At 46.4% G+C, this 115,343-nt stretch carries 108 protein-coding genes and 1 pseudogene (2 of these 109 cut by a window edge); 16 read left to right on the top strand and 93 right to left on the bottom strand.

Annotated features, from left to right (window positions below; all coding sequences use genetic code 11):
- The 3 genes in view from PAEAM_RS09165 to PAEAM_RS09155 are tightly spaced (at most 52 nt apart) and all read right to left on the bottom strand, a layout consistent with a single transcriptional unit that may run on beyond the window.
- Positions 1–278: the 5' end (the start) of a nitroreductase family protein gene (locus tag PAEAM_RS09165; RefSeq protein WP_100527275.1), read on the bottom strand. It extends 289 nt beyond the left edge of the window; the window shows 278 of its 567 coding nt (coding positions 1–278); the start codon lies at positions 276–278; the stop codon falls past the left edge of the window.
- 52 nt (positions 279–330) lie between these two features.
- Positions 331–1,137 (bottom strand): hypothetical protein, encoded by an 807-nt coding sequence (locus PAEAM_RS09160; protein WP_100527274.1) that lies wholly within the window; start codon positions 1,135–1,137, stop codon positions 331–333.
- A 5-nt stretch (positions 1,138–1,142) separates the two neighbouring features.
- Positions 1,143–1,595 carry a flavodoxin gene (locus tag PAEAM_RS09155; RefSeq protein WP_100527273.1) on the bottom strand — a complete coding sequence of 151 codons (453 nt, stop codon included), beginning with the start codon at positions 1,593–1,595 and terminating at the stop codon, positions 1,143–1,145.
- A 226-nt stretch (positions 1,596–1,821) separates the two neighbouring features.
- Here PAEAM_RS09155 and PAEAM_RS09150 point away from each other — a divergent pair, with 226 nt between their 5' ends.
- The 3 genes from PAEAM_RS09150 (at position 1,822) to PAEAM_RS09140 (ending at position 3,956) form a co-directional block, all read left to right on the top strand.
- A complete protein-coding gene (locus PAEAM_RS09150) occupies positions 1,822–2,685 on the top strand; it encodes a class I SAM-dependent methyltransferase (RefSeq protein ID WP_017687801.1) in 864 nt (287 codons plus the stop codon).
- A 2-nt stretch (positions 2,686–2,687) separates the two neighbouring features.
- A complete protein-coding gene (locus PAEAM_RS09145) occupies positions 2,688–3,419 on the top strand; it encodes an RluA family pseudouridine synthase (protein WP_100527272.1) in 732 nt (243 codons plus the stop codon).
- 192 nt (positions 3,420–3,611) lie between these two features.
- Positions 3,612–3,956, top strand: coding sequence for an MGMT family protein (locus tag PAEAM_RS09140; protein ID WP_036613313.1), 345 nt, complete (start codon positions 3,612–3,614; stop codon positions 3,954–3,956).
- Positions 3,957–4,060: 104 nt separating this feature from the next.
- Here the strand turns inward: PAEAM_RS09140 and PAEAM_RS09135 are convergent, their stop codons facing one another.
- From PAEAM_RS09135 to PAEAM_RS09025, 23 genes are all read right to left on the bottom strand, one after another.
- Entirely contained in the window at positions 4,061–5,572 is a 1,512-nt protein-coding gene (locus PAEAM_RS09135; protein ID WP_100527271.1) for a DHA2 family efflux MFS transporter permease subunit, read from the bottom strand.
- Complete coding sequence (locus PAEAM_RS09130) at positions 5,569–6,015, bottom strand: MarR family winged helix-turn-helix transcriptional regulator (RefSeq protein WP_036613308.1); 447 nt, start codon at positions 6,013–6,015, stop codon at positions 5,569–5,571. Before PAEAM_RS09130 ends, PAEAM_RS09135 begins: the two co-directional genes overlap by 4 nt.
- A 275-nt stretch (positions 6,016–6,290) precedes the next feature.
- Positions 6,291–6,731 carry a MarR family winged helix-turn-helix transcriptional regulator gene (locus tag PAEAM_RS09125; protein ID WP_036613306.1) on the bottom strand — a complete coding sequence of 147 codons (441 nt, stop codon included), beginning with the start codon at positions 6,729–6,731 and terminating at the stop codon, positions 6,291–6,293.
- A 228-nt stretch (positions 6,732–6,959) separates the two neighbouring features.
- Positions 6,960–9,422 carry a DNA gyrase subunit A gene (gene gyrA / locus PAEAM_RS09120; RefSeq protein ID WP_047843513.1) on the bottom strand — a complete coding sequence of 821 codons (2,463 nt, stop codon included), beginning with the start codon at positions 9,420–9,422 and terminating at the stop codon, positions 6,960–6,962.
- A 12-nt stretch (positions 9,423–9,434) separates the two neighbouring features.
- Positions 9,435–11,414, bottom strand: coding sequence for a DNA topoisomerase IV subunit B (gene parE / locus PAEAM_RS09115; RefSeq protein ID WP_036613300.1), 1,980 nt, complete (start codon positions 11,412–11,414; stop codon positions 9,435–9,437).
- A 76-nt stretch (positions 11,415–11,490) separates the two neighbouring features.
- Complete coding sequence (locus tag PAEAM_RS09110; RefSeq protein ID WP_036613298.1) at positions 11,491–12,480, bottom strand: ABC transporter permease; 990 nt, start codon at positions 12,478–12,480, stop codon at positions 11,491–11,493.
- Positions 12,473–13,438 (bottom strand): ABC transporter ATP-binding protein, encoded by a 966-nt coding sequence (locus PAEAM_RS09105; protein ID WP_100527270.1) that lies wholly within the window; start codon positions 13,436–13,438, stop codon positions 12,473–12,475. The genes PAEAM_RS09110 and PAEAM_RS09105 overlap by 8 nt, the downstream gene beginning before the upstream one ends.
- A complete protein-coding gene (locus PAEAM_RS09100; protein ID WP_305955651.1) occupies positions 13,439–14,311 on the bottom strand; it encodes a GDSL-type esterase/lipase family protein in 873 nt (290 codons plus the stop codon). It lies immediately after the preceding gene.
- Between the two features lie 292 nt (positions 14,312–14,603).
- The gene (locus tag PAEAM_RS09095) at positions 14,604–15,419 is read right to left on the bottom strand and encodes a CAP domain-containing protein (protein WP_051447300.1); all 816 of its coding nucleotides are present in this window, start codon (positions 15,417–15,419) and stop codon (positions 14,604–14,606) included.
- Positions 15,420–15,699: 280 nt separating this feature from the next.
- The gene (locus PAEAM_RS09090; protein WP_036613284.1) at positions 15,700–16,158 is read right to left on the bottom strand and encodes a GNAT family N-acetyltransferase; all 459 of its coding nucleotides are present in this window, start codon (positions 16,156–16,158) and stop codon (positions 15,700–15,702) included.
- Entirely contained in the window at positions 16,148–17,335 is a 1,188-nt protein-coding gene (gene purT, locus PAEAM_RS09085) for a formate-dependent phosphoribosylglycinamide formyltransferase (protein WP_036672920.1), read from the bottom strand. Before purT ends, PAEAM_RS09090 begins: the two co-directional genes overlap by 11 nt.
- A gap of 252 nt (positions 17,336–17,587) precedes the next feature.
- Complete coding sequence (locus PAEAM_RS09080) at positions 17,588–18,610, bottom strand: NAD(P)/FAD-dependent oxidoreductase (protein ID WP_100527269.1); 1,023 nt, start codon at positions 18,608–18,610, stop codon at positions 17,588–17,590.
- Positions 18,611–18,672: 62 nt separating this feature from the next.
- Positions 18,673–19,662: an ABC transporter substrate-binding protein gene (locus PAEAM_RS09075; protein ID WP_100527268.1), complete on the bottom strand. Its 990-nt coding sequence runs from the start codon at positions 19,660–19,662 to the stop codon at positions 18,673–18,675.
- 131 nt (positions 19,663–19,793) lie between these two features.
- Positions 19,794–21,296 carry an AraC family transcriptional regulator gene (locus PAEAM_RS09070; protein ID WP_165789866.1) on the bottom strand — a complete coding sequence of 501 codons (1,503 nt, stop codon included), beginning with the start codon at positions 21,294–21,296 and terminating at the stop codon, positions 19,794–19,796.
- 348 nt (positions 21,297–21,644) lie between these two features.
- Positions 21,645–23,495 (bottom strand): ABC transporter ATP-binding protein, encoded by a 1,851-nt coding sequence (locus PAEAM_RS09065; protein ID WP_036613270.1) that lies wholly within the window; start codon positions 23,493–23,495, stop codon positions 21,645–21,647.
- The gene (locus tag PAEAM_RS09060; RefSeq protein ID WP_036613268.1) at positions 23,492–25,264 is read right to left on the bottom strand and encodes an ABC transporter ATP-binding protein; all 1,773 of its coding nucleotides are present in this window, start codon (positions 25,262–25,264) and stop codon (positions 23,492–23,494) included. The genes PAEAM_RS09065 and PAEAM_RS09060 overlap by 4 nt, the downstream gene beginning before the upstream one ends.
- 324 nt (positions 25,265–25,588) lie before the next feature.
- A complete protein-coding gene (locus PAEAM_RS09055; RefSeq protein WP_165789865.1) occupies positions 25,589–29,275 on the bottom strand; it encodes a dynamin family protein in 3,687 nt (1,228 codons plus the stop codon).
- Positions 29,276–29,583: 308 nt separating this feature from the next.
- Positions 29,584–29,856, bottom strand: a complete 273-nt coding sequence (locus PAEAM_RS09050) for a hypothetical protein (protein ID WP_017687779.1) — start codon at positions 29,854–29,856, stop codon at positions 29,584–29,586.
- A gap of 23 nt (positions 29,857–29,879) precedes the next feature.
- Positions 29,880–30,575: an endonuclease III gene (gene nth / locus PAEAM_RS09045; RefSeq protein ID WP_036607558.1), complete on the bottom strand. Its 696-nt coding sequence runs from the start codon at positions 30,573–30,575 to the stop codon at positions 29,880–29,882.
- A gap of 163 nt (positions 30,576–30,738) precedes the next feature.
- A complete protein-coding gene (locus PAEAM_RS09040) occupies positions 30,739–33,477 on the bottom strand; it encodes an S-layer homology domain-containing protein (RefSeq protein ID WP_100527265.1) in 2,739 nt (912 codons plus the stop codon).
- A 72-nt stretch (positions 33,478–33,549) separates the two neighbouring features.
- Complete coding sequence (locus PAEAM_RS09035; RefSeq protein ID WP_100527264.1) at positions 33,550–34,227, bottom strand: GerMN domain-containing protein; 678 nt, start codon at positions 34,225–34,227, stop codon at positions 33,550–33,552.
- 35 nt (positions 34,228–34,262) lie between these two features.
- Positions 34,263–35,672 carry an N-acetylmuramoyl-L-alanine amidase family protein gene (locus tag PAEAM_RS09030; protein ID WP_076250034.1) on the bottom strand — a complete coding sequence of 470 codons (1,410 nt, stop codon included), beginning with the start codon at positions 35,670–35,672 and terminating at the stop codon, positions 34,263–34,265.
- Positions 35,673–35,930: 258 nt separating this feature from the next.
- On the bottom strand, positions 35,931–37,337 hold the full coding sequence (locus PAEAM_RS09025; protein ID WP_100527263.1) for an N-acetylmuramoyl-L-alanine amidase family protein: 1,407 nt from the start codon (positions 37,335–37,337) through the stop codon (positions 35,931–35,933).
- A gap of 276 nt (positions 37,338–37,613) precedes the next feature.
- Here PAEAM_RS09025 and PAEAM_RS32685 point away from each other — a divergent pair.
- The 4 genes and pseudogenes from PAEAM_RS32685 to PAEAM_RS09010 form a co-directional block, all read left to right on the top strand.
- Positions 37,614–37,934 (top strand): annotated as a pseudogene (locus tag PAEAM_RS32685) (response regulator transcription factor); the annotation flags it as partial.
- The gene (locus PAEAM_RS32680; protein ID WP_243391321.1) at positions 37,932–38,288 is read left to right on the top strand and encodes a response regulator transcription factor; all 357 of its coding nucleotides are present in this window, start codon (positions 37,932–37,934) and stop codon (positions 38,286–38,288) included. The pseudogene PAEAM_RS32685 and the gene PAEAM_RS32680, both read left to right, overlap by 3 nt.
- Positions 38,285–39,370: a HAMP domain-containing sensor histidine kinase gene (locus PAEAM_RS09015; RefSeq protein WP_243391285.1), complete on the top strand. Its 1,086-nt coding sequence runs from the start codon at positions 38,285–38,287 to the stop codon at positions 39,368–39,370. The genes PAEAM_RS32680 and PAEAM_RS09015 overlap by 4 nt, the downstream gene beginning before the upstream one ends.
- A gap of 51 nt (positions 39,371–39,421) precedes the next feature.
- The gene (locus PAEAM_RS09010; RefSeq protein ID WP_100527261.1) at positions 39,422–40,894 is read left to right on the top strand and encodes a serine hydrolase domain-containing protein; all 1,473 of its coding nucleotides are present in this window, start codon (positions 39,422–39,424) and stop codon (positions 40,892–40,894) included.
- Between the two features lie 196 nt (positions 40,895–41,090).
- Here the strand turns inward: PAEAM_RS09010 and leuD are convergent, their stop codons facing one another.
- The 5 genes from leuD to PAEAM_RS08985 form a co-directional block, all read right to left on the bottom strand.
- The gene (gene leuD, locus PAEAM_RS09005; RefSeq protein ID WP_036607574.1) at positions 41,091–41,693 is read right to left on the bottom strand and encodes a 3-isopropylmalate dehydratase small subunit; all 603 of its coding nucleotides are present in this window, start codon (positions 41,691–41,693) and stop codon (positions 41,091–41,093) included.
- Between the two features lie 31 nt (positions 41,694–41,724).
- Positions 41,725–43,146, bottom strand: coding sequence for a 3-isopropylmalate dehydratase large subunit (gene leuC / locus PAEAM_RS09000; RefSeq protein ID WP_074095602.1), 1,422 nt, complete (start codon positions 43,144–43,146; stop codon positions 41,725–41,727).
- Between the two features lie 372 nt (positions 43,147–43,518).
- The gene (locus PAEAM_RS08995; RefSeq protein WP_100527260.1) at positions 43,519–44,976 is read right to left on the bottom strand and encodes a glycoside hydrolase family 1 protein; all 1,458 of its coding nucleotides are present in this window, start codon (positions 44,974–44,976) and stop codon (positions 43,519–43,521) included.
- Positions 44,977–45,021: 45 nt separating this feature from the next.
- Entirely contained in the window at positions 45,022–45,861 is an 840-nt protein-coding gene (gene licT, locus PAEAM_RS08990; protein WP_100527259.1) for a BglG family transcription antiterminator LicT, read from the bottom strand.
- 36 nt (positions 45,862–45,897) lie between these two features.
- Complete coding sequence (locus PAEAM_RS08985; RefSeq protein ID WP_100527258.1) at positions 45,898–47,796, bottom strand: beta-glucoside-specific PTS transporter subunit IIABC; 1,899 nt, start codon at positions 47,794–47,796, stop codon at positions 45,898–45,900.
- Between the two features lie 361 nt (positions 47,797–48,157).
- Between PAEAM_RS08985 and PAEAM_RS08980 the strand changes: the two genes are divergently transcribed.
- Positions 48,158–49,078, top strand: a complete 921-nt coding sequence (locus PAEAM_RS08980; RefSeq protein WP_100527257.1) for a LysR family transcriptional regulator — start codon at positions 48,158–48,160, stop codon at positions 49,076–49,078.
- 246 nt (positions 49,079–49,324) lie between these two features.
- On the opposite strand, the gene PAEAM_RS08975 is transcribed toward PAEAM_RS08980, so the two are convergent.
- The 4 genes from PAEAM_RS08975 to PAEAM_RS08960 all read right to left on the bottom strand — a co-directional run bounded on the left by PAEAM_RS08975 (position 49,325) and on the right by PAEAM_RS08960 (position 53,316).
- Complete coding sequence (locus tag PAEAM_RS08975) at positions 49,325–49,510, bottom strand: hypothetical protein (RefSeq protein WP_017687767.1); 186 nt, start codon at positions 49,508–49,510, stop codon at positions 49,325–49,327.
- Positions 49,511–49,601: 91 nt separating this feature from the next.
- Complete coding sequence (locus PAEAM_RS08970) at positions 49,602–50,423, bottom strand: carbon-nitrogen family hydrolase (protein ID WP_100527256.1); 822 nt, start codon at positions 50,421–50,423, stop codon at positions 49,602–49,604.
- A 73-nt stretch (positions 50,424–50,496) separates the two neighbouring features.
- A complete protein-coding gene (locus PAEAM_RS08965) occupies positions 50,497–52,119 on the bottom strand; it encodes an ABC transporter substrate-binding protein (RefSeq protein WP_051449811.1) in 1,623 nt (540 codons plus the stop codon).
- 201 nt (positions 52,120–52,320) lie between these two features.
- Positions 52,321–53,316, bottom strand: a complete 996-nt coding sequence (locus PAEAM_RS08960) for an ABC transporter substrate-binding protein (RefSeq protein WP_036671972.1) — start codon at positions 53,314–53,316, stop codon at positions 52,321–52,323.
- A gap of 260 nt (positions 53,317–53,576) precedes the next feature.
- Here PAEAM_RS08960 and PAEAM_RS08955 point away from each other — a divergent pair, with 260 nt between their 5' ends.
- From PAEAM_RS08955 to PAEAM_RS08925, 7 genes are all read left to right on the top strand, one after another.
- Positions 53,577–54,785 (top strand): pyridoxal phosphate-dependent aminotransferase, encoded by a 1,209-nt coding sequence (locus tag PAEAM_RS08955; RefSeq protein ID WP_100527255.1) that lies wholly within the window; start codon positions 53,577–53,579, stop codon positions 54,783–54,785.
- Between the two features lie 361 nt (positions 54,786–55,146).
- Positions 55,147–56,250: a glutamate 5-kinase gene (gene proB, locus PAEAM_RS08950; RefSeq protein ID WP_076317457.1), complete on the top strand. Its 1,104-nt coding sequence runs from the start codon at positions 55,147–55,149 to the stop codon at positions 56,248–56,250.
- A gap of 238 nt (positions 56,251–56,488) precedes the next feature.
- The gene (locus tag PAEAM_RS08945; protein ID WP_100527254.1) at positions 56,489–57,736 is read left to right on the top strand and encodes a glutamate-5-semialdehyde dehydrogenase; all 1,248 of its coding nucleotides are present in this window, start codon (positions 56,489–56,491) and stop codon (positions 57,734–57,736) included.
- Between the two features lie 36 nt (positions 57,737–57,772).
- Positions 57,773–58,633, top strand: coding sequence for a pyrroline-5-carboxylate reductase (gene proC, locus PAEAM_RS08940; protein WP_036671976.1), 861 nt, complete (start codon positions 57,773–57,775; stop codon positions 58,631–58,633).
- Complete coding sequence (locus PAEAM_RS08935) at positions 58,630–59,853, top strand: 2,3-diketo-5-methylthiopentyl-1-phosphate enolase (protein ID WP_076317454.1); 1,224 nt, start codon at positions 58,630–58,632, stop codon at positions 59,851–59,853. Before proC ends, PAEAM_RS08935 begins: the two co-directional genes overlap by 4 nt.
- Positions 59,850–60,527 carry a 2-hydroxy-3-keto-5-methylthiopentenyl-1-phosphate phosphatase gene (locus PAEAM_RS08930; protein ID WP_100527253.1) on the top strand — a complete coding sequence of 226 codons (678 nt, stop codon included), beginning with the start codon at positions 59,850–59,852 and terminating at the stop codon, positions 60,525–60,527. The genes PAEAM_RS08935 and PAEAM_RS08930 overlap by 4 nt, the downstream gene beginning before the upstream one ends.
- A gap of 3 nt (positions 60,528–60,530) precedes the next feature.
- Positions 60,531–61,184, top strand: coding sequence for a methylthioribulose 1-phosphate dehydratase (locus PAEAM_RS08925; protein WP_076317453.1), 654 nt, complete (start codon positions 60,531–60,533; stop codon positions 61,182–61,184).
- Between the two features lie 151 nt (positions 61,185–61,335).
- On the opposite strand, the gene PAEAM_RS08920 is transcribed toward PAEAM_RS08925, so the two are convergent.
- From PAEAM_RS08920 to PAEAM_RS08800, 25 genes are all read right to left on the bottom strand, one after another.
- Positions 61,336–62,637: a multi-tm2 domain protein gene (locus tag PAEAM_RS08920; RefSeq protein ID WP_100527252.1), complete on the bottom strand. Its 1,302-nt coding sequence runs from the start codon at positions 62,635–62,637 to the stop codon at positions 61,336–61,338.
- Positions 62,638–62,665: 28 nt separating this feature from the next.
- Positions 62,666–63,118, bottom strand: a complete 453-nt coding sequence (locus PAEAM_RS08915; protein ID WP_100527251.1) for a hypothetical protein — start codon at positions 63,116–63,118, stop codon at positions 62,666–62,668.
- Positions 63,111–63,743, bottom strand: a complete 633-nt coding sequence (locus PAEAM_RS08910) for an RNA polymerase sigma factor (protein ID WP_165789864.1) — start codon at positions 63,741–63,743, stop codon at positions 63,111–63,113. Before PAEAM_RS08910 ends, PAEAM_RS08915 begins: the two co-directional genes overlap by 8 nt.
- Positions 63,744–63,858: 115 nt before the next feature.
- Positions 63,859–64,563, bottom strand: coding sequence for a DnaD domain-containing protein (locus tag PAEAM_RS08905; protein ID WP_100527249.1), 705 nt, complete (start codon positions 64,561–64,563; stop codon positions 63,859–63,861).
- Positions 64,564–64,583: 20 nt separating this feature from the next.
- Positions 64,584–65,879, bottom strand: coding sequence for an asparagine--tRNA ligase (gene asnS / locus PAEAM_RS08900; RefSeq protein ID WP_017687752.1), 1,296 nt, complete (start codon positions 65,877–65,879; stop codon positions 64,584–64,586).
- Positions 65,880–65,980: 101 nt separating this feature from the next.
- Positions 65,981–67,186, bottom strand: coding sequence for an acetate/propionate family kinase (locus PAEAM_RS08895; protein ID WP_100527248.1), 1,206 nt, complete (start codon positions 67,184–67,186; stop codon positions 65,981–65,983).
- Entirely contained in the window at positions 67,183–68,055 is an 873-nt protein-coding gene (locus PAEAM_RS08890) for a 3-hydroxyacyl-CoA dehydrogenase family protein (protein ID WP_100527247.1), read from the bottom strand. The genes PAEAM_RS08895 and PAEAM_RS08890 overlap by 4 nt, the downstream gene beginning before the upstream one ends.
- Before the next feature lie 133 nt (positions 68,056–68,188).
- Positions 68,189–69,691 (bottom strand): AAA family ATPase, encoded by a 1,503-nt coding sequence (locus PAEAM_RS08885; RefSeq protein ID WP_047843540.1) that lies wholly within the window; start codon positions 69,689–69,691, stop codon positions 68,189–68,191.
- Complete coding sequence (locus PAEAM_RS08880; protein WP_100527246.1) at positions 69,684–70,211, bottom strand: hypothetical protein; 528 nt, start codon at positions 70,209–70,211, stop codon at positions 69,684–69,686. Before PAEAM_RS08880 ends, PAEAM_RS08885 begins: the two co-directional genes overlap by 8 nt.
- A gap of 302 nt (positions 70,212–70,513) precedes the next feature.
- Complete coding sequence (locus tag PAEAM_RS08875) at positions 70,514–71,044, bottom strand: DUF5590 domain-containing protein (RefSeq protein ID WP_100527245.1); 531 nt, start codon at positions 71,042–71,044, stop codon at positions 70,514–70,516.
- Positions 71,045–71,081: 37 nt separating this feature from the next.
- Positions 71,082–72,389: an amidohydrolase gene (locus tag PAEAM_RS08870; protein WP_100527244.1), complete on the bottom strand. Its 1,308-nt coding sequence runs from the start codon at positions 72,387–72,389 to the stop codon at positions 71,082–71,084.
- Positions 72,376–73,029 carry a redox-sensing transcriptional repressor Rex gene (locus PAEAM_RS08865; protein ID WP_076317448.1) on the bottom strand — a complete coding sequence of 218 codons (654 nt, stop codon included), beginning with the start codon at positions 73,027–73,029 and terminating at the stop codon, positions 72,376–72,378. Before PAEAM_RS08865 ends, PAEAM_RS08870 begins: the two co-directional genes overlap by 14 nt.
- A 219-nt stretch (positions 73,030–73,248) precedes the next feature.
- On the bottom strand, positions 73,249–76,110 hold the full coding sequence (gene dinG / locus PAEAM_RS08860) for an ATP-dependent DNA helicase DinG (protein WP_100527243.1): 2,862 nt from the start codon (positions 76,108–76,110) through the stop codon (positions 73,249–73,251).
- Between the two features lie 142 nt (positions 76,111–76,252).
- Complete coding sequence (locus PAEAM_RS08855; protein WP_306068488.1) at positions 76,253–76,876, bottom strand: tetratricopeptide repeat protein; 624 nt, start codon at positions 76,874–76,876, stop codon at positions 76,253–76,255.
- Between the two features lie 117 nt (positions 76,877–76,993).
- Positions 76,994–77,377, bottom strand: coding sequence for an aspartate 1-decarboxylase (gene panD / locus PAEAM_RS08850; protein WP_017687742.1), 384 nt, complete (start codon positions 77,375–77,377; stop codon positions 76,994–76,996).
- The gene (panC, locus tag PAEAM_RS08845; protein ID WP_100527242.1) at positions 77,370–78,266 is read right to left on the bottom strand and encodes a pantoate--beta-alanine ligase; all 897 of its coding nucleotides are present in this window, start codon (positions 78,264–78,266) and stop codon (positions 77,370–77,372) included. Before panC ends, panD begins: the two co-directional genes overlap by 8 nt.
- A complete protein-coding gene (gene panB / locus PAEAM_RS08840; RefSeq protein ID WP_100527241.1) occupies positions 78,263–79,141 on the bottom strand; it encodes a 3-methyl-2-oxobutanoate hydroxymethyltransferase in 879 nt (292 codons plus the stop codon). Before panB ends, panC begins: the two co-directional genes overlap by 4 nt.
- Before the next feature lie 344 nt (positions 79,142–79,485).
- Positions 79,486–80,463 (bottom strand): biotin--[acetyl-CoA-carboxylase] ligase, encoded by a 978-nt coding sequence (locus PAEAM_RS08835; RefSeq protein WP_100527240.1) that lies wholly within the window; start codon positions 80,461–80,463, stop codon positions 79,486–79,488.
- Complete coding sequence (locus tag PAEAM_RS08830) at positions 80,450–81,748, bottom strand: CCA tRNA nucleotidyltransferase (protein ID WP_243391284.1); 1,299 nt, start codon at positions 81,746–81,748, stop codon at positions 80,450–80,452. Before PAEAM_RS08830 ends, PAEAM_RS08835 begins: the two co-directional genes overlap by 14 nt.
- Before the next feature lie 62 nt (positions 81,749–81,810).
- Positions 81,811–82,971 (bottom strand): N-acetyl-alpha-D-glucosaminyl L-malate synthase BshA, encoded by a 1,161-nt coding sequence (bshA, locus tag PAEAM_RS08825; RefSeq protein ID WP_036672009.1) that lies wholly within the window; start codon positions 82,969–82,971, stop codon positions 81,811–81,813.
- A 99-nt stretch (positions 82,972–83,070) separates the two neighbouring features.
- Positions 83,071–83,769 carry a bacillithiol biosynthesis deacetylase BshB1 gene (gene bshB1, locus PAEAM_RS08820; RefSeq protein WP_100527239.1) on the bottom strand — a complete coding sequence of 233 codons (699 nt, stop codon included), beginning with the start codon at positions 83,767–83,769 and terminating at the stop codon, positions 83,071–83,073.
- The gene (gene mgsA, locus PAEAM_RS08815; RefSeq protein WP_017687735.1) at positions 83,766–84,206 is read right to left on the bottom strand and encodes a methylglyoxal synthase; all 441 of its coding nucleotides are present in this window, start codon (positions 84,204–84,206) and stop codon (positions 83,766–83,768) included. The genes bshB1 and mgsA overlap by 4 nt, the downstream gene beginning before the upstream one ends.
- 11 nt (positions 84,207–84,217) lie before the next feature.
- A complete protein-coding gene (dapB, locus tag PAEAM_RS08810; RefSeq protein ID WP_036607633.1) occupies positions 84,218–85,021 on the bottom strand; it encodes a 4-hydroxy-tetrahydrodipicolinate reductase in 804 nt (267 codons plus the stop codon).
- A gap of 80 nt (positions 85,022–85,101) precedes the next feature.
- Positions 85,102–85,626 (bottom strand): tetratricopeptide repeat protein, encoded by a 525-nt coding sequence (locus tag PAEAM_RS08805; protein WP_017687733.1) that lies wholly within the window; start codon positions 85,624–85,626, stop codon positions 85,102–85,104.
- Between the two features lie 50 nt (positions 85,627–85,676).
- Entirely contained in the window at positions 85,677–86,006 is a 330-nt protein-coding gene (locus PAEAM_RS08800; protein ID WP_017687732.1) for a nucleotide pyrophosphohydrolase, read from the bottom strand.
- A 171-nt stretch (positions 86,007–86,177) separates the two neighbouring features.
- Between PAEAM_RS08800 and PAEAM_RS08795 the strand changes: the two genes are divergently transcribed.
- Entirely contained in the window at positions 86,178–87,047 is an 870-nt protein-coding gene (locus PAEAM_RS08795; protein WP_036607636.1) for a YitT family protein, read from the top strand.
- 121 nt (positions 87,048–87,168) lie between these two features.
- On the opposite strand, the gene PAEAM_RS08790 is transcribed toward PAEAM_RS08795, so the two are convergent.
- From PAEAM_RS08790 to PAEAM_RS08630, 33 genes are all read right to left on the bottom strand, one after another.
- Positions 87,169–88,038 carry a sporulation protein YpjB gene (locus PAEAM_RS08790; protein WP_165789863.1) on the bottom strand — a complete coding sequence of 290 codons (870 nt, stop codon included), beginning with the start codon at positions 88,036–88,038 and terminating at the stop codon, positions 87,169–87,171.
- 66 nt (positions 88,039–88,104) lie between these two features.
- A complete protein-coding gene (locus PAEAM_RS08785) occupies positions 88,105–88,731 on the bottom strand; it encodes a DUF1405 domain-containing protein (protein ID WP_100527237.1) in 627 nt (208 codons plus the stop codon).
- Positions 88,732–88,841: 110 nt separating this feature from the next.
- Positions 88,842–89,726: a menaquinol-cytochrome c reductase cytochrome b/c subunit gene (locus PAEAM_RS08780; protein WP_076209928.1), complete on the bottom strand. Its 885-nt coding sequence runs from the start codon at positions 89,724–89,726 to the stop codon at positions 88,842–88,844.
- Between the two features lie 21 nt (positions 89,727–89,747).
- Entirely contained in the window at positions 89,748–90,419 is a 672-nt protein-coding gene (gene qcrB, locus PAEAM_RS08775; RefSeq protein WP_017687726.1) for a menaquinol-cytochrome c reductase cytochrome b subunit, read from the bottom strand.
- Between the two features lie 15 nt (positions 90,420–90,434).
- Positions 90,435–90,977 (bottom strand): QcrA and Rieske domain-containing protein, encoded by a 543-nt coding sequence (locus PAEAM_RS08770; protein WP_017687725.1) that lies wholly within the window; start codon positions 90,975–90,977, stop codon positions 90,435–90,437.
- 192 nt (positions 90,978–91,169) lie between these two features.
- Positions 91,170–91,592: a DUF2487 family protein gene (locus PAEAM_RS08765; protein WP_100527236.1), complete on the bottom strand. Its 423-nt coding sequence runs from the start codon at positions 91,590–91,592 to the stop codon at positions 91,170–91,172.
- Positions 91,593–91,745: 153 nt separating this feature from the next.
- Positions 91,746–91,925: an IDEAL domain-containing protein gene (locus PAEAM_RS08760; protein WP_017687723.1), complete on the bottom strand. Its 180-nt coding sequence runs from the start codon at positions 91,923–91,925 to the stop codon at positions 91,746–91,748.
- A gap of 23 nt (positions 91,926–91,948) precedes the next feature.
- Positions 91,949–92,455: a gamma carbonic anhydrase family protein gene (locus PAEAM_RS08755; RefSeq protein WP_100527235.1), complete on the bottom strand. Its 507-nt coding sequence runs from the start codon at positions 92,453–92,455 to the stop codon at positions 91,949–91,951.
- 44 nt (positions 92,456–92,499) lie between these two features.
- Positions 92,500–93,618 (bottom strand): hypothetical protein, encoded by a 1,119-nt coding sequence (locus tag PAEAM_RS08750; protein WP_100527234.1) that lies wholly within the window; start codon positions 93,616–93,618, stop codon positions 92,500–92,502.
- Positions 93,619–93,852: 234 nt separating this feature from the next.
- A complete protein-coding gene (locus PAEAM_RS08745; protein ID WP_100527233.1) occupies positions 93,853–94,452 on the bottom strand; it encodes a histidine phosphatase family protein in 600 nt (199 codons plus the stop codon).
- 43 nt (positions 94,453–94,495) lie between these two features.
- Positions 94,496–95,131: an anti-sigma factor family protein gene (locus tag PAEAM_RS08740; RefSeq protein WP_100527232.1), complete on the bottom strand. Its 636-nt coding sequence runs from the start codon at positions 95,129–95,131 to the stop codon at positions 94,496–94,498.
- Positions 95,128–95,721, bottom strand: coding sequence for an RNA polymerase sigma factor (locus tag PAEAM_RS08735; protein ID WP_036607662.1), 594 nt, complete (start codon positions 95,719–95,721; stop codon positions 95,128–95,130). The genes PAEAM_RS08740 and PAEAM_RS08735 overlap by 4 nt, the downstream gene beginning before the upstream one ends.
- 726 nt (positions 95,722–96,447) lie before the next feature.
- Complete coding sequence (locus tag PAEAM_RS08730) at positions 96,448–97,542, bottom strand: prephenate dehydrogenase (RefSeq protein WP_017687717.1); 1,095 nt, start codon at positions 97,540–97,542, stop codon at positions 96,448–96,450.
- Between the two features lie 26 nt (positions 97,543–97,568).
- A complete protein-coding gene (gene hisC, locus PAEAM_RS08725) occupies positions 97,569–98,669 on the bottom strand; it encodes a histidinol-phosphate transaminase (RefSeq protein WP_100527231.1) in 1,101 nt (366 codons plus the stop codon).
- A gap of 86 nt (positions 98,670–98,755) precedes the next feature.
- Positions 98,756–99,562, bottom strand: coding sequence for a tryptophan synthase subunit alpha (trpA, locus tag PAEAM_RS08720; RefSeq protein ID WP_100527230.1), 807 nt, complete (start codon positions 99,560–99,562; stop codon positions 98,756–98,758).
- A complete protein-coding gene (gene trpB, locus PAEAM_RS08715) occupies positions 99,559–100,758 on the bottom strand; it encodes a tryptophan synthase subunit beta (RefSeq protein WP_017687714.1) in 1,200 nt (399 codons plus the stop codon). The genes trpA and trpB overlap by 4 nt, the downstream gene beginning before the upstream one ends.
- A complete protein-coding gene (locus tag PAEAM_RS08710) occupies positions 100,755–101,456 on the bottom strand; it encodes a phosphoribosylanthranilate isomerase (protein WP_100527648.1) in 702 nt (233 codons plus the stop codon). Before PAEAM_RS08710 ends, trpB begins: the two co-directional genes overlap by 4 nt.
- Positions 101,457–101,491: 35 nt before the next feature.
- Entirely contained in the window at positions 101,492–102,280 is a 789-nt protein-coding gene (gene trpC / locus PAEAM_RS08705; RefSeq protein WP_100527229.1) for an indole-3-glycerol phosphate synthase TrpC, read from the bottom strand.
- Positions 102,270–103,310: an anthranilate phosphoribosyltransferase gene (gene trpD / locus PAEAM_RS08700; RefSeq protein ID WP_100527647.1), complete on the bottom strand. Its 1,041-nt coding sequence runs from the start codon at positions 103,308–103,310 to the stop codon at positions 102,270–102,272. The genes trpC and trpD overlap by 11 nt, the downstream gene beginning before the upstream one ends.
- Before the next feature lie 68 nt (positions 103,311–103,378).
- Positions 103,379–104,947 (bottom strand): anthranilate synthase component I, encoded by a 1,569-nt coding sequence (gene trpE / locus PAEAM_RS08695; RefSeq protein WP_036607674.1) that lies wholly within the window; start codon positions 104,945–104,947, stop codon positions 103,379–103,381.
- Between the two features lie 503 nt (positions 104,948–105,450).
- Positions 105,451–105,828: a chorismate mutase gene (gene aroH / locus PAEAM_RS08690; RefSeq protein ID WP_047843558.1), complete on the bottom strand. Its 378-nt coding sequence runs from the start codon at positions 105,826–105,828 to the stop codon at positions 105,451–105,453.
- Positions 105,829–105,833: 5 nt separating this feature from the next.
- Positions 105,834–106,928 (bottom strand): 3-dehydroquinate synthase, encoded by a 1,095-nt coding sequence (gene aroB / locus PAEAM_RS08685; RefSeq protein ID WP_100527228.1) that lies wholly within the window; start codon positions 106,926–106,928, stop codon positions 105,834–105,836.
- Position 106,929: 1 nt separating this feature from the next.
- Positions 106,930–108,099, bottom strand: coding sequence for a chorismate synthase (gene aroC / locus PAEAM_RS08680; protein ID WP_017687707.1), 1,170 nt, complete (start codon positions 108,097–108,099; stop codon positions 106,930–106,932).
- A 178-nt stretch (positions 108,100–108,277) separates the two neighbouring features.
- Positions 108,278–109,072, bottom strand: coding sequence for a CheR family methyltransferase (locus PAEAM_RS08675; RefSeq protein ID WP_047843560.1), 795 nt, complete (start codon positions 109,070–109,072; stop codon positions 108,278–108,280).
- Between the two features lie 25 nt (positions 109,073–109,097).
- Positions 109,098–109,541, bottom strand: a complete 444-nt coding sequence (gene ndk / locus PAEAM_RS08670) for a nucleoside-diphosphate kinase (RefSeq protein ID WP_017687704.1) — start codon at positions 109,539–109,541, stop codon at positions 109,098–109,100.
- Between the two features lie 154 nt (positions 109,542–109,695).
- Positions 109,696–110,670, bottom strand: coding sequence for a polyprenyl synthetase family protein (locus PAEAM_RS08665; protein WP_017687703.1), 975 nt, complete (start codon positions 110,668–110,670; stop codon positions 109,696–109,698).
- Between the two features lie 343 nt (positions 110,671–111,013).
- Positions 111,014–111,634, bottom strand: a complete 621-nt coding sequence (locus tag PAEAM_RS08660; RefSeq protein WP_100527227.1) for a UbiX family flavin prenyltransferase — start codon at positions 111,632–111,634, stop codon at positions 111,014–111,016.
- Complete coding sequence (locus PAEAM_RS08655; protein ID WP_100527226.1) at positions 111,635–112,501, bottom strand: UbiA-like polyprenyltransferase; 867 nt, start codon at positions 112,499–112,501, stop codon at positions 111,635–111,637.
- Complete coding sequence (locus tag PAEAM_RS08650; protein ID WP_100527225.1) at positions 112,494–113,222, bottom strand: demethylmenaquinone methyltransferase; 729 nt, start codon at positions 113,220–113,222, stop codon at positions 112,494–112,496. Before PAEAM_RS08650 ends, PAEAM_RS08655 begins: the two co-directional genes overlap by 8 nt.
- A gap of 15 nt (positions 113,223–113,237) precedes the next feature.
- On the bottom strand, positions 113,238–114,101 hold the full coding sequence (locus tag PAEAM_RS08645; RefSeq protein ID WP_100527224.1) for a heptaprenyl diphosphate synthase component 1: 864 nt from the start codon (positions 114,099–114,101) through the stop codon (positions 113,238–113,240).
- Between the two features lie 101 nt (positions 114,102–114,202).
- A complete protein-coding gene (locus PAEAM_RS08640; RefSeq protein ID WP_017687698.1) occupies positions 114,203–114,754 on the bottom strand; it encodes a hypothetical protein in 552 nt (183 codons plus the stop codon).
- Positions 114,755–114,875: 121 nt separating this feature from the next.
- Positions 114,876–115,097, bottom strand: coding sequence for a trp RNA-binding attenuation protein MtrB (mtrB, locus tag PAEAM_RS08635; RefSeq protein WP_017687697.1), 222 nt, complete (start codon positions 115,095–115,097; stop codon positions 114,876–114,878).
- A gap of 169 nt (positions 115,098–115,266) precedes the next feature.
- Positions 115,267–115,343, bottom strand: the 3' portion of a protein-coding gene (locus tag PAEAM_RS08630) for an HU family DNA-binding protein (RefSeq protein ID WP_024630670.1). It continues 196 nt past the right edge of the window; 77 of the gene's 273 nt are visible here — the last part of the coding sequence; the start codon falls outside the window, past its right edge; its stop codon occupies positions 115,267–115,269.

Genomic DNA, 115,343 nt, shown 5'->3' with positions numbered 1-115,343 from the left:
GTAGGGATTGCTTCCGTGTATTGATATGTAGCCCAATCGCCGTAGCGATCAGCCAGATGGGGTGGATAGCTCTGTCTGACCGCTTCCAGATAAAGCTGTCGTCCTTCGCCTGCAAACAACATAAACCTCCAGGGTTCTGAACTCATTACATATAATGAAGGATCTGCTTCATCAAGCAACTTTCGTATAACCGACTGGGGTACTGGCAACGGACTGAATTCGCAAGTTCCTGCACGTCTCTTGCCGCTGCTTATATCTTGACCTAGACCGGTAGACATGGCAACTTTCCCTCCTCTATCTGCATGATATATTGTTATCCTTCAACTGTCTTCACATCAACCATGTTTTCTTCGGTTCAATAGCTTCCGTTCTCCAGCGATCTACCTCTTCGTGTATGCGCGCTTTATCACGCGTCGTAAACTGTTCTGACTCCACCACTTCTGCTTGCGGCATGCTGTCACGTATCAAGCGAATGTAGTCCATGGAACGTATCAGAGACTGGCGTCCAGGGATGTACCTTATTTTGCGTCCTTCCAACAAACAGTATATCTCGATCATACCCGGTAATTTTCCGAAGGCTTCCCAGCAGAATGCACTGACCATATGCTGAAACGCCTCAACTACGTTTGGATCATGGACAACCATATATTTCTGAATAAGCAGCGAATCCCAGCCTTCGGGTTGCCAGGCCGCCTGAAATATCATCGATAAATGCATGGATAATGAAGGTAACTCCGTTCTCCACTGTTCAAAAAGAATGGCTGGATGCTTCAAATCATCGTTCATTGCAATGGCGAGTGACAATTCATCCGTAATCTTGTTCTTCACATCCCAGTAATGGAGAACAGATTCGAAACCATCCGTCTTTCTGGGCCACCACTTCTCAAGTAAATACTGTACGGGTACCTCTTTGCGAACATCGGGGTCGAGACTGTAAAAAGCATTGACCGCATGGCTCACCGCATATTGTACACGGTGCCTCCATTGCAGTGGAAGACGCTGCTCAGACACTGGTTCAGGGCGGATGAATCGGTGTGGGCTGCGCAGCATTTCTTCCAATCTGTAATCTTCAAGCAGACGTCCAGGAAGGTCATTCCTTCCGAATGGCATCGCTGCCTGAACATTATGTCTTAACATGATCTTTAGGATACCTGTAATCCGGCAGCAGCGAAGCGTTTGCCAAAGTCACGGCATGTTTCTTTCTCCTGCTCAAGCGGACTGTATTCAATTTTCAACATCTCTGGAGATACCTCCGCCCCACGCTCCTGCAGCTTGGCAGCCGCCAGATCAACTGCACCGCAGAACTGCTCATACGAGGTGTCACCACTACCAAACACCGCAGCTCTCTTACCACTCAGGTCAAGCTCATCCAGCTCCTCATAGAAATCAAGGAATTCATCTGGCAACTCCCCGTCTCCCCAGGTGTACACACCGATCATGAATCCGTCATAGTCAAATACATCAGATGCATTACAATCCATTACGGATTTCAGATCTGCCTCGTGGCCTCCCTGTGTAATTCCTTCCACAATCAGTTCTGCAATTTCTTCTGTATTTCCCGTCATGCTCGCATAAGCCACTAACAATTTAGCCATCTATTTTTCCCTCACTTTATTTGATCATGTTATATTCTCTCTATGAAGAAAGAATGAATTTTTGATTAACAAAATCATATGTGATAATGATTATCATTGTCAAATTAAATTTTTGGTTATCTTTGTTTTTCAGTATATGGCGCACTCCCGTCCCCCAACTGGCGTCCAAGCCCTTTTTTGTTGTACAATAGTATCCAAATGACTTTTGAAGGATGGATAAATCATTATGTACGTAGCTAAGAATTGGAAGGACTATGAAGTAATCGATACAGGAGGCGGCGAGAAACTGGAGCGTTGGGGAGATGTGATTTTACGCAGACCCGATCCACAGATTATCTGGCCCCTTGAGCAAGAAACCAATGAATGGCGTCAGGTGCATGGTCACTATCATCGCAGCTCTTCCGGTGGCGGTAACTGGGATATGAAAAAGCCCATTCCCGAGCGCTGGACGATCGGATACGAAAACCTGAAATTCCACATTAAACCTACCAGCTTTAAGCACACTGGCCTATTCCCTGAACAAGCCGCCAACTGGAGCTGGATGATGGATAAAATCTCCAATGCAGGACGCCCTATTTCTGTCTTGAACCTGTTTGCCTATACAGGCGGAGCAACGGTAGCTGCTGCTTATGCAGGCGCATCTGTTGTGCATGTGGATGCAGCTAAAGGCATGGTTCAATGGGCCAAGGAAAATGTTCAATTATCCGGACTGGCTGATCGCCCTGTTCGTTTTATTACAGATGATGTTTTCAAATTCGTACAGCGGGAACAACGTCGCGGAAATCGTTACGACGCTATTATTATGGACCCTCCTTCATATGGCCGAGGCCCTAATGGAGAGACATGGAAACTGGAAGAGAACCTATATCCTTTCCTGAAGTCCTGTATGACGATCTTGTCGGATAATCCATTATTCATGCTGGTTAACTCCTACACTACGGGCATTTCCTCTACGGTTCTGCGCAACATGTTGACCATGACGATGTCTGCTCAGTACGGTGGTGACATTACTGCAGGTGAAATTGGTCTGCCGATCACACGCAGTGGTCTGGATCTGCCTTGTGGTATTCTGGGCCGTTGGGAGTCTTAATCATGTCAGAACATCGGCATGATCACGATGCGATTCCGATTCTGTTCGAAGACAACCATCTGTTAGGCATTACGAAGCCGGTCAATGTACCTACCCAGGAAGATTCATCAGGTGATCCGGATTTGCTTACATTGCTGAAGCAGGATCTGAAAGAACGATACAACAAACCTGGCAATGTTTATCTCGGGTTAGTACACCGACTTGATCGTCCTGTTGGTGGGGCAATGATTTTTGCCAAGACTTCTAAAGCAGCTTCGAGATTGTCCGAGACTGTGCGGGGACGTCATTTCCGTAAAATATATGCAGCTGTTGTACACGGCAAGTTGCCTGCACAGCAGGGAACGTTAAAACACACGCTCCTGAAAGATGCACGTACAAATACCGTTACTGTTGTACCTAAAGGTACGGCTGGCGGTAAGGATGCCGTTCTGGATTACCGTGTTATCGGCGAGACAGACCGTTACAGCCTCGTCCATATCGAACTGCACACCGGCAGATCTCATCAGATTCGGGTGCAAATGAAAGAAATCGGCTGTCCTCTGTACGGGGATCAGAAGTACGGCGCAAGCGTGAATAAACCCGGGCAACAGATTGCTCTATGGTCGGCGATTGCTGCTTTTCCTCATCCAGTTACTAAGGAAGAAGTTATTCTGCAATCTTTGCCTGCAAGAGAATTCCCCTGGGCAGAATGGCCCGCTGCCGTGTACCAAAAAGCTTTTGGACAACCTCAATAAGTACGTGTTCAAAAGACTGGTTTTCAGTACCGTTACGATGGGATCAGAAGCGGTATTATCGAACAACTTCTATAAGTGCACAGGATCAGGTTACATCTGTCCATACAACGTGTCGTTCAGATTCTGTATCTGAACGACACGTTTTTTCATATTTTCAGCTATATACCTAAGATACAGAGAGGAGACATCATGATGACCCCGTTTACCAAACAAGTCGTTGCGATCATCGCGGCGATTCCCGAAGGTAAAGTGATGACTTACGGTCAGATTGCAGCCCATGCCGGAAGTCCAAGAGCCGCGAGACAAGTCGTACGTATTCTGCACTCGATGAGCCGCAAGGAACGTCTGCCCTGGCACCGTGTCGTCAATGCAAAAGGCGAAATCTCCATACCGGACGAACACTCGCGCATGATGCAGGAAACAGAACTGATTAGCGAAGGTGTGGAGTTTCAACTAAACGGAACCATTAATCTCAAACAGTTCGGTCATGAGCCCGATCCTGTATTTCTTATCGATCCAACGATCCAGCCCGAATAATAAAAGTACTCTCCTCTATCGCGCACACCAAAAAAAAGAGAACTCAGGCAGTTAGGGTTACCCCTTCGACTGCTAGAGTTCTCTTTTTGGTTTTCTGATATTCGTTATGCAGTAGCCGTCGCTTTTTCCTGTTCTACAGTAACAGGTTCAACAGCTGGTTTTGTTTTCCGAATAAAGAACGCCATGATCAAAGCAACCACGGTCATTCCGGTAGCCACGATGAATGCATAGTTAACGCCGTAAATCGTTGCATCTGCTGTAGCTGCTAACATCGCTGTCTTATTATTAGGGTCAACTTGGCCAGCAGCCACTGCATCCGCCAGATGTGTTTTGAGCTTACTACTCATGATAGTAACCAGAATGGCTGTACCGATCGCACCGGCAACTGTACGCAATGTATTGGACATCGCTGTACCATGCGCGTTCAGACGTTGAGGCAATTGATTCAGACCTGCTGTCTGGATTGGCATCATCAGCATCGACATACCGAACATACGAGCCGTGTAGATAAACATCATGTAGCCGTAGGTAGTATCGATTGCCAGGCGACTCAGTCCAAAAGTTGTAATTGCCGTAATGGCAAGACCTGCAACCGAAAGCCAGCGTGCGCCCACTTTATCAAATATGCGACCTGTAATTGGAGACATAATCCCCATCAATATCGCACCGGGCATCATCAGAAGTCCTGATTCAATTGGTGAGAATCCACGAATGTTTTGCAGGAAAATAGGGAGCAGGATCATACCAGCAAACATCGCCATTGTCACGAGCATATTGATAATCGTTGTTAATGTGTACATGTTGTACTTGAAAATACGGAACTCAAGGAGCGGATGATCTGTTGTCAGTTGACGAATAACGAACAGAATCAGGGATATCGCACCTACGACGAGACATCCAATGACAATTGCACTGCCCCATCCATCGGTACCCGCATCACTGAATCCGTAGAGCAAACTACCAAAACCAAGTGTAGATAAAATAACGCCTGGATAATCCAGTTTAGGTCTGGACTGACGTGTTACGTTTTTGACAAAAGCAATACCAATTGCCGTTGCAATAATAGAGAATGGCAAGATGATGTAGAACAACAATCTCCAGGAATAATGCTCAACCACATAACCTGAAAGTGTAGGCCCAATCGCAGGAGCCAGAATCATCGCAATCCCCATGGTTCCCATGGCCTGACCGCGTTTCTCAATCGGGAAGATGGTCAGGAATACAACGGTCATCAGAGGCATCAGGATACCTGCACCTGCCGCTTGAATGACACGACCTACCATCAGAATGGTGAAGGTTGGACTAAGACCACAGACTAATGTACCTATGGTAAAGAGAGTCATGGCTGTAATAAAAATTTGACGTGTTGAAAATTTGGCAATCAGATATGCCGTAATCGGAATCAGTACACCGTTCACAAGCATGTAACCCGTAGTTAACCATTGGGCTTTGTTTGCATTGATCGCGAGGTCTTCCATGATTTTAGGAAGCGCTACGTTCATCAGGGTTTGGTTCAGGAATGCCACAAAGGCACCAATTAACAATGCCGCTACAATTGGGCCTTTCTTGATGTTGTCCATCGCTGAGGATGGAGCTGCAGCAGTAGTCGTACTCATATGTTGTTCATCTCTCTTCCTTCTAACTTTTCAATCATTTGACTATGAATTCTAAGTAGGTGCTCAAGGTCTTCCTTCGATATGTCCAGAATGGGTGATACTCTTTCCATCCACAAATGGTGCGTTTCCTGTTGGGCCTGTTCCCCTTTATCCGTAATCTGAAGCTTAACGGATCGGCGGTCAGCATCCGAACGTGTCCGAACGATATACTCGCCTTTGACGAGCCGCTCCACAACAGCGCTCATGGAACTGCTGCCCATATGGCATAGCTCAGCCACTTCGTTGATGCCAATGGAAGGACGCTCCCTCAGAATGGATAACACCATAAACTGGATCGAAGTCAGCTCGATCTCCTTGTTTTCATTCCAAAATGCTCGAAAAAGCATTTGATTCACTTGGCGGAACGAATTAATAATATAGAATACTTCATACGTATCAGTCATTGTTTCACCCTTTTACTTTTGTAATATAATATTTCGTACACGAAATATCAGGGGAACAATTATTTATTATAACAAAAATATTTACATAGTCAACTCTTTACATATGAATTCACAAAAATAATATTAGGACATACTAACTGTGCTACAGCCATGCCTTTACCCAACTAACCTGGACACAGTGTGTAGCATATGTAATTTGTAAATAAAATAACCATAGGGCTCCTGCATGAAACGAGCAGGCACTCCTATGGTTATTCAGAAGAATCAGCATGGTATCATACCGAAGTAGATAAGGCAGGCTCTTTGGTTTTGGGTGTTGTCATTTTGCCTAACAGATATACCAGCAATTGTTGATTGTGCATCGAAATGTTACTGAGAACAGAGTTCATGAATTCATTACGGATGGTGATTCCCCGCTCTGTCTCCATTCTTCCTTTCTCTGACAGAGATACCCACACAATACGTCGATCCTGATTATCCCGATTCCTGCGAATCAGATCATTCTTCTCCATTCGATCGAGCAGCATGGTTACAGCAGCTGGTGTAGTCGACAGATAAGGAATCAGATCCGAAGGTTTCATCTTCTGATGGTCTTCAAGTACCTCCAGTACAGCCAGCTGAGCCTCCGTTAATGAGGGTGCCAGCTCTTGATCCATATGCAATTTATAATCTTTGGTCAACCTGGACCAGCACTTGGCAAAATCGGAATTATACATCTTCCATCGCTCCTCTCTGCAACCGGTTATCACTTCACCTGCTTAAGTTTTCGCGCTCCAAAGCCGCATTCCTGCTGCCTTTTTTCAATTTCCTAGCGATCGACCGTAATCGACGAAGGTTGTTAAACTTTGCATGAATGCCCTCTTCTAATCCGCCTTTGAACAACAAAAAAAGACTTCTCGCATGACAGGATTAGCTGTTCTGCGAAAAGTCTCGTTTGTTTGTTTTTATGAAGATGATGCTGGTTGATTCTCATTGAAGTCCCTTAGAAGTTCAACGATCTCGTCCTGTTTGTCCACATGAACGATCAGCTTGCCAATATGTTTGCGCTCTGTAATCGGAACACCTTCCGAAGAGATCGGGAACACTTGGCCTTCTTTGGTCATTACAGTGATCTTACGTTGCTCTTTGCAATAGAACGCTCCAACAATACGGCTACCATTCGGTTTCACACGTTTGCCTTCTTTGAACTCGAATGTGGCAAGCCCCTTGCCTCCACGACTTTGTATAGCGTAATCCAGAAGTAATGATCGTTTACCATATCCCAGATCGGACAACACGGCAACTTCACCTTCATCTCCTTCTACCCATAAAGCCGATACAACTTCATCTGTATCTCTTAACTGAATACCACGAACACCACCGGATACACGTCCCATTGGATTAACCTCATCCTCTCGGAAACGAATCGCCATGGCTTCTTTTGTAATCAACATAATATCTTGACCACCTGTACTTAAATGTACAGATAACACTTCATCGTCCTTGCCCACTTTACAAGCCGCAACTGCACCGGAACGCTTGGTAACGTAATCCTTCAGCTCCGTTCGTTTCACCTGTCCTCTTCGCGTAACGAAGACCAGACTGTGATTTGGCTCTTCAAAGGATTTCACAGCAAGCACACTTGCAATACGGTCATCTTTCGCAAGGGGAATGACATTCACAATGGCTGTGCCTGGATCTTTCCACTTGAATTCAGGTACCTGGTGAACAGGTAACAGGAAGTACTGACCTTTCCTCGTAAAGACAAGCAAGTTCTCAAGCGTATTTACTTCCAGAACCTGAGCGATATAATCGCCGTCTTTCACACCACTTCCGCTCCGTTCACCACCAGAACGTGTAAAGGACTGCATGCCTGTACGTTTCACATATCCCTCTTTGGATAACGTAACAAATACATCTTCCGCATTCACAAGTACTTCAAGATTAACCTTAAGTTCTTCCACTTCACCCTGGATCGCAGAACGACGGTCTATGCCGTATTTCTCACGAATCTCCATCAATTCCTTGCGGATGACTCCGATGAGCTTGCGGTCACTATCCAGAATGGATTGTAATTGTGCAATCTTTTTCATCAGTTCACCGAGTTCCTTCTCCAGAGAATTGATCTCCAGATTCGTCAAACGGTACAATTGCAACGTAAGGATGGAATCCGCTTGGCGTTCCGTGAATCCAAACATCCACATCAGGTTGTTTTGAGCATCTTGACGGTTCTTCGACGCTTTGATAGCCGCAATGACCTCGTCAAGGATGTTAAGTGCTTTTACCAAGCCCTCGAGCACATGCGCACGGTCTTGCGCCTTCTCCAGCTCAAACCGGGTACGGAAGGTTACAACCTCCCGCTGATGGGCAATGTAAGCCTCGAGGATCGATTTCAATCCTAATTGATGAGGTGCTTTATTCACAATCGCCACCATATTAAAATTATAGGTGACCTGCAGGTCGGTTTTCTTCAGCAAATAAGCCAAAATACCTTGTGCGTCCGCTTCTTTTTTCAACTCAACCACGATTCGCAGACCTTCACGTCCGCTCTCATCACGCACTTCGGCAATACCTTCAACCTTCTTCTCAAGTCGGATGTTCTCCATCGCTGTAACCAGACGAGATTTCACGACCTGATACGGAATTTCGGTAATAACGATCTGCTGTTTACCACCGCGCATGTTTTCAATCTCGGTTTTGGACCGGATATAGATCCGTCCCTTACCTGTGCGATAGGCATCCAGAATGCCGTCACCGCCCATAATCAATCCGCCTGTTGGAAAGTCAGGACCCTTCATAAACATCATGATTTCGTCCAGCTCAATCGACGGTTTCTCCATCACAGCGATCGAAGCATCAATGACTTCACGTAAATTGTGTGGAGGAATCTCCGTTGCAAATCCGGAGGAAATACCGCTGACACCATTAACCAGCAAGTTCGGATAACGGGATGGCAATACAACCGGTTCTTTGGCCGTATTATCAAAATTATCCTTAAACAGAACCGTCCGTTTCTCGATATCGCGAAGCATCTCCATCGCGATGGGCGACAAACGGGCCTCCGTATACCGCATCGCCGCTGCCGGGTCATCATCCTGTGATCCCCAGTTACCATGACCGTCCACGAGCATATGGCCCATTTTCCATGGCTGAGCCATCCGCACCATGCCCTCATAGATGGATGAGTCACCATGTGGATGATAATTACCCATTACGTCCCCAACGGTTTTGGCAGACTTGCGGTAAGTCTTGTCAGGCGTATTACCTGAATCGTACATGGCGTATAGAATACGCCGTTGTACTGGCTTCAACCCATCCCGGACATCCGGAATGGCTCGATCCTGAATAATATATTTGGAGTAGCGACCGAAACGGTCCCCAACGACCTCTTCGAGAAAGGCCGGCATAAATTGTTCTGATGGACTCATTCCAAGCACCTTCTATTCTTCGTACTCTGTAAAGTCGACGTTCTCTACGATCCAGCGTTTCCGCGGATCAACCTTATCACCCATGAGCGTAGATACACGACGTTCTGCTTTTGCTGCATCAACAATCTGTACCTTCAGCATCGCACGAGTTTCCGGATTCATTGTTGTCTCCCACAGTTGATCCGGATTCATCTCACCAAGACCTTTATAACGTTGAAGCTCAACATTATTACCGAATTCCTTCATATAATTGGCCAGTTCTTCATCCGTCCATGCATATCGAACACTCGCAAGCTTACCAGACTTACGAGTAAGTTTGTACAATGGCGGCTGAGCAATATATACTTTGCCTGCATCAATTAAAGGCTTCATATAACGATAAAAGAAGGTCAACAGCAGCACCTGAATATGTGCGCCGTCCGTATCCGCATCGGTCATAATGATAATTTTGGAATAATTGCTGTCTTCAACTGCAAATTCGGTTCCTATGCCCGCCCCGATCGCCGCTGTAATGGCGCGGTATTCTTCATTTTTGAGAATGTCGGCCAGCTTTGATTTTTCCGGATTGAGCGGTTTTCCCTTGAGCGGCAGAATAGCCTGAATCTTCGAGTCACGTCCCTGTTTGGCAGAACCACCTGCGGAATCCCCTTCGACAATAAATAACTCATTTCGGGTAAAATCCTTTGATTGCGCCGGCGTTAGTTTGCCGTTCAGGTTGGAACTTTCGCTACGTTTCTTGCCTGTGCGCATATCATCACGTGCTTTGCGGGCTGCTTCTCTGGCTCTGGAGGCTTGGACCGCTTTGCGAATTAACGTTTGCGCTACCTGCGGGTTTTCTTCCAGAAACCGTTGAATATTCTCGGACACGACCGAATCCACTGCACTTCGAGCGGAAGCGCTGCCGAGCTGATCCTTGGTCTGACCTACGAACTCAACCTCTGACATCTTGACACTGATGACGGCCATCATACCTTCACGCAAATCATTGCCTTCAAGGTTTTTATCTTTTTCCTTAATCATGCTGGTACGGCGCGCGTAGTCATTCATTACACGAGTATACGCAGCCCTGAATCCGGTCTCATGTGTACCGCCACCCCGAGTAGAGATCGAGTTCACGAACGAAGCCAGCGTTTCGGTATAACCCGCGTTATACTGGATTGCCACTTCGACTTCAATGTCATCCTTCTCCGCATAGAAGTGAATAACATCATGCAGCACATCTTTATTTTCGTTAAGAAAAGCAACAAACTGGCTTGCTCCACCTTCATACATGTATTCATCCTGATTGCCCGAACGTTCATCCTTGAGCACAATTCTCAGACCCGAATTCAGAAAAGCAATCTCCTGAAGACGTTCTGCCAATGTATCATAATTAAATTGAATACCGCTCTGGAACACCCGAATATCCGGTTTAAATGTAACTTTTGTACCTGTCCGATTGGTATTGCCCAACACTTCGAGACCGGAGACCGGTTCACCGACATGTTCAATCCCTTTTTTGTCCTTCCAATACTCGAATCGCTGACGATGAATCTTGCCATCACGGAAAATCTCGACTTCAAGCCACTCGGACAATGCGTTAGTAACTGACGCACCTACACCGTGCAAACCGCCTGATTTTTTGTATCCTGATCCACCGAACTTTCCGCCTGCGTGCAAAATCGTAAACACGACCTGGGGAGTAGGAATCCCTGTTTTATGTATACCTGTCGGAATTCCCCTTCCGTTATCCTGAACCGTAATAGAACCGTCCTTATGCAGCGTGATATCGATTTTGGAGCAGAATTTGGCGAGATGTTCGTCGACAGCGTTGTCGACAATTTCCCATACCAAATGATGTAAACCTGAAGTGCTGGTGCTACCGATGTACATCCCCGGCCGTTTCCGTACCGCTACCAACCCTTCAAGTACTTGAATGTCGTCCGCGTCGTAGCCTGAAGACCCCTGTCCTCCGCCTGTCGAACCTGCCGACATATCGATTTGCTCGACCATTCATGCTCCCCCTTCTTAACTTGCAACTAAAAAAATGCCTAAAATGCAAACAGATGTTTTCTTATCCTTGTCCATTTTAATTCAAGATATCCCGTTTCGTAAAGACAAGGAATGACACAATGAGTGAAGCAATGCCCCAAACACTAAGCACAATAAGGGAAAAACCTAAATTCATACCCTCGATTGGAGGTAACCCGCCAGACAAATAATTCGGAAGTTCGAGGTTAACCATGAACAAATACTTCGCGGTCTGCCAGGACGCTGCCATACTGGTCAAGATTGTTCCTGCAATCAAAGCGGCCATCATGATAACGATACTTGCAGCAGTACTGCGCACAAGCACAGATACCATAAATGCAAGCATAGCCACAATTACACTCACAAACCAGATCAGTCCTGCCTGCATTAGCATATACAGCCACTGGTCTACAGCATGCACTGCCGACATATCGACATCTGTTCCCACAACTTTGAATCCTGTGAAGATTGGCATGTTGAAGCCTTTATAACCAAAGACCGCACCCGATATGACATAACATATAATGTAGGCTGATACCACTATGATCGAAACAAACATAATCAGCGTAATTAATTTACTCAAAAGCACTTTCCAGCGTCTAACCGGACGCGTTAAAAGCATTTTAATCGTACCTGTCGTACGTTCACCAGAAACAAGATCTGAAGCAATAGCCATGATTAACAGTGGAATAAACAATCCAACCGCGTTGTTCATGAACTCCCGCGTAAAGGTGACACCGCCCGGTTCTTTGGGATTGATGTCATTCTCAAGATAATACTGCATCTGCTGGATATATACTGTTCTATATTTTTTGTACTCTTCAGGTACCCGATCGCTACCGAGCGAATTTTGATTGTCTGTGATGGCCTGTTGCAGTTCAAGACGCCAATCGCCGCCAAACTTGTCGCGATTATTCTCCGCAGATTTCATCTGGGCATACGTAAACATCGGTACGAGGACCGCAAGTACAATAAATATAATATAAAGCCGTTTTTTCTTCACCATCTTAATCGTTTCATTGCGGATCAGCGGCATGATATTACTCAATGGATTCACCTTCTGTCATTTTTAAGAATAGTTGTTCAAGCGTAGGCTGGATCCGCTGTACCCCTTCAACCTGTACACCAGCTTGAACCATCTGTTGCACCATATCAGGAATTCGATCTTCGTGCATCTCGGCAACCACAGCGTTGGGACCAAGGCCCGCAACAATGGTATCATCCATCACATCCGCAGGTCGACCTACCAGAGCAATGCCTGCATCCTGCAACATTTTTTTGCCTTGCTCCAGTGGTGAAACATGCCATATAGCCAACTTCGAATGATCTTCAATCAGTTCGCTTACACCTCCAACGGCAAGCACACGCCCAGCACTGATAATGGCTACTCTGTCACAGAGAAGCTGGATCTCACTTAACAAGTGACTGCTGACAAATACAGCCATACCTTCGCTGGCAAGTTGCTTAATAAAGACACGAAGTTCCTTAATCCCTTTTGGATCAAGACCATTTGTCGGTTCATCCAGAATAAGCAGACGCGGTCGTCCAAGCAGCGCTTGTGCAATACCGAGCCGTTGACGCATACCCAATGAGTACGTTCTGACTTTATCGTGAATCCGCTGATCCAGACGCACAATATCTACAACTTCCTGAATTCGTTCATTGTCCACACCTGGTTGCATGCGAGCGAAATGCTCCAGGTTCTCCCACCCTGTCAGATATGTATATACCTCCGGATTTTCAACAATGGAGCCTACATACTTCAAAGCACGCTCAGGGTCCCGATTCACATCATAACCACAGACTTTAATTTTTCCTTCTGTTGGTTTGATCAGATCGACCAGCATCCGTATCGTCGTTGTTTTGCCGGCACCGTTGGGACCGAGAAATCCGAAGATTTCACCAGGTTTTACGTCAAATGTAACGTCCTTAATGATCCATTTGCGTCCGATCCGCTTTTTCAGATTCTGTACGGATAGGACGGAATCATACTGCTGCTCTGCCATTTAATTTCCGCTCCCTTCTGCCGGTGTATCTGCCTGGAATTCCTGTGCAATCCGAACTGCAATTTGCTCATAACCTTGTCCGTTGGGATGGAAATGATCTGACGAGAGATACTCCCCCAGATGATTTTCAAACAAATCGAATGTAGGGACCAGTGTCATCTTGTCCTCATTGTTCAAAATAGCCAGTGCAGCATCGTTCCATGCAGCTACCACTGCATTACCTGGCTTCTCCAGTTCCTTCACATCGCCAAATGGATTGTACAACCCTATGTACGCAATCTGCGCATCGGGATTAATTTCTTTTACTTTCTTCAATATCTCTTGAAGGCGCTTCGACGTTTCCGGCAAAGCCGCTGCCAGCTGCTCTGCTGTTGGCGGATCTTCCCCCTGTAGAACTTGTCCTCCCTGGAACAAATCATTTGCGCCGATCGAGAGCAAGATAAAATTGGATTGTTGTAAGACGTAACGTACGCCTTGCTCATCGAGTTTTTCCAATAAAGCATCTGTTCTCAAACCGTTTACACCCAGATTATTAAGAACCTGAACGTCATATCCTTTATCTTTAAGCAGATTCCCTGCACGTCTCACAAAACCGAGTCCTTCATCATCGCCCGTGCCTCTTGCCAGAGAATCACCGATGACGGCCATCCGAATCTTGCCATCTTCCACGACAGCCGGTTCCCCCTCGATATCCTTAGATGGAGCAGTTGCCTCCTGGCCTGTAGTTAATGCGGAATCTCCCTCGGGGAAAATCACGTCTTTTATGGCGTAACCAAATCCAAATAACAACAACAAAGTTGCCAAGATGGATACTGTACTGACAGTTCTCCAGATCCATGGTGCTGAATCCAGGCTTTTTTTCTTTTTCATCATCACATCTCCACTCATGTACACCAGTCCGGGTGCTTTATAATTTATAATGACTTTACATTAAGGCGTGTCTGAAAATCCGCTTACTTCGGAGTTTTCAGACACGCCCTGATGATGCTATTCCTAAATAACATAAATGTTCTGTCGTTAATTTGCAAACTTTGGCGCTGCATTCACAGAATTCATTTTTTATATGTCATTTTACGGAAAAAAGGTTATGCCATACACAGATTTGAACTGTGTGCTGGCATAACCTTGTGGTAAAGAAATTCATACTTTCTTCATTATAAATCGATTACTTACCGATAAACTCTTGTGCCCAGTATCCGTTGTAGAAACCTACACCGATATGCGTAAAGTTTTTGCTCAGAATATTGGCACGGTGACCTTCACTATTCATCCAAGCTGTAACAACTTCCTGTGGTGTTTTTTGTCCTTGGGCAATGTTCTCACCTGCATAGCTGTAAGTTACTCCGAATTGTTTCATCATATCAAACGGAGAACCATACGTAGGTGACTGGTGATCAAAATAGTTGTTGTTACTCATATCTTTTACTTTAGCAACAGCTACTTTGTCCAGAAGTGCATCTGAAGTCAGAGCGTTCAGACCTGCTTTAGCACGCTCAGCGTTCACAAGTTTTACAACTTGAGTAGCAAAGTCGGATTGTGTGCTTTCGCTACCATTATTACTTGTATTGTTACCTGTATTACCTGTGTTACCCGTGTTTGAAGGATCTTTAGCCGGTGTAGTTTCCGGTTTTTCTTCTTGAGCTGGTTGTGTTGGTTTAGTCGGTTGCTCAGGCTTAGTTGTCGGCTCAGCAGGTTTTGTTGTTGGTTGAGTTGGTTTTGTTGTCGGCTCAGCAGGTTTCGTCGTTTGATCAGGCTGCGTAGCAGGTTTCTCTACAATTTGCCCCTCGGATACGGTGTATCCATTTTGTTTGAGCCATTTCTCAATATAAGCTTTCAAGCTGTCTGTACTTGTAATTTTGTACGTTGTGATAGTCTTATATGTTGAATCTGCAGCAGACGCGGAAGCAGGAAGCATTACCCCTACGGCCAGTACGGCTGTCAGACTACTCGTTACGACAGTTTTCATCCATTTCTTTTTCAAATTCATTCATCTCCTTAAGATTAGTTATTACAACTTTGTAATTAATACTCTAGCAGTATATCAATTCGACAGGAGATTGTGAACCTATAAAATATGGAAAAGTAACTTTTTTGTCATTTTTTAGAATGTTACAGATTTTACAAAAGCATAAAAAAAAGACATTCGGACTAAAAATGCTAGTCGAATGTCGCTTCACCATCTATTTATCATTCACCACACAAGAATGTGCAGATCAGGATATCATGAGAATTTCCATGCAATAGAAGAAACTTTATTTGTACTATAGAAGAACTTTACTGAACCGATACCCTCTCTTCTGAAAACCAATGTGCTCATAAAAAGAGTACGTTGTTGAAGTCACTTCACGGTTTGCACCCGTGACAAACAGTTGTTTACCACCTTGCTGTCTGCCCCAATCTTCGGCACGAGCCATCAGACGACGGGCAATCCCACCACCACGATGTTCTTGACCTACAATCAGGGAAGTAATTTGTGCGGCAGGTTCTGGATAGGCATGACTTTGCACACATTGCAAGCCAATCACACCAATAATTTGTTCATCCACTTCGGCAACAAGCATGCATGCGTTTGGATTGGTTTCCAAACATTCAATACGTTCTTTCATGACATTGGTTGTTGTCGGATAGCTGACCTCTCGCATCAGTCCCGTTACCGCTTCAGCATCTCGTAGTTCACACTCTCGGATCATCAGTACAGGGGCCTCAACATTATTGGACATGATTTACCTCCACTTTCAGCATATTAGCGGCTTGCACCGCTGTTTTACGAGCTTCTTCCACATCTTGACCAGCACTTAAGGCTACAGCCATTCGGCGTCCTACTTTGGTCTCAGGTTTGCCAAATACACGAATCTGAGTACGAGGAAGAGCCAGAGCTTCTTCAATCCCGCCTACAGTAAAGTCAGATGTTTCATCATTAGCCTTCAGCGTTGCTGAAGCTCCCGGTGTCAACAGATGTACACCTGTGACCGGAAAACCAAGAATTGCACGTACATGCAGCGCAAACTCGGAACTGTCTTGCGTCACCATTGTAACCATACCTGTGTCATGTGGACGAGGAGATACCTCGCTGAACACAACACCATCCGGGGTCAGGAACAACTCCACTCCAAACAGTCCATACCCGCCAAGTTCATCCGTGACGGATTTGGCAATATGACAAGCTTGCTGCCATTGCTCAGGAGTCATTGCATGAGGCTGCCAGGATTCGACATAATCCCCATCCTTCTGAATATGACCAATCGGAGGACAAAATACGGTGCCTGATACAGACCTAACAGTAAGTAATGTAATCTCACTGTCAAATTGCACAAAGCTCTCCACAATAACACGAACGGATTTGCCACGAGCCCCCGAAAGAGCAATGTTCCAGCAATCCTCTACGTCGCCCGGTGTTCGGCATACACTCTGCCCTTTGCCGGAAGAACTCATTAATGGTTTAATGACACAAGGTGTGCCAAGCTCACGTACGGCTTCCTGAAGTTGTTCCAGGTTGTCCGCAAAAAGGTAATCAGCTGTCGGAAGTTTCAATTGTTCGGCTGCAAGCCGACGGATGCCTTCGCGATCCATCGTTAGACGTGCAGCTCGGGCAGTAGGTACTACACAAAATCCCTCTTCCTCAAGCTCCAGTAAAGCTTCTGTTGCAATAGCTTCAATCTCAGGTACGATGTAATGAGGTTTTTCTTTACGGATCAATTGTTTCAAAGCTTCGGCATCCAGCATGTCGATGCAGTAAGACCGGTGCGCGACCTGCATTGCAGGTGCGTTCTCATAACGATCAACAGCGATCGTCTCTACTCCCAGTCGTTGGGCCTCAATAACGACCTCTTTTCCCAATTCTCCACTGCCTAGTAGCAGCATTTTTTTGGCTTGAGCCGTAAAAGGAGCACCCCACATGTTCTTTCCAATCCTCCCAAAGAGAAATCTTCTATATCTGTCTCTCTATTTTCGGGGTTTTGGTTAAAGATTGCAAGAGTGCTCCCTATTTTTCTTGTGAATTTTACAAGATTTTTTGTGTTTTTTCGATCAAATTTTACAATTACTGCTCACAGATTCGATACTCCTTCCATTCCTCCCAAAATTAAGGAAATGTCAAAAGAGTAGATTTTAATATTCCAGTGAACATAAATTAGCAAACAAACCCCAAGTTTAGAACCTTGGGATTTGTTTGTTTTTTTCTCTGAAAATTTCATTATGGGAGGAGACGTACGCCATCATGGGAGCATCTGGAGTCAAGTATTTTTTCGCACTATTTACAGCTAAAATCGCATCGTTGAAGGCTCCGGCAATAAGTCTGACTTTGCTATCGTGAGTTGCACAATCCCCTGCAGCAAAAACACCCGGCAGACTCGTCTGTGCATGGTGACTCATTAGAACCATTCCATCGTCCATTTCTAAGCCACAACTGGCAAGATCACTTAAATTGCTTTTATATCCATGACTAACTAAGACTTCATCCACATCTAACAATACATTTTCCTGACTCTCCATATGCGTAATTACAACCTGATGGATACGTTCACCATGATTATGAAGCCGTGTGATGCTATATGGTGTTCTGACATCCGTTACATTGTTCATCTCGCTAACATTGCGTTCCATTGCACGAAACTCATTTTTTCGGTGGACGACCACTACGCTCCGTGCAAGTTGAGCAAGTTCAATTGCCCAATCTACTGCACTGTTGCCTCCTCCTGAAATGAGCACACGCTTCCCGGAAAAATGTTCTGGATTTTGCACGGTGTAATGAAGATTTTCATACTCACATTGAATCGGCTCCTGAAGCTCCAATTTCTGAATTTCTGCGATACCGCGGCCTACTGCGACAATAATTGTACGCGTATAGTGTATGTCGCCTTCAGCAGTATACAGAGCCAAAATCTCGTTGTCCAGTCGAGCGAACCGATCTACTTTGCAATTCAATTCAACCGTTGGATTAAAGGTATTCGCCTGCTGAACCAGATACTCAATCAACTTTGAACACTTCATTGGTGGCAGGCCACCCACATCCCAAATAGTTTTTTCAGAATAGGTATGCAGAAAACCACCAAGTTGGTCTTTGCCGTCAATGATCTTAACTCTCATATCACGCATCCCGGCATAAAAGGCCGCATATAATCCCGCCGGTCCGCCTCCGACGATGGTTACATCATAGATATCTTCTTCATTCATTTTAAACACACCTTGTTAATTTAGTTATGAATTCGAAATACATGTAACTTTACCCGTTTGCTTTATTTGTTTTTTGCTTCAAAAGCAGCAACAATATCATCAATGACATATTCATCGGCAAGTGGAGACATTCCCAGATTGAACCATTCCTTGCCACCCACCATATAGACGTGGTCCTGCTTGACTGCTTTCAGATTTTTCCATAACGATGAAGATAACATATCTTCAAATTTCTTTTTAATTTCCGGATTAGTCTCATCATCCAGCTGAACGATCAGATGATCTGCGTCGTATTCAGGCAGTACTTCCAAGGATACGGACATGGCAGTTTGATCTTTCGGGAAATTAGGAAGTGGATTCATTCCCAATCGTTTATGGACAAAGTTTCCTCGGTCAAGGTTCTCCCCATGAAGTACGATTTCTTTTTCCATCACTCTAATGTAGAGAACAGTCTCCTCACCAATCAGCTTATCCAATTTGGCAGCAGCTACCTTCTCCTTATCCACCAAATCCTGAATCACCTTTTCTGCCTGTTCTTCTTTGTCCAGAATTTTGGCCATATCCCGCAGTTCATCGCGCCAATCATCACGCTGTGGCAAAAGTACGGTAGGTGCAATCAGAGTAAGCTGATCATAGTCCTTTTTGGACCACCAGTCAGGGGCGATAATTAAATCCGGATCTGCCTCCATGAGGGCTTCAAAGTTAGGCGTTCTTCCTATTCCCATTTTCATCGTGTTTGCGAATGGCTCTTGCAAGTAAGAAGGAAAATCCTCATGGTAGTTCTGTACAGCAATGGGTACGATGCCAAGTGAATATAAAAATTCTGGATATACAACGGACAAACCAACTATTTTTTGTGGGTTCGCCGGAATTTCAACTTCTCCCATTTCCGTAGTCACTTTTTTTACCTGACTTGTTTCTGTTGTTGAAGAATTGGCGGTACCCTCTTCTTGACCCTCGCTCGAGGATGCTTCGTTGCCTGCTGCACCGCAAGCCGAAATAATGAGCACCAACATCATGGTGCATAGTACCGTTAACCATCTGAATCTCATTCTTTATGTACCCCCTATATGGCATTTAGTTATGACAACGTCTAATTAATAATAATTATCATTATCATTTGATATAGGAGTAAGTATATTAAAATATGTTCAGGTATGATATTGACTATTCAGACTTTTTGCTATGGACGATCTTGCCATAACTTTAATATTTCATCCAACATAAGCTCATGGGTAAACGCAGTGTAGTCCAGCAGGACGCTCGACAAAAGCATATCCATTCTGCCATTCTGTACCGCTAACAACGCAAGCCATTCTTCAGACTTACGCACAGCAGACCATGTCTGCCTGGATGTCTCATCATCACCCACAATCAATAATATTCTTTCCACGTTGAGAACAGACAACTCCCTAATGGTTACTGTGCCCCGTTCCCAATAAGTCTCAACTCCTTCGGGACCCTCCATTTGCATATCAACGTAAAAAACGGAAGCAATGCTCCTTGGGCCTAACATCTGCAACGCTTCACCATAAACTTTGAGTACAACTAATCTGTCTTTTCGTATGAAATCCTCAAGCTGGTCCTTTATGGTCGTTGCCTTCTCTTCATATCTTTGAAGCCATACCTCTGCAATATCAGACCTGTCCAAAAAGCTTGCAACATATCTCAAATGTTCTCTCCAATCTCCTTTTTCCCACGGGAGGTCACACACAGGAGCAGTGGAATGAAGCTGTCTTTGCAAATCCTCAGACTCCGTCCCAACAGTAATAATATAATCAGGTTTAACTAATCGAAGCTGTTCCAGCCAGGTGGTCTCACTCTCTGCGAGTGGCATAACTTTGTCCGTTTCATATTTACGTCGGTAATAGTATGTCCATGGATGACTTGCCGGCGCGGCACAGGGAATGATCTGCAATGCAAGCAGTATACCAATGCTCACAGAATGAACTGCAGCAATTTTTTGTTTGCTATTACGTATAAACGCTGCTGGTGGAATGCCAGAGATTTGCTTGAATTTACGCCGGAAATACGTCTCATCCTGATAACCCACGTACGATGCCACATCCTTGAGTCGATAACTGTGATCATTTCTCATTAAGATCTGGGCTTGTTTAATTCGGTATAGCGTTAGATAGTCCACTGGACTGTAACCATACCTTTTCTTGAATAAACGCATGAAATGTCGAGGGCTCATTCGTGCCACATTTGCTAATTCCTCAATGGTTAATCTCTTCGAATAATTCTGCTCCATGTAGCCTTTGACATGTTCAATTGGTGAAGCCAGGTCCGTCTTTTCGGTAAAGGCCACGTCGTAAAACATGGTATACAACAGTTCCTGAAAACGAATCTGACCATAGTACCTTTGCAAACCATCCTTCTTCAACGTGTGGTGGTAAATCATCTGACAGATCACGCCAACAGCAACGGGTGAAGATGAGCTGACCTCGCCATTTACTTCATTACGTAAAAGTTGCTTCATCATTTCAAGGGCTGTTCCACCCTCCTGCTCCAGTGCGTACATGACATCAAAACTCATGTGATACACGCCTCTTTCATCCAACGAATGCACATTTGCCTCAACCATTTGCCCCGGGAAGCCTACATACAGTCCGCCCGCCTTCAATTCGATGAAACTGCCATCTATCTTTAACCACCCTTGCCCACTGGCTACAAATAATAACATGTATGTTTCAATGAAGTGTTTCCTCAGAAGCCACTCCGTCGCAGGATCACTTGTATAATTCACGTGAAGGAGCCTAAAATTCATATGATCCAGGTGATCCAAATGCTTTGAATTTATTTCGTTGTTGTCCATCTGCATTGATCTCCCTCCAGCCATGAACGATTGTATTGATTTCATTCTTCAAAAATATAACATACCACACTAACGAATAAAAAAAACACTCCGGCTATCCTCCAACCTGTCTTCAATGAATAAGATGCGCTTATTATTGAAAGATCAGGCTATAGAACGCCAGAGTGTTATAAGTTCATATGTGTTCAGACGCTTCACAGGCGTCCGAAGGTTTCATCACAAAAATCTGTATTGAGCTTCAATTAATCCATTATACACGCCTTGTTTTTGGATAAGCTGCTCATGGTTACCCTCTTCTTTAATTTCACCATGATCCAGGACGATAATGTTATCTGCATTCCGGATGGTTGAGAGACGGTGAGCGACCATAAAGGACGTTCTTCCCTGCAACAGCACCTTCAACGCTTCCTGGATTTTAAGCTCTGTCTCCGTGTCAATACTGGCTGTAGCTTCATCCAGGATCAGTATGCGTGGATCAGCAAGCAGCGCACGGGCAAAGGATAACAGTTGTCGCTGTCCCATGGATAATACGTTCCCGCGTTCCTCTACTTCAGTATCATATCCGCCAGGCAGCTTCATGATGAACTCATGTGCATTGACTGCTTTGGCTGCGTCCTCCACCTCTTCATTCGTTGCGTCCAGTCGTCCAAATCGAATATTGTCACGAATCGTACCCGAGAAGATGAAGGTATCCTGTAATACAATGCTGATCTGGCTGCGTAAACTCTCTACCGTTACATCCCGCACATCCTGTCCGTCAATGGTGAGACGTCCGCCGGATATATCATAGAAACGACTGATCAGATTGATGATCGTACTTTTACCTGAGCCCGTATGACCAACAAGTGCAATCGATTGTCCCGCAGCCGCTGAGAAGCTGATCCCTTTTAGCGCCTGTCTGCCCTTCTCGTATTCGAACACCACATTTTCGAATGCGATATCTCCTTTAATAGAAGGAAGTGGCTTGGCACCTGGTTTATCCGCAATACTTGGTTTTTCATCCATGAATTCGAAGATACGCTCCGATGATGCCATTGCAACCAGCAACTGATTGTACATCTGTCCCAGACGGTTGATTGGGTCCCAGAAGTTGCCGACATAGTTGGCAAAAGCGACAAGTAATCCCACGGTCAACTGACCTTCCTGAATCAGGTAAGCACCAAACCAGAAAAGGATTAACGTACCGAATCCGCCGGTAATCTCAATCAGCGGTCCAAAGCCCTGGTTCATCGCTGATGCTCTATCCCATGACTTTTTGCTGGACAGGTTCATGTTGTCAAAATATTTCATGTTCTCTTTTTCCTGTGTGTAAGCCTGAGTCACTCGAATCCCCTGAATGGATTCATTCAAGTGGGAGTTTATCCGAGAGTTCTTCATGCGCACATCCTGCCAAGCCCGACGGATCAGCACCCGCAGTTTGGTCGAGATGATAAACATGATTGGCACCGTAATGATCACGGCAAGACCCAGTTTCCAGTTAATCAACAGCAAGATCACAATGATCCCGAGCAACTGTACGCAGTCGATCATGACGTTAACTGCACCGTTAGTGAATAGATCCTGAAGGGAGTTAATATCATTCGTAACACGTACCAGTACGGAACCTGCCGGTCTTTTGTCAAAGAAGTTAAAGGACAGCTTCTGGATATGCTTGAACAGATCCGAGCGAAGGTCATAAATAACACGCTGTCCGATAATGTTTGTCAATTTGATCCGGTACGTATTGGCAGCCCACTGGATGAGATACAACACAAATATGGAGCCTGCAATAAGATAAAGCATAGTCATGCTTGGCAACCCCGTTGCCGGTGCGATGGCACGGTCAATCGCCAGACTGATCAGAAAAGGTACGGACAATTTTGTAATGGTACCCAAGATCATCATTAGAATAACGAGTGGTAACAGTTGTTTCGCATAAGGTTTCATGTATGCAAATAAACGTCCAAATTCTTTCCAGTTAAACGGTTTTTCAATAATTTCATCATCCTGATACACAAATCGTTCATTCAGTTTCTTCTCAGAGGCCACTTTTGCCTCGCGCCTGTCTGCTATCGTTTCGGCACTCATGAATTCACCTGCTCCCCAGCCTCCCGCTTACCGCGGGCAATATAATCTGCATATTGAATTTTATAAACATCCTGATATGGTCCAGGCACTTCAATGAGTTCGGTATGTTTGCCACGTTGTACCACGCGGCCTTCATCGAGCACCAGAATCTCATCTGCATGTCGTAGTGAAGATATCCGGTGTGCAATAATAAATGTCGTTCTGCCGCGCATAACTTCCTGGAAACCGGACTGAATCTCGTGTTCTGTCTCCATGTCCACGGCGCTGGTTGCATCATCAAGTACCAGAATTTTTGGATTTTTCAGCAAAGCCCTTGCAATCGCAATCCGCTGTTTCTGTCCACCCGATAATCCCATGCCGCGCTCACCAACCACCGTGTCATATCCGTCCGGGAACTCCATAATGAAGTCATGAGCCTTGGCCAGCTTCGCTGCACGGATGATCTCATCCATGGTGACGTTCTTAAGCCCGTAGGAAATATTATTGCGAATGCTGGATGAGAACAGGAATGTTTCCTGGAAAACAGAAGCGATCTGACTCCGCAAACTGCGAATACCTATGTCTTTAATGTTTTTGCCATCTAGCTTGATCGTTCCCGAGTTGACGTTATAGGCACGCATCAGAAGCTGAATGATGGTCGATTTACCTGACCCTGTTCCCCCGAGGAAACCGATTACAGAACCGGGTGCAGCGTCAAAATTAATATCGGTTACTGCTGGCATTTTGTTGCCGTAGGCAAAGGTAACGGATTCAAATGTCACATGGCCGTTCACTTGGTCTGCCTCCACAATGACCGGATCTTGCGTTTCTTCCACGTCCACTGGCGTATTGAGCAGTTCGAGCACCCGTTCACCTGAAGCTTTGGATTGCGTATAGTTGTTGATATGGAACCCAAGGTTCCACATTGGACCGATTATGTACCAGATCAAACTGAAAAAGGCAACGAGTTCACCGAGTGTCAGCGTCTTCTGTATAACCATTCTTCCACCGATCACCAGCAACAGCACGATACTCACCGAAGCAAGAATCTCCATGATCGGAAAATAGCGACTCCACAATGTTGCGGCATGAATCTGATTTGTTTTGTAACGCTCATTACGTATGGAGAATTTCTCCACTTCATAAGGCTCACGTGCAAAGGATTTTACCGTACGTACGCCAGTAATATTCTCCTGTACCGCTGTTGTCAGTGAACTGAGCGCCAGCCGCATCTCCTGAAACGCAGGGTGAATTTTGGATTCGAATCTCAGCGCAACGAAGGCAAGTAATGGGATGCATATGAGCGTGAACAACGTAAGCTGCCAACTCATGGTCATCATCATGATTGCGCCAAATACGACCATGAAAACCATGTTAAGAATCTGGGCGAAACCAAATCCGATAAAGTTACGGATGGCTTCCAAATCTCCCGTGAGGCGGGACATCAGATCACCTGTCTTGGCCGTATCATAATAACGGAAGGATAAAAATTGAAGCTTTTCGTAACATGCATTACGAAGTCTGTACGCCAGGAAGTTACCCAAGCGTCCTCCAAAAAAGCCATGTAAAAACTGCATTCCCGCTTTCAAAATAACTACACCTAACACAGTCAAGGCAATTATGGGAACGTCTTCAAAAGTTCGCGGAACAATGATGTCATCAATCAGTATCCTCAGCATGTACGGATACACCAACCCAAGTGCGGTCGCTAAGGCGAGGAACAAGATTGATACAAATAAATACGTTCGCTTTTCCCAAAAAAAGGTTTGCAGTTGCCTAAGAACATCCATGTTTCTCCTCCTCTTATGTCGTTCAAAAATACTATGAACATTTATGAAGTTTATCACCGTACCCCATTCGCGGCAAAGCGAATAACAGACCATATTCTGCCTGCTTTCAGCTTATTGACGCATTAACGAAGGTAAATACCCACCTTTCAATCAAATGTTTGAATATTCTCTTTATTTCAGGTTGTTCGTACCAAAAAAAGGCTCCCTATATGCCTTTTCGGCAGGGGCCCTTTTGGGTTGATTTTCGCAACATTTTCAATGTGTTGCTGTATCATTCATTTTGTTTTACAAAGACTTCCAGAGAATACGCGTTATGCCGTGATTTTAACTGCGTTCAATCTGTTCCAGTTGGTTAGACAAGCTGGTCCATTGCTCCGCCGGAATTCCGCTCTCCAGTGTATCTTGAATTCCACTTACCGCCTCGTCCAGACGTTCTTCAAACTGACGGGATTGGTGTTGCAAGGATTGACAAATCTGGTTGTCATAAAACTGAATCAGTTTGTCTTGCGCAGCAGGAAGAACTTCAATGATCATCTGTTTGAGGACAGGATCAAGTTCCTCCTGTAATCGCTGACGTCCATCTCCTTCGAAGAACTGTTTCGGATTGCGGAAATAATTCAAATAGCTTTTCCATCCAGACGGTTCTTCCAGACGAACTTCTTCAAGCACAGGTGTACTCCAGCGTTCGTTCAGTGGCAGTGACACATCCACGCCCCCTGATAACTGCCTAACCTCATCTATACATTCCGTAACTTGCTTCATCAGCCAGGTCTGACCCGCCTGTTCAAGTCTGAGGGTGGTAGCAAGCAGTTCCTGCTCCAGTTCAATGGCAATCATACGTAACAGTTCACGTCCACAGGCTGCAAAAGCCATCTTCAGATTGCCCCGCTCCTCCCGAAGTACGGATGGATGGAATGCTTCTGCCATGAATAAACCAAGGCGATAGGCAAGCCGCTGCCGCACATGGAAGAGTAATTCTGCTGTTTCCTGTGACAGTTCTTCCTTCATGGATCTTGCTGCAAGTTGCTGTATGCGCTGACGTGACTGTCCCTGAATAGTCCCTAGTTCATCCCGCCGCTGCTGCAATACTTCTTCGCCCTGAGCCGCATCCTCTGCACGATTCTTCAGCCGCTGAATGACACGTGCCATCTCTTCGGAAGCTCCACCTACCGCAAGGTCGGCTAATTCTCTGCCAGCAAATTGGTTGAACTCTTCCTCAAACCGGATAAAACCGGATTGCTCAAGCAGCTTCGAATCACCTGCCATCTTGCCTTCCATCGCCAGTATGCTGGATACCGGGAAGAGTCGTGGTGCCCGAATTCCATTACTGCGCAGTTGGGTGCTCACATGATCGAGAACCTGCTCCAGTTCTTCCTCAGAGGAAGACAAGTCACTGGCATTCACAACAAAGAACATCTGATCCATGGCAGAACTGTCTTTGACACGTCCCAACTGGTTCAGGAACTGGCGATCTCCTTGGGAGAAAGCATGGTTGTAATACGTTACAAAAATGAGTGCATCCGCATTCTTCATATAATTGAAGGTTACACCCGTATGACGAGCATTCACGGAGTCCGCTCCTGGTGTGTCTACCAGTACAATGCCTTGTTCAGTCACATCGCAACTGTAATAGAGATCGATACTGTCTACAAAACAGGACTTTTTCTCGTTTGCGACAAAGTTACGATAACCGTCCAGATCCACCAGCACATCCTGACCTAACTGGTCCGCTGTTTCTTCCCAACCGGCTGCAGCTGCCTGCAAAAAGCTGTAATGCGGGCGCCCCGCCGGATGCACATCCTGTGGCGAGAGGGAACGTACTCGCTTCTGCCACTCCGCTCCAGGCTCACCCAGTCCGAGCAATCGGAAGGAATAGCCGAGGTCTTCCTGGAAGGCGTCCCGGGTCTTCATCCGGACCCGGGCTGTTCCATGCTCCGCGCCCCCGGCAGGAGCCATGATTCGGTTAATCGCCGCTGTTGTTGGATGCGGCGAGACGGGTAGTACAGCTTCGCCCAGCAACGCGTTGGCGAAGGAGGATTTGCCGGCGCTGAATGCTCCGAACAGCGCCAAAGTGAACGTGCCGCCCGCAAGCGAAGCCGCGCGTGCACGCAGATCCCGTACCGCCGACCCCATGGCGGGGTACGGCTCTACCAGCGCAGCAGCGGCTTCGAGCCGTGCCGCTGCTGCGTCCAGGCGTCGGCGGCGTTCAGCGCCAGCCGCCGCCGATGGCCCAGGCACCGCCGCTGCGACTGCGCGCTGCGCTGGCGGTGCCTCTGACGTCTGTGGCTGCGCAGCCACAGACGTTGACGTGCCCGCATGCGAACCGGGAGCTTCGCCCGGTTCAGGCACCGCGGGCACGTGCGGGCCCTTCACCTCCGGCAATAGCCCGGAGGGGAGGGGGCCCGCATGGGGCAGCAGGCTGCGCAGCCCTGCTGCCTCTGCGGCGGCGCTGCGCTGGAGCGCCGTGTAGCGCGCCGCCGCCGCGGATTGCGCCAGCAGCGCTGCGCGGCTGGCGTCCAGCGCCTGAAGCGCGGCTTCGCCTCGCGCTGCCAGCGCCTCCAGCATGCGGTCGGCCAGCATCATGGCCGACTTGCGATAGCGGGCCTCAATCTCGCCCCGCACATCTTTACTGAACTGAATCACATACTCTGGAGATACCTCTGCACTGGCACTGCGTTTCATCTCCAATAGTGCTTCATCTACAGCAGGCAGCTCCGTATTAAGCGCCTGCTCCCACTCCGCTCCCCATAGCTGATGGGATTCACCGAGCTGTCTAAGCATCGTACGAATATGTACCTCAACTTGTCCGGAAGCCTGATCCTGTAACAGTCTGACCAGCTCAGAAGCACGGCGTTGTTTCTCCTGCTCGGTTTTGCCACCAGAGAACAATAAGCCTACCCTGAAACCTGGTTTGCGGCTCTCCAAATAGGCGGCAGCCGACGCACGAATATCCGCAGGTGTAAGATTTGCATTTGCCAGAAGAGGTTCCAGCTCTGCCCGGAATTTCTCGCGCACTCGCGAAGGCCCGGTACGAATGTCTGCTGCTTGTTGATCGAGAAGCTCCAGCTCTCGTTCCAAGCGTTCAATTCCTTCCTTGCCACCAATCTCATCCAGCAGGGAATTCTCTTCGTCTTCACGTTTCTCCGCTTCTCTCGTCAGGTGTTGCTCCGTTACATGACTGGCCGAACTTGCCAAACTGTGCGTAATTAACGCTTCCTTCTCTTGCATCATGTGTCCAATGAGTTCCGGAAGCACATCCCACTGGTTGTAGCGATGCTGCTTGTCGCGGAGGGAAGTAAACAACAGTCCGTCATATCTGACTTCCCAGGCCGCAAATATAGCTTCGACACCTTCGGTATATTGGTCAAAAGAGAGCTCACGCTCCCGATGCTTGTCGATCTGGTTCACGATCAAAAACAACGGTTTGCCCCAATCCGACAGACTCTTGGCAAATGAAAGGTTGGTCTCGGACTGAACATGGTTATAGTCCATGACATAGAACACCACATCCGCCAGATGGAGCGCTGAATGGGTTGCGAGACTATGTCCGCGATCTGTTGAATCCACACCTGGTGTATCCAGCAGGACAGCATCATCTTTCAGCAGAGGAATATCATCCCATACCTCAATTGAGCTGTAAGCTCCACCATTTTTGCAATACGCCTCCAATTCCTCTGGAGAAACTTCAAGTGTTCCCGCTCCATTGTCAGCGCTTACGTTTGGAGTAGTATAAATAAGCGCTCTTGGCTTACCATTACGTATGGATACCACATTTGCACTTGTTGGCACGGGACTTGAAGGCAACACCCGCTTACCGCATAAACTGTTGATGAGACTCGATTTGCCTGCAGAGAAATGACCACAGAACGCAATCGTCAGATGTTTCATTTCCGCCTTGCTGATTAAATCCGTTATAGCCTGTACAGCCGTATGGTCCCCTGTCTGCTCCATCGCTTCACGCAGCGGAAGCAGAGGTTTGGCCATTTCTTTTGGGTAATCTGTTCTGGACATGACTGGCCTTCCCCCTGGCTCCTCTAATTTGACATCCGTTTCGACGTCTATCTCTTTTACAACATTTATTTTAACATTATCAAGTTTGAATTTGAACGGTTGGAATTGAATATACATAAATGGACGTATACGTTCTATAATCTAAAAAAAATAAAACCGAACAAGTCGGTTTTATCTGTAATACGTTTTATACTCGGTATTTAGCAAATGCTCACGCCAAGTGTCTGTTGCATGAATGCGATGTGATCACCTTAACCACAACGATCCTCATGACATTAATACAACAGAAACAATAGTGTAATCACTTCTTATGAAACTGCGTTCTCCATGGAAGGCAGCAAGATTTCAAATACTTGTCCATGTTGCAGAATTGTAATGTCTCTGCCTTTGTCTCTCATAACAACAACTTCTGGTTTAACGGACATACGCTCCAGATAATGTTCAGGCACGTCGCCAGAGTGGCTTACTGTGATGCCTTCTACTTCTTTTTCTTCATTTTCAGCCATTTCCTGTTCAACGATTTGTTCAAAGATATCGGAGAAGGCCTCAAAATTGTCAGTGTACACGGAAATGCATTTCATGATTATTCATCCTTTTCTGCTCATTAATTTATTTTTCGTTTTCGGGTGGTGACACGTTCCTTATCTTTCCTGATTTGGGACGTTTTCATACGTTTTTTCCCTTCCCTGCATATGTCCAGCAATGGACAGATATGACACGCAGGGTTCTGTGCCTTGCAATGGTAGCGTCCAAAAAATATAAACCGGTGGTGAGTTAAAGTCCACTCGTCCCGGGGTACGCGCTTCATTAGTTTCTTTTCGACTTCAAGTACGGAGTCATCCCAACCTGCAAGCGCCAGCCGCTTGGATACACGTTCAACATGAGTATCTACCGCAATTGCCGGTACTCCAAACGCATTGGAAACAACTACATTCGCGGTTTTCCGCCCGACACCTGGTAGCGTCACAAGCTGATCATGTTCCTGCGGTACATCACCGCCATACTGCTCTATTAAAATTCGGCACATGTTCTGAATATGCTTGGCCTTGTTCCGGTACAAACCGATTCGCCGAATATCCTGTTCCAACTCTTCGAGAGGAACTGCCAGATAATCTGCTGGGCTTCTGTACTTCTGGAACAGATCTGCGGTTACCTTGTTCACCGTTTCATCGGTGCACTGGGCAGACAAAAGGACAGCTACCGTCAATTCAAATGCATTGCTGTGATTTAATTCGCAATGTGCATCAGGAAACATTGCTTCCATAGTTTCGAGTATATGTCTAACCGTCGCTGCATTCATGAAGAGCTACCTCCCACAAAATGACTCCACTCTGCGGAGCCTTACTTCGAAGCTTCATCCGAGTACTTTGCGGGGACCTCAAAAAGCTTGCAAAAAAAACGTCTTGATGCGGGAAAGATCCCGTATCAAGACGGTCATTCTTTTGATCCTCGAAAAGAAACGATTACTGTTTTTGAATCTCCAGAATAACATTGTTCAGGAGATACAATACAATATTATCATTATCTCTGAGAGATTGCACGCTTAAAGTATTGTCACCCTGGTGAACAAATACACTTGATCCGAGTGCAAAACGATAGTTTGTGTCTGCTGTCGTTTCCCGTTTAACCAAAATCTGGTTACCCACGCCATCATAAGACCAGAATTGTTTGCTCATGACAGTTAGTACTCTGAAGCGTGTGGAATTATCCGTATCTTTTGTCATTTCCACACGATCTCCGACCGTAAGACTAGTCAGTGAAGTTAATGTGGAGCCAGATTTTACGACTTTAACAGAACCGCTAACAGGCACGGTTTCAGTCTGGCCGTTAAACTGTTTGAGCGTTACAGATGAAGCATCCACCGCTGTAACTTCAGCCAGCGTACGCTTCACGACTTGAACCGCTTTTGGCGTAGCTCCTTCAAACGTTACATTAATCAGGTTGCCTGCTGTCAGTTGTGAAGGCGTGATCGTCTGACCACTTTCTCCTGTCAGTACGGCTTGATCCACGTAGAACTGACTTGTCAACAGATCGGATTTTACTCGAATACGACTATTTGCTTCCAAGGCAACCACTTCGAATTGAGCCACAGTGTTCAGTGAAACCTTCTGTACTACATCCTGATTTGCTCCAAGCGTTACGGTCACTTTGTCACCAATCTTCAAATCTCCCAGACTTGCGCCCGATTTGTTATAGATCTCAACCGTAGGTAAGGTAGTATAAGGCACTGTAATCGTCTGATTACCAGACAACACACTGATTTTTCTGCCCGTTGTGTCAATGTTGCTGATCGTACCTTCATACTTGTAAATCACTTTAACGGACAACGCACGTGTTCCCACATAGGTCAGATCCAATTTGCGACCATCATTTAAAATCGACTCCAGACCAGCGAGTGTAGGTTTGGTCGTATTGTAGTCCAGTTTGGTTTTTTCGTCCAATGTAAATACAAACGGTTTCTTGTTGTTGTCCAACACGGTAAGTACCTTTGTTTTGCTGTTGTAAGATACAACCGTTACTCCGTTCATAGGTTCCATTTGACGTCCAATCACCTGAATACGCGTTACCTGGTCGTCAGAGTTCAATGTCAACTCCACCTGATCCCCGTTCGTTGCATCCGTGATGAGATCATTCAGCGTTGCATCCTGAATGCCATTGATAATGACTTCCGGCTTTTCAATCAGCAGTTTCGCCTCAAGGGAACCCCCTTCACGTTTGAACGTTAACGTGGACTGGTTGCCACCGATCTCAACCAATGTTCCGCGCACAGATTGCTCCACACCTTGAGACAATGTGATAGTTTGCAAAACACTGTCCTTTACGGTGTATTTCACGGCACTGCCGGCTTTGAGATCAGCCACTGACATGATACGGTTTTGATATGTGATAAGCAGATTGTCATTGTATGCAAACTGCTCTGTTGCACCCGCTGCATTGACAAGTTTAATCGTTTTGCCAGAAGTGGATACTTCAGCAACTACGCCATTGTCACTCTTGTTAACAATGCCGGATTTCACACGAATAGCAACTGTTTTTTTGTCAGCCGAGAACGTCTCACGCTGTACTTCGATGATGCTATCTGCCGTAATATCGGACAGTTTGATTGCATTACCATTCTGATCGATGAATGCAGTTGCCTCATCATAACTGTACGTTTCGTAATTCTCGCCCACAAAGATACCAATTTTATTACCAGACAATGAACGTGCAAATGTACCTTCAACACTTTCCACCTGCGGTGTAGCATCCACAACTTCCACATAGGAAGCCCCACCTGCCGAACCTACAACCATAACTTTTGTATACAGCTTCACATCTGTGGCGGAAGCACGAGTCTCACTGTCTTTCGTAAAGTACGGCGTACTGCTGTTCACTGCGAAGTTAACGGCTTTGCCGTCCACAACCAGCGTGATCTGCCCATCTTTCAATCCTGTCACATAACCCGTGGATGTGTTCGGGTACGTTGTATCCGTTAACGATTCACCACGACTGAAGAAGGTAGCCAGTTGAGCACGGGTTACGGAACCAGTTGGATTGAATTTGTTGCCTTCCACACCTTTGGCCAGATCCAGGCTAACAGCCAGATTGACATAACCTTTACCACTTTCGGAAATACTTGCATTATCAGCAAATCCGGTAGATTGATTGTTTTGTGCTTTCGCTTCAGCATCCTTGTCCAATGAACGGATTAACAATTTCGTAATCCATTCCCGTGAAGCCGGTTTTTGACCCCAGGAGGTCTTGGATACATCCACCGTTGATTCTTCCGTTTTGTCAATCAGTCCCAGTTGAAGTGCCAGCGCGACATATGGCTTGAAATAATTTCCCACTTCCATGTTTGTCGGTAATGCCGCAGCCGTGTCGGTATTCAACTGGCCCTCTTGATTCATAAAACGGATTGCCATCGTTACAGCTTCTTGCTGTGTTACCGCGTCTCCTGGACGGAACAGGCCGTTGTTACCGAGAAGAATGCCTTGATATGCCAGTTTGTACACATGTTTTTCAGCCCAGTATCCGACCTTGATATCACTGAACAAACCAGTTGGTGCAGCCGTATTTGTTATTGCAGCAGTCTGACCCTGCCCCGTTTCTGTTGATTCTGCTGCCATGGCAGCTCCGCCGGCGCTAAGGGCCATCATGCCTGCAAGCACGGCTGATACTACTTTTTTAGAGTGTGATGTATGGTTATATTTAAAAGTCACCTATGATTCCCCTCTCTCATGTAAAACGACCCATATTCCGTGGATTCACGGTACAACAGTATGCTGTACCGCCTATTCGGATCTTGTCATTGGATGTTCAAGATCCACATGGCCCATCAGACTCTCCGTCTGCTGACCATCCACCAGTAAATCAAGTGATTTTACTTCATCAAACTGGAAGAACGTTTGTTTTAGAGCATCCAGCGCATAAGATTCTCCACCTGCTCCAAGACGTGCCGTATCTGGCATATGAATATCCAGCGCAAGAGCGCCATCCTTGAACTGAACAGACTTCAATTCAATTTCTTTAGACCACAGCGGAACAAGTTTAGCGTCTTTGCTCTGTTGCAATGATTCAAAGGCAGCTTTATATTTGGCATCATCCGATGCGTATGAAATCTCTGCCGAAGCTTTGTGCAACTCCAGTTCTTCTTCATCCGTATAGAATACAGTGATCGTTTTCTTTTCATTACTTTCGGAAGTTGCCGGCTTCTCCGTAGACGTTTCGCTTGGCGGAGTAGTTGTAGTCGCTTCCTCCGAACTGCCTTCCGTCGATTCTGTAGGCGTTGTATTCTCTTCAGGCTCAGCAGTTACCGGTTCGGTAATTGTTTCGCCTTCAACCTCGATCACATTGTTTTCAGTTCCTGCGCCTTGCGTCTGATTCGGAGCAGCTGTTGGCTTGCTTCCACATCCAGCAGCAACTGCCATAACTGTTACCAGCAAGGCTGCAATCCATATTTTCTTGTTCATTCTAACTCCGCCTCCTCAACATAAGGGCTTGTCCCTTATTTAATTCCCAGATACTCCTTGATTCCTGCAACAATCCCTTTGGCAACGCTGTTCTGGAAACTCTCAGTGAACAGGGCTGCTTCGTCGCTCTTATTGCTAAGGAATCCACCTTCCAGCAGAACTGCTGGCATTGTCGTTTCACGGGTCACATGGAGACTTGCCGTTTTCACTCCACGATCTTTCAGTCCGGAAGACTGTAAAAGATACTTGTGCATCACTGTAGCAAGTGCTTTGCTGTTGGAGCGTGTATAGAATGTCTCTACACCGTTCGCAGCAGTAGGGCCACTGTTAGCATGAATGGAGATGAAAATATCCGCTTTTATGTCTTGTGCAATCTTCACACGTTCTTTCAATGCCAAAAATGTATCATCGCTGCGCGTTAACACAACGTCAATTTTGGATTCTTTTTTCAACAAGGCTTCCACTTTCAGAGCCATTGCCAGATTGAAGTCTTTTTCACGTTTACCAGTTACACCGATTGCCCCAGGATCCTGATCTCCGTGACCTGCATCGATAACGACAACTTTTTTGCCATTATTACCAACTGGAGGAGCAGGTGTACCACTTTGATTGTCGAGGTTAATCATGACCAGTCCGGAATCATTTTGCACACTGTACCCTTTTGAACTGGACAGATCGATTACAAAACGAATTGTAGATGGACTGTTGCTGTATAACGAGTAACGAATCTTCGACACATCCGGATAGCCGCTAACGACGAGTTGTCCATTCTGGTTGCTGTCTAGAGCCTGTCCTTCACTGAACGAATCAGCAAATGCGGTATTCGGCAAGTCTATAACGATTCGATCTGGTCCTGTCATCGTGAAGACGTTCGGCTTCGTACTTCCGCTTGTTGCAATCATGAAGCGGTTGTCGCTGAAGCTGATGCCGTTCACCAGTACAAGACCTTCTTGATCCGATCCTCCGCCTTCATTGCCAGAGTTCGGAGGTGTGGTTGTCCCGTTTCCGGAACCTGAATTCTGGGTAACTAATGTTACCGTCTTCGTGGTATTGTTCCAACCCACCTTAAGACCCATTTCCTCACCAATAAATCGGAGAGGTACGAGCGTAGTACCATTTTTCACGAGTGGCGGGGCATCCAAGTTTACGTTACTGCCGTTCACCGTTGCCGTCTTCTGTCCAACAATCATCTGCATGGCAGTGTTGTCTTTGCTAATAGTCACTGTTTGAGTTTGCTGCTTCCACTCCACGCTATATCCAAGATTTTCGGACACAACCCGGATCGGAACCATCACCTTGCTGTTGATAATTTCCGCTTTTGTATCCGATGGCTGTACGATCTCTTTACCGTCTAGGATAATTTTCGTGTCTGTTGCTGCGTGACTATAGCCCGGGAATACGAGCCCAAAGACAAATAACAGTACCAAAAAACCGAACTTCTTCATCCTTCACCCCTACCATTCTCATATTTTTTTGCCGCATGTTGTCATTTTCCAACTCCGACTGACCGCTTGGGCATTACCAGACACCTATTAGACGCCCCTCGCTCTCAAAAGTTGCGAATATATTCCAACATAACAGAAAAAAAACGTTGTCAGATCAAGCTTTTTTTACATTTTAATGTCTTCTTTTTTCCTTATTTATCAAATATACATCTCTAAACAACGTAATACCCTAACCTTCATATTTGCGCACAATTCAATTTACAGTCCCAAAAATTCAACAATTCCGTCCACAATCGCCTGTGCACATTTGTCCTGGTATTCTTCCGTGAGCATGACTGCTTCATCTGTAGGGTTACTTAAAAAACCAAGTTCAAGTAACACAGCAGGCATGGTTGTTTCACGCGTCACATGCAGACTAGCCGTTTTAACCCCACGATCCTTGAGTCCTGTTACCGGTAACACATATTTGTGAAGAGTGTCAGCCAAAGTCTTGCTTTCTTTACGACTATAGAGCGTTTCAATGCCGTTTGGTACCGGTGTAGTGAATTTGTTTCCATGAATGGATACAAAAACATCTGCCTGATTCAATTCAGCAATATCCACACGCTGTTTGAGCGAAAGTTCTGTATCATCCTGGCGTGTAATGACCGTTTGAATATTTGGGTATTTTTGAAGGGTTGCCTGTACCTTCAGTCCTACAGCCAGATTGAAATCCTTCTCATAAGCTCCTGACAAACTCACTGCACCCGATTGACGACCACCATGTCCCGGATCAATGACCACAATCGTTTTGCCATCATTGGTAGGTACTGCCGGTTGGCTTGTCGGTTCTCCACTCGTGGCTGTCAGGTCAACGAGCAAGACATTGTTATCTCCAACAGACCATTTGGCTGTAGCCGTCTGATTCAGATCCAGAACGACACGCACGGTAGAAGGCGATTTACTGAACATGGCATACCGAACTTTGGAAACTATGGATGAATCCGTAACGAGAATCTGTCCACTCCCATCCGGGTTAGAGGCTTGTCCCTGAATGAATTCCTCAGAAAATGTCGCTGAAGGCAGATCAACAATAATTCGGTCTGGCCCACCAATACTGGATACTTTGGGGCTAATATTACCGTTTGTTGCTACAATCAAGCGATCTCCGCTGAAGCTGATGCCTTGAAGCTCTGTCAAACCATCCGGGACAGGTGCCTCGACGGGGTCACTGTCACCTTCCGTTTCAACTACGGGAGGAATACTAAATAGGCTTACTGTCTTGGTTCCATTGTCCCAGCCAACACGCAGACCCATGCCTTCCCCAACAAAGCGTAACGGAACAAGCGTAGTTCCCTGTTTGATCAGTGGGGGCGAATCCAAGTTCACCACGTTTCCATTCACTGTAGCTGCATCTTTGCCAGCCGTCATTTGAATCATGCTGTTTCCTTTTTGAACCTGGACTGACTGAGTTTCCTTCTCCCACTTCACCTTATAACCCAGGTTCTCGGATACAATTCGAATTGGAACCATGACCGTTTTCCCAATATTCTCTGCAGGTGCACCCGTCTGCTGGTTAATGGTTACACCGTCGAGTACAATCGAGGGCGTGGTGTCTGCATGGGCCATGATTGGGAATAAACATAGGAACAGAAGAAAAACGACTGCTGCCGACCATTTTTTCATACCTCATCCACCATTCTTTTTGTCTTTTGAACATCCGACCTGATTCTCTGCAGCGTAACATCAATGACAATATGTAACCTTCCATAATCTACTAATCAGTTTATCAGATATTGTCTGATCATCCGGTTACAACGTTGTCATATTTAGTCGGAAACTGAGTGGCAAAAAGGTTACTTTCTCCATTCGTCCAGTTCCCAAAATCATATGGAAATTACATTCCTCATCCATTTTTGCTATGCTGAGTTCAAATACTTGAATACAGGAGATTGAGACTTGATGCCTAAAATACTGATCGTGGACGATGAAGCAGATCTTCGAAAGCTACTGACTGATTATTTTGAAATTAACGGATATTCTGTGATGACGGCCAAGGACAGCAGGGAAGCGCTGCGGAAAGTGGAAAAATAACCCGATCTCGTTTTGTTAGATATCAACATGCCTGAACAGAACGGCCTTCAATTATGTGAAAAAATTCGCGACTTCGTCTCTTGCCCGATCTTATTCTTAACGGCTCGAATCGAAGATGCTGATAAAATAGCAGGATTTCGTGCCGGAGGCGATGACTATATCCTGAAACCTTTCAGCATTCGCGAGTTGGGCGCCAGGGTCGAAGCACATATACGCAGGGAACAACGAATCCAAACTAAATCTTCGGTAAGGTTTAACAATGAATTGGTCATTGATTATACGGCCAGGGAGCTCTACTACCTGGATAAGCGAATTTCACTGCCCAAAAAAGAGTTTGATATTGTCGAATTGCTGTCCACGCATCCTGATATGGTGTTTGGAAAGGAACGCATATACGAAAAGATTTGGGGCATGGACGAGCAAGGTGACAGTAACGTCATCGCAGAGCATATCCGGCGAATTCGCTACAAATTAAAGGAATACGGCTGTGATAATCAAATCGAGACCGTTTGGGGAGTAGGGTACAAATGGCCAAGTTCATGACTAGACTCCTGTTTTTAAAGCGATTGTCCTTGCTACAATCTTTTATGCTGTTGTGTGTGGTCACACTCATTGCCGTGCTTGCCGTTATAACTATGGAGTTTGCTTGGGCGGAGAACCTGCGGCTGCGTTTCGGAGAAACGGATTGGGTGATGCCCTCCCTCGTCACGGCGGTTCTGCTCACCGTAGCGACTGGTATTGTCACCATGGCCGTTCTATTTTACAGATGGAAGCTAAAACGTCCGCTGGAGCTATTAAAACGAGCATCCAAGAACATTTCGGCCAACGATCTAGACTTCCGCATTTCCTATGACAGCCAGGATGAGATGGGCGAGCTGATCGCGCTATTTGAAAACATGCGCTCACAATTGGAAAAAAACCTTAAGACACTTTGGCGTTCGGTTGAAGAGCGCAAGCAGATCAATGCTATTTTTGCCCATGATCTGAGAACACCCCTGTCCGTGTTAAAAGGAAACGCCGAGCTTCTCTCCACCTATCTTCCTGAGAAGAAGTTGTCGGAAGAAAAGGTGCTGGACTTGATCCATACTATGAACCTTCACATCTTGCGTCTGGAGAGTTATGCAGAGGCCATGAACTCCATTCAGAGGCTGGAGGATGTGCCGTTGAACATCCAATCGATGGATACGATTTCATTGACGGTTTTGCTGGATGGCAGCGCTGAACAAATCGCGAAACAGTTCGGTATACGTTTCGTCTCATCCGTGGAATATGATAATCCCTCAGTACATGTAGATCCCTATCTCGTCATGCAGATTTTCGAGAATGTAGTGGCTAATGGGGCGAGATACGCAGCCAGTCAAGTGAACGTCCATTATGACGTTCAGGGAGGCATTATGAAGATTACCGTCTCAGAAGACGGTACTGGTTTCTCTGACGAAGCCCTGAGTAAGGCTATACTCCCTTTTTACCGAGGCGAAGTATGGGATGCGAGCGAACATTGCGGGCTGGGCCTTTACGTTTGCAAGGTGTTTTGCGAAAAACATGAAGGTAGTCTTCAGATTGCAAACGGTCCTAACGGAGGTGGAAGCGTCACGGCAAGTATTCGGACCCAAGTTGATAAATAGTTGAAAATGATCTGATAACATCTCCTTATCTTGAATTTAAGGAGTGTTATCATGCTAAAACTGAAAAAAAGAATGTATATCACAATTAGCTGTTTGTTGTTATGTACCGCGTGGGCGTCCCCCTTATCCGCCAATGAAGCCAGAGACAGGACAGAAGTGCTGCAGGAGATCGACGAATATATGAATCGGAGCATGAAGGCCAATTACATTAAGGCTGCTTCACTGGCGATTGCCAATAACGATGAGGTCTTTTACGCAAAAGGCTACGGGACATTGGCGGACGGCCAGAAGGTTACGGGCAACACCCCTTTTCCCATTGCTTCACTAAGCAAGTCCTTTACTGCATTGGCTGTTCTGCAGCTGGTGGACAAAAGTCGGATCGACTTGGATGCTACTTACGCTTCCTATTTTCCAGAGCTTTCTCCACAGGACCCCCGCGTTCTTGACATCAAGGTCCGTCATTTACTGAATCAGACGAGTGGTCTTAATGACAAGATTAATCCCGATATGACAAAGACTCCGCAATTCCAATCACTGGCTGAAGCGAACCAATTATTAAACACGGTTCAACTTGCCCATATCCCCGGAACAGCCTACAGCTATCATAATCCCAATTACGTGCTGCTGGCGAACCTCGTGGAAAATGTTAGTGGAGAGCGCTTTTCGGATTATCTAAAAAAACATATTTTTGAACCGTTAGGAATGAATCATACCTTCAGTGTCAATACAACGCAGCAATTCTATGAGAATAATACTATCCCTCTAGGACATTACCTGAGCTTGGGACGCGCTATAAGTCAATCCGAACCGCTTTGGTTCATTGAGGGCCCCGCCGGCATCGTTTCAACCGCAGAGGACATGTCCCTTTGGATGCTTTCCCAATATAATGGCCGCCTCGTTTCCCCTGTGCTGATGAAACAATATCATGCCGCAGGAGCGATTGGTCCTTACGGCATGGGCTGGCTTGCAAACCAAGATGCGTCTAGCGGCCAAACGATCTCCCACAGCGGCATTTTCTGGACCTACAAGTCCGAAGAACTGGTTTATTTGAACGAGCAAATGGGCATTGCCGTAATGTTTAATTCTGGTATAAACGCTTATGTGAATTACTCGGCATTTATTGATGGAATAGCGGATATTATGAGGGGGCAGGAACCCCAAACCTCTTTTGTAAACGGTCGGAATATGGAAATGATTATGATTGCGCTGATCATCGCTACGCTTGCATGGGGCATCTACGGCTATTTCCGCATACGTCGGAGCAACCAACGCCTAACGATCAGCAAATTGATTATGATCACGGTCGGTAGACTGATCCCGGTTCTAATTCTCTTATCTCTGTCCCCCTTGGTTACGTTTATCGGCGGAGGACGTGTGCTGCCTTGGTTTGGCATCTGGACTACGCTATCAACTCCAATCATATGGCTTATGGTATGGTCACTTGTGAATTTCGTGCATTTGGCTTGTTATATCTATGTCTATTTTCTGAATACAAAAAACGACCCATTGGAGCTACCTCAGTAATCGATTTTTAGGTTCTCTATTTAGTCGGCTGTTATTGTATCTGTTGAAGTATTCGGCCAAGAAAATTCAGGAGTTCTATGTATAGCTACTTATCAAGCTAATTTAGCTTCTGAAATTACAAAAAGCTTCTGTCTCACCGATGGGAACAAGGTCCCTTTGGCGAGCAGAAGCTTTCTGTTATGCAATACTTTAACGATTAACCGAACAGTTTTGCCGCGTGGCGTTGTTCGTAAGCAGCGATTTCATCATCATGTTGAAGTGTCAGACCGATATCATCCAATCCTTGCAACAGGAATTGACGACGGTGCTCATCCAGATCAAAATCGATATGCAGTCCGTATGCATCAGTAATCGTTTTGTTTTCCAGATTTACATTCATCTCATAGCCTTCATGTGTCGCTGTACGTTGGAACAAGTCTTCAACTTGCTCTTCTGACAACTTGATTGGCAAGATTCCGTTCTTAAAGCAGTTATTATAGAAGATGTCTGCATAAGATGGAGCGATGACACAACGGAATCCATAGTCCAAAATCGCCCATGGCGCATGCTCACGGGAAGATCCACAGCCAAAATTGGCACGTGAGATCAGGATGGATGCCCCTTCATAACGAGGTTTGTTCATTTCGAAGGAAGCATTATTGTTGCCCTCTTCATCAAAACGCCATTCATAGAACAAAAATTGTCCAAATCCGGTACGTTCAATCCGTTTCAGGAACTGTTTCGGAATGATTGCGTCTGTATCTACATTGACCCGGTCTACCGGTGCAACGATGCCTTGTAATGTTTTGAATTCTTCCATATTAAACGTTCTCCCTTCTGTCTGTTATAGATTAGATCGCTGCTTCTGTTTTGAAATTCCAGTCCCGTACGTCCACAAAATGGCCCTTAACCGCTGCTGCTGCTGCCATTGCCGGAGATACCAGATGCGTACGTCCTCCGCGTCCTTGGCGTCCTTCAAAGTTACGGTTGGACGTCGAAGCACAACGTTGACCTGGCTTCAATACATCCGGGTTCATTGCCAGACACATACTGCATCCCGCATCACGCCATTCAAATCCAGCTTCCGTAAAGATTTTATCCAAACCTTCTTGTTCAGCCTGAATTTTAACACGTCCTGAGCCTGGTACAACAATTGCTGTAACCTGACTGGATACCGTGTGACCTTTAGCCACTTGTGCTGCTGCACGCAGATCTTCGATCCGTCCGTTGGTGCAAGAACCAATAAATACATAATCAATTGGAATCTCGGCGATTGGTGTTCCCGGTTCAAGTCCCATATATTCAAGCGCTTTTTCAGCCGCTTTACGTTCGTTTTCTGTAGGCAGTTCAGCCGGAACAGGAACTTTCGAAGAAATGTCGGTTCCCATGCCAGGGCTTGTTCCCCAAGTTACTTGCGGAATCAATGTCTCCACATCGATTTCAACCATATGGTCGAACTCGGCACCTTCATCGGTTACAAGCTGTTTCCAACCTGCTACAGCTTCGTCGAATTTGGCATCCGCTGGTACGTATTCACGTCCACGCAGATATTCAAATGTTGTTTCATCCGGAGCGATCAATCCTGCTCTTGCTCCACCTTCGATGGACATGTTGCAGACCGTCATACGCTCTTCCATGCTCAACTCACGGATGGATTCGCCTGTGTACTCAATAACATACCCTGTTGCAAAGTCTGTACCGTATTTGGCGATGACTGCGAGGATCATATCTTTCGCGGTTACACCCGGGTTACGTTTGCCGACAAAACGAACTTCCATCGTTTTGGCTTTTGCTTGTTGCAAACATTGAGTTGCCATAACATGCTCAACTTCACTTGTTCCGATTCCGAATGCCAGTGCGCCAAACGCACCGTGTGTGGACGTATGACTGTCACCACATACAATCGTTTTGCCCGGGTGAGTCAGACCCAGTTCAGGTCCCATAACGTGTACAACGCCTTGATCAATCGTGTCCAGATCATACAATTTCACGCCGAAATCACGGCAGTTTTGCGAAAGTGTATCAATTTGTTGTTTGGAGATAGGATCTGTAATGTTGAAACGGTCTTTCGTTGGAACGTTGTGGTCCATTGTTGCAAATGTCAGTTCAGGGCGTCGAACTTTACGTCCGCTGAGACGAAGACCTTCAAATGCCTGTGGAGAAGTTACTTCGTGCACCAGATGCAGATCGATATACAGAATGCTTGGTTTGCCTTCTTCTTGATGAATTACGTGATTTTCCCAAATTTTCTCAAACATCGTTTTTTTACTCATCATTTTCACCTCATTATAAGTTCGGTCCTTGGAAGAGCCTCTGTTTTCTTTAAAAAGTGAAGCTCTTGAATGACATAAATATATCACCCTGTCCTTCATTGTTCCAAGATATAATATCTATAGATGTAATAGGTTTAACCTATAATAAGAGAAAGACAAATAAACCACTGCTCATCGCAGAGGTTTCAATTGATAACAATTATCATTATCAGATAAGTCTTATACTACGTTTCCGCTGCTTCGCTGTCAATGCTTTTTATCTAGAACATCAAAAAACAGCCCTGAATCCAGAGCTGCTTTCCTAGTTTCTGTTATGAATTGAAAATTATCATATCAACGCTTTCTACGAGAGTACTTGTCCGACTACCTGTATTACAAACCGTTATTCGCGATCACATCTTTGTACCAATTGAAACTCTTCTTGCGTTTTCTCTCCAGTGTTCCATTGCCGTCATTATCCTGATCTACATAAATAAAGCCATATCGTTTCTCCATCTCTGAAGAAGAATAACTAATCAGATCAATTACTCCCCAACTGGTATAACCGAGCAGTTCAACACCGTCCAGAATCGCTTCATGCATCTGTTCAATGTGAGAGCGGAAATAATCAATACGATAATCATCCTGAATGCTACCATCCGCTTCAATCGTGTCTACCGCCCCAATTCCATTTTCAACGATAAACAAAGGCACCTCGTAACGACTATACAGTTCATTCAGTGAAATGCGCAGACCTACCGGGTCAATCTGCCAGCCCCAATCATTCGTTTGCAGATACGGGTTCTTCACCCCTCCAGTTGTATTGCCACTCACCTGCTCCAATCGGTCGCCATCCACACTTGATACCAGGGACATATAATAACTGAATGAGATAAAGTCCACAGTGTGTACTTTCAGAATCTCTTCATCCCCCTCAAGCATATCCAGGTTAATCCCTTTTTCGGCAAAAAATCTCTTCGTAAAGTACGGATACGCTCCACGCACCTGTACGTCCGTAAACATAAGATTGAATTGATTATCCCGGGAAGCAACAAGTACGTCTTCGGGATTACATGTATGAGCGTACGTTGTCAGTTTGGTAAGCATACATCCGATCTGGGAACCGGGAATGATCTCATGACAGTATTTCACTGCGAGTGCACTCGCTACAAATTGATGGTGTAACCCCTGATATACAGCCTGCTCCACATTTTCGAAACGCTCCGGAACAATACCACCACTCGTAAACGGATGACGAACAATGCTGTCAATTTCATTAAATGTAATCCAATACTTCACTTTGTCCTTATAACGGGTGAACACGGTTTTACAAAAGTGAACAAAATACTCGACGACTTTCCGATCCGTCCATCCACCGTGGTGATTCACCAGATACATCGGCATCTCATAATGCGACAACGTAATTAAAGGTTCAATTCCTTGTCTCAGCATGCCATCAATAACGCGGTCATAAAACTGCAAACCGGCTTCATTTGGCTCTGTTTCGTTGCCATTCGGGAAAATTCGGGTCCAAGCAATAGATAAGCGCAACGTTTTGAGACCCATCTCCCCAAACAGGGCCAGATCCTCCTCATAGCGGTGGTAAAAATCAATGCCTCTGCGTTTCGGATATTCTCTGTCCGAGGTAGACTCCATCGCAGTTTTGATCTGTTCTTCATTGATCGCATTATGCTTTTTATACTCACTCTTGGCTACACCTTTTCGATAGATAGCAATGTCGGCTGTAGACAGACCTTTGCCATCCACATTCCACGCTCCTTCTGCCTGATTGGCAGCAATCGCTCCTCCCCATAGAAAATCTTCTGGAAACGTTCTTGTTGTATTGGTCATTGTGTATTCCTCCTTGGATTATCTCTGTAACTCTTTCATTCTTGCTCAATTGCGACTCATGACCCGATTGATATGAATAATCAAATACATCATCTCTTCATTGGAGATCGTATGTTCAAACCGAGCTTCAATATAATCCTTGATTAGCAGTACGCAGGCTTCTTCCTGCGGGTATTTATTCGCGATCTGCTCAAAGAGCTCATGATCCTGCGTGTTTAACGTTTTATGTTCAAAAAGCCGTTGAATGAAAAACTGCAAATGGGTCAAAAAGCGTGAATAGTTGATGCTGTGTGTATCCAGCTCCACTTGATAGTGAATTTTGATAATATTGAGTACATCCTTGACGGTATTGGTCATCATCATGACCTGATTCATATTGTCATCATTCTGCTGCGCATTAACGAGATGAAAGGCAATATTCGCCGCTTCCTCTTCAGGCAGGGAGAGTCCAAGCTGTTTTTGAATGAGAGACAGACCATGCAACCCGATGCTGAACTCCTGCGGATAGAACTTTTTCACTTCCCACAACATTCGGTTCTGGATCGTCATATTGTCCTTGAATCGCTTCATGGCCATATACAGATGATCCGTTAATGCGACATAGAGATGATCACTCAGATGGCGGGACAATGTATGTTTGGCATGGGAGATGATTTCATCAGCCAGAATCAGATATTCTTTTGGCGTTTCCTTCATCAGAGCGGTGAGATCCGAAGAGATCGTTTCATTTTCAAGGACATAGATCTTCTCGATCTCATCCTCGCCCACGACATCTCCCGGTTTGCTCCTGTAGCCGATGCCCTTTCCCATCACAATAATTTCCTTGTCATCCTCAACACGTCTGGCAAGAACAATGCTCGAATTCAGTATTTTTATGACTTCCATATCAGGCTGCCTGCCTTTCATTCATATTTCAGCGGGTTATAACACCGTAATTAATGGTTTCCCCGGTCCTGTTGTCGCCGCAGTTTCATTGCCCAGTATCTCCAGATAATCTGATGAATTGGTCACAATTACAGGGGTCGTCGTGTCATAACCTGCCGCTTGTATAGCTTCAAGATCAAATTCAATCAGGAGCTGACCATGAGAGATCTGTTCTCCTTCGTTCACTTTTACATCAAAATGCTGGCCTTTCAGTTTCACCGTATCCAATCCGACATGAATCAGAATTTCTACTCCTTCTACCGATCTCAGACCGATGGAATGTTTGGTACGGAACACCGTCTCAACGGTACCATCAAACGGGGCAAACACCTTGCCAACACTTGGCTGAATGGCCATACCTTGTCCCATAGCTTCTTGCGAGAAGGCCTCGTCCTTCACCTCTCTTAATGGCAGAACTTTACCTTCCAATGGAGCAAAAACAATCTTTTTCGATTTGATCCCTTTGGATGGCTGGATTTCAGATTCGCCTCTCGCTTTGTTTGTAGGACTGCCTGCTATCGACACTGCTGTTGGAACAACATCCTGAAATCCAATGACATATACAGCGACAAACGCGACAATGGCAGAGATCAGCATGGTAATGATCGCATAGATAATATTCATATGATCTTCACTGATAAACATAGGCATAGATGCAATCCCCGGACCCACGGCAGCATATGCCTTGAGATTCACAATACCTGCGAACAACCCAGCGACTCCGGCGCCGATCATGCAGGCAAACAGCGTTTTCTTGAGCCTTAAATGTACACCGTACAGAGCAGGTTCCGTGATACCGAATACACCTGAAATTCCTGCAGACAAAGCGACTTGTTTCAGCTTGATGTCTTTGGTTTTGAATGACACCGCCAGTGCGCCTGCTCCCTGCGCCATATTGGATGCCAGCATCGCGACCAGCACCAGTGTTTCATATCCAGGTGAAGCCAAGGCTGCGAAAATAATGGGATAAAATACTTTATGCATACCGAACATGACAATCAGAGGCATCAGTATAGCCATAATGACAACGGTCAACCATCCAATCTTATCCTGAATCCAATAGATCAGGTTGGACATTCCCGTTCCGAGATACATCCCCAGAGGTCCAAGTACAATCAGGGCAACTGGAGCGACAATGAGAATAACAATCAAAGGTTTAAGGAAAATTTTGACTGGTCCTGGTGAGATCTTGTCCGCGAACTTTTCAATGTAAGACATGAACCAGACCGTTAAAATAATCGGTACCACGGATGTCGCATATTGAACGGATGCAACAGGTATGCCAATAAAGGACACCGGATCTTCACCGCCAAGTAGACCAATCATATTCGGGTGTAACATGATTCCACCAAACAGAACGGCAACAAAGGGGTTCGTTTTAAATCTATTTGCACTGGAATAGGCCAGTAGAATCGGAAGAAAGTAAAAGGCAGCATCAGACATGACACTCAAAACGGTATATGTCTGGCTCTCTTTAGACATCAGGCCGGTCACGGTCGCCAGTAGCAAAAGTGCCTTAAGCATGCCCGAGGCAGCAATGGCTGGGATAATAGGTTGGAAAATGCCTGCAATGACACTGGCAAAAGTATTAAACAGTCCTTTGGGGCTATAATCCGCTTTTTGTTTCTCCTGAATTTCGTTTGATTGCCGAGTATCCATCATCTTGGCAAGTTCATTGTAGACGTACGCGACGTCATTACCGATAATAACCTGATATTGTCCGCCGCTATTCACTGCGCCAATAACACCATCAAGGCTCTTAATTTCTTGGGTCTTCGCCATATCCGGATTCTTCAGGGTAAGTCTGAGCCTGGTAGAGCAATGAATTAACGTGTTGATATTATCATTGCCACCGACCAGCTCCATAATCGATTGGGCTAATTGTTTGTAATTCATGGTGCACCTCCGTTTCTTGATGGGAACAAAAAAAGACCTAAAAAGGGTAGGAAAAGAGAAACTCTTCCCACCCAATCTAGGTCTTGCCTGCCGAACAGTAACACGCCATCGTTGGATGAATGTTATTCAATTATATGAACGAAAAAGAATATGAACATTTGAGATGGTTCTGTGCTAACACTTGAAACTGGTACACATGAAAACGTTGATTTTGTTTTACCCGGGTAAGTGGTTCTTATTAAGCGTTTTCAAAATCAGTATATCAACTCTTCTGATGGAGTGCAAGCGGTTAAGCGAAATTAATGATTTCTTCATCTGTAATGATATAATGGTGGCATAACGAAAGGAATGACCAATTACGATGGAATTCAGACAACTTCAATATACGTTGCAAATTGCGGCCGAACGCAATTTCTCCCGGGCAGCAGAGAAGCTGCATATTGCTCAACCTTCATTAAGCCAGCAATTATCCAAATTGGAAAAAGAATTGGGAGTGCTACTGTTTCAGCGTAATACCAGTACCGTGGAGTTAACCCATGCGGGTGTTACGTTTGTCGAGCAAGCCCAGAAGATCGTAGATGCTGTGGAGCTATTGCGTCAGGAAATGTCCGACATCTCCCAGCTTCGCAAAGGTAAAGTCGTTGTGGGCAGCATGCCGATCACGGGATCACACCTGCTCCCACACGTGCTTCCTGCGTTTCAACAAGCTTATCCCGAGATTGAGGTTACCTTGTTGGAAGACTCCGGGCTTACGCTTGAGAAATTGACAGCAAGCGGCAAAGCAGATCTCAGTCTGTTATCTCTTCCTTTACAAGAGCCAAGTCTCGCCTATGTTGCCATTGGAGAGGAAAAGATTGATCTGGCAGTTCCCCCGAATCACCCTTTGGCACGCAGGGCAGATCCGAAATATCCGCTTCCCGTGCGAATTGAAGAACTTCGGGATGAACCCTTTGTTGTATTGAAAAAAGGGCAGGGCTTCCGCAAACTTACATTCGATCTCTGTGAGCAGGCTGGTTTTGATCCCCAAGTTGTGTTTGAGAGCACCAATATTGAAACCGTTCAGTCGCTGGTCGCCACTGGTATGGGCATTACACTGGTTCCACGCTTTATCGCCCGTGCGCCGCGCAGTGAGTTCGTGCCTGTGTATGTGCCACTTGCTGAGCCTACTCCTAGCAGAACACTTGTTGTGGCTTATCGTCAAGGCAGAGTGCTGTCGAAGGCAGCCGAAGCATTCATCCATACGTTTCAACAAACCGTGGCCGAACTGTCAAAGGGAGACTAAGAAATTGCTCTATGGTATAGGTACATTTCTTTAGGTACATTTCATACTGAACCAAAACAAAGGCTTGACCCTTATGGGCCAAGCCTTTGTCCTATACTCGTTTCCCGCATCCGCAGGATAGAGTTCTTACATTGCAATCACAGTAACTGGTTACAGTACAATGTTGCTTGTTAAGTTGTTTAGCTACAATGCTAATTTATAATGTTAACGTAGAAACGTACATAAGAAAACTTCATGTCTGGCGGTTTATTTACGCAAATTACGATCGCTTGTCAGCCTGTTTTGCTGATTCATTACACGGCCTTCGTCCTGAACAGTTGAATCAGGGGGTGATAGCCCTCCTGCTCCATTCTCTAAGAATGCCCTTAAGTGATCTTCCCTTGTGTTATCCTGTTCCAGTCTCCTGAGCGTATCTTTCACATGGTTGTCCATTGATTGATCATCCTCCTTGGTGACGGGATAGTTATCATTACCCGCGTCCTGGAAGAATAAACACTTTTTCTGAAGAATTTTATTTCAGTTTTTATTTTTTGCCAAAATAAACGCCAGGTCGACGGTCTTCAAATACAGGAATACGTCCGCGAACCTCATCTACCAGAGATGGACGAATAATTCCGGTCACGATCTCTTCCCCTTCGCCACCTTCAGCCACAATCTCACCCCAAGGATCAATGATAAGGGAATGTCCGAAAAATTCGGCCTCTCCCCCTTTACCTACACGGTTACAGGCGATCACATACATCTGATTCTCAATCGCTCGTGCGGTAAGCAACGTACGCCAGTGGTGCAAACGAGGGTTCGGCCATTCGGCCGGTACAATCAATGCCTTGGCCCCGTTGAGAGCAAGGGTGCGGGCAAGTTCCGGAAATCGGATGTCATAACAGATCGAAGCACCCGCTGTAAGACCGTTCTGCAATTCAAAAATTTCAGGTTCCGCACCAGGCTGTAAATATTTCTCCTCGTCCATCAGACGGAACAAATGTAATTTATCGTATCGTGTTACCTGTTTTCCTTCACGATCATAAGCGTACATTGTATTGTATATTTGACCATCCCGTTTTTCGGCAATCGAACCGCCAACGATGGAAATTTGATGTTTTTGAGCAAAAGCAGACAGCCATTCCCGAGATTTCTGGCCTTCCGGGTCAGCGAGTTCATGAATTTGAGTCAAAGCGTATCCGGTATTCCACATCTCAGGTAACACAGCCAGCCCCAGATCCGGATATTGTTCTACCGCACGCTTAAGCAACATCTGCATATGTTTATGATTGGCCTCAGGGTCTCCGAGCTGAATATCGCCCTGAATCAGGGCTACACGCATTTCTCCCTGTTGTTTTTCTGTCATGACAAGCACTCCTCTGAACCGTAATACCTGCTATCATAGCTTGATCCTCCTGAGGACTGCAAGCCTGTTTTTGTTATGAACTTGCACACAACAACTCAGGGAGCAGGGTCAACAATCGATCACTCGTGAGCGCATCACCCACATTCCATGTTGACTCCTCCACAGGATATACCCGTCCATTCTGCACAGCCGGAAGGGCCTGCCAACTGGGACTTTTCATCAGCATTTCTGTAGCCTGTCTTGCCACAACTTCCTCAGGCAGCATAACAAACACATGATCTCCCGCGTACTGACGTACCGCTTCAGCCGAAATTTCCTTATAGGCTCTGCCTGCCGCAAGTGCTTCCTTCACTTTGGTAACTGGACTGAATCCCATTGGATGATATAACATAGGCGCCAGACCGATATTGCCCATAACAAATAATCGTGCACCCCGATGGTATGTAAATACGGATGCCGTTTCCCCCTCTTCAATTACAGTATGGATCTTCGCCCACATCTGCTCAGTACGCTCCGCATAGGAGGTTAGCCATTGTTCAGCCTGCGGTTGTCTGCCAAACCAGCTGCCCAATCTGCGCATTCGTTCTTCCAACGTGGCATGTGAATTGTAAGCAAGCGTCGGTGCAATCCGGTAAAGTTGTTCATACTGTTGTTCATTACTGCTATCAAAAATAATCAAGTCCGGCTTCATGATAACAGCGGCTTCCACATTAACTGGGGCGACCGCGTCATATGTCCGATCTTCCAGCAACTGAATGCCCAGCATCAACAGATCCCCAGCAGAATCTCCATAATACATAATTCGCTCTGGGTTAACTGGAATATTCACATCATGACCCAACCAATCTTGTACTAACGTCTGCTGCTGAATCGATCTGTCATATTGACGAGGAGATAATCCGGTCATTTGGCGAAAACGCCTGCTGAAATAATACTCATCCTTAAACCCCACGCGACTCGCTATATCCCGAAGTGGTTCATCTGATTTGCGAAGCCAGTCCTTGGCATGTTTAATGCGTACATGATTCACATAATCAAGCGGCTTGTGACCCGTGAGTTGTCTGAAAAGGGTCGTATATTGTACAGGTCTGATCTCCGCAAGACGTGCCAGTTTCTGTACAGTGATTTCTTCAGCATAATGGTCGTCCACATACTGAATCGTACTGTGTAGTCTTGTCTCCATACTCTGTTCCGTCTTTGGAGAAGTGTATCGGGTAATGATCATCTCCATCCATTTTTGGAACTGTGCATTCAAATGACTGTATTCGGCATCTGTTTTATAATTCCGAATGACATACATTTGCTCCAGCAGCCCACTTAACGGAGCATAGGGATAACCATTCAATTGGTTTCTGTGCTCAAATACAGCGCGGGTAAAGAGTTCGGGATCACCCGTCAACACATGAATAACATCAAAAGCCATTATGATATATTTTAATTCCGAGTTATTACGATGTTCAATCTGGTACCCCTCTCCCGGAGAAAGCGGATAAACACATCCCGTAGTAAACGGAAACTGTTCATGTCCAATATATAAACGCCCATCCCCTTCTTCACAGATCAGGAAGGCATGTTTCTCGCAAGCAACTTCCAGCATCACCTGTTCAGGTGGTTCAATTCGTCGTACCAGATGATCCAGCCGAAACATGAATGCTGAAAAGAACAACGCTCCCCCATCGGCATCCAAAGCCTGCATGTCGGTTCACCTCGTTTTTCTGAAATGAGAATAATTATCAATCATTCTGTATGGTCTGATTATAAGCGAGCGATGGTCAATAATCCAGATATGAGTTTAATCAGCAAAAAAGAGCGTTCAACGAAATGTTGAAGGCCCCTTTCACTTTTTTATAACTGCATTACTCAAAGGTGTTACTGGTGCCTTATTGGCTCGTCACCATTATTGAATCATCTGTTTTGGCAGCTCTTGTAACAGCCACTCTCTGGAAAGAGCATCACTAGAAGCTTTTACGATATTAAAACGATATACTTTCCCTTCTTTCACCGCAGGCAGGTTCTTCCAGATTGTACTATCCAGCAATTCCTTGGTGGATTGTTTTGCATCGTCGGTCACAGGATCCAAAATAAATATCCGATCACCGGCAAATTCAGATAATTTTTCAGTCGAAATCTCTACAAATCCCATGTCTTCATCCAATACTTTCTGGATTTCCGCGGTTGGCTTCAGCCCGTCTTTTCCGTATAACAACTGTGGTAATCCTGCACCCGCCATGACAAACAGACGATTCCCGGGATACATGGTGAATACCGAAGCGGTCTCCCCTTCTTTTAATCCGTTCTCATGCAGTTGCGTCCACATCTCTTCCGTCGCTTTTTGATGAGCCGTAATCCAATCCTCCGCTTCTTGCTTCTTATTCAACAAATCGCCAAGGATACGCATGCGATCTTCTATTAAACCAAATGAATCAAATGTAACTGTGGGTGCAACCTTTGCGATCTGATCATATTGAGCCTCGTCACTGTTGGAGAAAATGATCAGATCGGGATTCAGGTCTAACGCCTTTTCCACACTGATCGGAAATCCTACATCTTCTGCCTGAGCAACCTGATCATCAAATACGGTTCCCTCTTGACGAAGTATGCCGACAGGAACAACACCAAGCGCGAGCAGATCCCCTGTAACTTCTCCATGATAGATAACTCGCTTCGGATTTACAGGAATCTCAACTTGATGGCCAGTCCAGTCTTTGAATATCCGGGTCTCGCCCTCGTTCGTCTCTTCCGTTGCAGTTTGGGTCTCTGTCGTTTCTGTGGCTGCTTTGGAATCATCTGCGCCAGCAGCAGGTGTTGCAGTTTGATTTCCACAAGCCAGTAGCAGAATGGATAACCATGTGATCGTTAATAATACTCCCGTATTTCGTATGCCTTTTTTCATTTCTATTTCTCCCCCTGTATCAAGTGCGTTGTGCTAGAAATTAATGATATTGATTATCATTATCGGATATTATCATAAAACATGGCTTCTCTCAGCTCAATGGACAAAACTAAATGAGCACTTTCAGTTTTGTACAATACTCCGCTCTTTGCTCCTATGTACTGTATATTCAAGTGCATTTCCCTCTATACAGCTCGGGATTTGCGTGATAAATTAATGAGAACTATTTGCCATTATTAATAACCGGAGTGATGAATATAATGACCCAATCAGACCATACATCTGCTCGTTCAGCTTTTAAGATACCGACTTCTGATGTGATGACACAGCTTCCAACGCAATTTTTTGCTACCCTTGTTCAAAATGTAAATCGTGAAATCGCAAGTGGACATGACGTGATTAATCTGGGTCAGGGGAACCCGGATACACCTACACCACCTCATATTGTGAAAACACTGCAAGAGTCGGCTGAGAATCCCCTCTACCACAAATACTCCCCTTTTAGAGGGTACTCTTTCCTGAAGGAAGCTGTCTCCAAACGTTATAAGGAAGATTACAACGTTGATCTGAACCCCGAGACTGAAGTAGCCATTCTGTTCGGAGGCAAAACCGGATTGGTTCAGTTACCTCAGGTCCTGCTTAACCCCGGGGACACCGTTCTCGTTCCAGATCCCGGCTACCCGGATTACTGGTCTGGTGTTGCACTCGCCAAAGCAAACATGTCATTTATGCCTTTGCTGGAGTCCAATGCATTCCTGCCGGATTACGAAGCTGTTACAGCCGAAGATCGGGAGAAAGCCAAGCTGATGTTCCTGAACTATCCCAACAATCCAACGTCGGCAACGGCACCCCTTTCGTTCTACGAAGATACGGTTGAATTTGCCATTCAAAATCAAATCGTAGTAGCCAGTGATTTTGCTTACGGTGCGATTGGATTTGACGGACATCGTCCCGTAAGTTTCCTACAAGCCCCTGGTGCCAAAGAAGTGGGCATTGAGTTCTATACGTTATCCAAAACGTACAATATGGCTGGATGGCGTGTTGGATTCGCGCTTGGCAATGCAGAGATTGTCTCTAAAATCAATCTGCTTCAAGATCATATCTATGTCAGTCTATTCGGTGGAATTCAGGCTGCGGCAACGGAAGCACTTACTGGCTCACAGGAATGTGTTGCCTCACTGGTTTCACGCTACGAATCCCGTCGCAATGCATTTTATGACTCTCTTTCCTCGATAGGCTGGCAAGCTTCGAAACCCGCAGGTTCATTTTTCAGCTGGTTGCCTGTACCTGCCGGTTATACCTCTGCTTCATTTGCAGACTTGTTACTGCGAGAAGCCAAGGTGGCCGTAGCCCCAGGTATTGGTTTTGGTTCGCATGGCGAAGGCTATGTGCGCGCGGGACTGTTAAGTGATGAAAACCGATTACGCGAAGCTGTCGAGCGGATTGGCAAGCTGAATTTATTCAAGTAATTTACAGGACGATAACCCCTTTGCATATGCCAAGTTTCCATGGTATGTTATAAGAAATATTGAACGAAACGTGATGACGGGACCAGTAAGAGAATATCAGTCGCGCCCAGAGAGTAAATTCCACCCTGCTGAAAGAATTTACCGCGGCTCTTCTCTGAAACCTACCCCTGAGCGGCCTGTTACGTGCAGGACAGTGCCTTCTGTTACAGGGCATGAAGCCGGATGATCTAATCATCAATAAAGGTGGTACCGCGGAAGTAACGAACTTTCGTCCTTTTTAACTAAAGGGCGGGAGTTTTTTTTGTACCCGCTAAAGCCTGCTCCAGAAGCACTTATTAATCATGTTTAAGGAAGTGAAACCATGACTTCACGTATTGTAGTTAAGATTGGAAGCAGCTCGCTTACAACGGAAGAAGGCGGTCTGGATCGCAGTTCGATCACTTTTTTTGCCGGAGAAATTGCAGCATTGGCTGATCAGGGTCATGAAGTACTTCTGGTCACCTCAGGAGCGGTAGCGGCCGGATTCCGGGAGATCGGTTACCCTCAGCGCCCCAAACTGCTGCATGAGAAACAAGCCGCAGCGGCCGTTGGTCAGGCATTACTGATGCAGGCATATCAACAGGCTTTTGCAGCGCACCGCGTTACTACGGCGCAAATCCTGTTAACTCGTACAGACTTTCACAGTCGTAAACGCATGGGTAACGCAGGTATGACCGTAGAAGAGCTGCTTAAACAGCGAGTGATTCCGATTTTTAATGAGAATGATACGGTATCGGTGGACGAATTGAAGTTTGGTGATAACGATCTGTTGTCCGCATTGGTTGCAAACCTGGTGAAGGCTCAGCATCTGATCATTCTTACCGATACCAACGGCCTGTACACCGCAGATCCGCGCAAAGATCCATCTGCCGTGCGTTACGACCGTATCCCCGAGATCACGGCGGAGATCTACGCTTTTGCCGGCGGTTCAGGTTCAGCGGTTGGCACAGGCGGAATGCGATCCAAAGTCGATGCAGCTAAGGTAGCTACACGTGGAGGCGTACCCGTATTTGTGGGAAGTGTGAAAGAACCCGGAGATATGCAGAAGGCAGTTGATGGCACGGGCAAAGGAACTTACTTTGAGACACGACTCGCTTCGTTATCCCGTAAAAAGCAGTGGCTGGGCTTCATGTCTACTCCGCTGGGAACCGTCGTTGTGGATGATGGTGCTGAAGAAGCACTTGTCCATGGGGGCCACAGTCTTCTACCTGTAGGCGTCAAGCGGGTACTGGGAACTTTCCATGCAGGAGACGTCGTAGAGGTCATTGGTATGGATGAAACCTTGCTCGGTCGCGGTATTGTCAATTATGATGATGACCAGCTTCGACTCATTGCCGGACTTCCCAGTGGCGAAGTGATGAAACAACTCGCTAGCATCCACAGACTTGAAGTTATTCATAGAGACGAATGGATTACGTTAAAATAAACTTGAAGCAATATTAAGTTAGACTAATCATTTACACGTAACGGAGAGGACAGAAAAAACCTGAAAAAGCGGAGCGTTCGCCTTTATCCTCGGATTTTCCCTTTAGAAAAGGGAATCGAAAAAATCTGGGGATAACAGCGATTGGAAGGTTATTCTGTCATCGTAGTGTCTGTGTGAATAATCTTTAGTCCAACATGTGGTTGAAATTTTAACTTTATATATATGAGGAGGAATTACGATGAGTGAAGTCAGAGAAAAAGCGAGCAAAGCCCAAGCAGCGGTTCCACAGCTGAACCGATTGAATACAGAACAGAAAAATACGGCCCTGCGTGTCATGGCAGATGCTTTGATTAAGGAGACGGATTCCATCATTACGGCAAACGCCGAAGATCTGGCACGAGGCAGAGAACAAGGCACGCCAGAATCCATGCTGGATCGTCTCGCACTTAATCCAGAGCGGATCGCAGGCATTGCTGAAGGGTTACGTCAGATTGCAGATCTGCCTGATCCAGTCGGCGAAGTGTTAGAGACATTTACCCGTCCAAACGGATTACATGTTGAAAAATTAAGAGTGCCGATTGGCCTGATTGGCATCATCTACGAAGCTCGTCCTAATGTAACTGTAGACGCAGCCGGATTATGTCTTAAAACAGGTAATGCAGTGCTTCTGCGCGGCGGTTCCTCTGCCCTGTCCTCCAATCGTAAAATTGTGGAGGTGCTGCATCAGGCACTCACAACGACAGACATGCCTGCTGATGCTTTGCAATTGGTTGAAGATGCAGATCGTGCTTCCGTAGATGAGATGCTCAAGTTGAACGGACTGCTGGACGTCATCATTCCACGCGGAGGAGCTTCCCTCATTCGTAATGTGGTTGCCAACGCAACGGTACCTGTCATCGAAACTGGAGCGGGCATTTGCCATACCTATGTGGATGAATCAGCCGATCCAGTTATGGCAGCCGAAATTGCCATCAATGCCAAGGCACAACGTCCATCCGTATGTAACTCCATGGAAACGTTGCTTCTGCATACCGCATACGCGGAAGAGCATCTGCCTGCTCTTGCCGAGCAATTCCGTGAGGCCAATGTGGTCTTGAAAGGTTGCGACACGGTGCGCCGTCTTGTTCCTTCTGCCCTTGAGGCAACCGAGGAAGACTATGCGACCGAGTACAACGACTATATTTTAAATATCCGGGTGGTCGAGAACCTGGACGAAGCGATGCAGCACATCGCACATTACGGAACCAAACATTCCGAGTGTATCGTAACCCGGGATACAGCCCATGCAGAGCGCTTCATGCATGATGTGGATGCAGCAGCCGTCTATCACAATGCGTCCACACGTTTCACCGACGGGTTTGAATTTGGCTATGGAGCCGAAATCGGAATCAGTACCCAGAAACTGCATGCACGTGGACCGATGGGACTACCAGCACTGACATCAACCAAATATCGGATTACAGGCAATGGACAGATTCGTCAATAATATCCCAGCACCAGTTATATAGGAGGAACGATAAATATGAGTCAAGAGCAACAGACGTTACTACAACAGAAGATTACTTTCCACGGAGCAGGCGCGATGGCTGAAGCCATCGTGCGCGGACTGATCTCCCGCCTAGTCGTTCGTCCTCAGGATATTACGATGCTGAACCGCAGCAACCAGAAACGTCAGGAGGAGCTCAGCACCCGTTATGCTGTACATACCGGAACTGCCTCGCAATCCTTGGATCACCTTGCCTCCACTCCGGTCATTGTACTCTGTATGAAACCCAAAGATGCTGCCGCAGCGCTGCGCGAACTTGGGCCACTGTTATCACCGGATCAACTGATCGTATCTGTCATTGCCGGATTATCAATCCGCACGATGCAGTCCTTGCTTGGTCGTAAACAACCGATCGCGAGAACCATGCCGAACACATCCAGTACCATTGGACTCGGTGCAACCGGGCTTGCCTTCTCTGCGGAGATTACGGATGAACAGCGTAGTACGGTGATGACAATGTTTGAAGCGGTTGGTATCGTAACCATCGTACCTGAAGATAAACTCGAAGTGCTCACTGGGATTTCCGGAAGCGGCCCTGCTTATGTATACTATTTAATGGAGGCCATGATTGCCGCAGGTATTCGTGGTGGCTTATCCAGCCAGCAATCTCGTGATCTTACTGTTCAGACGGTGCTGGGCGCGTCACGTATGGTACAACAAACCGGTTTGGAACCGATGAAGCTTCGTAGTGATGTGACATCCCCGGGAGGGGCGACCCAAGCAGCACTGAAGACGCTGGACGAAGGAGATTTCTTTGAAAATGTAATCGCAGCCGTCAACCGCTGTGCAGAGCGCTCACGGGAGATGGGAGCTGCTTTGGAAGGGGATTTAAAATGAATAACATGTGCACAGCCACATATCGTCTGCATGATGATCATGCAGACTTTCGCAAGAAGGCTCAGTCTATCGCGATTGGCATGACCGTGGGTAGCTGGACTGAGTTGCCGCAAGCCCAGCGTGAAGCGATGCAGAAACATCTGGGTGAAGTAATCAGCGTAGAAGTAAATGAAGCTGAAGGAATAGCTGCGGGTGAGCGTTACGCCGATATTACCATCGGATATCCTGATGTTAACTTCAGCCGTGATATCCCTGCCCTGCTCGTGACGGTCTTTGGCAAAATCTCAATGGATGGCCGGATCAAATTAACAAAGCTTGGTTTCTCGGATGGCTTCCTCAGTGCATTCCCTGGACCCAAGTTTGGACTGAATGGTGTTCGTGATCTGCTTGGTGTGCATGATCGTCCACTGTTAATGAGTATCTTTAAGTCAGTTATCGGACTGGATGCAGATGAACTGCGTGAACAATTTATTCGTCAGGCCCTTGGGGGCGTTGATCTGATCAAGGACGATGAGATTCTGTTCGAAAATAAATTGACACCTATCGAAAAAAGAGTCGAGGTCTGCATGAAAGCTGCCGAACAGGCACGCCAGGAGACCGGCAAGAAACTTCTGTATGCAACCAATCTTACAGGACCTACATCTCGTCTGAAGCAACAAGCTGAACGCGCTATTGGTGCAGGAGCCAATGCCCTGTTATTCAACGTATTGTCTTACGGATATGATGTGCTGCATGAACTCAGCAGTGATCCTGACATCAATGTGCCAATTATGGCTCATCCTGCTCTTGCGGGAGCACTGTATCCTTCACCACATTACGGCATGTCGGCTTCGGTTGTACTTGGTCAGTTGATGCGTCTTGCAGGTGCCGATCTGGTGCTCTTCCCTTCTCCTTATGGTTCGGTTACGATGCCGAAGGAAGAAAATATGGCGATCACGGAGCAATTACTGACAGCTGATCTGCCTGTACGAACCAGTATGCCAGTGCCTTCAGCCGGCATCCATCCAGGCCTTGTACCACTCATTTTGCGCGACTTTGGCACGGATGTCATCGTTAATGCTGGTGGCGGTATTCATGGACATCCTATGGGCACTGAGGCAGGCGGACGTGCATTCCTGCAAGCCATTGAGGCAGCTCAACGTTCCATTCCACTCGCGCAGTATGCAACCGAGCATCCGGAGCTGAAAAGTGCATTGGATCTGTGGGGTGGCGAACGATGAGAAGTGATAAAAAAACAGTCATTTTCTGTGACTTTGACGGTACGATTACGCTCTCGGACAATATTGTCGCAATCATGAAACATTTCAAGCCTGAGGGCATTGAAGCGATTATGAAAGATACGATTGAGCAAAAAATCTCGCTTCGTGAAGGTGTTGGAGCCATGTTTGCTCTGTTTCCTGCATCGCAGAAAGATGAAATTGTGGAATTTGTGCTTGGACAAGCGGGCATCCGTGAAGGATTCAGCGAGTTTCTTGACTACGTTCGCAGCGAAGGGATCGAATTCAATGTGACCAGCGGGGGTATGGACTTTTTTATCGAACCGTTACTCGCACCATTTCATATCCCGCAGGATCATGTCTATTGCAACGGAGCTGACTTCTCGGGTGAAACCATTAAGATTGAATGGCCGAATCCCTGCCAGCCTCCTTGTGAGAATGGCTGCGGCATGTGCAAAACAACAGTCATTCGTACCTTCCCGGAAGAACAATACAATCGAATCCTCATTGGAGACAGTCTGACGGATTTTGAAGGTGCCAAAATTGCCGATCTCGTCTACTCCCGCTCCATTTTAACGGACAAATGTATTGAGCTGGGTGTGGACCATGTGCCATTCGCTACCTTTTACGATATCATCGAAGATATGAAACAGAAGCAAACACAAGGAGTGCTGTAAACGATGGGCTTTGAAAAGATTACATTGGAACACAAACGTCAGGTCCTTGAAGAACTGGCTGATATTAAAGCGTTGTTTGCCGGTCGTAACTGGTTCCCCGGAACAAGTGGCAATCTGTCGATGCGTGTAGGAGACTTTGACCCGGAGCAATTTTATTTTGCGGTTACCGCCTCAGGCAAAGACAAATCACTTCGCACTCCGGAAGACTTTCTTTTTGTGGACAAACACGGCAAAGCAATTGAAACAACAACGTTGAAACCAAGTGCCGAAACGTTGATTCATTGCGAAATCTATCGTTTGACGGGTTGTGGTGCTGTATTCCACGTGCATACTGTGTTTAACAACCTGATCAGTGAATTCTTTGGAGCAGATGGACACGTACCGATTCAAGGAATCGAGTTGATCAAGGCTTTCAACATTTGGGAAGAAAATGCGGAGATTCGTGTACCCGTCCTGCCTAACTTTGCAGATATTCCATCTATCGCTGAATTGGTGCCAGGTGTACTTGATGCCAACGTACCAGGAATTTTGCTGCGTAACCACGGCATATATGCGTGGGGCAAGGATGCTTTTGAAGCGAAACGTCATCTGGAAGCGTTCGAGTTCTTGTTCGAAGTGATGTACCGTCAACTTCTGCTGAAGGGCGCTACGAAATAGTATTCATTTATTCGAAATCAAAGCTGTACAACCAAAAACACGCCAGAGGCTGATATACATAGCCCTTGGCGTGTTTTTCTGTTATGGGATAACAGCGATTGAAAGGTTGCTCTGTCATCGTAGTGTCAGTGTAAATAATCTTTAGGTCACTCTACAGTCGATCATCCCGATCCTTGAATAAAAAGAGACTGTCTGCTCCCTCATCATTTCGATGAGCAGCACTTTGGATACCCGTCCCCCGTTGCTTGCCAAACAGCAGTTTCAAGCCGCCAAAAATGAGCAGCAAGGATACGATGACGGTGTTTAAATAGGAACGAATCTCGTATGTCATAAATGCATTAGGGAAGAGCTCATTCAGCTGTGGAATGACAAGCCGGATCGTCAGGTAATATAGACCCAGCGCGGCAATCCCGAAACCAATCAGACGCTGATGGCGGGCCCAGTCCTTGAAGATCGGTTGATCAACCAAAGGCTCGCGTCCATAACGACTGGAGCACTGTAGCCCGTCAAAGAAGCTGTAGAACCAGATTAACGGAATCATGAACAGAAACACAGATAAGTGAAGCAGGTCCAGAACATAGATGCTGCCCAGGAACAGGAACATTAATTGCATGCCTCTTTTTTGTAATCCCAGATATAGATGACCTGCACCTGGAAAAGCAGATAGCAGCGTTGCAAGCACTTTGCTACGTCGTCCGGCTACTCTGCCCATCTCCAATTCCTCGAATAATGTCCGATCCTGTAATATCTCACCAGCCTGCTTACGGTGGACGTGCTGCACCGCATCAAACATGCAGTATACCCATATTACGGGCAGTATGAGCAGAAACATTAAAAATACGGATTCATTGGTGATCGAAGCCACGAAAACCATCATGGCAAATGAACCAAAGAACGCCATCAGGAACGACAACCCACGATGTAACAATCCCAGATGAAGATGTCCCAATCCCGGAACAAATGAGAGCAAAATGGTGAAGAACCTTTCACCCTCACTGCCTTTTCGGTACATGGGTTGACCATAGGGGCCCTCAGGATGGCCATATTCACCACCTGGATGTTGATGCAGCTCATCTTCATTCATCTGCTCCATAGGCCCTTGCTGACCCATGTATGCTCCCTGGTAGGCTGCCCCTTGGTGTGGAGGCGCTCCATAAGCCGCACCGTATCCCCTATAATGTGCTTCTCGGGCAGAAGGTGTACGGAGCAGAACAATAACCATATCCAGCATGCTGATCCCCCAGAAGAAAGCAGCAAAAAGTGCACCGAAAATCAATAAATCTTGTTCATTAGTGACCATGGCTAACATGAATGAGCCAACAGCTGTTCCGAAGAAAAGCAATGGATAGATCACAGCCCTTGCAGCCCTTCCCCAATACATGAAACCGAGACCTGGTATCAGGTTTAATAGAAATGCGAGTAATTTGTTACGATCTGAGTGCACAGTCGTCATCCTTTCTTTTCAGGCAATGCGAAACTATTTATGGTTTAGGCTTGAGGTTATCCAGCCATGAAGTGGCTGCCTCCGTCCATTTCTCGGTAAATGACCCTCTGTGGTCGCCATCCTGGAACTTGTGATATGGTGCTACCTTGTCAAAAAGTCCAGACGAGAGGAAGATCAATGTCAAACAGGCCGCTACCGAGTAATGGAACACTTTATGATCAAGCCAGCGCCTGTTTCGCCCAGCACGGGATTTGCGTTCTACCTTGGGTGATTGAATGCCCTCAATCCGATGCATGACTGAATCCGCAAACCCTGTTGGGTCAAGTAGCGGAGGCAGTTCTCCATGGATACCAAGCGCTTCCAGATAGATGTCCATCGCATCCGGATCTTCCATCAGAAGCTGTTCCATTTGGTTCGCTTGAGTTTCACTCATATGGCCTTCAATATAATCAGTCCATTGCGCAGCGGTATACTTCTCCTGTTTACTCATACCATTCATCCTCCTTCCAATTTTTTCGAATCCACTGCCGGGCACGATACAAGCGGGATTCCACAGTCTTCACAGCCACCTGTGCATCACTGGCAATCTGCTCATAATTTTTTTCGCTTAGATAATACGCAGTGATAATGTCACGATGCTGAGCAGGCAACTGATTAATTCGTTCGCGAAGTTTATCCTGACGTTCTTCACGAACGAGACGGGTAAGAACGTCTTCATCCCGTCCGGGCATATTGATTATTTTTTCTTCTCCACCCAGATCCTCAGCAGTTCGTCTGCCCAGCTTGCGTTTGGCATCAATCGCTTTGTGAAAGGCAATTCGGGTTAACCACGTTTTGAAACCTTCAGAACGGTAGTCGGGGAGAGACTTATACATCTGTATGAACGCCTCCTGAGCTGCATCCTGTGCTTCCTGATCGTTCCTGAGTACGGAATAGGCCACATGGTATACATGCTGGCTATATTTATCAATCAGAGTACGCATCTGGGATGTATCTCCTTGACGGATTTGTTCGATTACGCGCGCTTCATCAATAACTCTCCCCTCCTCTCCAATATAATAGACGATAGCTTGTGCGTTAACCCCTGCGTGATCTATCAAATTTTTGTAAAACAAAATGAAATCATTGCCTGAAAGGTTGATGTTGCTGATCACTCATCCAATCTTTAATCCAAAAAAAACAGGCACAGAATGACTTCTGGCCTGTTTCTTGTCCCTGCCTACGCTGGAATTAACGTCCACCATTACGAAACCGCTGTGTGTACGCCTTCGCGTCTTGAACGGTCTTGACACGATTGCGACTCCACTCAAGTAGTATTCGATCGATATACCGGAAATGTACTTTGCCTGCAAAAACCGCTTCCTTCAGAGCCATTAGAATCAATTCCTCTTGATAACGGTCCTGATCCAACCAGCCGGATATCGTCTCGCACTCCATTGGAGAGAGCGGACGTCCAAATTCTTTTTCAAAGATGGAGAACATGTTCCGTTCTTCCTCTTCTTTTTGAACACTGTTCGAATCTTGACGTGCTGTATTGTTACTCTGCTGCTGCGCACGGAATGCGGCTACTTCTTCAGCAGTGCACTTTGCAAGCTTGGCATATAATCCATGTAAATCATATCGCTCGTACTGGATGTCCCGTTCTTCGTCACGGTGCTCGTCAATAGCAATATACCCATCCCTCATCAGACGTTGCAACATTCTGGCAATGCCTTCAGGTGCAAGTCCCATGCGCGCCGCAAGCTCTTCAAGCGTGGGAAACTCATTGAACTCTGCCTGACGGAACCCTAGCAGTTGAATCAGAAGAAGAACTTCTGCATCTGATAGACCAAGCTGGTGATAAAAACGTAACAAGGCATACGGCAGATGAGCTGTACCCGAAGTCATGCCATAAGCTGCTCCATCCAACCAAGCTTTGGATGTGGTGTCTTCCATAGACGCTCCTCGGTTAAACATTAAGGGTACAGACGATAGAGCATACGTGGGAATGCGATTGTTTCACGTACATGATCCAATCCACAGATCCATGCTACCGTCCGCTCCAATCCCAGACCGAAACCGGAGTGAGGAACCGATCCGTATTTACGTAAATCCAGATACCATTGGTAAGCTTCATCCGAGAGATTGTGCTCCTCAAAACGTTGTTGCATCAATTCCGGATCATCGATACGCTGCGAACCGCCAATAATCTCTCCGTAGCCTTCTGGTGCAATCATATCAGCACAGAGAACAACTTCTGGACGATTCGGATCTGGTTTCATATAGAATGCCTTGATTCCAGCAGGGTAATGCGTAATAAAGACGGGTGTATTGTACTTCTCAGCAATTGCTGTTTCGTGTGGTGCACCGAAGTCTTCTCCCCAAGGAATATCAAAGCCTTGTCCATGCAGGAATTCAATTGCTTCATCGTACGTAATACGCGGGAATGGCGCTACGATGCCTTCGAGTTTGGATACGTCACGACCGATAGATTCCAGTTCTGCACGGCAGTTTTTAACCACGGATTGAACGACATGAGCGATAAATTTCTCTTGTACGCGCAGACTTTCCTCGTGATCTACAAATGCCATTTCCGGCTCAATCATCCAGAACTCAATCAAGTGACGACGTGTTTTGGACTTCTCTGCGCGGAATGTTGGACCAAATGAATATACTTTGCCCAGCGCCATGGCTGCGGCTTCCATATACAATTGACCACTTTGTGTCAGATAAGCATCTTCATCAAAGTATTTGATGTGGAACAGGTTCGTTGTTCCTTCCGCAGACGATGGTGTCAAAATCGGAGGATCAACTTGTGTGAATCCGTTACCATCAAAGAACTGCTGAACAGCGCGAATAATCTCTGCACGAATCACCATAACAGCACGTTGCTTCGTAGAACGAAGCCACAGATGACGATGGTCCATCAAGAAATCAACACCATGCTCTTTAGGCGTAATTGGATAGTTTTCAGTCAGGTGAATGATCTCAACCCCTGTAACAGTCATCTCGTAACCGGACGCACTGCGAGGTTCTTCACGAATAATACCTGTAACATACAAAGAGCTTTCTTGTGTCAGGCTCTTGGCATTGTTCCAGATCTCTTCACTAACTTCACTTTTCACAACAACCCCTTGGATATATCCGGTTCCATCACGCAGCTGCAAAAACTGAATTTTACCGCTGGAACGTTTGTTGTTAATCCAGGCACCGATTGTTACGGTTTCGCCCACATGCTCGTTCACATTACGAATTACACAATTCGTATTCATGCCCATATCTCCCCTTGGTTCCTGAATTTGAAAATGCAGCGGGCAGGCTTATGCCTGTCCTCTGCACTTCCTTGTCATTCTATATTTACTTTACAGTTAGATTACTGAGAATTCAATACGATTCGGTGTGTATCGCGTGCAATTACCAATTCTTCGTTAGTTGGCACAACGAGAACTTCCACTTTGGAATTCGCTGTTGTGATCCGACGTGGTTCGCCGGAACGAATGGCATTCAGCGCTTCATCCAGTTCAACACCCAGATAAGTGAGCTGCTCACATACTTTTTGGCGAAGTACAACGGAGTTCTCACCTACACCAGCCGTAAAGACGATCACGTCTACACCGTTCATTGCAGCTGCATATGAGCCGATGTATTTACGCAGACGGTACTCGTACATTTCAAAAGCAAGCGTGGAGTTGGCATCGCCATTCTCCATACCTTCCGTAATCTCACGCATGTCACTGCTGATTCCGGAGATCGCAAGCAATCCACTGTGTTTGTTCAACATAGAGTTCACTTCGCTTACGCTCAGTTCTTCCTTGTTCATTACATAAGGTACGATGGCTGGGTCAAGGTCACCAGAACGCGTTCCCATCATCAGTCCTTCAAGCGGAGTCATACCCATCGAAGTATCAACGGATACGCCACCTTTAACTGCTGTTACACTACCGCCGTTACCGACGTGACAAGTGATAATTTTCAGCTCTTCCACTGGACGATCCAGATATTCAGCAGCTGCCTTGCTTACGAAATCATGGGAAGTACCATGTGCGCCGTAGCGACGTACTTTATATTTTTTGTAAAGTACACGCGGAATAGCATACAGGTAAGCTTTTTCAGGCATCGTCTGATGGAATGCTGTATCAAAGACCATAACTTGTGGCACACCAGGCATATTTAATTCAGCCGCACGAATACCCATCATTGCTGCAGGGTTATGAAGTGGAGCCAAGTCGAACAAACGACGAATTTCAGCTTTGGCAGCATCATCTACCAATGCAGATTCTTTAAATGCTTCACCACCGTGAACAACACGGTGTCCAACAGCTTGAATTTCACTTACAGAATCCAGTACACCATTTTCTTTGTGAGTCAAAATATCAATGACTTTACGGATCGCTGTTGTATGCTCCAGAATCTCACTAACTTCTGTAACATCCTCACGGCCTGTCGGTTTGTGTGTCAGGATGGAGGAATCCATTCCGATCCGTTCTACCAAACCTTTAGCCAGTACAGATTCGTCAGTCATATTATACAGTTGATATTTGAGCGAGGAACTTCCCGCATTAATTACGAGTACTTTCACAGTCGGTCACCATCCTTGTCGTACTTGAAGAATCCTTCGCCTGTTTTGGCACCCAGGTGTCCTGCACGCACCATTTTCTTCAGGACTGTAGAAGGACGATATTTCAATTCTCCGAATTCACGGAACATTCTCTCGAGTGCAGCTTCAACAGAATCCAATCCGAAACGGTCAGCCATTTCGAGTGGTCCATGTTGGAAGTTGTATCCGATACGCATTGCATCATCGATATCTTCAGCAGATGCAACACCTTCTTGCAATACATGCAACGCTTCGTTAATCAGCAGGCAGATCAGACGGGAAGTTACGAATCCAGGGGATTCATAAATCATGACTCCTTTTTTGTCCGCTACATCTTCAACAAAACGTCTGGTCTCTTCGAATGTTGTATCCGAAGTTTTCAGTCCACGAATAATCTCTACAAGATCAACCCGGGATACCGGGTGAATAAAGTGCATACCAATAACACGCTCTGGGTATTTGGTCGAGCTTGCAAGCTCGGTCAAACTCAGCGTGGATGTATTACTTGCAAGAATGACATTGCTTGGACAAACTTGGTCCAGTTGGCTGAATACTGCTTTTTTCGCATCCAGATCCTCTGAAATTGTCTCAATGACCATGTCGCAAGTTCCAAGTTCAGCTAAATGAGCTACCTTGGTAATACGGGAAAGAATTAATTTCTTCTCCGCTTTTGTAATCGCCCATTTCTCCAGTTGTTTATCCAGATTGGTTTCGATCATGTCATATGCATGATCCAGCTTTTGTGTTGTATGCTCCACGAGAAGCACATCAAGTCCTTTGGCTGCGAGCATCTGGGAAATACCTTGTCCCATCGTACCGCCGCCGACAACTCCTATTTTTTTGAAAAACATGGTTCTGCTCCATCCTTTCGGTTCTCTATTTCTCTATTGTACCCTGTTCGCCGAAAATTACAAATTTCGACCCAACATATAATAATATCTTAGCACGAGTGAAATGTAAAAAAAAATAACCAGCATAAATAAATTATGCTGGTAGAAGGGCACTGTCACGAAATTGACAACGAAATTGCTCGCCAGACAAAACTTCCTCACGTATCAAGATGTCGAGTGAATTGTCGAAAATTGTCCGTTGTTCTTCAAGTAACCGCTTTGTCTGTTCCATCAGTTCTTGCAGAATTAATTTATTCTCTCGCATCAGTTCCTCGGTTGTGACCATATCCATGTTCACAATCCCAAGTGAAGTCAACCCCGAAGCCATCATCGTCTGTACAACATTGGTTGCCTGATCAAAGTCATTGCGTGACCCTGTGGAACGACCACCGTAGTACATTTCCTCCGCAGCTGCTCCTCCGAGTGCAATCATAATCTGCTCTTCCAGAAAGCGCTTCGTATAGAGGAACTGTTCCTGTTGCGGGTTATGACGTACATATCCCAACGCCTGACCACGCGGACTAAGTGCCACCTGACTAACACTGCCTGGACGAACGAGTTCAGCCATAATGGCATGTCCCAACTCATGAATGGCGACCCTTTTCTTCTCTTCCACGCTCGACTCACGGTCTGTCTTCTCACCCATCATGACTTTATCAATAGCCAGGGACAGATGCCGCTGTTCGATGTTTAACAGCCCGTCTCTCATGGCGTATATCGCTGCTTCGTTCATCACACTTTCGAGCTGTGCACCGGAGAAACCATATGATTCTTCCGCTGTTTTCTCCAGATTAACTTCCTTCAACAGAGGTTTGTTCACCGCATGCAGTTCCAGAATATGCTTTCTGCCCTTTTTGTCAGGCAAGTCCACTTGAATGTGGCGGTCAAAACGTCCCGGTCGCGTCAGGGCGCTATCCAGCATCTCTTTACGGTTTGTTGCAGCGATAACCAGAATTCTTGGCGTATCGGAAGAATAGATTCCATCCATTTCCGTCAGGAGCTGATTCAGGGTCTGATCATATTCACGCTGTTGACCACCCTCACGTTTCCCCCCGATGACATCGATTTCATCGATAAAGATAATAGCGTTTTCCTTATTTTCCTTGGTGGCACGGGTTCTCGCGTCCTTGAACAAATCCCGAATTCTGCTGGCACCCACACCAACATACATTTCCACGAACTCACTACCCGATGCTGCTACAAAAATAGAATCGGTGTAATGGGCAGCAGCCTTGGCCATCAACGTTTTCCCTGTCCCTGGAGGGCCCGTCAGCAAGATCCCTTTTAACGGGCGAATCCCGAACTTCCGGATTTCTTCATGTTTGATCAGAAAGTCAAGCGCTTCACGCAATTCCTGCTTGGCACTGTCCTGTCCGCCAATTTCTTCAAAAGTAAGCTTGGAAGGTCCTTTTTTCTTCCGTTTACGTTCCTGTGCAGCGCCTACTGTAATCCCGCCACGCATTTGCATCATGAACAGCAAAGCTCCGACAAGCACTGCTGCAATCAGGATCGGAACAATATTAACACCAGTAAAAGCAAGGAAAATAATCAATACGGGAAAAAATCCGATGGCAACTTCTTTTGTCCACTTAGGCATTAGGCCACACTCCTATCTGACCGGGCACACGCGGCAGAATAATAAACTTGCTGGCATCTCCGTCTCTGAGACTGACATATACATTGTTGTCATCCATCGCTGTATTTACCTTCATTCCATTCGTCGCCATCTTGGACAACGTTGGTGTAATCTCGGTGTATTGCTTGTTCTCCATCGCCTGAGCTACGGTGAACATCGCATCACCCCACCAACTTTCCAGTGCTTCACTGGAATGATCCACAACATCCAACTTTAGTGAGCGTGTTCCAATCAGGGTCTGTCCTTCTTTGTGAATATATTGTACCAGTCTGCCCAAATCAACATCAGGTTGCAGATCCAGTTTCAATTGTACGTCATTGCGGTTAATAGTTAATTGAACGTCATTGACTCCATCGTACTGGGTTACCATTTTTTCAATCGGATTCTGCACGGCCACTTGACGATATACAAACCAACCTCCAAACAACACAACGGCTGAAATGACGGCAGTTATAGCAATAGGCAATACTTTTAGCTTCAAGTGAATTACCCCTCCCAGATTTTGGCCCAACCTACTGGCTTATTGGTATATACGAATATGTGCACATTGACTCCTGCGAGAATTTCGACAGGATTATTTGTTTTTGAATGTAACTTTGAGTACATATCTGAGTATATCACATCGTATATACAATTTCGAAGGCGAAAATATGAATAAATTATTAATTTTAACTATTTAAATCAAATATGTTTACAGACAACACAAAGAACCGGTTCAGTCGGATATCCGTCTGCCGGTTCTTTCATTTCTTTAATTCTCTAGTTATCTCACTCTATCCTGTTCTAGCTGTTCGGGAGTGTGTAGACCAGGTCCACCTGTTCTCCGTTGCTAAAACGATAAAAACGATAGTGGTTATGCGTACCGTCTTTATAATACACTTGCCACACATATATTCCATTCACAACTCCGGGCATGATTCGTTTAATCTCACCGGCAGGAACTTCAGAACTGAAGCGATTGCGTATCTGCGCTTCGGACATGCCATTCTGCAGCAGCTCACTGTGTACAGCGTTTGCACCCTTAACCGGTTGATTGTTTGCATCGAATTTAACCCAGACCATAACATCCTGGTTATCCTTGTTTTTGCCGATCAGGGTCCAGTAGATGTTGTCAGAGCCTTCTTTGTCTCCCCAGATGTACTTGCGCAATTCATCATAGGATATAATGCCCAGTTGCTCCTGTGCTGCTTGTATGGCGAGCGCTTCTTCCTTGCGTTGGTCCTGCGTGACATGGACGTAATAACGCTGAAGTCCAAACAGAATCAGAACCAGTGCAAGCAGCGAAATCCATATCCACTTCTTTTTTTTCTTCAAAAGCCGAACTTCCTTTCCCTATGATGCTGTCCTGCAATTAACGAGCAAGCAGACCATCAAATGCCAATTGAGACTCACGCAAAATGCGTTCTTCATCCAGCGTCAGACATTCGCCATGTTTCACCACTTGTTTTCCATCCACCCATACGTGCTCAACATCTTTAGCAGAAGCCGAGTAGATTGTATGTGAGATCAGGTCTGTATGTGGATAGAAATGTGCCTGTTCAATGTCCAAGGCAATAAAGTCAGCCTTCATGCCGACCTGGAGTGCTCCGGTATTGTTCAAGAAGATAGATTTGGCACCGTATGACGTTCCGAGTAGTAACGCTTCGCCTGCTGGCACTGCCGTCGGGTCACCAGATACACCTTTGTGGATCAATGCAGCCAGTCTCATTTCCTCGAACATATCCAGATTGTTGTTGCTTGCCGGTCCGTCTGTTCCGAGTGACACGGTAACTCCTGCTTTCAGCAACGCAGGTACCCGCGCAACACCGGAAGCGAGTTTCAGGTTACTTCCCGGGTTATGGGATACAGCCACATCATGACGGGCCAGAATCTCAATCTCTTCGTCATTCAGATGCACCGCATGTGCAACCAGGGATGGACGAGAGAAAAAGCCCAGTTTCTCCAGATGTGCCACAGGACGCAGTCCATAATCAGCCACGTTCTGCTCGACTTCACGAAGCGTTTCCGACATATGTGTATGAAGGGGAAGGTTTAGGTCGTTCGCGACCTGCACAAGCTTCTCTATGTAGTCAGGAGGGCATGTATATGGTGCATGTGGCGAGATTACGGTTGTAATGCGACCATCTGCCTGTCCATTCCACTCACGCGCAAACGCAGCCGACTCCTCCAGCTTCCGCAATTGTTCTTCTTCCGAGCACAGCCCGATTACACCACGTGCCAGTGCTGCTCTAACGCCGGATTGCTCCACAACTTTGGCAACTTGATCCATGTGATCGTACATGTCCAGGAAAGCTGTAGTTCCGCCTTTCAACATTTCAAGCACCGATAGCGAAGTTCCCCAATATACGTCTTCTGAAGTCATTTTCGCTTCCATCGGCCACATTTTTTCCTGCAACCATACTTGCAATGCAAGATCGTCTCCGTGCCCTCTGAGCAACGACATCGCTGCATGACCATGCGTATTGATCAGACCCGGCAGGAAGAACAGTCCTTTTCCATCCACTTTGGTACAATTTTTGTCTTCATCCGGCAATGTCTCACCAATATGCACAATCTTGTCATTCTCAACAACCATGTATCCTTGGACAACGTTCCATGTTGTGCCGCCTTCATTAACGGCAAATTTGCCGTTGTGAATTACCCATCTATTTGTTGTCATCTTCCTCGTCGTCCTTTCCAGTCTCCAAGTAATAGGCCAAACTAAGCAGATCCGTTGTAAAGTCAGCATGGTGAATGCGGATATGCGGCGGTGTTTTTAGAATGGTTGGTGCAAAATTAAGGATCGCTTCGATTCCGGATTCAATAAGCTGATCGGCTACATTTTGGGCTTCCGTATCCGGAACCGTGATAATTCCGATGCGAATGTTTTCCATTTTAACCGCTTCCGTCAATTCATCCATTGGTTTTACCGTCAAACTGTTGATTTGACTACCAATCTTCGGTCCATATGCATCAAATACAGCAACAATCTTCATGTTGTCTTTCAGATATGCGTTGTAGTTGGACAAGGCCTGTCCGAGATTACCCGCGCCTACCAGAGCTACATTAATTTGCTGATCAATTTTGAGAATGTGACGAATTTTCTCGATCAAATAGGATACATCATACCCGATCCCTTTACGACCAAAATCACCGAAGTAAGCCAGGTCTTTACGAATTTGGGCCGGATTCAGATCCAGCCTTTGTCCAAGCTCTTGAGAAGAAACAGTAGCCACCTCACGCTGATGCAACTCGTTCAAATAACGCAAGTAAACAGGCAGACGTCGTACCACCGCTTCCGAAATTTTATCCGATTTCATTCTTGCTCCCCCTTACCAAGGCCACGATAAAATAATAGATGAAAAGATGAGCATTCTGTATAAAACTCAAATATAAACGTGACATTTTATACAGAATGCTCCTTGTAATTTAGGTTATAAGTTCTTACGAGCAACTGCTTTAATCGGATACGGAAATATCTAATAAAGTTTAACGCCAAACGATAGTGTCATGCAATGATATAACGAACAAAACAACCATTATTTTTGTTCATTAGCAGGTTCTTCCAACCACTCGGTAATTCGTGGAACCATTTGCTCCGTGAGCATATGCTCCATTTTGGGACCAGGTAATGAATATAAAAAGAATTTACCATAATACGCTTCAATCACCCGTGTATCATAAACAATGACAATTCCTCTGTCCTTTGCTGTACGCACCAATCGGCCAAATCCCTGCTTGAAACGAATGACCGCTTGCGGCACGGACAGTTTCATGAACGGATTTTTCTTCTGTTCCTGAAGCAACTCACTCTTGGCTTCCACCAACGGATGATTCGGTGGCTGGAAAGGCAATCGCACAATAGCGAGACAGGTTAGCGCCTCTCCCGGGATATCTACACCCTCCCAGAAGCTGCTTGTGCCCAGAAGTACCGTAGCTTTGGCATCTTGAAACCTGCGAGTCAATTTGGAACGACTTCCACTGTCAACGCCTTGCCCAAGCAACGAGATGTCGTTGCCAGACAGTGCCTCCTTCAGCGGATCATAGACCTGTCGCAACATCTTGTATGAAGTAAACAGAACCATCATGCGTCCACGCGTAGCAATTGCCGTCTCTGCAAGTGATTGCACCAGCATATTAACAAAGTGCGCATCACCCACACTTCCCTTCACACTCGGGAAATCACGCGGAATCACCAGAAGTGCCTGATCGCGATAGTTGAAAGGTGATGGCAGCATCGACGTTAACAGCCGATTATTCTCAGAGGCTTCCTGTAAGCCAAGCTGCTCAATCATGAACTGGAATGACTTATCTACCGAGAGCGTAGCCGATGTAAGCACAACACTTTTCTTTTTGTCAAAAAATAAATCCTTAAGTTGTGCACTCACATCTACAGGTACGGCATACAGCTGGAGAGATTTGCTGCGGAATTGGCCGCTGGCTTCCATCCAGTACACCGTTTTGGCGTCATCCATTCGCATGAAGAACCGTAGATTCTCCTTCAATGTGGTCAGATCTTTCAGTAATCCTGTAATGTCCGTGATCAGACTATCCGATTGATAATCATCCTGATCCTCTTTCACTTCAAGCAGCAATTTGTCCCCTTTGCGAACCAAATCGCCCAGAGTCACATAGATCTGGTTCTCCAGATCCTGCAACTCCTGCCATTTTGCAGGTTTTTGAGATGCTTTCAGACGCAGTGAAAATTGCCCCGTCTCTCCCGGTGAAGCATCACTTCGTTCAGGCAACAGACCAAACAAGGCATCGCTCATACGATCCCACAGCTCCTTAACTTCAAGAGCGAGCGGGAACATCTGATCCACCATGGAGCCCCATTGCACCGAATTTTCATGCCCGGATAACTGCGAACGAAGCATAGGCAGCTGACCATTACGACTGTCTTTAAATAGGCGGGTCAGTGTATGAACCAAGGTGAAATATTTCATATGCATTCCAAGATGTTTACCAGCGACATCCTCCAGATGATGTGCCTCATCGATCACAAGACTCTCATAGGCTGGCAGCAGCTGATGCGCGGCTTTCACATCCGTAAATAATTTGGAGTGATTGGTGATTACGATATCAGACAACCCTGCTTCATGTTTGGCACGATGGTAGAAGCATTTACGGAACCATGGACAGGATCTTCCCAGACATGATTCGGATTCACTCTGTACGGTCTCCCAGAAGTCCCCTCCGCGTCCGCTAAGGTTAAGTTCCTCATCATCTCCGGTTTCGGTCTGCGTAAGCCAGACGATCATCTGAGCAGCTGTGAAATAATCCTCTTTCGGTGTGGCGAATTCACGTTTATTGATTTTGTGTTCAAATTTGCGCAGGCACAGGTAATGTCCACGTCCTTTGAATACAGCAGCCTTAAACGGGAAAGGAACCACTTGAGTCAGCATCGGAATGTCCCGCTCTCTCAATTGCTCCTGCAGATTGATCGTATGCGTGCTAACCATAACTTTCTGTTCTTGCTTCACACTTTCGTAAATAGCAGGCAACAGATACCCTAGAGATTTACCGGTACCCGTTCCAGCTTCGATCAAGAGATGTTTCTCTTCATCCAAGGCTTGCCTTACACTGCTGAACATCTGAGTCTGCGCTTCACGCTCTTCGTAATGATCCAGTGTATCCTTCAGATTCTCCCGAACCTGGTCCATAAACTGTTCGAAGCTTACACCATCGAGGGGGTTAGCCTCCCGCTCATCGCGTGGTGCACCAATATCGGTCCAATCACTTACATTAAGAGCAAGCTGACGATAATAGGTATGTCCGTCCAGGTCCTGAATCGGCTCTGCTTCCTTCTCACTGCGCATTCCGTCCAAAAACCAACCCAAGTCACTGTCTTCTGGTGCAAACAGGTCACTGAGGCGCTGAATCGTTATGAGCGGTAATTCCTTTAACTCATCCAGACACTTGAGTAGCACATAGGCTGTCGCCAGTGCATCACTGTCTGCCTGGTGAGGGCGATCATGTTGAAATCCAAATTCGGAAGACACATAACCGAGTTGATAAGAACCAAGTGATGGGAATGTGATCTTCAGAAAATCAATCGTGTCCAGAATGCGGCCAGTGAACGGCAAATAACCGCAACGGTCAAGAGCATTCTGCAAAAAGTGAAAATCAAAAGCGACGTTGTGTCCAACAAGCACCACATCATTAAGCAGCGGAACCATCTCCATCATCATCTCTTCGAGTGAAGGAGCGTCCGCCACATCTGCATCGGTAATACCCGTCAACCCCGAAATAAACGGGGGAATCGGTACACCAGGGTTCACATAAGAACTATATATTTGAGTTATGCTGTAGTCATGATCTATGATGGCAAGTCCGGCCTGTATAATCTCACCGTCGGACTGCGTGCCGGTTGTTTCGAAATCCAATACGGCAAATTTCATTGCAATGTACGGTCCCTTCCATTCCAGTCTATGTTACAGCATAGCAAAAAAAAGGGGATTTGAAAATTAACTGACAAAAAAGCGGTGTCCCCGCCGCTATGCCAAAGGAGGGAACACCGTTTTTTTGTCGCCGAATTCCCGCTTAATGAAGGGTCGTCAGCTGATTAGCATATTGCAATTTTCCCCTGTTCAACCTGCAAGCTTCCATGTTGTACAGTGGTTCGGTCAATGTCGGGTCATACTGAAGGGCCTGTGCAAAGAGTGAACATGCAGCTTCGGGATTCGCAAGCTTGACTTGAATACAGCCCAGGGCGTTACACACAAGCCCTTTCAAGCGAGGTGAACCTTTAAGGTACATGATCTGCTGTAAATGTGTTCCGGCTTCCGCCATTTGTTCCAGATTCAGATACGCCAGCGCCAGGTAAAAACGAGTTAATGCACTCTCCGGATGGTCGGTCACAACCCGGGAGAATTGCATGATCGCCTGCGGATACATCTGTAATTTGAAATAACCCTGACCTCGACTGAAACATTCCAGATGGAGTTCAGGCAGAGCGGTAACAGCTTCCTGTTCCGGTTCAAGGGAAGCAGGCTTATCCATCTCTCGCTCCCTCACCTGGCTCATCTTTTCTTCAAACATCAGCCATTCATCCAGCATTCCGTCACTCATCCGCTTAAGCAAGTTCCACTTTTGCAGCAATTCTTGTTTGTTCAGGCCTTCAGCGGAAGGATAGCTCTTGATAATTTCATCTAACATGTCGTTCATTTCTGCGAAAACATGCTGGAACATCGATGCATCCCCACCCTTGAAAAAATGGATTAGTGCAGTGACCTGTACTCATTTTTTGCTTCAAGGGCCGATTTCATTCTCCTTACCAGTCGATTACATAATTGTTGCGTGGACTTCCTGTTTCATCGTTTGTACAGGTTTATTCTGCCCATCTACAAATACAACGGTTGGTTTGTGAGTATTTGCCTCTTCTTGTGACATCATGGCGTAAGAAATGATAATGACGTTATCTCCAGGCTGTACCAGACGTGCAGCTGCGCCGTTAAGACATATGACCCCGCTTCCGCGTGGTCCTGGAATCACATATGTTTCCAGACGTGCACCATTGTTGTTGTTCACAATTTGCACTTTCTCGTTTTCCATCAAGTCGGATGTTTCCATCAAGTCTTCATCTATGGTAATACTACCCACATAGTTCAAGTTGGCTTCCGTTACCGTAGCCCGGTGAATTTTGGATTTCATCAGTGTTCTAAACATGGGACAGTACCTCCGATTTTTGCAACCTTATATTGTCAATCAATCTTGTTTTTCCGAATTTCACCGCAAGTGCAATGAGCAGATCGTCACAGCCTTGAACTTCTTCCTGATCTGTGAGCGGCTCCAGACTTGGAAAAGCCTGAATCTCGGCGTAGTCGATAACGGCAAGCGGTGAGGTTGCAATGTGCTCGCGCAGAATACGACGGATATCTGCGGCTGTAGTAGCTACACCTGTATCTGCGGCTTCCTGAGCTGCACGTAGTGCCTTCGATAGAACCAAGGCCTGTGTGCGCTGTTCTGGGTTAAGGTAGACGTTACGTGAACTGAGGGCAAGGCCATCCTCTTCGCGAACAATCGGACAGGGTACAATTTCTACAGGCATATTCAAATCATTCACCATCTGTTGAATGACCGCAACCTGCTGAGCGTCTTTCATTCCAAAAAATGCACGCTGTGGCTGTACGATGTTGAAGAGCTTGGAGACTACAGTTGTTACTCCGTCAAAATGTCCCGGACGGGAAGCGCCACATAAGCGCTCCGTCAGTTTTGAGACAGATACGGTCGTTTGCGTCGCCTGTGGATACATCTCTTCAACAGAGGGAATAAATACGATATCCACTCCTTGTGAGCGTGCTGTTTCCACATCTCTGGCTTCATCCCGCGGATAGCTGTCAAAATCTTCATTAGGGCCAAATTGAATTGGATTAACAAATATGCTTAATACCACGATATCGCTCTGTTGTCTGGCTGCCTGCATCAAGCTTGCATGACCTTGATGAAGATACCCCATTGTTGGTACCAGACCTACAACAGACGCACTGGACCGAATCGCTTGACGCTTCAAGCTTAGTTCCTGTCTTAACTCTGCGATTGTCCGTAATACTTTCATGAGTTACTCCCCACCTTTTCCTTGCGTTGTCCGCCGTACAGTTGATCCAGAACACCATCCGCAGCATTGAATACATGCTCTTCGGCAGGGAACGAACGATCTTTCACATCTTTCACGTAAGCTTCGATGCTGGTTCTGATTAATGTACCCACATCTCCATAGGTTTTGACAAATCGTTTGGGCGTATACGGAGAGGCGTATTGAACCACATCGTGGAATACCAGTACCTGACCATCACAGCCTCGTCCTGCTCCAATTCCGATGGTAGGGATGGACAGTTCCTCCGAGATCGCCCGTGCAACTTCTTCCGTAACCAGTTCAAGCACAATGCCAAACGCACCTGCAGCTTCCAAGGCTTTGGCTTCGTCCATCAGACGTTTCGCATCCGCTGCATCCTTGCCCTGAATGCGGTAACCACCAATCTGATTAACCGATTGAGGTGTCAGTCCGATATGTCCAAGAACAGGCACGCCTGCTTGCACAACTGCTCTAACGGTGTCCGCTATCTCGACTCCGCCTTCCATTTTAACCGCATGGGCATGCCCCTCTTGCATCAGTCGACGGACACCCTTAAGCGTCTCATCCACGCTGCCATGATACGTCATAAAAGGCATATCAGCCACAATAAATGTCTTCTCAGCACCGCGCACTACGGAACGTGTGTGGTATACCATGTCGTCGATGGTCACCGGAAGCGTCGAATTATAACCCAGTACTACATTGCCGAGTGAATCACCAACCAGGATCAGATCAATACCTGCTTCCTCTGCTAGGAGCGCTGTTGGATAATCGTAAGCCGTGATCATGGTAAGCGGCACGCCATCCTGCTTATATTTTTTCATTTTCACAATATTCAACGCTTGTTTGTTCGCCATTTTTTTTCATGGCTCCTTTCTTCTTTTCAAATAAACGCAACAAAAAAACCTTTTAGTTTTCCACTAAAAAGTCCCGAAAAGTCAAAAAAGAGTCACTTGCGATCGTCCCTTCTGTCTCGGTCCTCTTCGGCTCAGAGCAGAATCCAACAACTCACTTAAACGTATTTCATTCTTGCACTGCGGTCTGCTTATATAAAACACATCAAAGCAGAACAAAGGTTACTGTTACGGGAGTGCAATTCGGTCTGCATTAGCCGATATCGCCTCACGAACACAGTATACCAAAGTTCTGCTCAAACTTCACGTATTATGTTCATTTTACCAGTGAAAATTCGACAAATTGTTTATGATTTCCAGGAAATCTCACCAGAGATGATTAGTGTATGTTCTCCATCGTGCTTCTCCACGATAAGTGCACCAGAAGGGTCAAGACCAATTGCCTTCCCTTCAATGACACCATGAGGATTCGTCACTGTAATCTCTCGATTCATCGATACGGACAGGGCCTCCCATAGAGCTGAGATCACGCCAAATCCTTCTTTTTGATACAAAAAATACAACTGTTCAAGCTCCGTCAAAATGGCAGCCGTTAGTTTGGTGCGATCAACGGATTGACCCGTTTCCATCTTGAGCGAAGTAGCGATTGTGGTCAGATCTTCCGGATAATCCTCGGGATCAAAGTTCACGTCAACACCTATACCTGCAATACAGTATCTGACTTCATGATCTTCCACCGTGGATTCAAGTAATATGCCACATACCTTGCGTCCGTCAATCAACACATCATTTGGCCATTTGATGCCTGCATCAGCTCCTGAACAAGCTCGAACGGCACGACATACAGCCACTCCTGTTAATAAAGTTAGCTGCGGCGTATGCTGAAGTGGTAGATCAGGGCGCAACAGGACACTCATCCAGATTCCTTTACCCGGGGGAGAGAACCACTGTCGACCGAAACGTCCTCTGCCTCCTGTTTGTTCTTCCGCAATGACCACAGCGCCTTCTGCCTGCCCTTGCTCAGCTAGCTTGAGAACATCCCCTTGCGTAGACAGGGTCGAAGCCAACAAAACAGCCTTACGGCCAAATACGGTTGTATCCAGGGCCAATTGGAGGCCAGTAGGGTCAATGCTATCCGGCTTCGTTAACAGACGGTATCCTTTGCGGGATACCGCTTCAAACTCATAACCCATGTCTCGCAACTTGTTCACATGTTTCCACACAGCGGTCCGACTGATGGACAGATTACGACTGATCTCTTCACCCGATACGAATCGTCCTTCTGCATCTAATAACATATGTAACAGATCTTCATGTTTGGTCATCTTGAACCACCCGCTTCACTTCTGCACTTAGTGCTTCATGCTGATTCGCTATCGTTCCAATCGCCGTTTCTCGTAACAAATGTTTCATTAGTTGCCCCAGCCAAGGCCCGCCTTTGCGCTGCACCATTTGTAACACTTGTTCCCCTGTGATATCCAACTCTTTCAAGTCATGCACAGGGATCGATTGACTCCATTCGGCTGCAAGCTCTTGAATCAAAACAACCTGCATTTCTGCCTGTTCGGACTGATTCCGCCATCCTTCTGGCAGTGTAGACTGTATTCGAAGCCAATCATCCGCCGCCTGAACGCCACAAGCCAGAACAGTAACGATCCAATCGGAACGGAGACTGACCGTATCCTTCGGCTCCTGCACGGAAGTATGAATCAACTGTTCCACCTGAAGGACCCCTGTTATACGAGAACGATGTTCATTGGAAAATGTCCACTGACGTAATAATACATCTGCTTCATCCTTGCTATAACCGCCAGCAATCAGGATGAGTGACCAACGAAGCAACACATGCTGACCTGACAATTGTTCCAGATTGGATAACAACATCTTGTTAAATCGGGTCGAGCTTACCGGCGCTTTGATATGCGCAAGGGAATCACTTCTGTATAACAGCTCCAACCCTCTTAAAGGATGCGGTCCAGACATCATTTTTACCATCTCGGTACGTGCCCGTTCCATTGCTATATGTTGAAGCAGGTCTTTCTGCCTTACAAGACCCTTCCACGTGTTATGAGCAATTTTGAAATCAAATACGGAAGCAAACCGGACACAGCGGAGCATCCGCAGTGCATCTTCACCAAATCGTTCCATCGCAGAACCCACACATCTGACTCGCTCTTCCTTGATATCTGCCTGTCCACCGAATGGGTCAACGATTGTCCCAGTGACGTCCATAGCCAGAGCGTTCATCGTGAAGTCACGCCGCTGTAAGTCTTCCTTGATATCTTGAACAAATTGAACCGCAGCAGGTCTGCGGTTATCCTGATATTCGGATTCTGTTCGAAACGTGGTCACTTCAAAGTAATAACCGCCTGAACGAACGGTAACCGTACCGTGTTGCAAACCTGTAGGAATACAATCGTCAAACAGTTCCATGACTTGCTCAGGAGAAGCAGATGTCGTGATATCCATATCGTCCACAACACGTTCCAGCAATTCGTCACGAACGCAACCACCTACCCAATATGCCTTGTAGCCATGTTTGTTTAATGTTGTGAGTACATTCTCACTTTGCATTGCCATTTCACGATCTACCTGTGTCCATTGAACCACCACATATCACCTCTTCTCTTGCCTGTTGTGGTATGCACAGTATGATTTCGTCTAAGAAATGATTAACCGCAAACCGGCTTCAGATTCGGAACTTCCCTTCCCAACACCCGGTAATATATCTGTTCATATTCATGCCGAATAGCATCATTGCAAAAGTCGTGATGCGCGCGCTGAAGACATGCTTCCCTGAACTCAGCAGCCAAACGATCGTCCGTCAACAAACGAATGGTGTTCTCGGCCATGGATTGTGTATCCCCAATCGCGGATAAATAACCCGTCTTACCATGTAAGACCAGTTCCGGAATTCCTCCGGCCTGTGAACCGATCGTGGGTACGCCACAAGCCATTGCTTCGAGCGCCACAAGTCCGAAACTTTCCTTCTCCGATGGAAGCATCAACACGTCCGCCATGGAGATGACCTGAGCAATGTCATCCTGTTTGCCAAGGAAATGAACTTTATCATTCAAGCCGAGATCATTAATTTTCCATTGCATCTTCGGCAAATCAGGTCCTTCACCAACAAATAACAGTTTGGCAGGAACCTGCTCCTGTACCTGACGGAAGACCTCTACCACATCCTGAGTTCTTTTCACCGGTCGGAAATTGGAGATGTGCATTAATATTTTTTCGTCAGGCGTAGCAAAGTCTCTTCGCAGACTGGCAGCATCCCGCGGATAATATATTCGTTTGTCAATAAAATTATAGGTTAGATCGATTGGACGCTGAATATCCAGCAATTCGACCGTTTCTCGAATCAAATCTTGTGATACGGCAGTAACCGCGTCACTTTCATTAATGGCTAGACGGATCAGATCCTTCAGAGATTCATCCTGAGCCAGAACCGTAATATCCGTCCCATGTAACGTGGTAACCACTTTAAGGCCGTCCCCTACCATTTGTTTCGCAAGAAAGGCACATACTGCGTGTGGCACGGCATAATGAACATGCAGCAGATCCAGCTGCTGTGACTTAGCCACCTGAGCCATCTTTGTTGCCAGTGACAGGTCATACGGAGGGTAACGGAAAACATAATAATCATTTACTTCAACTTCGTGATAAAAAATATTTTTCTGGAACGTACCCAGTCTGAACGGGATACTGTTGGCAATAAAATGAACCTGATGCCCCTGTTCGGCAAGTAATTTGCCCAGTTCCGTTGCGACAACGCCAGACCCGCCGAGGGACGGATAACAGGTGATGCCGATTTTTAGCTTTTTATCCATCCTGTGGACGCTCCTTTGATCTCCCGCTTCATGCAGGTTGATATAATGCAATGGAATAATGAAACCCTTCGTTTCATTAAACGTAAAATGTGAAATCGCTTATTGGGCACCCGGGCCAAATTGATGAACCACGTAAGGTGTAATTGTAGCAAAACCTTCTGCAAACGGGATGAGACTGCGTTGTCCGAGCAAGGAATCACGGGCTCTTACACGTTCAATATACCCTTGATTCAATGGCGTCGAGACCGCTCCGTCTCTCAGTTCGAATTGGGAACGATAAGAGAGCAGTGATGCTTCTTTTTTCTCATAGTGTTCCGTAATATCGACAATCAAATCCGTAGGCCCGATGTCATTAATAAAGTAAAAATAAAGTTCCTTCACCTGCAAGGCAGGCATGTCCGGCATATAGTTGCGAAGCTTAGCGTTAAATACAGCCTCCTGCACAAGCTTACTGCAATTGACATGATCCGGATGACGATCTTCCCAATACGGAGCAAACACCATCCGAGGGGCATGACGCCGTATCTCAGCCGTCACCGCCTGTACATGTTCAGGCGTAAGATACAAGCCACGATCAGGAAGTCCCAGATTCGTTCGACACGAAAGACCGAGGACGCGGGAGGCTTGCTCCGCTTCCTCGGTTCTGCGCTCTACTGTTCCGTTGGAAGACATCTCAGCACGAGTCAGATCACACACGCCTACTTTCAAGCCAGCAGCGATATGTTTGGCAATCGTTCCACCCATACCAATCTCCGCATCGTCTGCATGTGCTCCAAAGATGAGAATATCCAGACTCATTCGGAATCACCCGAATTCAATCCAGCCTCCGGCTTGTACTTATGTACCAGCTCTCTCCAGGCAAAATCGCCACGATCCAGAGCCTTAACCAGAATCTCAGCGGTTGCGATATTGGTGGCAAGTGGGATTCCCTGCACATCACAAAGACGCAACAACGCATTAATATCCGGCTCGTGAGGTTGTGCCATCAATGGATCGCGCAAGAAAATAATCAGATCCATCTCATTTTGCGCAACCAAAGCTCCAATCTGCTGATCTCCGCCCAGTGGGCCTGATTCGAATCGGTGAATCTTCAGAGACGTTCCTTCCATAATACGAAGGCCTGTTGTTCCTGTAGAATATAATTGATGGTCCGTAAAAACAGGCTCATATGCCGTCACGAAGTTAACCATCTCTTCTTTTTTACGATCATGGGCGATAAATGCTATTTTCAACATGACAATCTCCTTTAGTCGATAAAGTGGTCAAATCCGTAGATCATTCCTGTATACTCCATAACCTTTTGCACACCAATCTTAACACCAGGCATATAACCTGCGCGTTCGTAGGAGTCATGCCGAATTTTGAGTGACTGTCCATAGTCTCCGAAAACAACTTCCTGCTGCGCGAATACACCAGGCAATCGTACACTGTGAATTCGGAAGCCATTGTAATACCCGCCTCGTGATCCTTCAATCGTTTCTTCCTCATTCGGATTACCTTGACGAAGTTCTTCCCGATTGGCAGCAATCAGTTCCGCTGTTTTGATCGCAGTTCCTGAAGGAGCATCCAGCTTCTGATCCCCATGATATTCGATAATCTCCACATTTGGCATATGTTTGGCAGCCTGTGCTGCGAATCGCATCATCAAAATGGCACCAATCGAGAAGTTAGGGGCAATAAGCCCTCCAATTCCTTTATCCTGGCACTGCTTGTCCAACTGTTCGATCTGCTCCGGCGTGAAGCCGGTAACACCCATGACAGGTCTGACTCCATGACGGATCGCGATCTCAGTATGTGCAAACGCGAATTGTGGTACTGTAAAATCAACCATAACCTGAGGTTTTGTTTCGGCAAAAGCCATTTCGATATCATCAGTCACCAGCACCCCACACTCTGGCAAACCAACAAGGGTTCCTGCATCCGTGCCTGCTCCGGAGCGGTTGACAGCCGCTGCAAGCTCCAATTCCGGGTCCTGAAGTACCAATTTCACAACTTCACGGCCCATACGGCCAGCCGCTCCGATCACGGCAACTCTGATTACTTCACTCATATTGACTGCATCTCCTCACTATGTTGGATCATATCGTAGAATCCATTTCAACTCGAAAGAAATCTTTGCAAAATGAATTCTTATTGAATGGATTTCATACGTTGCTTGATTTCCTGTAACATCTGATGCAGTTGCCCATTCTGCGGATCCAGCAAAATTGCCTCACGCAGCGCCTGAATTGCATAGTCAAATTCATTCAAATCACTGTAAGCCAGCGCAAGCATAACATGAGCTTCCACTGAGAGCGGATCAAGTTTGACCGCTTCTTGCAGAAGCGTAGACGCTTCCACATAGCGCTCCTGTGTTGCAATACCCGCCTGCTCCAACAGCAACTTCGCTCTGGAGGTCAATTGTTTTGCTTCCAACGTCTGCAGATGCAAAATATACTCTTCTGTTCCTGGCGACAATTCAACCGACTTGCGCGCATATTCAAGCGCTGGAACCAGATGTTTGCTACGGGCGTGTGTAATGGAACAGCGATAATATAACTCCGCATGTTTTGGATGAGCGTGAATGGCTGACTCGAACCAACGAATCGCCTGCTCAAAATCATTTTGCAATATACAGCGGTAAGCCTGCTGCATATATTCTTCCGGTTTCATCATTAAGCTGACCCTCCCCGATCGGGTGATGGTACAGCATATGTAATCTACGCCTAATCGGTGTTTTTGGGAGTCCACCGATTGGCATCGCGGGTGTTAAATTTATGCATGACTTTATCGTGCGCCTCAGCCAGATCAATTCCCAGTGAGTTCGCAAAACAAATCGTGATAAATAAAATATCTCCAAGCTCAAGTTCAATGGAATTGGCTGCTTCGGAAGATTTCTTCGGCTTCTCGCCGAATTCATGATTCACTTCCCTGGCGAGCTCCCCAACCTCTTCAGACATCCGGGCCAACATGGCCAGAGGACTGAAATACCCCTCCTTGAACTGGGAGATATACTGATCAACCTCACGTTGCATTTCTGCGATGCTTTTCTCCATGAGAACGGATTCTCCTTTGAAATGATGTCGTATTTGTTCCTAATAATATCAGTTATTTAGATTCACTTCCACCATCATCAGCGACAAATCATTTTTAAAGAATCAATAAACAGGTATACTAGATGGGAATGATTGCTTCTTCATTCTAATTTATCTACAGCGAGGGATCTTATGAGCACTGCCAAAACCTGGATACAAGTTAAACTGGTTCTTCCCATCGTACTGGGTACAGCCTTATATGCCTTTGGGCTCCTCTATTTCATTATCCCCAACCAGCTTATGGAAGGTGGCCTCACCGGGGTTACGGTGCTGATCAATTACGCTTTTGGCATCTCACCTTCACTTACAACCTTGATTCTGAATGTTCCCCTCTTTCTGATTGGGCTCAAAATTTTGGGCGGCAGACAGATGATCTATACGGGTATCGGAATCGGGGCACTGACCGTTTTTCTATGGTTGTTTGAGAAGTTGATTCATCTGGGCTGGATTGAACCATTACATACCGAGAATGACCTCCTGCTCGCAGCCCTATATGCAGGTGTCACCCTTGGAGCCGGCCTTGGCATTGTATTCCGTTGGGGCGGAACGACGGGCGGTTCAGACATCATTGCCCGTATTCTGAACCGCAAGTATGGATGGAGCATGGGCCGAGTATTACTGGGCATCGACTTTGTCATTATCGGGCTCTCTCTCATCTACATCCCCAAAGAAAAAATTCTGTACACGCTTGTAGCTGTATTCATCGCCTCCAAAGTCATCGACTTTATTCAGGAAGGTGCATATTCTGCCCGGGCATTCATGATCATTAGTGACCATGCACCCGAGATTGCGGACCAGATCACACGGGATATGGATCGTGGCGTCACCCTCATTCCAGCCATTGGCGCGTACTCTAAACAGGCCAAACACATGGCCTACTGCGTGATCTCCAGGCAAGAGTTCAGGCGATTGCAGACCATTGTACGTTCCATTGACCCGAGAGCTTTTGTCATCATCAGCGATGTTCACGATGTACATGGCGAAGGTTTCAAAGAAAGCTGATATAACACAGAAACTACAAGAAAACCTCTTTTTACATGAAGAGCCGTTAACGTGGCTATTCATGCGGAAAGAGGTCTTTTTTTATATACCACTTATACACCACGATTAAGTTCATGTTCTATTAACGTCGAAAAGGAAAAATCCCCTGCTGCTGTGCACGATATTTACGATATCCGGCGTAACTTAACGTCGCCACAATGACCGAACTAATGAGCAGCCCCGCTGCCCTGCGATCAGGACCCTGTACAAACGGTACAAAGGCACTCTCGTCCTTCTCGCGACCAAACAACTTGTTCACCAGTTCCTCCCCATGGCCAACCATGCTCTTTAATTGAGCCAGATCAGGTTGCTTGGCAGCGGTAAGCCCTTTGGTATGAGATAACCAGGCGTCTATCTGAGCAATTTCATACGGTTCACGGCGAATCAGTGCGGCAGGACGAATCGTCTCATAATGCTCCTCCAGAACGGTGTAGCGGTTTGCCAGTACGGCCGCAGTTTGCCCTTGATTTGTAGCAGCGGATAAAGCATCCAGATCGTTTTTCACGATTTTATAATACTGAAGCCATAAAGGCTTGGTTGGATTCGCGAGACTATCTGCTGCAAGTCTGAGTTTGGCAGAGGACTGCTGAAGAGAAGCATCGTCATTTTTCACCTTCACAACGGCTTGTTTCACTTCAACTATGGTTTCGGACAAGGCGTGAATGCCCTCGACTGTTGTTTGTCCCTCAAAGGAGATATGCTCCAGACTTTTACTGATACGCAGAATGCTTCCGCGCACTTCTTCAATATTATTCTCGAGCGCCTGCCGATACAATATGGCTGCTTCCTCATTCAGTTTTGCAATTGAATTGCTTGTGGACACTTGCTGATCTGAATTCGAATTCAATGCTTCACTTTGCGCGGATACACGATATGCTAAGTTCGTACACAGCATTAGAGCCATGAACGATACCACCAGTATGCCAGTTTTGATCCCAAACGTTCTCTTCATGGACATCCCTCCCACCACCAATGTATGGCGGGGGACAGTTCATTAGAACAAGCTCAAGATCGGATATCAGGTTCGTTTCGCCTGTCTTAAGGCCAGCCACGCGCACAGAATGCTTACCAGTGTCAGTCCGAATGTGAAATTACGCACACCATCTACATGATCATAGAGGGATGCGGGTAACCAAGGGTAAATATCATATGTATAATCCATCGTATCGTTCAACAGCGTCCAGAGACCTGCAACGACAAGGGAAGCCCAGCGGAAGCCGAAAAAGCGTACAAAAATTAGAGCTTCTATGGCCATCGCACTATGCGAAGCAATCAACATCCAGTCTTGCCAGTGCTGTGTACCGCCTTGCATCCAGCCAGCGAAAATAATGGATACGGCCCACACGCCATATTTCACAGATGTAACCACGGCAAGCGCCTGAATCACATGTCCGATCCGTTTGATAATGATGGACCGTGGTGGGTACAAGACCCATAACAACGCTAAAGTAAAAAACAAACTCGCTGTTGGGCTATCTGGCACAAATACGATCTGCCACACCGGCTGCTCAGCCAGCGTCAATTTCATTTGCTCTCCGTACCAGATGTATCCGTATACCGTTCCTACCGCATTACACCAAAATAATAGCCACAGGAAATAACGATTGGTTAGAAATTCCCTACTCCAGAAATACGATAAAGCCACATTCCCTGCCCCTTCCTTCATCAATATTGTGCACGATACAGTGCTGTCCAAAAAAACACTTCAAAAAACCTGACCGCATAAACGATCAGGTTTCATTGGTTATTTCGATTTTACTGTTCTGCTTTCTGTTTCGCAAGCCATTCGGTCAGATGAGTGATCTCTTCATCCGTGACACCTTGAGCAATAGCATTATTGTACTGAGGTTGCATTGCATTGTAACCTTCTTTGATAATGGTCAGAATCTCTTCCTGGCTGTGCTTGTCACCCACACCCCGAAGTGAAGGTCCACTTGCGCCCTTCATATCAGCCGCATGGCAGCCAATACATCCAGCCTTTTTGTACGTTTCCATTGCAGGATCATCCTGTTCCACGATCGCAACTTCTTCTTGCTGTCCAGGTGCATTGGAAACGGGTGGGAGCCCCTGTTCACGCCTCTCCAGCGCTTCTTCTTCACGTTGAATATGTTCAGGCTTCTGTCCACTTGCTTCCAACTCATGCTCGTAGTGCGTCCACGCTACATTTGTCAGGTAAAATACAGAAATGACCGACAAAATCATCAGTGATGAAGCAATCGGGCGTTTATAGAAACGCCGCTCCTTGCCTGTATCCAGGAATGGTGCCAGCAGCAAAGCTCCAAAAGCGACTCCGCTGACCCCCAGTACACCGAGCAGAACGTAATCGCCCGATGCGTATGGATACTTCAAGTACTGATACAGAAAAAGGAAGTACCAGTCCGGCATAGGAATTACGGATGCGCTCGGATTGGCCGGATAGCCCAAAGGTGCAGGTTCTGAGATCGTGAGAACCAGAATTCCCACCAATACAACGACACCAACCATCCATTCTTTCAGCAGGAAGTTGGGGATAAAGGCTTCTGATTTGCCGGGATACGCCGTGTAATCAGGAGGGGTAATGAATCCCGCCCCTTTACGGACCCGTGAATCACCGACAAAGATAACCTTTTCCTCATCATCCTTCTTATGTCCGTGAGCCATTGCGATTCCTCCCTTCTCAGTTTATAGTGGTCCCGAAATGCCCTGTCTGCGGATCATGATAAAGTGTCCGACCAGAAGCACCAGAAGCACAGCGGGGAGGAAGAATACGTGCAGGGCAAAGAATCGGGTTAGTGTCTGTGCACCAACAATCGTACCGCCTTGCAGGAATTCTTTAATAATCGGTCCCAGCCAAGGAACCGTATTGGCAATCTCCAGTGTTACTTTTGTTGCAAAATAGGCTTTGTTATCCCATGGCAACAAGTACCCTGTCAGCCCCAGGCCCAACATGACGAAAAAGATCAGCATGCCGACAACCCAGTTCATTTCACGCGGTGCCTTGTAAGAGCCTGTAAAGAACACACGCATCGTATGTAAGAACATCATTACGATAACCAGACTGGCTCCCCAGTGGTGCATGCCGCGAACAATTTGGCCGAAGGCTACTTTGGTCTGCAGGTACTCCACACTTGCGTAGGCATTGATAATATCAGGTACATAATACATGGTCAGGAACATGCCTGACAGAATCTGAATAACAGTAATAAAGAACGTCAATCCACCAAAGCAGTACACGAATGCGGAAAAGTGATGAGCCGGATTTACATGCTCTGGAACTTCATGATCCGCAACGTCCCGCCAGATTGGCGTGATGTCAAGACGCTCGTCAATCCAGTCATAGACATTTTTAAACATCTGCGTTCACGCCTCCTAATTCACTCGGGTGTTCGGAACAATGTCGCCCAGATATACCCAACCCTGCTCTTCCTTGACTACATACTCATCCAGCGGTTTGGGGGCTACGGCAAGATTCTTCCCTTCCTTGTCATAGTGCGCGCCATGGCAGGGGCAATGATACTCGTCAGGGTACTGCTTGTCACTATTCCAGCCTACTGTACATCCCAGATGTTTACAGATAGGTGAGAGTGCATAAATTTTACCCTGCTCGTCTTTGCGAATCCACGCCACTAACGATGCATTACTCAGATACCAACCATCCTGTTGTTTAAGTTCAAAGGTGAATTCTTGAGGCTCATTCGTAATTTTGCTGATTTCAGCTACTTTGACAGAGGTGCCTTCTCCCTTATGTTGCAAAATCGGGTCCACCGCAAAACGGACCATAGGAAGGATTGCACCGGCGGCCATGTAGGCTGTAGCTCCACCAAGCGTGTACGTCAAAAACTGCCTGCGTGACATCTCCATGCGGCTTGGCAATTTCAATGAAGCTTCGTGGTGGTCATGCTCACTGCTCATACTGTCTCCAACCCCCTTTTTCATCCAACTCTCTCAAACGTTTTCATTTTCATAAATTCCACGACTTACTAGAACATACATAATCATATAGTAGCCCTAGAACACCGTCAAGAATTTGTCACACATTTTTAAGGTTCAATTGTAAGCGTTATTAAAAAATTGTTGTAAAATTGTCACATTTGTCGCTAAAAACTATTTTTTCCACAACTCTCGTATCTTTTCCCCTACAAATCTCGCAATCGCTTCTTCTCCGACCTCATGAGTTAAGACGGACCGACTCAAAACCAGATCAGCAGCTGGAATTTCCATGCCATCCAAATGACCATCCGATGACATAATAACCACATATTTGAATCCTGAGGATTTAAGCTGTGCGGACAAGGAATTTAATGTCATTGACAATTCCGAATTAGCATAATGAAAGGCTGGATAAGTCATAATTCTCCCTTTGAAAGGAATTTCGACCAGATCCAGAAAATCTCTCAGCCGCTCCAACGCCTCGGTAGCTTCAACTGGCGACTGCTCACCGCTAAGAGCTGTGTATGGAATAAGGCATGTATCCAGATAGAGTTGCAGTTCAGCCCAGCTGTCTTGAGTCATCTCACTGAATTTCAATTCCCTATATCCCCTCTCTATCCATTTTATTCCCATATTATATATGACTATATCTTATAAATCCAGACATTCATTTCGGAATTACACATATCAAAAAAAGGAAACACGCATCTGCGCATTCCCTTTTATCTCAGAAAGGAACTATTTTGCTAATCAGTTTATGGTCCTCAGTTCATCCGTCAGACTCCGGAAAGCTACTTCGTCTCCGGTAGCTAACGCTTTATCGATTTCCAAATAGAGCTTCTCGCTGCGCTGTTTGCGAAGCGCTTCGTCCCAAACCATCTCAGCTGCCAGCCCCAACATGACTTCATACGTAACTTTCATTTTATCCAATAGGATGCACCTCCAAAACGGATTTAAGAGCTCCTATATTCTTTTCCTTTGTTAACATAACCCAGTGAAGTTCTGGACATCCGCTCCAGATCAGCATCAGTCAGCTCACGTATCACTTTGGCAGGTGTTCCCAAAGCAAGAGTATAGGGCGGAATTTTACTATTCTCAGTAACAACAGAACCGGCTCCAATCAGCGTATATTCGCCAATATCGGCTCCATTCAGCAGAATGGCTCCCATGCCGATTAATGATCCTGTTCCAATACAACAACCATGAATGATCGCTGTATGTCCTACTGAGACATCATCTCCCACAATCAAAGGTTGATCAGTATTGACATGCCCGACAACGTTATCTTGAATATTACAGCGCTTTCCAATGATAATAGGAGCCAAATCAGCCCGCAGGACTGCATTGAACCAGACGGAAGACTCTTCTCCCATTCTCAAATCACCGATCAGTTTTGCACCTTCAGCCATATATACCGAAGGGTGTAACTGAGGTTGTAGACCTTTGTATGGAATTATCATTATTATCACTCCTTAATTTGGGAGTGATTTTAGCAACTTGTCCTTCACTTGTCAAACAAAATAGGTGTAATGTCTCCGGAGATGGAGCGACAGGATGCAGCAAGACGTGTGCCCCAGGCTGTCATTTGTATAGTCCTGCCTTCCTCATGTTCTCCAATACGGATCATGCCAAGATGCAACATCATTTTAACAATTCTGTTATCATAAATGGCCTCAGCCGTATCATAGTAAAACGGCTGAATGAACGGACCGATCTGACGAAACAGCGACTCGGCGGTTGACCATTCTTGGGCACATTCGCCTGTCCAATACACAATAGAGGACAGATTGGGAATAGCACCTTTATACAATCTTAACCAAAACCTAAATAGCTGTATCATTTCGGCTGTTTTCTCAGCTCCCAGCTTGTCTTCTCCAGCTGGTGATAACTTCAGCGTGCCTTGCTCCTCACGAACCAGCCGATGGTGAAATGCATAGTCGTAGAGAAGTGCAAAACGATCCGGGTAATCCTTGAAGGAACGGCCATATCCGAATCTCCATCCACCTTTGCCCACCAATTCCTCACTAATGTGCAGATGCTCCATAATCTGCTGTTGAGAGCGACGGTACATCATGCCTTCAGCGTTAAGGGCAATTTCGTGCTGCTGGACAAACTGCAGGAACAACTTGAGATCATCCGCTAAGAGATGATATTCATCCCGATACATGGGTGGCTCCGTTGTTTTGGTAATCCCTGCTCGCAGATGTGTGGATAACACATCCCTGAATCTTAATTTCAGATCCTGGGGTACCTGATACAAATACCTGGTCTGCTGCGTTGTCCCATTGAACAACCATCCACTCTTATTGAAGCGAACGATGAGATCACGTGGACTTGCGCCAGCCTCACTCTCCTTTTTGTCCATCGATTGACGGGCTATGGCAATGAGTTCTTCCATACCATAATACTGGCGAGGATCAAACAACAAGTTGTTCAAAAAGCGCTGATCTGCTTGATTCAGTTGACGTACCTGCTGCTCAAAAAAGGGTCTGCTGCCCAATGTAGTGAGAATACTCTGGATGAGTTCATGTTTGGAATTGGGCTTGCATTCACATTGGTAATAGTCTGCTATTCGATTAAGCTGGCCAATATCGGCAAAAGTAAGCATATCCGCTAGATTCATGGGTCCATCGCCTCGCCCGTTAACTACTTCGACTGCTGATTCGGAGCCTGAAATAGTTTGGTTTTGTAAACATCGTTGACGGAATTCCCATAATCTAAACCTCTTTTTGGAAATCTTTTATGTTTTAAACCATACTATGCCCCGAGTTGGTCAATCAGAAGAAAAATGAGAGTTTTGAAATCATATACAGTCTTTATTCCCCCATAAAACGCAAAAAAAACAACCCAAGTTGGATTACTCAGGTTGTTTCGCTGTGTCCAAAGATAGATGTCGTGTGCAATTATATAACAGTGGACTCCAGTCATCACGTTCCTTTTCCAGGATCGTCAGTGACAGGTTTCCAATGCGTTCTGTATACCGATCTTTAAACAAAGCTGTTAACAGGTTGGCTAAGAAAGCTCCGTGAGTGACAATGAGTACGTTTTGGTCCGAATAGGCAGACCATAGATCTTCCAGAAACGCCAGTGCACGAATCTGGATATCCGCTATCTGCTCCTGTCCCAAGTCCAATGTCTCCCAGGATTGGCCCCAACGGGCAACCCGTTCTTCTGAAGTCAGACCTTCAATCTGACCAAAAGCCCTTTCTTTCAACCGTGCGTCTGGCTTGAGCAAAGGTACATTCAACAGCTTGGAGATAATCTCCCCTGTTTCCTGTGCCCGCGATAATCCACTTGTGATGATATAGTCCCATTGGTATTCTTCCGTCAGCAGACGTCTTCCCAGGCGCTCTGCCTGTTCACGACCTTCTCCATTCAGAGGAATATCCGTCTGACCCTGTATACGGCCCGCCGCATTCCAGTCTGTAAGACCGTGACGAATAAGCCCGATTCGCACTTACATCCCTCATTTCTCCACACGGCGAACGAAAGGTTATTACCTATGCACTCGCACCTTGTTTGCGTTTATTCGTTGTTCGATGCATACGTCCAAGAGAAAATAACGCCATTCCTATTGCAAGTAAAGAGAGGGCCATCCAATACTGCGGATAAGCAGGTCCCATGCTCACAACAAAAGGCTCTATGATACTTCCTCTGTCCGCTCCAGTCATGTTGTACTGATACATTCCAGAGGACGATGGTCCGCTTCCGGCAACCCCTGTCTCCAGGATACCCGTAGTAACAACTTTGGTTTGCTCAGCTTCTGATACGTCTGGCTTAAACATTACCATATACAGAAAGCTGCATAAAAAAATAGCCAGGAACGCGGCAATCCACAAAGACATATGCTTGCGGATCACAGCAGAGAAACGATTAACCTTTACCTCTTCCGGCAGTAACCATGGAGACTCCGCGTAGATCCGGTCCATAACGTTACGGTTCACTCTCTCTGCTTGTTGTTCTGTCACTGGAACCGGAATGCTGTGCAGCAAGATCTGAGCTTCTTCCCAGACCTCAAACTGCTCGGAGCACTCTTCACAACCAGCGAGATGAGCATGAAATGCAATCCGCTGAGGATGAGTTTCCGGCAAGTCCCAGACCAGTGCAAACAGTTCCTGGGCTTCATTGCAATTCATCGGTTCTTCATCCCTTCATATGGCTCGTACACCGGTTCGAAGAAATAAGGTTCCAATTGAGTTTTTACGCTTGATCTTGCTCTGAATAATAGCGATTTCACAGAACTGACGCTCTGCCCAAGAATATTCGCAATCTCTTGGTAGTCTAGTTGATCATACTCACGGAGTATAATCGCAGAACGCTGCTTCTCCGGCAAATTGTTAATCGCATCCCTAACCAGCATCACCCGCTCGCTGCGTAGTACAGCATACTCCGGTGTATTCTCCGAAGGAGCAACGGGAACAATCCCGCTCTCTTCAAGTGGGACATTTCCGCTGCGCTGTTTGCGAAGCTCACTCAGTACCGTATTTCTCGCAATGGTATATAACCAGGTTGAGAATGAGGCATCCACCTCACGGAAAGAGTGCAGACTGCGGAACGCCTTATAGAAAGTCTCAGAACAGAGATCTTCCGCAAGCAGCTCCATATTGGAACTTTTCAACATATGATATACGAAAGCCAGTATTTTACGCTGATAACGACTCATCAGCTCGGAATATAACTCCAGGTTACCTTCCTTGATCTCTCGAATCAACTGGGAATCCGTCATTTGAGTGCGACCCCTCCTCGCCCATCCATGTGCTTCTCCCCGTTCGACTCTATCCATGTATTACCGAACAGGCACAAAAAAGTTGCGGTTCTCACCGCATATAAAAAGCGTTCAGCGCCATAACTGGCCTTCCCGCCAAATTCCCCTATGTAATGGCAATTTCCCCAACGTTTCTACATTAACAGTATTTATTGTACAACGGTCTGCATCATCCTGGCAAATCCATTGGCATCCACAAAACCCGACCTGTCATTCATATGCGGTCATTTTCACGTTCATGACTTCATTTTGAGCCTTTTTGGTAACCCTTGCTTATATAGACGGACGATATACTGAAAAGGTTACAAAAATGTGATATTTATTGGATCTAAGGTATCCTAACAGATTAAGGAGGGAGATGTAAATAGAGGATGTAAGTTCAAATGTAACTATTAACATATCAATGCCTTTCCCATAACTTTTTAAGACAAAAAAAAGACCGCTTACATAAGCGGCCATTGCTCACGTGGAGCAATACAGTTATTGGATAGGAGTGGAGAGAAACCATACTGTACCCTTATTATATGTATACGTTTTCATTTTGTCAACACTTTCAGTAAAATTGTTTGAATTAATTATATCTTTCGGTAAATCAGGATAATACATCCTTTTTTTCTGTGACTGAAAATCACATAACAACTCCAATATAACCTCACAAAAAAGAGGGCTTTCGCCCTCTTTCTCGTCTTATATCCACACTTGATAGCCTAAGGAATCCAATAACGTCTTGGCTCGTTCCATATCTTCTTCCTGACGGAAAGACAGACGCATAATGCCCGGCACATCCACCCGGTTTTCGATAATCTCCAAGTTGCTCAAGTTGATATCATTCGCCCCAAGCTCAGTTGCGATCTTACCGATCATACCCGGTGCATCCTGAACATCAGTATATAGATCAAATAACGGCGAAATCATGCCTTTGCGTCGTTCTGGTAATATACTGCGGAACTCGCGGGCCTGACGGAATGCCTCCTCTATACCTTCACCGTTCTTATGTTCCAGCATATCCGTAAAGGCCGTCATCTGGCTATTCCAGTCCTTTAGCAAGCCCAGCAGTACATCACGGTTGCTAAGCAAGATATCTCTCCACACAATCGCATCACTGGACGCAATCCGGGTAATATCCCGAAAACCACCTGCAGCCAGCATTTTATACAGTGGATTCGACTCATTATATTCACGCACCTGATTCACAAGCGCAACAGCAATAACATGTGGCAGATGACTAATCGCCCCCACGATGTCATCGTGCAGCAGAGGCTCCACACGCACGATCTGTGCCCGCGTATACGCAAGCAGCTCAGACAACCTGCTGTAGGCTTCCTCAGGTACATGTTCTGAAGGGGTTAAGACATAGTATGCATTCTCAAATAACACGGCTGAGGCCGCATCTACGCCTGCACGCTCCGACCCCGCCATAGGGTGACCACCAATGAAGTAAGCGTCAGTTAACCGCACATGCTCGGCACAAGCGGCAATGGAAGCTTTAGTGCTTCCTACGTCCGTGATGATACATCCTTTTTTCAATGGCAGCTTGGAGAGCTTTTCGAAATAGGATTCAAGCAAACCTACGGGAACGCACAAAAAAATAAAGTCGGCATCCTCTACCGCTTCTTCCAGAGAGAGCGTAGCATCATCCACTACACCGCTCGCTATGTACTTGTCCTTCAGTTCATCCAAGTGGGCGTAGCCCATCACGGTTACATCTGGCTTGCCTTTGAAGCAGAGCGCCAGTGAACCGCCGATGAGTCCTACACCAATCATTGCAATTTTTAGTTTCATGGGTCCTCACTCTTTCATCGCCAGTATTAAGGGCGTGCTACCGCCTTCTCAGCCAGCGTGTTCTCCAGTGCCGTGACAAATACACGGTTCTGTTCTGATGTTCCGACGGACACACGAATGTAAGTTGGGTATACGTTGAATCCTGAGCGAACGATAATGCCTTGTTTGAGCAAGGATTGGAACGCATTTGCCGAAGGCATATTCAGGTCAACCATAATGAAATTACCCTGTGAAGGGAAATACGACAATCCGAGACGTGCAAATTCATTTTGCAGGTAATCCCGATCCGTTGCATTCCGCTTCGAACACTCTTGAACAAAATCCTGATCCAGTAGTGCAGCTTTTGCCGCAACCTGTCCAAAACGGGAGGTGTTAAACGGTTCACGTACACGGTTAATCAAATCAATAATTTCGGGACGTGCAACACCATACCCGATCCGGAGCGAAGCCAAACCGTAAATTTTGGAGAATGTCCGCAGTATGACCAAGTTCGGATACCGTTCGATCAATGGTATACTTTGCGGATATGCTTCATCGGTTACGAATTCATAATAAGCTTCGTCCAGTATGACCATCACATGAGCAGGCACACGGTCCATAAAGGCTGTAAGTTCCTGCTCGGAGATAATCGTACCTGTCGGATTATTTGGATTACACACCCATACTGCTTTGGTTTTGTCGTTAATTTGCGCGAGCATCGCGCTCAGATCATGCGTGCCATCTTTCAGAGGCACTTCGATGGACACGGCACCCTCAATATCTGCATTGCTTTTATATACAGAAAATGTCTGATCTGCCATGATGGTCTCGTCACCCGGCAAGAAGAAAGCTCTCGTAATCAAAGCAATAATCTCATCGGAACCACAACCAAATATTAAGTTGTTCCGTTCAACGCCAAGATGCTTGGCAAGAACTCCCGTCAGCTCAACCGAGCTACCGTCTGGGTATATGCTTATATTAGTCATTTCTCTCGTAATGGCTTCCAGGGCGGCAGGAGAACTGCCGTACGGGTTTTCGTTGGAGGCCAGCTTGATGACTTGTTCAAGCCCCAGTTCACGTTTCACTTCTTCAATCGGTTTGCCCGGCTGGTACACAGGCAGATTGACAATCTGGGATTTCGGTTTCAACCCGACCGCCTCCTGTTATTGAAATAATGTTAGACACGAATCAGCGTGCACCTTACGTGTCCAAAAGATGTCCTTTCAGGACATCTCTATCCCTTTAATTGTGCCACAAAGTTGCGAATTTGCAACAGTCCCGCTGCACGCGTATCCGGATTTTCAAGCAGAGGAATCGCATCTTCCACCTGACGAACAATGGCACTACCTACTACAACGCCATCGCATATACGGGAGAAATGTGCCACCTGCTCATGACTGGAGATACCAAAACCTACCGCTACTGGGAGGTCTGTCAGACTTTTCACCGTCTCAATAAAGCTCTCTACGCCATCAAAGAAAGAAGCTCTCTCTCCGGTTACCCCAAGGGATGATACACAATAGATAAAGCCACTCGCGCCCGTTACAATCCGCTCAATCCGGGCATTAGATGTAGGTGCAACAAGCGGCACCAGATGCACACCAGCACGATTTGCGCGTTCTCGCATCTCTTCCGCTTCCTCAATCGGCAGGTCCGGAATGATCATGCCACTAATATCGTGTTTGACCAATTCATCAAAGAATACATCCAGGCCTGTCTGCAATACCGGATTATAATAGGTGAACAGTACAAACGGCAGTTTCACACCTGCCTTACGAGCATTTGCAGCGGTTTCCATAACAGTACGAATGGTAATCTGGCTCTTCAGCGCACGTTCGGAAGCGCGCTGAATGACTGGGCCATCTGCAAGCGGATCGGAATAGGGAACACCCAGTTCCAAAATGTCCGCTCCAGCCTGTTCAAGCTCCTTGATGATATCAATCGTTGTATCCACATCCGGGTCTCCCACGGTTAAAAATGGAATAAGTGCCGTGCGATTCTGTTCCTTCAATTGCTGGAAGGTCTGGTCCATCAGATTCATCCCAAGTCACCTCCCGTGTATTTCATGATGGATTCAACATCCTTGTCTCCACGTCCCGACAGACAAATGACTACAATATCATCTGCTGTAAGTTCAGGCGCCAGTTTGACAACTTGAGCTACCGCATGTGCAGACTCCAGAGCAGGAATGATTCCCTCCGTCCGACATAGGAGTTGCAGGGCATCCAGTGCTTCCTGATCCGTGATCGGTACATATTTTGCCCGTTCAATATCCTTGAGATAGGAATGCTCCGGACCAACACCCGGATAATCAAGTCCGGCCGAGATGGAATGCGCTGGCTGAACCTGCCCATACTCATCCTGCAACAGGTAACTCATAGATCCCTGGAATACACCATGCGTGCCTTTGGTCATCGTTGCAGCGTGATACTCGGTTTCGACCCCTTTGCCTGCGGCTTCAACACCAACAAGCTTCACATCCTGATCACCGATAAATGGATAGAACATACCGATCGCATTACTTCCTCCACCAACAGCGGCTACAATTACATCCGGCAAACGCCCTTCGATCTCCTGAATCTGACGACGGGTCTCATCACCAATCACACGTTGGAAATTCCGCACCATCATCGGATATGGATGAGGACCAACCACTGATCCGAGCACATAGAATGTATCCTCCACATTGCTGACCCAGTAGCGAAGCGCTTCATTACCAGCATCCTTCAGTGTCCGTGTTCCCGACGTCACCGGAATCACTTCTGCTCCGAGCAGCTTCATCCGAAATACGTTTAACTGTTGACGCTCTGTATCTTCTTCGCCCATAAATACTTTGCATTCCAATCCAAGCAATGCGGCTACGGTTGCCGTTGCAACGCCATGTTGACCTGCACCCGTTTCGGCAATAACTTTCTTTTTGCCCATCCGTTTGGCAAGCAAACCTTGTCCAATGGCGTTATTAATTTTGTGCGCGCCTGTATGATTGAGATCTTCACGTTTCAGATAAATTTTCGGCCCGCCCAATCGGCGTGACAATTGCTCTGCATGGTACAATGGCGTTTCACGTCCAGAATACTCGCTTAGCAGATAGTTCAGTTCCTTGTTAAATTCCTCATCTTCAGAGAAGTGGCTATATGCCTCCTCCAACTCTATGAGTGCGTTCATTAGTGTCTCAGGTACAAAGCGGCCTCCGAAGTGACCGAAACGCCCGTGTTGATCCGGCAATTGATGTGTCATGCCTGCTTCACCCTTTCTACGAATGCTGTAATTTTGGCAATATCCTTCACACCTTCAGTCTCCACGCCGCTGGATACATCGACGCCGAAAGGTGCATATGTCTGTATTAGTTGTTGTATATTGTCCGGCTGCAAACCTCCTGCAACGAACAGAGCAATTCCGCGACTTTTTGCCCATTCAGCATAGGCAGGGATTCGCTCCCAGGCAAACGTTTTCCCGGAGCCCCCTCCATATAGAGGATCATGGGTATCAAGCAATATCGCATCCACGTATTTATCATAAGTATCAAGAGCCCTTATGGCTGCATCATCAGCTTCCGGTCCCGTTTCATCTTTGGGAAAAGAAAAAACTTTGAACACTGCGGCATTCCACCGCTGCTTCACCTGCTGGCAAAATTCCGCAGTCTCCTGTCCATGCAGTTGAATAACATCCAGCTGAGCAATGTCCATAATGTGTTCCAGTTCTTCGAGCGTAGGATTCACAAATACACCCGCAAGCTTCGGCCGATCATAGGCAGACCATTCGAACAACACCGTTCTTAATGCAGCAGCCTGCTCGGGTTCGATTCGGCGGCGTGATTTGGCAAAAACAACACCAATGTAATCCACAGGCAAGTTTATCATCGATTTTAGCACTTCAACGTCCTGAAGTCCACATATTTTTACGGCCGCTGGCAGCGGGTTTCTCAGTTCTGACATACTGTCGCCTGTGCCATCGTGTATGGAAGTATTCATCATTTGGGCCCCATCAGATCATATACAGCCGCCTCGACATCATCCTTGCGCATGAGATGTTCACCTACGAGAATACCATGAACACCGGCCTGGATCAGAGGTACTGTTGATTCTGGTCCGTCAATACCACTTTCGCTAATCAAGGTAACGCCACTTGGAATCAATTCCGTCAAATCCAGTGTCGTGTTCAGGCTGGTTTCGAATGTTTTCAAATTACGATTGTTGATGCCCACAAGTGTTGCCTGCGGAATCTCCAATACCTGCTCCAGTTCTGTTCGATCATGGACTTCAATCAAGGCATCCAGCCCCAAACTTTTGGCAAATTCCAGATATTGACGAATCTGTTCAGGTGTCAGAATACTGGCAATCAGCAATACCGCGTCCGCACCCAGCAATCTTGCCTCGGCAATCTGTCGTTCATCTATAATAAAATCCTTGCGCAAGAGCGGAATGTTCACCGCTTGATGAATCGCCTGCAAGTACTCATTGCTCCCTTGAAAATACGACACATCTGTTAATACGGAGATGCAGTCTGCACCTGCTCGTTCATAAGCGGCAGCAATCTCTACCGGATGAAAATCCGGACGGATCAACCCTTTGGACGGCGAAGCCTTCTTCACTTCAGCAATAAGGCCGAGTTTGCGATTGCGTCCGCTTGATAATGCTTTTTCAAACCCCCGAGTTGCGGGTAGTTGTTCGATTTTTTGGATAGCTTCATCCATGTTAAATGTTTGTGCAAGAACTTCAACTTCTTTATGTTTGGTTGCAACGATTCGATCAAGATACATGACTATACGCCTCCGTTGTATGAATTAACTGTTCAAGCTTCCCGGCAGCTTTGCCCGAATCTACCGCTTCTGCGGCAAGTGTCACCCCTTCAGCAATGCTATCTGCAAGACCGGATACATAGATGCACGCTCCGGCGTTCAACAGAACGACATCGCGGTAGGCACTCTGCTCACCCTGGAAGATCCTCTTAATAATTTCGGCATTCTGTGTCGCATCTCCTCCAAGTACCGCTTCAAGCGGATGCAGAGACAAACCCATATCACGTGGATCAATATCATAGGTGTGCACTTCACCATTGCGAAGTTCAGACACCTGAGTTGGTGCCGAGATACTGATTTCATCCAGACCATCATGGCTGGCCACAACCAACGCTCTTTTGAGACCAAGACGATTCAGTACTTCAGCAATCATCGGCGTCCGGGAACGATCATACAGGCCAAGCAGTTGGCGATCTGCTCCCGCAGGATTCGTTAACGGTCCGAGCATATTGAAAATGGTACGAACCCCCAGCTCTTTTCTTGGTCCTGCTGCATGTCGCATGGAAGGGTGATATACCTGGGCAAAACAGAAGCAGATTCCGATATCATCCAGACATTGTCTGGCCTGCTCCCCGTCCAGATGGATATTTACACCGAGTGCCTCTAATACATCTGCACTACCCGCTTTGCCTGAAGCTGAACGGTTGCCATGTTTGGCGACCCGAACCGAGACGGCCGAAGCAATGATCGCGGATGCTGTGGAAATGTTGAATTTGTGAATACCCGATCCACCTGTTCCACACGTGTCCAGCAAGCCGCTACCATCCGTTAGAATTCGTCCGCCCTGACCACGCATGGCTTCAGCAAAACCGGTGATCTCATCTACCGTTTCACCCTTCATCCGTAGCGCCATCAGCAAACCTCCGATTTGAGCCGGCGTTGCCTCACCTTTCATGATCGAGTACATCAAATCTCTTGCTTCGGCTTGCTCCAGATGGCTGCCCTCTAGAATCTTCGCCAGGCCATTTTTCATGCCTTCCTCACGAGTAATCTCAGCAATAGGGGTTACAGGGTTCTCATTCATTATTGGGTTTATGTTCATCTCCGGTCTCTCCTCTCTCAGTTCTTAGCGGCCGCTGGTGTGACAAAGTAGTCTGCATTCGCCAGTCTCAACGTGCTGTCCTTTTCTTTGGCAGGAAACATTGCTTCTGCTGTTCGAATCGCCTTGAGCAATGCTTTAGCTTTGTTAACCGTTTCCTCATACTCATTCTCAGGCACAGAATCCCATACGATTCCCGCTCCGGCCTGTACATATGCTTTTCCTTTTTTGAAAATAATCGTACGAATTGTAATACAGGAGTCCATGTTACCTGAGAAACCGAGGTATCCGATTGCTCCTGCATAAGCACCACGTGCCTCTTTCTCCAGTTCCGCGATAATCTCCATTGCACGCAGTTTCGGTGCTCCGGATACGGTACCCGCTGGCAAGCATGAGAGAAACGCATCGAAGAAATCCTTGTCTTCTCTAAGCTCGCCCGTAACGTTGGATACCATGTGCATAACGTGAGAATACCGTTCAATCTCCATGAACATGTCACACTTCACACTGCCGAAGCTGGATACCCGGCCCAGATCGTTACGCCCCAGATCAACCAGCATCAGATGCTCCGCGCGTTCCTTCTCATCCTGGAGCAGATCAGCAGCGAGTGCACGATCTTCCGCTTCTGTTGCCCCTCTTGGACGTGTGCCTGCAATCGGTCGTGTTTCCACACGATTTCCATCCACCTTGACCAAAGCTTCAGGCGAAGTACCCACGATAATCTCATCATCCATTTTGAGGTAGTACATATAAGGTGATGGATTCAGGGTCCGAAGCACACGATACACGTGAAGCGGAGAAACTTCCGTATCAATGTGGAAGCGCTGGGATAATACCACTTGAAAAATATCACCTGCGCGAATGTAATCTTTGGCTTGCTCTACATTACCGATAAATTGCTCCTTCGTGAGGTTGGAGCGAATATCCCCCAGTTCCACGTCTCCCGGAATGGAACGCGGATTCAGGTTCTCCCCTGGTCCTTGCTGTTGCAAACGTTCTGCCGCCTGCTCCAGCTTCTCCGAAGTCACTGCATACGCTTGGCGTATCTCATCATCCGTTGCACCGTCCTTGACGTGTACATTACCAACGAGCAGCATCTGCTGCTTCACATGGTCAAACACGATAATCTGGTCACAGAACATAAAGCGAATGTCATCCATATTCAGGTCATCCAGCGCGTGAGCTGGAAGTTTCTCATAATAGGACAGCAGATCATATCCGAAGAAACCAATTGCCCCACCTGTGAATGGTGGCAGTTCATCATCTTTTGGACTGCGATACTTACGCAGCAGTGCTTTCAGTTCTTCGATCGGTTTGCCTGGCAATTCACGAGTCTTCCCTGCTTCTTCTACAACAATCCGGCCTTTCTTGGCCGAAATCATCAGGAACGGATCTGTACCGATGAACGAGTATCTCGCCCATTGGATACCCCCCTCTACACTTTCCAACAGGAATGCCCGGTCGTTGTCAGCATAACGGCGGAATATTCGAATCGGAGTCTCCATATCTGCCAGAATCCGTTTGACTACCGGAATCAGATTATACTCATTCGACATTTTCAGTACTTGATTAACGTTTGGCGTTATCATCAGATCACGTCCTTTCAGATTTAGGTAGAAGAAAAGGTTATATGTACAAAAAAACCTCTACCATCAGGTAGAGGTTTGGTTATAAGCTGTAATTAACAGGGTGATGCTTCATAAATAACAAGTCCCTATACTTCGCTGTCGGATTATTCACAGGTCGCTGAATTGATGCATCTCACATCATCCAAATCGGGAAAATAAATTAGTTATAACACTTCAACTACTCATTCCAATATTACGTAAAATATAGGAGAGTGCATTGATTGTGTTTGTACCAAAATATATCAAAACAAAAGATGTCCTATGACACGTTTGTTTTCCCTATTCCTGTTACCTATTCCGTAGCACGACGTACCGTGAATCAGTTGACCGGTTTCTGTTGCCCCGGTTACCACCCACTGGACTCTGCTATATACTCCACTAGCTCAGCTGCTCTCAGCTCAATCTCAACTCTACTCAACTGGTTCTCACTATACATCATTATGATCGGTTTGACAACCCACTACTTAAGAGCCGGAAGGTGCTGCCAAATCGGGACGTAATGCCTGTGCACCGTTCAGATACACATGGTTGATTTCATTCTGAGCTTTGTTTGTATTCACATGCACCATGAAACGAATGCACTGCGCCAAGGCACCTTTAACAGGAACCTCCAGTGCACACATTAGTGGTACGAGTTCCCAACCATCCAGTTGACGAATAGCTTTTGCCGGGAAAGCAGCATCCAGATCCCCAGTTAACGTAATCCACACACTGCAGATATCTTCCGGTTGGATCTCATTGCGATCCACGATCTCCTGCAACAATACTGCCGTTTCCTTCAAAATCTGTTCTTCGTTGTTCTGCGTGACTGTTGTAGCCCCGCGAATTCCCCGTGTGACCATCGCTGTTATTCTCCCTTCCTGAGCATTTCAATGACGTCCCGAACTGTCAACACAGGTACGTCCTTCACAATTCTTGCAGCCCCAATCCGATCAGGAATGATAAACACCATATGACCTTCACGGAACTTTTTGTCATGCATCATCGCTTCCATTAATGCATCCGTGTCGAGATGCGCAGGCATCGTTGTTGGAAGGCGAAGTGAACGCAACATGCGGACCGTATCTTCATAGAGCCCTGCTGGCGCACCAAGCTTCTCACCAAGCAATGCTGATCCAGCCATACCGATCGAGATCGCTTCTCCGTGCAGAAATTCTCCATAACCGGCGATCGCTTCAATGGCATGACCAATCGTATGTCCCAGGTTCAACAACGCACGTTCTCCATTTTCACGTTCGTCTCTGGATACAATCTCCGCCTTAATGCCACATCCACGTTCCAAACCGTATCCAAGTGCTTCCGGATTAAGCGCAAGCAGTTCTTCCGCATGTTCCTCACACCAATGTGCAAAAGCCTCATCACGGATCAGCCCGTGCTTCAGCATCTCTGACAACCCTGCCGATACATCTCGTGGCGGCAAGGATTGAAGTGTGTCCACATCATAGAGCACTAGCTCGGGCTGGTGGAATGCACCAATCATATTTTTGGCCAGCGGATGATTGACAGCCACCTTGCCGCCTACACTGCTGTCATGCGCCAAAATCGTTGTAGGTACTTGAACAAACTTGATTCCACGCATATATGTAGCGGCAACAAAACCAGCCAGATCACCTACGACACCACCACCTAAGGCCAGAATCGCAGAACTCCGATCCAGTTTGCCTTCGATCGCAACGGTCATCATATCCTGATACACCGAAAGGGATTTCGATGTTTCACCAGAGGGTACAACCGCCGATACGACTGTATAACCAGCCGTACGCAGCGTTTGCTCCAAACCTGACAAGTATTTGGGAGCCACATTTTCATCTGTAATGATGAGTAACGGACTTTTTTTGGTCAACCCATATTGCTCAAAATATTGAGGGGCTTGTGCCAGTAGGCCGCTGCCAATCAGAATCGGATATGAGCGTTCCTCCAACTGTACCGTCAGCTGACGCATATTAGTAATTCTCCAGTTGAGCGTTATAGCTAGCAACATTAGCACGGATCTCTTCCATGGAATCCCCGCCGAATTTCTCCAGGAATGCTTTGGCAATTTCCCACGCTACAACATGTTCCATAACCACACTCGCTGCTGGTACAGCACAAGCGTCCGAGCGCTCAACCTGAGCCGTAAACGCTTCTTTTGTATCGATATCGACACTTTGCAGTGGCTTATACAACGTTGGGATCGGCTTCATCACACCACGTACAACGACTGGCATACCGTTTGTCATACCACCTTCGAATCCACCCAGACGGTTGGTTGCACGGTGGTAGCCACGCTCATCCGTATGCATGATTTCATCATGCACCTGTGATCCTCGAATGACTCCGGCTTCGAATCCGATACCAATCTCTACACCTTTGAATGCATTAATGGACATTACGCCTTGAGCGATTCGTGCATCCAGTTTGCGATCGTATTGAACATAACTACCAAGACCAATAGGTACACCTTCAACGATACATTCCACTATTCCTCCGATGGAATCGCCTTCTTGTTTAATCTGGTCGATGTAGGCTTCCATCTTCTTCTCTGTCTCAGCATCCGTAACACGTACAGAGGAAGCTTCTGTCACTGCGATCAGTTCATCAATCGGAAGGTCCTGATATGGAGCTTCGATCTCTCCAATGCGAAGTACACGTCCAGCTACCTTGATTCCGAATTCAGCCAGGAATTGACGTGCAATGGCACCACATGCCACACGTACCGTTGTCTCACGTGCACTGGAGCGCTCCAGTACGTTACGCAAGTCTTTAAGATTATACTTGAGTCCACCGTTCAGATCAGCGTGTCCGGGACGTGGACGATGAACGCGACGTTTCTCTTCGTCACTGCCTTCAATAGGCTCAATATTCATAATATTCTGCCAATGTTTCCAGTCGTTATTTTGAACAACCAGCGCTACCGGAGCACCTGTTGTATATCCGTGACGGATACCACCAACAAAATTCGCCTGATCCTTCTCGATCTGCATCCGGCGTCCACGGCCATATCCCTTTTGGCGGCGGTGAAGCTGGAAATTCAGTTCTTCAAAATCAATCGTCAAATTACTTGGCAATCCTTCAATAATAGCGGTCAATTGGGGTCCGTGCGTCTCCCCTGCGGTTAAATAGCGTAAACTCATAATACGTTCCCCCTTTAAACTGTTAAACTTCACATTGCTAAAATCCCATAATTTCTTTGCTTATTATAGTATAGCTGACCGGCTTTGACAAGAAAGTCGGCGCTTTCTTGTACTTGGTATACAAATAACCGCCTGAACACATGTACATGTGCTTCAGACGGCTGAACAACCATTATCATTATTTTTTCCGATAGAAGAATGTCTCTGCTGTCTCCAGACCATATTGTCCCGGGGAGAAGATCTGCTCCGTACTACCCACAAACAAAATACCGCCTGGACGCAAACTTGCTGCAAATTTGTGATACAACAGGTTTTTGGCTTCCTCGGTAAAATAGATCATGACATTTCGGCACACAATCAGATCGTACCCATCGTCAAAACGGTCCACCAGCAAATTTTGTTTCATGAACTTGATCGAATTTTTGAGTTGCTCATCAATACGGTATACCAAGCCATCCTGCTTGAAGTAACGGTTCGCCGTTTCCTTTGGCACATCCTTAAGCGAGCGTTCCATATAACGCCCTTCCTTGGCTTTGGCCAATGCACCTTCATCCAGATCACTTGCCGTAATGGAGCTGTCCTTCAAAATGCCCATCGTGTCCAGAATCATGGCAAGTGTATAAGGTTCTTCACCTGTTGAACAGGCCGCACTCCAAACTTTAGCACGACGCTTGGACCCCAGCAGCTCAGGCAGGATCTCGTCCCGCAGCACTTCCCAACGATTGGGATTACGCCAGAATTCCGACACGTTAATCGTCATACGATCAAGGAATTCGTAAAACAATGATTTATCTTTCTGCATAGCTTCAAAAAAGTTAGAAAATGTATGAAACCCGTTTTTGTTGCGAAGTGTGGTCAGCCTTCTTTTCATCTGGCCTTCCTTGTATTGAGCAAGATCAATGCCTGTGCTCTCTTTGATTTTACGAATGAATCCGGTGTAATCCGGGTCTAGTAGTTGTTCTTGCTCCAGCATCGTGTATCACCCTTTTGGCTAATAATTACAACCAGGCTGCGATGCTCTTGTCGTATACCACCAGTTCATCTGAAGCAAAGAAATTTGCTGCTTCACGGGAAGCACTTTCCGGTGAATCTGCCCCATGAATCAGATTATGTGGTGTGTGGCTGGCGAAGTCTCCGCGAATGGTACCCGGAGCTGCTTCCTTCACATTGGTTTTTCCGATGACGATGCGCGCAAGCGCCACAATATCGTCGCCTTCCCACACCATGGCAAATACAGGCCCCGATGTGATAAAACGAACCAGATCATCGAAAAATGGTTTACCCTCATGTTCAGCATAATGGCGTTTTGCCTGATCCTCAGACATCTGCACCAATTTGCCTGCCACCAACTTAAATCCTTTGTCTTCCAGACGGCTAATAATTCGACCGATCAATCCACGCTGCACACCATCCGGCTTCACCATCAAAAATGTACGATCCATCAGCTCACTCCTCACTCACGGTTCAAAGTTAATCACTATGTAAACGCAATCCCTCTGATTGTAACATACATGTCCAAATCCTCCCAATGAGGAATCTCACAGTTCTGTTCATCTTTGGGTATGAGTAATCTGAGAGTCGAAGGTCATACATTGTTTAATGTGTACGTTTAACCACAAAATGAGCGATATCACGCAGGTTTTTGGTCGTCTTGATGTTAGGTAGCTGATCGAGAGCATCGAGCGCTTTCTTCATATATCGGTCAGCAAGGGCTTCAGCTTTAGCAATTCCTTGACTTTGTCGAATCATTCCAATTGCATCCGATGCACTTGCCCGTCCTTCTTCATGCTGGACACGGGAAATCTCCTTAAGCAAAGGTTCCCGCAGATCGGATTCTTCTAAGGCATAAAGTACAGGAAGAGTGATATTTCCTTGCTTCATGTCACTGCCAGGTGGCTTGCCAAGTTGTTTCTCAGTACCTACCAGATCAAGTACATCATCTTGAATCTGGAAAGCCATCCCCACATTGTATCCGTACGTATACAGCAGGGAAGATACATGCTCAGGCGCACGTGTAGCCAATGCCCCTAACTGACAGCTAACCGCAATCAGAAGTGCTGTTTTGCGGCGAATCCGCAGCAGATAGTTACGAACACTTTGTCCCGTATTGAAAAAGTCGCGAATTTGCTCCATCTCACCAATAGACATCTGTACCATAGCTTTGGCAAGGATACGATGAATCGCTGGATCGGATAATCCGGCAGTCATTTCAAGTGCCTTACCGTAGATATAGTCTCCTGTGTACATGGCAATCCGATTATCCCATTTTGACTTCACCGTGGGTTTGCCTCGGCGTGTCTCCGCATTATCAATGACATCATCGTGAACGAGGGATGCCGAATGAATGAGTTCCAGCGGAACCGCAACCAGCTTCAGACGTTCAATGTCGTATGTACCAAATTTCCCACCAAGTAACACAAAAACGGGCCGCAACCGTTTTCCTCCTGCTTTGAGCAAATGAAGTGACGTTTCACTCAGCAGCTTCTGTTCTCCTCGAACACTGCGATACAACTCTTTCTCAATATAATCCATGTCCTTTTTTAACAACCCGAAAATATCCAATAGTTTCATTCGTTCACCCGTATCAGCGTATTGTCAGTCCATAAATTCATGCTTACCTTCCCCTCCAGCAAGTCGGGCCTGCAGGCATTACGAAAAACCCGGCTTACCGTTCTTGCTTGTGTTGTTCTATAAGGTAATCTAACGTGTTTTTCTTCTCCGAATGTCATAGCCGACACCCGAAAATTAAACTCTGCGACTTGTTCTGAAACAAAATACAGAAGTTGCCGGAGCATGGGTCAAGACTGTGGTTCATGAAGACTCACCATCAGTGCTCACCAATACCCCGGGATTCGGGGGACAAATAAACCGAGCAACACTTTGGCAAAAAACAGCCTTGTATCGAACTCAGTCGTTATCCCCGTTCATCCGGTTCTCCCCATCTTGTAAACAGTTGATGTGGGATGCGCAAGCTATCCAGCACTTTCCCCACCAAAAACAGAATCAACTCATCCATAGTCTGAGGTTTGTAATAAAAAGCAGGCATAGCCGGTATCATTCGTACACCAAGACGAGAAAGCTTCAGCATGTTCTCCAGATGGATTGCATGAAGAGGCGTCTCACGTGGTACGAGGATCAATGTTCTTCCCTCTTTCATCATAACATCGGCTGCGCGAGACATCAGATTATCCGACGATCCCTGCGCGATGGACGAAAGAGTTCCCATCGAACATGGCATGATAACCATGCCGTCGGCCAGATAAGAACCACTTGCAATGGAGGCCCCTATATCACTCACAGGATGATAGATCAGAGAACCGGCACGGTTGCCGAATTTTTCTTCCAGCACCGCGTCCCGATTCGTCACATCCCAGTCCAATTCTTCTTTCAGTACACGCCACCCTGCATTGGATATGACCAGATGAACGTTATATTCCAAATCAAGCAGCGTTTCAATTAATCGAATGCCATATATGCTGCCACTCGCTCCGGTAATTCCGACAACCAGTCGTTTATTGTCCGGCTGCTGCACCATTTATTTCACCGCCAGATCAATCAGAGTGAACGTAAATACAATTAAACTAAGCAAACTGTTCATGGTAAAAAACGCCGTTTGAACACGGCTCATATCATTAGGCGATACAATATAGTGTTGATAGAACAGAATTCCATACGTCACCAACATGCCTGCGCCATACCACCAGCTCAGATCTGTCATCAACAATAACGCAAGAAAACCAATTGCAGTAATCACATGGAAGAACTTAGCGATCTGCAAGGATTTAACCAGGCCAAAACGGGAAGGTATGGAGTGAAGACCCTCACCCTGATCGAATTCCAGATCCTGACATGCATAGATAATATCAAAGCCCGCTGTCCAGAACACAATCGTAACGTACAGCACAATCGCTGTCCAATCCATCGTTCCTGTTACAGCTACCCAGCCACCAAGTGGTGCCAAACCAATCGTCATTCCGAGAACAACGTGACATAACCATGTGAATCGTTTGGTGTACGAATACAGTACCAACATAAACACAGCAATAGGTAACAGCTGCATCGATAATACATTAAGATTGGATGAGGCCCAGAATAACAATATAAATGAGATAATGACAAATATAACAACTTCCCCATTTTTTAACAGTCCTGCCGGGATGGCTCTCATCGCGGTACGCGGGTTTTTGCTATCAATCGCTTGGTCAATAATTCGGTTCAAACCAAAAGCCGCACTACGTGCACCGATCATCGCAAGCAATACCCACATGATCTGCATCCAGCTTGGGAAGGTATCATTCACTACCATGGAGCCGAGGATCGCCCCCATAAATGCAAAAGGTAAAGCAAAAAGCGTGTGTTCAATCTTGATCATTTCTAAAAAGATGCGAATTTTCCTAAACATGCTGATTCTCCTTGGTTCCAATATGCAGTGCCGCGATACCTCCGGTCAGAGGGTAGGCCTGCACTTGTTGTAATCCAGTTTCTGCAAAAATTTCTGCCAGTTCCTGCCTTCCCGGGAAAATGGCCAGTGAGTCCGGCAACCATTTGTACTGCTCAAAACTTTTAGCAAACACTTTGGCAAGATTCGGTAAAACCTTCTCAAAATAAAAATAATAAATGCCTTTGAACGGCTGCCATGTTGGCTTGGACAATTCCAGGCACACAACCATACCGCCCGGTTTGACCACACGTTTCATTTCAGACAACACTTGTCTGAGATCAGGTACATTACGCAACCCAAACCCGATCGTCACATAATCAAACGAATTGTCTTCAAAAGGAAGTGACATGGCATTTCCCTGTGTCAGGGTAATCTGCTTTTGACGTTGCACCGCATTGATCTTTGTCTGGCCGACCTCCAGCATGTTGCTACTGAAATCAAGTCCGTGCATGTGCCCCGTTTCACTTGCCTCTGCCATAGCAAGCGTCCAGTCACATGTGCCGCAGCACAAATCAAGACCGGTATCGCCTTTGGACATATTCATCTTTTTCATGGTGAATTTACGCCAAGCCTTATGCCTGCGGAAACTTAGGATATCATTCATGACATCATATTTTCCGGCTATACTCTGAAAAACCGAATGGACATATTCTTCTTTCGGTTTGGTCTCTCCGCTCCCCATTCGTCTGTCTCCCCCTCAATCTTCCCTTACTGCCGCATGTGAAGGCTGCAAATATGCCAAGTAAGGCTCTAGAATTGCATGTATCTCATGCAAGCCCATCCGCCCTTCCTCATCTTGCAACAACAGTTGAATGCGGTGTGTACACTCGCGAAGCTTGTCCAGCAAAACCTCGCCAACCCTATGCTTCAGCACCATAGTGTTCCATGCACGTGCATCCGGTTCAGATTGACGCAACACATTGCGCTCATCGTCATTACCATGCTCGTATATGTGCCAATATGCATAGCTGTGAAGATATCGTTTTGCGTCATTCATCCGCTTCAGTTCTTCCACGATCGTTTCGCAGGAGCTGAATTCGGTCAACAGGCTGTTCCATAAAGACTCTTCGTTATGTTGAATCATGCCTGTAAATGAAAGAAACAGCTGCATTCTCAGCTGTACCGTTTCACGCAAGTATTCATCAGCCGAAACGAGAAGCTTCTTCATCCGTTCATACAGCGTCATCTTGCGTGCGTTCACTCCGGACACAGCACCACTGAGTTTGCCAATCATTTCAATTCTGCCCGCTTGGGCAAGCAATTGATAAAAACGGCTACTTAAATAATCCCCGGCGAGTACATTCAACTGGCGTGAACGCATCTCTTGCTCTTTCCGCTCACCGGAAATGGTATCGATTCGATCATGCGTATCCATGGCCAACTGAACGAGCGAAGTTGCAAGAGCATATAACTCTTGATGCACCTTTTCGTCTGTGCGGCCCACAAATACCTGCAACAGACGTGCTCGGCTATCCGGAAATGATGGGATTTCCGTATGTTGTCGAATCATGTCGTAATCCGTATATTTCTTTGCTAGTTGGGGTACGCGATATGAATTCATTCTCAGCCTCCGAGCCTTAACATTGTTAAACCTTTTCTGCACTACAATCTTATATATTATAGCATATGTTGAACGGGCACGCACTGAATCCTGCTATTCTATTACCCCTGACTTGTCATTTCGAATTGCTTCTTCCAGAGTTCGGTCTCCATCAAATGAAACCAGTCCTTCAATTCATCTGAAAAGGCCGCACTTTTCCAGTTCCGTAATGTTTCAATCGCATACAGAGGCCACTCTCCACGCCGAATATCAGCAGCAAGTAACAGATGTCGTTTATGCATCCATTCATCTTCTGCCATCACACGCAGCAGCACCTGATCCACGTTATCCAGACTCCGAAAGCCAAGATCCGCCACAGCTGCCATGTTCTCATAGATTTCAGTGTAACTTGTACCCGTTCCTTTAACTTTGAGGTCCAGTCTCAAAATGGACTGCTTCCATTCCACTCTTGCAATGGGAGTTGATAGTTGCATGGAGCTTAGCACATCAACCAGATTGTCATTCGTTAGCTGAACTGGATGATGTGATGCAGAGGCAGGCTGTACGTTGTCCCCGCCCCATGTACGCATATGTAAGGTTTGTATCGCAACAAGCAGAAAGACCGCCGCAACCGTTGCCAGCATTGAAGCAGTAACAATCATCCGCGGTTTCATATACGCCTCCCTGCCTTTACCTGTTAGTGTAGTCTGTCCGGTAAAGGCTCATACCTCATTGTACAATGAAAAAAAGCAGGCTATGCCTGCAATCTTCATTTGAATGTATTCAATCTGTCCATTACTCCGATTCAATCTGTCCATGCTTGGTAATCAGCGTGGCTTTGCCCCGGATTTTAATAGCTGAAGTATGGGTGGTAAATTGGGCAAACATCACTTCACCCTTGTCCAATTTCTCGGTGTGGTGAAAACGTGTATCCTGACCTCGGGTTAATCCGATCACCTGGACACCATTTTCCTCTGCCTTAATTACAATATAATCATTGCCGGTTGGATGATCCATCACGCATGTCCCCTTCTTTAGTTCGATAGCGTTAATGATGATTAAGATTGTTTCATTTGTCAACCTGCGCCTTATACGAATGAACCGCAAGAATCATCGTTAAAGGGCAAAAGAAAAGGCCGTGAACAAGTCACGGTCTTTTTGTCGACATATGGAATATGTAGAAATCTTATTTAATTCCGTCTTTGAGCGCTTTACCTGGTTTGAATGCAGGAATTTTGCTCGCAGGAATTTCGATTTCTTCAC

The organism is Paenibacillus sp. GM1FR (genome assembly GCF_002803315.1).
Lineage (GTDB): Bacteria > Bacillota > Bacilli > Paenibacillales > Paenibacillaceae > Paenibacillus > Paenibacillus amylolyticus.
The sequence above is the reverse complement of the archived record's forward strand: the minus strand, read 5'-3'. Positions and strand labels throughout refer to the sequence as shown.

Bases quoted from the DNA above. Each gene is read 5' to 3' on its own strand.
- PAEAM_RS09160 (WP_100527274.1), bottom strand. From the start codon at position 1,137: ATGTTAAGACATAATGTTCAGGCAGCGATGCCATTCGGAAGGAATGAC.
- PAEAM_RS09155 (WP_100527273.1), bottom strand. From the start codon at position 1,595: ATGGCTAAATTGTTAGTGGCTTATGCGAGCATGACGGGAAATACAGAA.
- PAEAM_RS09150 (WP_017687801.1), top strand. From the start codon at position 1,822: ATGTACGTAGCTAAGAATTGGAAGGACTATGAAGTAATCGATACAGGA.
- PAEAM_RS09145 (WP_100527272.1), top strand. From the start codon at position 2,688: ATGTCAGAACATCGGCATGATCACGATGCGATTCCGATTCTGTTCGAA.
- PAEAM_RS09140 (WP_036613313.1), top strand. From the start codon at position 3,612: ATGACCCCGTTTACCAAACAAGTCGTTGCGATCATCGCGGCGATTCCC.
- PAEAM_RS09135 (WP_100527271.1), bottom strand. From the start codon at position 5,572: ATGAGTACGACTACTGCTGCAGCTCCATCCTCAGCGATGGACAACATC.
- PAEAM_RS09130 (WP_036613308.1), bottom strand. From the start codon at position 6,015: ATGACTGATACGTATGAAGTATTCTATATTATTAATTCGTTCCGCCAA.
- PAEAM_RS09125 (WP_036613306.1), bottom strand. From the start codon at position 6,731: ATGTATAATTCCGATTTTGCCAAGTGCTGGTCCAGGTTGACCAAAGAT.
- gyrA (WP_047843513.1), bottom strand. From the start codon at position 9,422: ATGAGTCCATCAGAACAATTTATGCCGGCCTTTCTCGAAGAGGTCGTT.
- parE (WP_036613300.1), bottom strand. From the start codon at position 11,414: ATGGTCGAGCAAATCGATATGTCGGCAGGTTCGACAGGCGGAGGACAG.
- PAEAM_RS09105 (WP_100527270.1), bottom strand. From the start codon at position 13,438: ATGGCAGAGCAGCAGTATGATTCCGTCCTATCCGTACAGAATCTGAAA.
- PAEAM_RS09100 (WP_305955651.1), bottom strand. From the start codon at position 14,311: ATGATGAAAAAGAAAAAAAGCCTGGATTCAGCACCATGGATCTGGAGA.
- PAEAM_RS09090 (WP_036613284.1), bottom strand. From the start codon at position 16,158: ATGTCCAATAATGTTGAGGCCCCTGTACTGATGATCCGAGAGTGTGAA.
- purT (WP_036672920.1), bottom strand. From the start codon at position 17,335: ATGTGGGGTGCTCCTTTTACGGCTCAAGCCAAAAAAATGCTGCTACTA.
- PAEAM_RS09080 (WP_100527269.1), bottom strand. From the start codon at position 18,610: ATGAATGAAGAAGATATCTATGATGTAACCATCGTCGGAGGCGGACCG.
- PAEAM_RS09075 (WP_100527268.1), bottom strand. From the start codon at position 19,662: ATGAGATTCAGATGGTTAACGGTACTATGCACCATGATGTTGGTGCTC.
- PAEAM_RS09070 (WP_165789866.1), bottom strand. From the start codon at position 21,296: ATGTTATTATTTGTAGCCAGTGGGCAAGGGTGGTTAAAGATAGATGGC.
- PAEAM_RS09065 (WP_036613270.1), bottom strand. From the start codon at position 23,495: ATGAGTGCCGAAACGATAGCAGACAGGCGCGAGGCAAAAGTGGCCTCT.
- PAEAM_RS09060 (WP_036613268.1), bottom strand. From the start codon at position 25,264: ATGGATGTTCTTAGGCAACTGCAAACCTTTTTTTGGGAAAAGCGAACG.
- PAEAM_RS09055 (WP_165789865.1), bottom strand. From the start codon at position 29,275: ATGTCCAGAACAGATTACCCAAAAGAAATGGCCAAACCTCTGCTTCCG.
- PAEAM_RS09050 (WP_017687779.1), bottom strand. From the start codon at position 29,856: ATGAAATGCATTTCCGTGTACACTGACAATTTTGAGGCCTTCTCCGAT.
- nth (WP_036607558.1), bottom strand. From the start codon at position 30,575: ATGAATGCAGCGACGGTTAGACATATACTCGAAACTATGGAAGCAATG.
- PAEAM_RS09035 (WP_100527264.1), bottom strand. From the start codon at position 34,227: ATGAACAAGAAAATATGGATTGCAGCCTTGCTGGTAACAGTTATGGCA.
- PAEAM_RS09030 (WP_076250034.1), bottom strand. From the start codon at position 35,672: ATGAAGAAGTTCGGTTTTTTGGTACTGTTATTTGTCTTTGGGCTCGTA.
- PAEAM_RS09025 (WP_100527263.1), bottom strand. From the start codon at position 37,337: ATGAAAAAATGGTCGGCAGCAGTCGTTTTTCTTCTGTTCCTATGTTTA.
- PAEAM_RS09015 (WP_243391285.1), top strand. From the start codon at position 38,285: ATGACTAGACTCCTGTTTTTAAAGCGATTGTCCTTGCTACAATCTTTT.
- PAEAM_RS09010 (WP_100527261.1), top strand. From the start codon at position 39,422: ATGCTAAAACTGAAAAAAAGAATGTATATCACAATTAGCTGTTTGTTG.
- leuD (WP_036607574.1), bottom strand. From the start codon at position 41,693: ATGGAAGAATTCAAAACATTACAAGGCATCGTTGCACCGGTAGACCGG.
- leuC (WP_074095602.1), bottom strand. From the start codon at position 43,146: ATGAGTAAAAAAACGATGTTTGAGAAAATTTGGGAAAATCACGTAATT.
- PAEAM_RS08995 (WP_100527260.1), bottom strand. From the start codon at position 44,976: ATGACCAATACAACAAGAACGTTTCCAGAAGATTTTCTATGGGGAGGA.
- licT (WP_100527259.1), bottom strand. From the start codon at position 45,861: ATGGAAGTCATAAAAATACTGAATTCGAGCATTGTTCTTGCCAGACGT.
- PAEAM_RS08985 (WP_100527258.1), bottom strand. From the start codon at position 47,796: ATGAATTACAAACAATTAGCCCAATCGATTATGGAGCTGGTCGGTGGC.
- PAEAM_RS08980 (WP_100527257.1), top strand. From the start codon at position 48,158: ATGGAATTCAGACAACTTCAATATACGTTGCAAATTGCGGCCGAACGC.
- PAEAM_RS08975 (WP_017687767.1), bottom strand. From the start codon at position 49,510: ATGGACAACCATGTGAAAGATACGCTCAGGAGACTGGAACAGGATAAC.
- PAEAM_RS08970 (WP_100527256.1), bottom strand. From the start codon at position 50,423: ATGACAGAAAAACAACAGGGAGAAATGCGTGTAGCCCTGATTCAGGGC.
- PAEAM_RS08965 (WP_051449811.1), bottom strand. From the start codon at position 52,119: ATGCAGGCTTTGGATGCCGATGGGGGAGCGTTGTTCTTTTCAGCATTC.
- PAEAM_RS08960 (WP_036671972.1), bottom strand. From the start codon at position 53,316: ATGAAAAAAGGCATACGAAATACGGGAGTATTATTAACGATCACATGG.
- PAEAM_RS08955 (WP_100527255.1), top strand. From the start codon at position 53,577: ATGACCCAATCAGACCATACATCTGCTCGTTCAGCTTTTAAGATACCG.
- proB (WP_076317457.1), top strand. From the start codon at position 55,147: ATGACTTCACGTATTGTAGTTAAGATTGGAAGCAGCTCGCTTACAACG.
- PAEAM_RS08945 (WP_100527254.1), top strand. From the start codon at position 56,489: ATGAGTGAAGTCAGAGAAAAAGCGAGCAAAGCCCAAGCAGCGGTTCCA.
- proC (WP_036671976.1), top strand. From the start codon at position 57,773: ATGAGTCAAGAGCAACAGACGTTACTACAACAGAAGATTACTTTCCAC.
- PAEAM_RS08935 (WP_076317454.1), top strand. From the start codon at position 58,630: ATGAATAACATGTGCACAGCCACATATCGTCTGCATGATGATCATGCA.
- PAEAM_RS08930 (WP_100527253.1), top strand. From the start codon at position 59,850: ATGAGAAGTGATAAAAAAACAGTCATTTTCTGTGACTTTGACGGTACG.
- PAEAM_RS08925 (WP_076317453.1), top strand. From the start codon at position 60,531: ATGGGCTTTGAAAAGATTACATTGGAACACAAACGTCAGGTCCTTGAA.
- PAEAM_RS08920 (WP_100527252.1), bottom strand. From the start codon at position 62,637: ATGACGACTGTGCACTCAGATCGTAACAAATTACTCGCATTTCTATTA.
- PAEAM_RS08915 (WP_100527251.1), bottom strand. From the start codon at position 63,118: ATGAGTAAACAGGAGAAGTATACCGCTGCGCAATGGACTGATTATATT.
- PAEAM_RS08905 (WP_100527249.1), bottom strand. From the start codon at position 64,563: ATGGAAGACACCACATCCAAAGCTTGGTTGGATGGAGCAGCTTATGGC.
- asnS (WP_017687752.1), bottom strand. From the start codon at position 65,879: ATGAATACGAATTGTGTAATTCGTAATGTGAACGAGCATGTGGGCGAA.
- PAEAM_RS08890 (WP_100527247.1), bottom strand. From the start codon at position 68,055: ATGTTTTTCAAAAAAATAGGAGTTGTCGGCGGCGGTACGATGGGACAA.
- PAEAM_RS08885 (WP_047843540.1), bottom strand. From the start codon at position 69,691: ATGCCTAAGTGGACAAAAGAAGTTGCCATCGGATTTTTTCCCGTATTG.
- PAEAM_RS08870 (WP_100527244.1), bottom strand. From the start codon at position 72,389: ATGACAACAAATAGATGGGTAATTCACAACGGCAAATTTGCCGTTAAT.
- PAEAM_RS08865 (WP_076317448.1), bottom strand. From the start codon at position 73,029: ATGAAATCGGATAAAATTTCGGAAGCGGTGGTACGACGTCTGCCTGTT.
- dinG (WP_100527243.1), bottom strand. From the start codon at position 76,110: ATGAAATTTGCCGTATTGGATTTCGAAACAACCGGCACGCAGTCCGAC.
- PAEAM_RS08855 (WP_306068488.1), bottom strand. From the start codon at position 76,876: ATGAACGACATGTTAGATGAAATTATCAAGAGCTATCCTTCCGCTGAA.
- panD (WP_017687742.1), bottom strand. From the start codon at position 77,377: ATGTTTAGAACACTGATGAAATCCAAAATTCACCGGGCTACGGTAACG.
- panC (WP_100527242.1), bottom strand. From the start codon at position 78,266: ATGAAAGTATTACGGACAATCGCAGAGTTAAGACAGGAACTAAGCTTG.
- panB (WP_100527241.1), bottom strand. From the start codon at position 79,141: ATGGCGAACAAACAAGCGTTGAATATTGTGAAAATGAAAAAATATAAG.
- PAEAM_RS08835 (WP_100527240.1), bottom strand. From the start codon at position 80,463: ATGACCAAACATGAAGATCTGTTACATATGTTATTAGATGCAGAAGGA.
- bshA (WP_036672009.1), bottom strand. From the start codon at position 82,971: ATGGATAAAAAGCTAAAAATCGGCATCACCTGTTATCCGTCCCTCGGC.
- bshB1 (WP_100527239.1), bottom strand. From the start codon at position 83,769: ATGAGTCTGGATATTCTCATCTTTGGAGCACATGCAGACGATGCGGAG.
- mgsA (WP_017687735.1), bottom strand. From the start codon at position 84,206: ATGTTGAAAATAGCATTTATCGCCCATGATCGTAAAAAAGAAGAGATG.
- dapB (WP_036607633.1), bottom strand. From the start codon at position 85,021: ATGAGTGAAGTAATCAGAGTTGCCGTGATCGGAGCGGCTGGCCGTATG.
- PAEAM_RS08805 (WP_017687733.1), bottom strand. From the start codon at position 85,626: ATGATGAAACCGGAAGAATATATGCAGCAGGCTTACCGCTGTATATTG.
- PAEAM_RS08800 (WP_017687732.1), bottom strand. From the start codon at position 86,006: ATGGAGAAAAGCATCGCAGAAATGCAACGTGAGGTTGATCAGTATATC.
- PAEAM_RS08795 (WP_036607636.1), top strand. From the start codon at position 86,178: ATGAGCACTGCCAAAACCTGGATACAAGTTAAACTGGTTCTTCCCATC.
- PAEAM_RS08790 (WP_165789863.1), bottom strand. From the start codon at position 88,038: ATGAAGAGAACGTTTGGGATCAAAACTGGCATACTGGTGGTATCGTTC.
- PAEAM_RS08780 (WP_076209928.1), bottom strand. From the start codon at position 89,726: ATGGCTCACGGACATAAGAAGGATGATGAGGAAAAGGTTATCTTTGTC.
- qcrB (WP_017687726.1), bottom strand. From the start codon at position 90,419: ATGTTTAAAAATGTCTATGACTGGATTGACGAGCGTCTTGACATCACG.
- PAEAM_RS08770 (WP_017687725.1), bottom strand. From the start codon at position 90,977: ATGAGCAGTGAGCATGACCACCACGAAGCTTCATTGAAATTGCCAAGC.
- PAEAM_RS08755 (WP_100527235.1), bottom strand. From the start codon at position 92,455: ATGATAATTCCATACAAAGGTCTACAACCTCAGTTACACCCTTCGGTA.
- PAEAM_RS08750 (WP_100527234.1), bottom strand. From the start codon at position 93,618: ATGAATCTAGCGGATATGCTTACTTTTGCCGATATTGGCCAGCTTAAT.
- PAEAM_RS08740 (WP_100527232.1), bottom strand. From the start codon at position 95,131: ATGAATTGCAATGAAGCCCAGGAACTGTTTGCACTGGTCTGGGACTTG.
- PAEAM_RS08735 (WP_036607662.1), bottom strand. From the start codon at position 95,721: ATGACGGATTCCCAGTTGATTCGAGAGATCAAGGAAGGTAACCTGGAG.
- PAEAM_RS08730 (WP_017687717.1), bottom strand. From the start codon at position 97,542: ATGAAACTAAAAATTGCAATGATTGGTGTAGGACTCATCGGCGGTTCA.
- trpA (WP_100527230.1), bottom strand. From the start codon at position 99,562: ATGAATCTGATGGACCAGACCTTCCAGCAATTGAAGGAACAGAATCGC.
- trpB (WP_017687714.1), bottom strand. From the start codon at position 100,758: ATGACACATCAATTGCCGGATCAACACGGGCGTTTCGGTCACTTCGGA.
- PAEAM_RS08710 (WP_100527648.1), bottom strand. From the start codon at position 101,456: ATGTCAGAACTGAGAAACCCGCTGCCAGCGGCCGTAAAAATATGTGGA.
- trpC (WP_100527229.1), bottom strand. From the start codon at position 102,280: ATGTATCTTGATCGAATCGTTGCAACCAAACATAAAGAAGTTGAAGTT.
- trpE (WP_036607674.1), bottom strand. From the start codon at position 104,947: ATGATAACGCCAAACGTTAATCAAGTACTGAAAATGTCGAATGAGTAT.
- aroH (WP_047843558.1), bottom strand. From the start codon at position 105,828: ATGGTCACACGGGGAATTCGCGGGGCTACAACAGTCACGCAGAACAAC.
- aroB (WP_100527228.1), bottom strand. From the start codon at position 106,928: ATGCGTCAGCTGACGGTACAGTTGGAGGAACGCTCATATCCGATTCTG.
- aroC (WP_017687707.1), bottom strand. From the start codon at position 108,099: ATGAGTTTACGCTATTTAACCGCAGGGGAGACGCACGGACCCCAATTG.
- PAEAM_RS08675 (WP_047843560.1), bottom strand. From the start codon at position 109,072: ATGCTGGAGCAAGAACAACTACTAGACCCGGATTACACCGGATTCATT.
- ndk (WP_017687704.1), bottom strand. From the start codon at position 109,541: ATGGATCGTACATTTTTGATGGTGAAGCCGGATGGTGTGCAGCGTGGA.
- PAEAM_RS08665 (WP_017687703.1), bottom strand. From the start codon at position 110,670: ATGAAACTATTGGATATTTTCGGGTTGTTAAAAAAGGACATGGATTAT.
- PAEAM_RS08660 (WP_100527227.1), bottom strand. From the start codon at position 111,634: ATGGTGCAGCAGCCGGACAATAAACGACTGGTTGTCGGAATTACCGGA.
- PAEAM_RS08655 (WP_100527226.1), bottom strand. From the start codon at position 112,501: ATGTTTAGGAAAATTCGCATCTTTTTAGAAATGATCAAGATTGAACAC.
- PAEAM_RS08650 (WP_100527225.1), bottom strand. From the start codon at position 113,222: ATGGGGAGCGGAGAGACCAAACCGAAAGAAGAATATGTCCATTCGGTT.
- PAEAM_RS08645 (WP_100527224.1), bottom strand. From the start codon at position 114,101: ATGAATTCATATCGCGTACCCCAACTAGCAAAGAAATATACGGATTAC.
- PAEAM_RS08640 (WP_017687698.1), bottom strand. From the start codon at position 114,754: ATGAAACCGCGGATGATTGTTACTGCTTCAATGCTGGCAACGGTTGCG.
- mtrB (WP_017687697.1), bottom strand. From the start codon at position 115,097: ATGGATCATCCAACCGGCAATGATTATATTGTAATTAAGGCAGAGGAA.